The following is an 86,394-nucleotide window of genomic DNA, read 5'->3' as shown; positions in this document are numbered from 1 at the left end:
CCCGCCGCGGCCCGGCCCGTCTGGGCCGCCCCGGCCCGCCGTCCCCCCCCCCCCCGGACCCCCGGCGCGGGGCCGCCGGCCCACCGAGGTGGTCCCGACGGCCCGGCGCCGGCCAGGACACGCCCTACCGGACGGCGGCCGGTGCCGGGGCGTACCCGGCCGGCCGGGTGGTGAAGGTGCCCCGGCCCTGGGTGCGGCTGCGCAGGGCGGTCGCGTAGCCGAACAGCTCGGCGAGCGGCACCACGGCCGTCACCACCGCCGTCCCGCCGCGCGGGGCCGAGCCCCGGACGCGGCCCCGGCGGGCGGCGAGGTCACCGAGGACCCCGCCCACCGACTCCTGCGGCACGGTCACCGTCACCTCGGCGACCGGCTCCAGCAGCACCATCCGGCAGGCCCGCAGGGCCTCGCGCAGCGCCAGCCGGCCGGCGGTGCGGAAGGCGAGCTCCGAGGAGTCCTTCGGGTGGGTGGCCCCGTCGGTCAGCACGACCCGCAGGCCGGTGACCGGGTGGCCGCCCAGCGGGCCCTCCGCGAGCGCGTCCCGGCAGCCCGCCTCGACCGCCTGGACGTACTCCTTCGGCACCCGCCCGCCGGTGACGGCGGACGCGAACACGAATCCCCCTTCCTGCTGCCCGGCCGGGCCGTCCAGCGGTGCCACGTCGAGCACCACGTGGGCGAACTGGCCGGCGCCGCCGTCCTGTTTGACGTGCCGGTGGACGTGCCCCGTGACCCCGCGTTCCACGGTCTCCCGGTGGGCCACCTGCGGGCGGCCGACGGCCACCTCCAGTCCGAGCCGGCGGATCCGCTCCACCGCCACCTCCAGGTGCAGTTCGCCCAGCCCGGACAGCACCCGCTGCCCGGTCTCCGGGTCGGTGCGGACGACCAGCGACGGGTCCTCCTCGGCGAGCCGGGCGAGCGCGACGGCCAGCCGGTCGGTGTCGACCGTGCGCCGCGCCTCCACGGCCACCGTCACCACCGGCACCGCCGTGACGGCGGGCTCCAGGACCACCGGCGCTGCGGGTGCGCAGAGCGTCGCGCCGGCGCGGGCCGCCTTGACGCCGATCACCGCGACGATGTCCCCGGCCAGGGCCGTGTCCGTCTCGGTGTGGTTGTCGGCCTGCACCCGCAGGATCCGGGCGATCCGTTCGGTGCGACCGGTGCCGGCGTCCAGCACGGTGTCCCCCTTGCGCAGCGTGCCCGCGTACAGCCGCAGGTAGGTGAGCCGGCCGGTGGCGGTGACGTTCACCTTGAACACCAGTGCGGTGAGCGGCCCGCCGGGATCGGCGGACCGTTCCACCTCCGCACCGTCGGCCGTCCCGCCCGCCGTGCCGACCGCGGCGCCGCGCACCGCCGGGACGTCCAGCGGTGACGGCAGGTAGGCCGTGACGGCGTCCAGCAGCGGCTCGATCCCGCGGTTGCGGTAGGCCGAGCCGCACAGCACCACCACGGCCTCGCCGCTACGGGTGAGGTCCCGCAGCGCCGCGGCCAGGGTCACGGTGGAGAGCGCCGAGTGCTCGACGTACTCCTCCAGCGCGGCCGGATGGAGCCCGGCCACCGCCTCGTCCAGCAGCCGGCGCCGTCGCCCGGCCTCGGCCCGCAGCCCGTCGGGCACCGTCCCCTCCCGGAAGCCGTCCCGGTCGGGGCCGTCGTCCCAGGTCAGGGCACGCATCGTCAGCAGGTCGACGACACCGGTGAAGCCGCCCTCCCGTCCGATCGGCAGCTGGACGGCGAGCGGGGCGGGGTGCAGCCGCTCCCGGACGGAGGCGACGGCCGCGTCCAGGTCGGCGCCGGCCCGGTCCATCTTGTTGACGAACGCGATCCGCGGCACGCCGTGCCGGTCGGCCTGGCGCCAGACGGTCTCGCTCTGCGGTTCCACGCCCGCGACGGCGTCGAACACCGCGACCGCCCCGTCCAGCACCCGCAGCGAGCGCTCGACCTCGTCGGCGAAGTCGACGTGGCCGGGGGTGTCGATGAGGTTGATCCGGTGACCGTCCCAGACGCAGGCGACGGCCGCCGCGGAGATGGTGATGCCCCGCTCGCGTTCCTGCGGGTGGCAGTCGGTGACGGTGGTGCCGTCGTGGACCTCGCCGCGCCGGTGGGTCTCGCCGGTCAGGAAGAGGATCCGCTCGGTGACGGTGGTCTTGCCCGCGTCCACATGGGCGAGGATGCCCAGGTTGCGGACGGCGGCGATGGTGGTGGTGACGTCGGTGCGCATGGCCCGGTGCCTTTCGAAGCTCTCGGGACGAGAAGGGCAGCGCGATTGCGGCGGCGACGGCGACCCGCGAGGCGAGGGGTGTTCCCGGGCCCGGGTCAGAGGGTCGTCGCACGCCCCCGGTGCCGGCCGCGCGGCGGGCACCGGAAGGACGAGGACACCAGGATCACCTCGAACCGGGACGAGGGGACGACAGCAGCGGTGCGGTGGCGCACGACCGGTCCTCCCTCGACTCGTCACGGCGCGCGCCGCCGGAATCCCGGGCGGCGCGCCTCTGGGTGTCGAGTGTAGGAACCGGCCCGCCCCGGGTCACCCGGTTATTCCCTCCGACCGGCCGTCAACCGGCGGCGACGGGAGGGGAGGTCAGCCGCGCCGCCCGAGCGCCTTCGCCCGGGCAGCGCCCCGACCCGGGCGGCCGGGGCCGTCCTCGGCCTCCCGGCGTCGCCCGGCGGGCGGGACCTTGAAGACGGTCCCGAGGGCGACCCCGGCCAGGACCAGCAGCAGCCCGGCGTACTGGAGCGGACCGAGCGCCTCGCCCGCCACCGCCGTGCCGAGCAGGACGCCGGTCAGCGGGTTGAGCAGTCCCACCAGCCCGACCGTCCCGGGCGACAGCCGGCGCAGGCCGGCGAACCAGACCGTGAAGGCCAGCGCGGTCGCCACCACCGCGACGTAGCCGAAGGCGAGCAGTTCCCGCCCGGTGGGCACCGCGGGCGCGCCCTCGACCACCGCGGCCGACGGCAGCAGGACCAGCCCGCCGGCCACCAGCTGCCAGGCGGTGGTGGCGAGCACGTCCGGGCCGTCGCGCCAGCGGCCGGCCAGCACATAGCCGAGCGAGGAGACGAGCATTGCCGCCGCCGAGGCGGCCAGACCCGGCAGGGAGACCGGTTCGGCCCGGGTCAGCAGCATCAGCCCGACCCCGCCCAGGCCGACCAGCGCGCCGAGCAGATGGGCCCGGGCGGGACGGGCGGCGGTCAGGGCCCAGGCCAGCAGCAGCATCGCCAGCGGTGAGGCCGCCATCACCGTGGAGGCGACGCTGGTGGCCAGCGACTGCGAGGCGATGTAGAGGAGGACGAAGAAGCCCGCGGTGTTGAGCAGCCCGAGCAGCGCCGAGCGCCACCACCAGGCTCCGCGCGGCAGGCGCGGGCGCAGCGCCAGCAGGAGCAGTCCGGCCGGCAGGGCGCGCAGCGCGGCGCCCCACAGCGGACGGTCGGCCGGGAGGAACTCGCGGGTGACGTAGTAGTTGGCGCCCCAGGCCACCGGCGCGACGGCGGTCAGCAGCACCCACCGAAAACTTGCTTCCATGGAAGACAATATAACTTCCCGGGAAGCCATCGAGCTAGGATGCCGGACATGGAGCACAGCCGAGACAGCCACCCGACGGACCCGGCCCCCGATCGCGTCGCCCTCATCCAGGCCGACTGGCGCCGTGAGCGTCCCGACCTGGACGTCTCCCCGCAGGCGGTGATCGGACGGCTGCACCGGCTGGCCGGCCGGCTCACCGAGGAGCTCTGCCTGGTCTACGGCCGCTACGGGCTGGGCGAGGGCGAGTTCGACGTGCTGGCCGCGCTGCGCCGGGCGGGCGCGCCGTTCGAGCGGGCACCCGGGGAACTGGCTGCCCGCACCATGGTCACCACCGGCGCCATGAGCAAGCGGATCGACCGGCTGGAGCGGGCCGGCCTGGTCACCCGCCGGCGCAGCGAGGCGGACGGGCGCGGCCGGGTGGTCGCCCTCACCGAGGCCGGCCGCCGGCTGATCGACGAGGCGTTCACCGCCCACATGCGCAATGAGCACCGTCTGCTCGACCTGCTCACCCCCGAGGAGGCGGCCACCCTGGAGGGCCTGCTGACGACGTGGCAGCGGCGGCTCGACCACAGCGCGGACCCGACCGGGAAATCCGGATGATCCGACCGGATCCCGCACGATAGCGTCGCGGGGTGACGAACCGGACCTGGGACCTCCTCCTGCTCGGCGGCGCCTCCGGCGTCGGCAAGAGCCTGGCCGCCGCCCGCATCGCGGCCGGCACGGGCGCCTTCGTCGTCGAGTTCGACGACGTGGTCGCCGCCGTCCAGGAGCTCACCACCCCCGAACAGCACCCCGCCCTGCACCACTTCGGCGAGGGCGGCGCGGTCGAGGAGCTGACGCCCGAGCGGGTGCTGGACCTCCAGATCGCCACCGCCGAGGCGCTGGAGCCGGCGCTGCTCGGGGTGGTGCGCAACCGGCTGACCGTCCCGGTCCCCGCCGTCGTCGAGGGCGACTACCTCACCCCGGCCGGCTGCGCCCGCGCGCTCGCGCTGGGCCGGGCGGCGGGACGGAACGTCCGGGCGCTGTTCCTGCACGAGGGCGACGCCGCCCGGATCACCGCCAACTACGCGGCCCGCGAACCGGGGAGCGGCGTGCAGGCGGACCGCGCCGAGGTCAGTGCCCGGTACTCGCACCGGCTCGCCGCCGAGGCCCGCCGGCACGCGCTCCCGGTGGTCGACTGCCGTCCGTGGTCGACGCTCGCCGACCGCGTGGACCGCGCCCTGGCCGCCGCGGGCGGCTCCCCCGGCGGTCAGATCAGCGTGTAGCCGCCGCTGCGGAAGGTCGAACCGACGTTGCTGCAGTAGGCGTAGGACCAGACCCCGCCCGAGCGGGTGGCCCCGTACACCACCTGGTTGTTGGCGCAGACGGCCCAGGCGTAGTAGCTGCGGGTGCCGTCGCAGGCCACGCCGTAGCTGACGTAGTTGCTGTACGTCGAACAGGTCGTCACCCGGGCGGGCGCGGCCGTGGCCGGGACGGCGGCGAGGACCGGGACGGCGAGGGCGGCGGTGGCGGCGACGGCCGCGGCGGCGGTACGGATGCTCATGACTTCCCCTCCGATGGGGCTCGTTGACGAGGACGGGGTGGTGCGCGCTCCACTGTGCGCCCCCGGCGCGCGTCGAACTCTGCAGCAGGACGGGAAACCGGCGATCCTCACCACCACGGCCCGGACGTCCTGTTGTGTCATGTTCCCGAGAGGAATGGGGCTTTTGTTCGCGCGGCCGAACGGGTCGGTTCACCGACGCGTGGTGTGAAGGTCTTTCGTGGACGATTGGCTGCCGTCGGCTCGGTGATCATGCACCCGGGCCGCGCCGTCCAGCGGCGCCCCGTGCCACCGACCGTGTCCTGCGCTCGCACCGGCGGCACACACGTCCCGTAGCAGTACGAGGAGCTGAACCACCGAATGTCACCGCCCGTCACCCCCACGACGACCGCCCCCGTTCCCGCACCCGCCGCCGCACCCGGCGCGGGCCGCCGCCGGCGGCCCGCCGCGGTGGTCGCGCTCTGCGCGCTGGTCGCCGCCGGCCTGCCCGCCCTCGCCACCTCCAGCGCCTGGGCCGCGCCCGGCGGACCGGCCACGGCCGGAGCCGAGCGCACGGCCGCCGAACCCGGCCTGGTGCTCGACCGCCCCGGGGAGTCGGTCGTCACCCGGCGCGAGGTCACCCCGATCGCCCCCGGGCTGACCATGACCGCCTTCGACCGGCTCGGGAAGACCGGCTGGCTGCGCGGCAAGGTCCTGGTCGCCGACCTCGCCACCGAGGGCCTGAGCGTCGACTACCTGTCCTCCGGCCAGGTGACCACCCGCCAGACCGTCACCGACATGGCCCGCGGCGCCGGGGCGGTCGCCGCCATCAACGGCGACTACTTCGACATGAACGCCTCCGAGGCGCCGCTCGGGGTCGGCGTCTCCCGCGAGGGCGGCCTCGTGCACGCCCCGATCGAGGGCTGGAACCAGGCCGTGACCGTCGGCACCGACGGCCTCGCCCGGATGGCCGAGGTGTTCCTGGAGGGCCACGCCGCCCTGCCCGGCGGCCGTGAGCTGACCCTCAACGGCGTCAACACCTACGGACTGCCCGCCGACGGCGTCGGCCTGTTCACCCCCGCCTGGGGCACGGCCTCCCGCGCCAAGGTCGCCGACGGCTCCTCCGAGGTCGTCGAGGTGGAGCTGCGTGACGGCCGGGTCACCGCCGTGCGCGAGCAGCCGGGCGCCGCCGTGCCCGAGGGCGCCACCGTGCTGGTCGGCCGGGAGGCCGGCGCCCGCGCGCTGCGCGAACTCAAGCCCGGCGACCAGGTCTCCACCGGCTACCGGCCGCGCGCCTCCTTCGGCGAGGTCGCGGTGGCGGTCGGCGGCTACCAGGTGCTGGTCCGCGACGGCGTCGCGATGCGGCCCGGCGAGAACGACGGCAACGAGCCCAACGCCCGGACCGCCGTGGGCTTCTCCGCCGACAACAAGCGGATGTACCTGGTCACGATCGACGGCCGGCAGGCCGACAGCCCCGGCATCAGCCTGCCCGACCTCGCGGTGCTGATGCGGGACATGGGCGCGCGGAACGCGCTCAACATGGACGGCGGCGGCTCGGCGGCGATGGCCGCCCGGCTGCCCGGCACCGCCCGGGCCGGCACCGTCAGCAGCCCGTCCGACAACGGCGGGGAGCGTGCCGTCGCCAACGGGCTGGGCCTGTTCTCCGCGCCGGGCTCCGGCCAGGTCAAGGGCTTCCGGGTCCGGCCCGCGGAGACCGTGGACACCGCGGCCCGGGTCTTCCCCGGCCTGCACCGCACCGTCCGCGCGCTGCCGCACGACGAGACCTTCGGCCCGGTGGCCGGTGCCACCCCGCCGGTCCGCTGGTCGGCCGCCAAGGGCACGACCGGCGGCGCGCCGGCCAGCGGCGCCGTCGAGGTGTCCGGCAAGGGCACCGAGGCCGTCGTCACCGGCCGCACCTCCGGCCCGGCCGCCGTCACCGCCGCCGCCGACGGCGCCGAGACCGCCACCCTGCCGCTGACCGTGCTCGGCGCACCGGTGCGGATCACCGCCGGCACCGACCCGATCGGCCTGGAGGGCGCCGGCGCCACCGCGAAGATCGCCGTCACCGGCTACGACGCCCAGGGCCACGCCGCCCCGGTCGAGGCCGCGGACATCACCGTCACCGGCGGCGCGGGCGTCGTCGGGACCTCCGCCGCCGACGACGGATCGATCGCCCTCAAGGCGCTCGCCGACGGCACCTCCGCCACCCTCAAGCTGACCGTGGGCGGCCTGGAGACCGCCGTCGCCGTCACCGTCGGCATGACCGAGAAGCCGTTCGCCGACTTCTCCGACGCGGCCGCCTGGAAGTCCGGCAACGACCGCGCGCCCGACGGCGGCGTCGCCCCGGCCGCCGGCCACGACGGCGGCAAGGGCCTGCGCCTGGCCTACGACTTCACCAAGTCGACCGGCACCCGCGGCCAGTACGCCATCGCCCCCGAGGGCATCGTGCTGCCCGGCCAGCCGCGCTCGATCACGATGTGGATCGAGGGCGACGGCAACGGCGCCTGGCCGCGCGTCCAGTACCGCACCGCCGCCGGTGTCACCGCCAACCTGGACGCGCCGATGGTCACCTGGACCGGCTGGCAGAAGGTCGAGTTCCCGATCCCGGCCGGTGTGCAGTACCCGCTGACCTTCCAGCGCTTCCGGCTGATGGAGACCAGCGCCGCCCGCTCCTACACCGGCGCGCTGACCCTGGCCGACCTGCGGGTCAAGGTGGCGCCGGACGTCGAACTGCCGGTGCGCCCGCGGGTCACCGACCCGGTGGTGCTCACCGACGGCACCGTGGACGGCAAGCCGCTGCGGGTCGCGGTGATGTCGGACGCCCAGTTCATCGCCCGCGCCCCGGAGAGCGACATCGTGCAGGCCGCCCGCCGCACGCTGCGCGACATCGCCGCCGCCAAGCCCGACCTGCTGGTCATCGCCGGCGACCTGGTCGACGAGGCGAGCCCGGCCGACTTCGCCCTCGCCCGCAAGGTGCTGGACGAGTTCGACCAGCTGACCGGCCGCAGCATCCCCTGGCACTACGTGCCCGGCAACCACGAGGTGATGGGCCCCGGCACCATCGACAACTTCAAGGCCGCCTTCGGCGAGACCAGCGAGGTGTTCGACGTCAAGGGCACCCGCTTCATCACCCTGAACAGCTCGCTGGGCTCCTTCCGGGCGAGCGGCTTCGACCAGATCGCCAAGCTGCGCACCACCCTGGACGCGGCCGCGCAGGACCCCTCGGTCACCGGTCTGCTGCTGTTCGACCACCACCCGACCCGCGACCCGCTGCCCGACCAGGGCAGCCAGCTGGGTGACCGCAAGGAGGCCGCGCTGGTCGAGCAGTGGCTGGCCGGCTTCCGCGCGGGCGGCAAGTCCGCCGCCATGGTCAGCGGCCACGTCGGCGCCTTCCACGCGAGCAGCGTCGACGGCGTCCCGTACCTGATCAACGGCAACTCGGGCAAGGGCCCGGCCGCCGAGCCGGACCGCGGCGGCTTCACCGGCTGGACGATGCTCGGCATCAACCCGGCCGCCGGCAGGGTCACCGACCCGTACGCGGTGCCGGACGACGCCTCCGCCTGGCTGCGCGCCGAGGTGCGGGCCCGCGCCGACGCGGTGCAGCTGACCGCCCCCGAGTCGCTCGGCCTGCTGGACTCCGCGCCGGTCAGCGCGACGTTCACCCAGGACGGCGAGCGGACGGTGCCGGTCGCCTGGCCGGTCACCGCCCGGTGGGGCGGGCGGGGTGTGCACGTCGGCCCGGCCGCCAAGGCCCCGCACGGCAGCATCGCCGCGTACGACCCGGCCACCGGCACGCTCACCGGGCTGCGGCCGGGCAGCGCGACGCTGACCGTCACCGTCGGCGGCGTGACGGCGGAGCGCGCGCTCACCGTCGGCTCGGTCCCGGCGTGCACCACCACGCTGCGCGGTGCCCAGAAGAAGCTCGCGGTCACCTCCGGCGTCACCTGCCTGGACGGCGCGACCGTCACCGGCCCGGTGCTGGTCCAGCCGGGCGCGGCGCTGGTCGCCGACAACTCGACCTTCAAGGGCCCGGTCTCGGCCCGCGGCGCGGCGGCCTTCGTGCTGACCGACTCCCAGGTGTCCGGCCCGGTCGCGGTGAGCGGCTCCACCGGGCAGGTCGCCCTGCTCTGGTCGACCGTCGACGGCCCGGCCCACCTGGCCCTCAACACCGGCGGCACCGCCGTCGCCGGCAGCACCGTGCGCGGTCCGCTGGACTGCGCGGGCAACACCCCGGCCCCCGGCAACGGCGGCCACGGCAACACCGTGAACGGCCCGAAGGGCGGCCAGTGCAGCGCCCTGTGACGCTGCCGTTCCGTTCCTGACCCCGGCCCGTGCGGCCGCCACCGCCTCGACGGCGGCGGCCGCACGGGCCTTCGGCGTTCCCTCGGTGTCCCTTCGACCCTCCTTCGGCGCTCCTTCTGCGCTCCCTCGGTGTTGCTCGAGCCCGCGTCAGCGGTTCACAGCCCCCAGAACTCCCCGCTCAGCCCCACCGAGCGCAGGTGGTCGGCGGCCTCGGCCGGCTCGCGCCGGGTGTACGGCGAGCCGAGCCGGCCCTCGTACCAGTGCGCGGCGAGCCGCCAGAGCGTGGCCAGGTCGAGGACGGCGCCGCGCGGGTTGCCGGTGGCGGCGAGCCAGTCGTCGACGCAGTCGGTGGAGCAGAACAGCCGCTGGTGGGCGCAGGTGTGGACGACGTCCTGCCACATCCGGGCCGCGGGCACCAGGAAGTGCGCCACCTGCTCACCCGCCGGCGGGGCCTGCCGGGTGACGGTCCAGGCGTGCGCGCGCCCGCAGGCCGGGCAGGTGGTGGCGACCAGCGCCGGATCGGCGCCGGGCACCAGGTGCGGCAGCGCGAAGGAGTCCCAGGCACAGCCGCCGAACCACAGGGTGGCGTCGGCCATCACCGAGAAGCCCAGCGGCACGGCGGAGAACGGGTGGGCCATGACGATCGTGTCGTCGGGGCCGAGTGCGAGGTGCCGGGCGTCCGCGAGCCGGCGCAGGCCGGCGCGGATCTCCGGCGCGGTGACGCCCAGTTCGGCGGCCAGCCGGTCGTGCCCGGGGGCCCGGCCGGTGGCGGCGAAGGAACGGTAGACCGCGAGTCTCAGCTCTTCGGTGTCCATGCCGTCAGCCTGCCACGACCGGCTCCACCTCCACCCCCTGACGGTCCGTCACTTCGCCGGCCCCTCAACCGGCCAGGCCGTCGTGGGCCTCCCGGTGGGCCAGCACCTCGGGCATGTTCTCCTCCGCCCAGTCCTTGATCGCCCGCAGCAGTGGGAGCAGCCCGGCGCCGAGCGGGGTGAGCGCGTAGTCGACCCGGGCCGGGACCGCCGCGGTGACCGTCCGGGTCAGCAGACCGTCGCGTTCCAGGGCGCGCAGGGTCTGGGTGAGCATCTTCTCGCTGACCCCGGCGAGGCGGCGGCGAAGGTCGCTGTAGCGCTGCGGTCCGTCGGCCAGGGCGTTGATGATCAGGCTGACCCACTTGTCACCGATCCGCTCCAGTAGCTGCCGCGCGGGGCACTCGGCGAGGTAGGCGTCGTAGCCGGCCCGGGCGGCCGAGCGGCGCTGGGCGGCGGTCGTGGTCGCCATCGGCTCTCCTCTCCGTACGGTACGCACTCGCGGGTGCGTACTTCCTGCCGGGGAGCAACTCTCCCTAGGTTGGGTGCCGTTGGCAAGCCCCGCCGTCCGCCGCGGGCGGTGGCGGCCCCCTGCTGGAAGGAGAGCGCGATGCGCGCCGTGGTCGTCCGCCGGTTCGGCGGTCCGGAGGTCCTGGAGCTGGTCGAGGTGCCCGTCCCCGAGCCGGGGCCGGGCCAGGTTCGGGTGCGGGTGGCAGCCGCCGGGGTCAACCCGGTGGACGCGGTGACCCGCGCCGGGGTGCTGGCGCAGGCCGGGCTGATGGCGCCGCGGGAGGCCGTCGGCATCGGCTGGGACGTGGCCGGCACGGTGGAGCGGATCGGCCCCGGGGTGTCCGGATTCGCGGTCGCGGACGCGGTGATCGGGCTGCGCGACCGGCTGGACGTCCCGCTCGGCGGCTACGCCGACGCCCTGGTGCTGGACGCCTCGGCGCTCGCCGCCGCGCCGCCGGGCGTGCCGGCCGTCGAGGCGGCGACGCTGCCGCTCAACGGGCTCACCGCCGTCCAGGCGCTGGACCTGCTCAACCTGCCGCCCGGGGCGACACTGCTGGTCACCGGCGCGGCGGGTGCGGTCGGCGGCTTCGCGGTCCAGCTGGCGGCGCGCCGCGGACTGCGCGTGGTCGCGGTGGCGGGCGAGCGGGACGCCGGGCGGCTGCGGGAACTGGGGGCGCGGTGGTGCGTGCCGCGCGACGCACCCGACATCGCCGCCGAGGTCCGCGTGCTGGTGCCCGGCGGCGTGGACGGCGCGCTGGACGCGGCGCTGCTCGGGGTGGCGGCGCTCGGCGCGGTGCGCAACCGGGGGGCCTTCGTCGCGGTGTCGGCGGGTGCGGCACCGCCCGGGCTGCGCGGGATCCGGGTCGTGCACGTCTGGGTGGCGGCGGACGGCGCCGCGCTCGCCGGGCTCGCGGCCCTGGCCGCGCGCCGCGAGCTGGCGCTGCGGGTGGCCGACACCCTGCCGCTGGAACGGGCCGCCGAGGCGCACCGCCGACTGACGCGGGGCGGTCTGCGCGGGCGGCTGGTCCTGCTGCCCTGACCGCGCGGGGCCCGGGCCGGGCCGCCGCGCGGTCCGCGGGGCCCGCGGGGGCTGGCATGATCGCAGGATGAACGACCGAATCATCGCCGCCTGTGACGGGGCGGCCAAGGGGAACCCGGGCCCGGCGGCCTGGGCCTACGTGGTGGCCGACGGTGCGGGGGTGCCGCAGCGCTGGCAGGCCGGCCCGCTCGGGCGCAACACCAACAACGTGGGCGAGCTCACGGCCCTGGAGCAGCTGCTGGCCGCCACCGATCCCGCCGTGCCGCTGGAGGTCCGGCTGGACAGCACGTACACCCGTGACGCGGTGACGAAGTGGCTGAAGGGCTGGAAGCGCAACGGCTGGAAGACCGCCGCCGGCAAGCCGGTGGCCAACCAGGAACTGATCCAGCGGATCGACGGGCTCCTGGAGGGACGCGAGGTCGCGTTCGTCTACGTGCCCGCCCACCAGGTGGACGGCGATCCGCTGAACGCCATCGCCGACAAGGCCGCCAGCGACGCCGCCCGCACCCAGGAGGCGGCCGGCGGGACCGCCGCCGACCTGCCGGTCCCGGACCCGGTCACGAGCGCCCCGCCGCGGGCCCGCCGTGCCGCCCCCGCCTCGGCCTCGGCCTCGGCCTCGGCCTCGGCCTCGGCCAAGCGTCGGACCGCCGGCGGCTCCACCGGCTCCGGCGGCGCTCCGACGCTCTCCGCCCGCTTCCCCGGCACCTGCCCGTGCTCCCGCCCGTACGCCAAGGGCGACAAGATCACCAAGGTGGGCGCCACCTGGGGCCACCTGGAGTGCGCGGCCACCCGGTCCTGAGGCGGATCGCTCAGGAAGCGTCCCGTCCCCGGCCGGCTCGGCGGACCCGGAACCAGGCGACGGCGGCCGTCAGGCCGACCGCGCCGCCGGCCCCGAGCTTCACGGCGCCCTTGGCGAGCAGCCAGCCGAGGCCGGGGACGGTCCAGCCCAGCCAGTGCAGCATGGCCAGCAGCAGCGCCGCGCCGCAGAGCCCGGCCAGCACCGTGACCACCACGGCTGACCCGACGGGCAGTTCACGCTCGGTCACGGCAGGATCGTTCGCCCCCTGGGTGTCCATGACGGCGAGTCTGCCACGCGGACACCCCGGGCGGACCCCGCCGATCGGCCGGCCCGGGCCCGGGGTTCAGCGCCGGGCGCGGTGGGTGTCGCCGACGTGTTCGCCGGTCTCCTGGTCGGGGAAGCTGACGGCGAGGGTGACCCGGTACTCGTCCACGTCGTCGCGGTGACCCGGCACCCGCGCCCAGGCCAGCGAGTGCACTTCGGCCTCGGGCGCCTGCCGGCACCAGGCGGCGGCCTCTTCCAGGGCGCGGGCCGCCGACCGTCCGGTGCAGACCACGGCGGTGTAGGCGGCCACCGCGAGATCGCCGCCGCTGCGGCCGTCTCTGGAGGCGGACCGGACGGCCGCTGCCGCCCGGGTCAGATCCCGGGCGAGGTCGTCGACCACGCGGGGCGGCGCGGGCAGGACGGCCGGGGGCTCCACCACGGTCTCCGGCAGGTTGGTGCTCATCTCTCAGGGCCTCCGTCCCTCTGGGCATCCGCTCGGTCGCGCGCCCCGCCCCGTCCCGGGATCCGCATGATCACGGGCACAGGATGCCGGGCCGCCGTTCCTGGCATGACCACTTTCACCAGAACGTCACCCGTCCGGGGAAGACGCCGTCCCGCGCTCGACACCGGACCGGCCGCACTGATAATGAGGGGCCCGGGCATCCGGGCAGGTCAGCTCGCCCCGGCACGGGCGCCGCCCGGAGCCCGGCCGCACGTGCGCGTACCACCCCCGTGCTCCGGACCGCCGTCCCGGGCGCCCGGGCGCGCCGGCCCCGCGACCGGCCGACGACCCGCTCGCGCCCGTGACGGAGTCGTCCAACTCCTGTAGCACAAACAGGAAATCGCGGGCCGCCCGACGCCGTAGGATCCTGCCACGTCGCCGCCCGCCGCACCGGCGGGCGCCATCGGAGGGGGTTCCATGGACCGCAGGTCACCGATCATGTCCGGCCGCCGGTACGGCTGGCTGCCCGCGCTGGCCCTCGCGGCCGTCGCGATGGCCGGCTGCTCCTCCTCGGGCGGCGGCTCGACGACGGCCGCCTCCGCGCCGGCCACCACCGGCGCCGCTCCGACGACCACCGCGGCCGCTCCCGCCACCACCGCGCCGGCCACCGCCGCCCCGGCCCCGACCGCGACCCCGGCCGCCCCCACCGCCGGCACGCCGGCCGGTACGCCCGCCGGCACCGGCAAGCGGCCCGCGGACGCCTGCAGCCTGCTGACCTCCCCCCAGGTGGTCGCCGCCGTCGGCACCGGCGGACCGTTCACCGGCACCCACCCCGATCCCAGGAACGGCAAGCCGGTCTGGGGCTGTACCTGGGGTTCCCGGCAGTCCTTCGCCCACATCCAGGAGATGGACCCCGCCCTGTTCACCTCGCTGAAGTCCAACCCGGAGTTCACCTCCACCCCGGTCCCCGGCATCGGCCAGGACGCCTACCTGCTCCGCGACAAGAACGGCCGCCGTCCCGAGGTGAACTTCCTCACCGCCGACGGCCACGCGTACTCCGTCGAGGTGGTCAAGGACCGCGGCCCGGGCGACGACGTGAACGCCGACGCCGAGGCGGCCGCCGCCACCGGACTGGCGCTGCTGCTGTCCAAGGGGGTGTAGCCGCCGCACCTCCGCCCGGCGCAGCCGGTTCCCCCCGGGGCGTGAACGGGGCGGGCACGGTGGTGCCGGGCGGCCGCGGGTGCGGGACGGTCGTTCGCACAACGACGCCACGGCGCCGTTGTCCGTACTCCCCCCGACAGCCAAGGCGGATCGCATGAGCCGACCTCACCCACCCGCGCGCGTCACCGGACCGGCCCCGGACGCCCCCGGTCCCGTCCGGCCCCACTGCCCCGCCCGACCCACCCGGCCGCCGCGGTCGGCGGCGGCCCTGCTCGCCGGGCTGGCGCTGCTCCTCCCGGCGCTCGCCGCCGGCGCGCTCGGCGGTGCGACGCCCACCCGGGCCGACAATCCGACCGTCTCCGTCAACAATCTGCGCACCGCCTGGGACGCCGCCGAGCCCGGTCTCGCCCCGGCCAGGGTGTCCTCCGCCGACTTCGGCCGCCGCTGGTCCACCGCCGTGGACGGCGCGGTGTACGCCCAGCCGCTGGTGGCCGGATCGACGGTGGTGGTCGCCACCGCGACCAACCACGTCTACGGCGTCGACGCGGCCGACGGCCGGATCCTGTGGCAGCGCTCGCTCGGCGCCCCGGTGCCCGCCTCCACCGCCTGCCTCTCCCCCGGCACCGGCATCATCTCCACGCCGGTCTACGACAAGGCGAGCAGGACGGTCTACCTGGTCTCCAAGTCCGGCGACGGGGGCGGCGCGCGCTTCTCGGTGCACGCCCTGGACGCCGCCTCGGGCGCCGAGCGCGCGGGCTGGCCGGTCCCCGTCGAGGGCTCGGCGGTGAACAGCCCCGGCGTGCCGTTCGACCCGGCCACCTCCGCCCAGCGGGCCGGGCTGCTGCTGCTGGACGGCGCGGTCTACTTCGGGTTCGCCTCCGACTGCGGGGTCGGCACCTACGTCGGCACGGTCGCCGGCGTCAACACCAGCACCCGCAGACTCACCCTCTGGTCCACCGAGTCCGGCTCCGCCTCGCAGAACGGGGGCGTCTGGATGAGCGGCGGCGGCCTGGTCTCGGACGGCCCCGGGCGGATCTTCCTGGCCACCGGGAACGGCGCGGGCGACGGCGCCTCCCCGCCGAAGGGCCCCGGCGACCGGCCCGGCGGCCACTTCGCCGAGGCCGTCGTCCGGCTGGGCGTCACCGCCGACGGCAGCCTCGCCCCACGGGACTTCTTCAGCCCCACCGACAACCGGGCGATGGACCACGGGGACATCGATCTCGGCTCCGGCGGCCCGGCCGCCCTGCCCTCCGGTTTCGGCACCGCCGCGCACCCGCGCCTCATGGTGCAGGTCGGCAAGGACGGCCGGATCTTCCTGCTCGACCGGGACCGCCTCGGCGGCATGGGCCAGGGCCCCGGCGGCACCGACGGCGTGGTCGGCACCACCGGCCCGTTCAAGGGCGTCTGGGGCCACCCGGGAGTGTGGGGCGGCGACGGCGGCTACGTCTACCTGGTCGAGAACTACGGCGCGCTGCGGGCCCTCAAGTACTCGGTGAACGGCGCCGGGAACCCCCAGTTGACGAGCGCCGCGACAAGCGCCGAGGGCTTCGGCTACGCCTCCGGCTCACCCGTGGTCACCTCCGACGGGACGGCGACCGGCTCGGCCCTGGTGTGGACCGTCTACTCGGGCACCGGACCGGGCGGCCAGAACGGCGAACTGCGGGTCTACGACGCGCTTCCGGTCAACGGCACGCTCACCCTGCGGCGCAGCTTCGCGCTCGGCACGGTGACCAGGTTCTCGGTGCCCGCGACCGACGGCGGACGGGTGTTCGTCGGCACCAAGGACGGCCACCTGCTGGCGTTCGGCCGCTCCGCCTGACCCGCTGGAAGCTCCCCGGGAGGCGCCCGGGAGACGCCACCTGACAGACCCTTCGTCGGCCCACTCGACACGGCACTGCCCGCGCGGCACACTCGACACCGGTTTTGCCGCGCGGGCCCGGTCCGGCCGCGGAGCCCGTCGCGTCACCCGTTCGAGCGCGTTTGGCACGCTGTCGCGCGGGTTGGCCCGGCAGGCGGGCCCGGCGGCTCGTAGCGTCCTGCTCCAGGGGCCGCCGGGCCCCGAACCCCACTTCACCGAGGAGGGCAACTCCCATGAAGTCCCCGCTCACCACTCCGCTGACCGCCTCCACCGCCACCACCGTGCCCGCCGCCGCGGCGGCCCCGGCCAAGCCCGTCTGGTCCGCCCCTGCGGTGGAGTGCCACCGCACCGGCGCCGAGGTCACCGCGTACGCCGCGCGGACCACTCGGTGACCCACTCCCCCACCGGCGCCTCCACCACCGCGTCGACCCGCGAGGAGTTCGCGGCCAGGCTGTACGGCCTGCGGGGACGGTACTGGGACACCCACCCGTTCCATCTGCGCCTGCACTCCGGCGGCTGCACGCCGCCGGAGCTGCGGCGCTGGGTCGCCAACCGCTGGTACTACCAGCTGGTCCTGACCCGCAAGAACGCCGCGATCATCGCCAACTGCCCGCTTCCGGAGGTCCGCAGGGAGTGGACGCGGCGGCTCGGCTACCAGGACGGCCCGCACGAGGGCGCGGGCGGGCTGGCCGACTGGCTGGTGCTCGCCGAGGCCGTCGGCCTGGACCGCGCCGAGGTCCTGGACGAACGGCACGTGGCCCGCGGCACGCGCTTCGCCGTCGACGCCTACCTGACCTTCTGCCGGACCCGGCCGTGGACCGAGGGCGTGGCGGCGGCGCTGACCGAGATGTTCTCGCCCGACCACATGGCCGACCGGGTGGTCGCCTGGCAGAAGCACTACGACTGGATCGACCCGGCCGGCTACGCCTACTTCGAGCACCGGATCCCCGACGCCCGCCGGGACAGCGCGCAGACCCTCGATCTGGTGCTGGAGCACTGCGTGACGGCCGAGCAGCAGCGGGCCGCGGTGGAGGCGCTCGCGTTCAAGTGCGAGGTGCTGCGCGCGATGCTCGACGCCGTCGACTACGGGCCGGAGGGCGCCGCCCCGACCGGGCCCGCCGCACCGGCGCAGACGTCGGTGGCCGCCGGGACCGCCGGGACCGCCGGGTGAACGCCGCACCCGCCGCCGCGGCCCCCGGGCTGCGGCGCGGGGTGCGGCTGGTCGACGACCCGGTGCGCCAACAGGCCGCGCTGCTCTACCCGGAGGGCGTGCTGCTGCTCAACGCGACCGCCGCCGCCGTGCTGCGGCACATCGACGGCCGGCGCGACGCGGCCCGGATCACCGCCCGGCTCGCCGAGGAGTACGAGGGCGTGGACGCCGGCCAGGTGCTGGCCCTGCTCACCGACCTCGCCGCGCGCCGGCTGCTCACCCTCGACGGCACCGGCGCACCCGCCGAGCCGTACCCGGCGGCCGGGCTTACCGGCGCCGCCGCCGGGAAGCGGGCGCCCGCCCCGCTCGGCCTGGTCGCCGAACTCACCCACCGCTGCCCGCTGCAGTGCTCCTACTGCGCGAACCCGGTCGAACTCACCCGGCAACGCGACGAGCTGGACACCGGGCAGTGGCTGCGCATCCTCGACCAGGCGCGCGGCCTGGGCGTGCTGCAGATCCACCTCACCGGCGGCGAACCGCTGCTCCGCCGCGACCTGGCCGTCATCGTCGCGCACGCCCGCGGCCTCGGCCTCTACACCAACCTGATCACCAGCGGTCTGCCGCTGGACGGCCCGCGCGCCGCCGAGCTCGCCGCGGCGGGGCTGGACCACGTCCAGCTCTCCGTCCAGGACGCCGATCCGCACCGGGCCGACGCCATCGCCGGACTGACCCGGCTGACCGGCCCCACCGGCCACGAGCGCAAGCTCGCCGCGGCCGCCCTGCTCACCGGCGCCGGCCTGCCGCTCACGGTCAACGCGGTGCTGCACCGGGGCAACGTCGCCCGCCTCGGCGCCATCGCCGACCTCGCCGTCGAGCTGGGCGCCGACCGGGTCGAGCTCGCGCACACCCAGTTCTACGGCTGGGCGTGGGTCAACCGGGCCCACCTCGCGCCCGACGACGAGCAGGTCCGCCGGGCCGAGGAGGACGTCGCCGAGGCCCGGGCGCGGCACGGCGACCGGATCGAGATCACCCACGTGGTCGCCGACCACCACGGCGGCACCGCGAAGCCGTGCATGAACGGCTGGGGGAACGAACAGCTGGTCGTCGCACCGGACGGCGCCGTGCTGCCCTGCCTGGCCGCCGCCCAACTGCCCGACCTCGCACTGCCGAACGCGGTCACCGACGGGCTGGCGGCGAGCTGGCACGACTCGCCCGCCTTCAACCGGTACCGCGGCACCGACTGGATGCCCGAGCCGTGCCGCGGCTGCGCGCTGCGCGAGCAGGACTTCGGCGGCTGCCGCTGCCAGGCCTTCCAGTTCACCGGCGACCCGGGCGTCACCGACCCGGCCTGCCGGTTCTCCCCGCACCACCACCTGGTGCGGGGGGAACCGGACGCGGAGCCCGCGCCCGCTCCGGCACCGGTTCCGCGCAGGTTCACTGCGCCCGTCCCGCCCGTCCCGCCCGTGCCACCGGTCCGGCCCGCCCCGGACCCGGCCTGAGGAGCACCCGCTGAAGATCCGGATCCTCGGCACCGCCGCCGGCGGCGGCCTGCCGCAGTGGAACTGCGGCTGCGCGGGCTGCGCCACCGCCCGCCGCACCGGCGCCGTCCGCAGCCAGGACTGCCTGGCGATCAGTGCCGACGGGACCGCCTGGTACCTGGTCAACGCCTCGCCGGACCTGCGCTCCCAGCTGCTCGCCGCGCCCGAACTGGCGCCCGCGCCGGGCACCCGGGCCACCCCGCTGCGCGGTGTGCTGCTCACCAGCGGCGAACTCGACCACACCCTGGGGCTGGTGACCCTGCGGGAGGCCGCCGAGTTCTCCGTGCACGCCACCGCGCCGGTCCGTACCGCGCTCCACGAGGCGTTCCCGGTCGGCCCGCTGCTCGCCCCCTACACCAAGGCGCACTGGCGCACCGTCACCGCGGGGACACCCGTCGAGCTGGCCGGCGGGCTGGTCGCCGAGCCGCTGGCGCTCGGCGGCAAACGCCCCCGCTACGCCGCCGGCCCGCTCGCCCCGTCCGCCGGTGGCCCGTCCGACAGCCCCTGCGGCGAGCGGACGGACTGGGTGGTCGGCTACCGCTTCACCGAGGCGGGCGGCCCGGCCCGCGCCGTCTACGCGCCCGGCCTCGCCGCCTGGACACCCGGCCTCGACCGGGCGGTGGCCGACGCCGACGTGGTGATCCTGGACGGCACCTTCGCCACCGACGACGAACTCGCCGAACGCACCGGCGGCGCCCGCACCTCACGCGGCATGGGCCATCTCGCCGTCGCCGACTCGCTCCCCGAACTGGCCCGCCGGCCCGGCCCGCGCTACCTCTACACCCACCTCAACAACACCAACCCGCTCGCCCACCGGGGTTCACCGGAGGCCGCCGCCCTGGCGCCGGCGCTGGCGGCGACGGGCGCTGCCGTCGCCGAGGACGGGATGCTGCTCGATCTGGGAGGTTCCCCTTCCCGGACGGCCGTCTGACCGCGTCCGGTCGAACGCGGCCACCGTCCGTTCACCGAACGGTGGCGCCCGGGATCGCCCCCGGACACCAAGCCCCTGTCGGATCGTCGTGATACTAATCATTCCGGAAACGACGACTGTCATGCACCGGCGGGCACGATGGTGACAACCCGTCCGTTCCCGGGGGGACCGGACGGTGACGGGAGGGGCACGGCATGGTGAGCAGGAACGGCGAGGCCACGCGGGACGGCGGGAAACCCGCCGGGACCGGGACGCGGCGGACGGGCCGGACGGCCGGCCGCCGACTGCGGCTCGGCAAGCGGGTGACCGGGATGCTGGCGGTGTTCACCGCCCTCGCGGCGCTGACCGGTTCTCAGACCGGTCTCGGCTTCTCCCCGGTCGCCGCGGCGGGTGCCGCGGAGGCGCTGCCCGACACGGCCACCACGCTCCCCGGCGGCGCGGCCGACGGCAGCACCGCCTCGCCCTTCACCACCAGCGTTCCCGGGATTCCCGGCACGCTCGGCATCGCGCCCGTCGACGGCGGCGGCACCCTGCCGCTGCTCCAGCCCCCGCTCTCCCCGCTCACCTCGCCCTTCGCCGACCCGCTGCGCACCGGGCCGTCCCTGCCGGAGACGGTCTTCGCCGCCTACCGCAAGGCCGAGGCCGCGCTCGCGCAGCGCTCGCCCGGCTGCCACCTCCCCTGGCAGCTGCTCGCCGCGATCGGCGAGGTCGAGTCCGGCCAGGCCGGCCGCGGCGCGGTCGACGCCGCCGGGACGACGTTCCGCCCGATCCTCGGCCCGGTGCTGAACGGCGCCGGCTTCGCGGCGATCGCCGACACCGACGGCGGGCGCTACGACGGCGACGCCGTCTGGGACCGCGCCGTCGGGCCGATGCAGTTCATCCCCTCCACCTGGGCGTCCTACGGAGTCGACGCCAACGGGGACGGCAAGGCCGACCCGAACAACATCTTCGACGCCTCCGAGGCGGCCGGCCGGTACCTGTGCGCGGGCGGCCGCGACCTGTCCGACCAGGCCCAGCTGGACCGGGCGATCCTCGGCTACAACCACTCCAACGAGTACCTGCGCACCGTCCGGAACTGGATGGCGCACTTCGGCAGCGGCAGCCCGGTCACCACCCCGGACCGTCCGGGCACGGTGAGCCCGCTCGCCCCGCTGCTGCCCGTCACACCGCCGAGCCCGCTCGCGCCGGTGACGCCGAGCCCGACCACCGGCTCGCAGCCGACCCCGGAGCAGGGTTCCGGCCCGGCCACGACGCCGTCCGGCACCCCGTCCACGGCGCCCACCGGCACCCCGTCCGGCGCTCCGTCGCCGAGCGCGACGCCCTCCGGCTCGCCGTCGTCCGCGCCCTCGCCCTCCGCGAGTGCCTCGCCCTCGGAGCAGCCGGGCACCACCCCGCCGACCACGCCCGGCACCACGCCGTCCGGCAGCGCGAGCCCCTCCGCGAGCGCGGCCCCGACCGGTACGCCCAGCACGACGCCGTCCGGGACCCCGTCGACGACGCCGAGCGGCACCCCGACCGGCACCCCGAGCGCCACGCCGACGGGGACGCCCACCGAGACGCCCACCGGCTGTGCGACGCCGACGGACGCCCCCACCGGCACCCCGAGCGCGAGCGCGAGCCCGTCCGCGAGCGCCAGTCCCTCGGCCACGCCTAGCGCGACCGCCACCCCGACCGGTCCCGGCTGCCCCACGCCGACCGCCCCTTCGACGGCCCCGACGGCGCTCCCGTCCGGCTCCGCCTCCCCGAGCGCCGCGCTCTCCCCCTCGGCCGCCGCGCCCTCGGCGCGCTGACCGGCCCGGGCGGACCCGCACCACGACACCGGCCCGTCTCCCGTTCGTCCGGGAGGCGGGCCGATGCGCGCGGGGCGGCCGTCCCTCAGCCGTTCTCCGACTCCTCGGCCCGCCCGCCTGCCGAGTCCTCCTCGTCCTCCTCGTCCTCGCCGTAGACGATGCCGGCGGCGCGGTCGCGCTGCTCCTGCACCCGCAGCGGCACGTCCGGGTCCCAGTCCGAGGTGCGGGGCAGCTCCGGCCCGTCCGGCCCGAGGCGGACCACCGGCTCGACCCTGACCAGCCGGAACCGGCGGTCGGCGGCCCGCACCTCGTCGGCCCGCTCGGCGTCCAGCCGGTCGGCGGCCTCCGCGTACCGGGCCAGCTCCTCCTCCCCGAGGCTCGGGTCCAGTCGGGGCGCGAAGTCGCGCAGATAGGCGGCCAGGCTGTCCCGGGCGCCCTGCGGGGTCTCGCAGGCGCCGGTCATCGGCCCCCAGCGGCCGTCCCGGAACTCCGCGACGGCGCAGTGGACGGGCAGGACCAGCACATTGGGGTAGAGGTGGGAAGCGAGCCGTGCCTCGGCCCGGACGTCCTCCGGGATGAACCGGCCGGTCGGCACCAGCGTCATCAGGTCCAGCCGCAGGATCCCGTCGACCAGCGTGACGCCTGCGGCCGGGTCGATCACGAAGCCGTTCACCCGCGAGGGCACCCGGTACCCCTCGCCGACGGCGGCCGGGTCCGGGTCGGTGGGCCGGGGCGGCTCGATCCCGTCCGGACCCGAGCGCAGCACCTGCTCGGCCCGGAAGATCCGGTAGTCCCGCCCGGCCACCGAGATCTCGTCGAGCGCCTCCCACTCCAGCCGCTCGTAGGCCTCGGTGTAGGCGGCGCGTTCCTCGTCGCTGAGCGGACGGGGGGCGGCCAGGCTGGTACCCGCTTCGGCCACGGCCCAGGCCCGGAAGGTGTGCCCCAGCTCGTCCCTGGCCGCCTGCGGGGTGATGGCGTGGAACCCGAGGATCTTCCAGGCGCCCGTGTCGGTCCGCTCCAGGCAGCCGAAGACGGGCGGCATCATCATGAGGTTGGGGTACTTCTCGCGGGACGCCCAGGCCTCCAGACCGGCCACGGCGGCGACCGGGTCGTCGGTGTGGGTGACCCGGATGGTGAGGTGCTCGGGCAACTGCACAGCGTCATCGTCCATGCGGCCAGTGTTAGCGGACGCGCGGAGAGCACCGCAGGGTTATCGCGGAAACTCCACCCGACCGGGCACGGCCTGCTCCCGGCACCGCCGACGGGCTCCGCCGGAACGGCCGACGGCCCGCCCGGGTCCCCCCGGACGGGCCGTCGGAGCCCTCGCTCAGAGGTGCTTGACCAGCTCCGGCATGAGGTCCTGGAAGGTGCGCCCGCTGGCCGGCTGCCCGATCGCGATCATCTGCCAGCCGCCCGCGGTGCGCTGCACCTTGGCCATGATCTGCGCGGTGTACGCGCCGCCGCCGGTGAGCGTGTAGCGGGCCAGCTCGGCGCCGGTCTGGGTGTCGACCAGCCGGCAGAACGCGTTCTCGACCTCCTGGAAGGTCTGGCCGGTGAACGAGTTGACGGTGAAGAGGATCTGGTCCACCTCGGCCGGCACGGCGGTGAGGTCGACGGTGATGGTCTCGTCGTCCGTCGCGTCCCCGGCGCCGCCGGTCAGGTTGTCGCCGCTGTGCCGCACCGAACCGTCGTTGCTGGTGAGGTGCTGGAAGAAGACCACGTCGACCGGCTTGCCCGCGGCGAACAGCACCGCCGAGGCGTCCAGGTCGATGTCCTGGGCGGCGAACAGCTTCGCGAGGAAGCCCTTCTTCTGCGCGGCGCGCCAGCCGAGGCCCATCCGCACCACGCCCAGTCGGCCTCCACCCGGCTTCTCCAGGCTCAGCTTCTGACCCTTCGCCAGCGAAACGCTCATCGCGCCCTCCTCGTTGCTCGCCTGCGCGCCTCGAATCTACAGCACTGTAGATCTTTTCCGCGCCCCGCGTACGCCCTCGTCCCGGGACACCTGCATACCCCGCGGACGTGCCCGGGAAGCGAATCCCCGGCCGTCACCGGGCCCCGGCCTCCCTGGCGCCCGGCCCTACGCCCGCTCCAGGCGGACCAGGGCGTCGATCGCCTCCGCCTCGCCCACCGGGCGGCGGACCCGCTCGGCGCGGACGGTGCGCAGCCCGGTGTCGGCCAGGTCGGCGAGGACGTCGTCGGGCGTGAAGAGCACCGCCGGGTCCTGGGGGCCGCCGACCCCCTCGGTCAAGTTGCCGGAGTCGTGTCCGACGACCAGCAGGGTGCCGCCGGGGGCGAGGGCCCCGGCGGCGCGGCGCAGCGCGGCCCGGCGGTCCGCGGCGGGGAGCTGGAGATAGGCGACCAGCACCAGGTCGTAGCCCTCGGGCGGGGCTTCGAAGGTCCGGGCGTCGCCGTGCCGCCAGGTGAGGCGGTCGGCGACCTCGTCGGGCAGCCCGGCGGTGAGCCGTTCGGCGCGACCGAGGGCGACGGTGGAGAAGTCCAGGCCGGTGACCTCCCAGCCCAGAGCGGCCAGCCACATCGCGTTGCGGCCCTCCCCGGCGGCGAGGTCCAGGGCGCGCCCGGGGGTGAGCCCGGCCAGTTCGCGGACCACCCAGCGGTTGGCCTCGGTGCCCCAGACCAGCTCGCCGGCGGCGTAGCGGTCGTCCCAGGCGCGGCTGTCCATGACCCGTTCTCCGTTCGACGCGGGACCTCTCGGGAGGCCACCGTACCGGGCCCACGCTCCGCGCACCCGCCGCACGGCCGCCGACCGTCCGCCCACCGGACCCCCTTGACGGCGAATATTGGTCCAGTCCAATCTGTGATGTCGTGACCGCGGCGGCCTCCGGGCCGGTCCGCGGCACGAACCCGCACGCCCTGCCGCATCCTGCCCTGCCGCACGTGCTTCACCCGACCGCGCGCCCCCACAGCACGCGGTCCGGCTCCCACGGCCCACCCGGGCCACCGCACCGCCGGAACCCCCACTCCTCCGGAGGACCACCGCATGCACGACCGTGTCATGTCCGCGCGCCCCGTTGAGCGACGGGCCGCCGCTCCGCGCCGCCGCGCGCTCGCCCTCGCCCTGGCCGCCACGCTCAGCACCGGCAGCGCCGCCCTCGCGCTCTCCCTCAACACCGCCTCGGCCGCCCCCGTCAACCTGCTCACCAACGCCGACTTCGAGACCGGCACGCTGGCCGGCTGGACCTGTGCCAACGGATCGGTCGTCACCACCCCGGTGCACGGCGGAAGTTACGCGCTCAACGGCGCCGCCTCGGCGTCCGACACCGCGCAGTGCCAGCAGACGGTCGTCGTCCAGCCGAACACCACCTACACCCTGGCCGGCTGGGTGCGCGGCAGCTACGTCTACCTGGGCGCGACCGGAACCGGCGTCAACTCCCAGAGCTGGGCGCCCAGTGCCACCGCCTGGACCCAGCTGAGCACCACCTTCACCACGGGTGCGAGCACCACCTCGGTGACGGTCTTCACGCACGGCTGGTACGGCACCGGCGCGTACCAGGCCGACGACCTCACCCTGACCGGCCCGGCGGGCCCGACCGGTACGGCCAGCCCGACGGCGACCAACAGCCCCACCGCCACGAGCAGCCCGACCGCGACCAACAGCCCCACCGCGACCAACAGCCCGACGGCCACGAACAGCCCCACCGCCACCAACAGCCCCACGGCGACCAACAGCCCGACCGTGACGCCCACCGCCACCTCGACCGGCACCGGGCCCACCGGGGACGGCAAGGTCACCACGCCGACCGGCCTCACCGTCACCAAGGTCACCCACAACGCCGTGGTCCTCAAGTGGCAGCCGGCCACCGTGAGCGCCGGCGACCTCCCGGTCGCCTACAAGGTCTACGCGGGCGACCAGTTGGTGGCCACCTCGATGGGCACCTCGGTGGCGGTCAGCTCGCTGCTGCCGACCCGCGGCTACACCTTCACCGTCCAGGGCTACTCCGGCAGCCACGCCTCCGTGCAGTCCGCCCCGGTGAACACCACCACCGCCGCGGCGCCCGCCAACAGCCCGTTCCGCTCGGCCTACTTCGACCAGTGGGGCGTCTACGAGAACGCCTACCACGCGAAGAACGTCGACACCAGCGGTGCGGCCGGCAAGCTGGACGTCATCAACTACGCGTTCGCCAACATCCACCCCACCAACCTGACCTGCTTCCAGGCGGTCAAGGCCTCGGACTCGGCGAACGAGAACAACCCGAACGCCGGTGACGGCGCCGGTGACGCCTACGCCGACTACCAGGCCGACTACAACGCCGCCACCAGCGTGGACGGCACGGCCGACACCTGGGAGCAGCCGGTCAAGGGCAACTTCAACCAGCTGCGCCAGCTGAAGGCCAAGTACCCGAACCTGCGGTTCACCATCTCGCTCGGCGGCTGGACGTACTCCAAGTACTTCTCGGACGCGTCCGCCACCGACGCCTCGCGCAAGAAGTTCGTCTCCTCCTGCCTCGACATGTTCCTCAAGGGGAACCTGCCGGCCAACGTCGCCGGTGACCCGGCGGGCGGCGCGGCCTCGGCGGCCGGCCTCTTCGACGGCGTCGACATCGACTGGGAGTACCCGGGCTCGGCCGGCGGCCACACCGGCAACCACTACTCCCCCGCCGACAAGCAGAACTTCACCCTGCTGCTCAAGGAGTTCCGCACCCAGCTGGACGCCCTCGGCAACGCCCAGGGCAAGCGGTTCCTGCTGACCGCGGCGCTGCCCAGCGGCCAGGACAAGATCGCGCAGCTGGAGACCGACAAGATCGGCGCGTACCTGGACTACGCCGACATCATGACCTACGACATGCACGGGTCGTGGGACGCCAAGGGCCCGACCAACCACCAGGACCCGCTGCACGACAGCCCGGCCGACCCGACCACGCCGATCACCCCCGGCACCCGCAAGTACAACATCGACACCACGCTGGCCGCGTACACCACCGGCCTGTCGGAGTACGGCATCACCGGCGGGTTCCCGGCGAACAAGATCGTGCTCGGGGTGCCGTTCTACTGGCGCGGCTGGACCGGCGTGCCGGCCGGCGACAACTTCGGCCTCTACCAGAGCGCGACCGGCCCGACCCCGGCCAAGCCGCTGAGCGCGGAGGCCGGCCTGGCCGCCTGGAAGGAGCTCAACCCGACCGCCGCCAACACCCACTGGGACCCGGTGACCGAGTCCTCCTGGGTGTACGACGGCACCAACTTCTGGACCGGTGACACCCCGCAGGCCGTCCAGGCCCGCGGCGCGTACGCCAAGAGCAAGGGCCTGGCGGGCATGTTCGCCTTCTCCCTGGAGAACGACGACGCCTCCGCCACCATGCTCAACGCGATGAGCAGCAGCCTGAACTGACGCTCCGCTCTCAGCGGCCCCGGGGGCCGGCCGGTGGTGGTGCACCGGCCGACCCTCCGGGGCCTCGTCGTTTCCGGACGGTGCGCCGGCGGGTGCCTCCGGGCGTCGGCTCAGCGCTCCGGCACCGGGTCGACGCCGCCGCCGCGCCGGGCCGCGCCGGGGCGGCAGCGCAGCAGCCGGCCCGCCGTCAGACGGGCACCGCGCAGCGCGCCGTGGCGGTGCAGCGCCTGGACGGCGTAGGTCGAGCAGGTCGGGGTGTACGGGCAGCAGGCCGGGCGGTTCGGGCTGATCTCGGCGCGGTAGTGCCGCACCGCGCCGTACAGCATCCCGGCGGCCAGGCCCCGCGGCGGGGGCGCGGCCGGGTCGGTGCGGTGCGCCGCGGCGCGCCGCGTCCTGCCGCCGGTGAGGGCGAACCGGAGGCCGGCGGCCATCATCACCGGGAAGAGACCGATCAGGCAGGGACCGTCGCACCCGTCACCGCCGCCACCACCGCAGCCGCAGCCGGAGGGGAGGCAGTCGTCCACGTCGTCCTTCTGCTTCTTCTTCTCCCCGTGCGCGCGCAGGTACGCCTTCCATTCCCGCTGCTGCCGCTTGCGCCGGCGCCGCTCCTCGGCCGGCAGCCACCACCAGGCCCGTCCGGGGCGTCTGGTCGTCGGGAACTGTTCGCCCTGGCCGGGCTGCTGGTGGGACAACGCTGGTGATTCCTCTCGGCGCGCACGCCGGGGCCGACCCCCAACGGCTCGATCAGACTATCGAAGGCCGTGATCGCGGGGGCCGGCCAGGGCGAGGACCGGGCAGGGCGCTCAGTCGCTCCCGCCGCCGAGCGTGGGGAACAGGTCGGTGAACGTCTGGGTGGTGACCGAGACGCTGCGGCCGAAGGGGTCGTCGAAGTCCCAGATGAGGAACAGCAGGAAGGCGATCAGGGCGCTGAACGCACCGGCGAGCAGCAACTCGCGCGCGGAGCGCCGGATCTGCAGGGCGAACACCATGCCGACCGTCACCACGGCGCCCACGATCAGACCGAACCAGACCACGCCCGGCATGGTCGGACCGGCGTTCTGCCCACGCGCGTTGCGGGCGTCGTCGGCGATGCTGATCCGGTCCATGATCGGCTGATAGGCCTGGGCCTCCAGGTCGGAGGCCGGGGCACGGGTCGCGACGTCGGTGCGCAGCTTCTCCAGCAGCTCGGTTCCCCGGTCGGAGATCTCACCGTTCTCGCGCATGTACGTCCACTCCACGTCCACCACGTAGGAGACGTAGGCGTCGACGTCGGCGCGGACCTGGTCCCGGAACTCCACCGGGTAGACCTGCGCCCGCTCGCTGACCTCGTGCAGCGACTGCGCCTCGCGGAAGAGGTCGTCCTGCGCCTGGCCGCGCGCCTCCCAGACACCGGCGATGGCGAGGCCGAGCACGATCGCGTAGACCACGCCGATCATCATCGTCATGTACTCGATGACGTCGGGCGTCTCGTCGGCGGCCTCGTTCACACCGGCGCGGCGGTGCTTCAGCAGCACCACCGCCACCACGACGGCGCCGGCCGCCAGCATGGCGATGGCCAGCGCCAACCACTCGGACATGGGAACTCCTTTCTCGGTCGGAGATCGACAGGGTCGATCGGAAGCAATCGGGACCGTTCGTCCTGACCAGTGCGGTTCGACAAACGGGAAGCAAAAAGGGGGAAGGGGAAAAGGGGGGAGGGGAAGCGGAGGCGGCGTCAGGAGCCGCTGGTTCCGCCGGAACCGCCGGAACCCCGGGAGCCGCCGGAGCCGCCACCACCGCGACCGGCCCGGCCGCGCGGGCGCAGCGCCGCCGCCGCGAGCACGGCGGGCACCGTGACGACCAGCATGGTCCGGGTCGTGGAGCCGCCGTGATGCCGCTCCGGCGCCTGGACGGGCGGAGCCGGTGGCACGGGTCGCAGCGTCGGGGCCGACCGCACCGGGCTGGGAGCCGGGGGCAACGGGGTCGGCGTCGACGCGGGCGGCACGGGCGCTTCGGGCGCGGGCGCCGGGGGCGGGGGTGGGGGCGGCGGGACGACCGGCGCGGGCGGCGGGGTCGTCGGTCTCGGCGTGGGGGTGGACGCCGACGGCCGGGGCGACGCGGGCGGCGGGGTGGCCGACGGCATGGGCCGCGGCATCGGAGCCGGCGGGGCGGGCGGGGCCGGCTGCACCGGGGCCGGGATCGGCGGCGGGGTCGGCACCGGGGTGGGGATCGGGGTGACGATCGGCGTCGGCGTCGGCGTCTCGACGGGCGTCGGTGTGGGAGTCGGCGTGGGCCGGGGCGTCGGGGTCGGCGTCGGGCTGGGGCTCGGCGACGGCGACGCACTCGGCGACGGGCTCGGCGTCGGAGTGGGCGATGGGCTCGGCGACGGCGACGGGCAGGGGTGGTGCGTCGGCTTTGTCGGATGCGGGTGCGGGTGCGGGTGGTGCAGGATCCCGGCGAGGTCGACGTCCACGCCGACCGCCACGTTCACGCCCACCTCGACGTCCACGCCGCCCCGGCCGACCCCGACCGCGACATCCGTCCCGACGCAGACGCAGGTCTCGACGACCGGGCCGTGCGGCCGACCGCCGCCCTGCTGGTCCCCCGTGGAGCGGGCGGCGGCCGAGCCGCTCACCAGCGCGCAGAGCGCGGCCACCCCGGCCGCCGCACCGGCCAGCCGGATCCGCCGCGCGCGAGGGCCGCCGGAGGCACCGTGCCCGGCGGCGACGGGCGCCGGGCTCCGGTCCGCGGTCACGACGGCCCGTCCATCGATATCCGCCGGGGCGGCTGGGGCAGCGGCATCGCTCCGTGCACCTCTCGCGTCGTCAGGAGGTCGGCCGCGCCGGGAGGGGGCCGACACCGGACGGCCCGCCACGGGGGCGGGCCGTCCGGTATCCGGTTGAACGATCATCGGGGTGGACCGGTTACGCCCGGCCCGTGGCGGGCCCCCGGGGAGGGCCCGCCCGAACTGCGCCTCAGCGGCGCCCGTGCGCGATCTCGACGTTCTCCAGCACACCCACCGCGTCCGGCACCAGGATCGCGGCGGAGTAGTAGGCACTCACAAGGTAGGAGATGATCGCCTTCTCGTCGATGCCCATGAACCGGACGGACAGGCTCGGCTGGTACTCGTCCGGAATGCCGGTCTGGTGCAGGCCGATGACGCCCTGGTTGTCCTCGCCGGTACGGATCACCAGGATCGAGCTGGTGTTCTCCTTGCTGATCGGGATCTTGTTGCACGGCAGGATCGGAACGCCGCGCCACGCCGGCACCTGCTGCCCGCCGAGGTCGACGTGGTGCGGGTAGAGCCCGCGCGCGTTCAGCTCACGGCCGATCGCGGCGATGGTCCGCGGGTGGGCGAGCAGGTAGTCGGGGTCACGGCGGCGGTTGAGCAGCTCGTCCAGGTCGTCCGGGGTGGGCGGGCCCGAGTGGGTCTGGATCCGCTGGTCGAAGTCGGCGTTGTTGAGCAGGCCGAACTCCGGGTTGTTGACCAGCTCGTGCTCCTGGCGCTCGCGCAGCGCCTCGATGGTCAGCCGCAGCTGGTGCTCGATCTGGTTCATCGGCTGGTTGTAGAGGTCGGCGACCCGGGTGTGCACCTTGAGGATCGTCTGGGCGACGCTCAGCTCGTACTCACGCGGCTTGAGCTCGTAGTCCACGAAGGCGCCGGGGAGCTGGTACTCGCCGTGGTGGCCCGCCGACATGGCGATCTCGGCCTCGCCGCGCTCGTTCTGGGCCTGGAGCGGCAGCGCGAGGAAGGCCTCCAGGTGCTCCCGCAGCGCGGCCGAGTTGTCGCGGATCTGCTCGAAGTCCCGGCGGAGCAGCGACAGCACCGTACCGGCGGTCGCCGTCTTGGCGGTGAACTCCCAGACGGCGTCGGGTTCGAGCACGGCGTTCTCGCCGAAGCGGTCACCGTCGCCGAGCACGCTGACCACCGTCTCGTCGCCGTACTTGCCGGTGCCGATCTGGTTGATCTTGCCGTGCGCGATCAGGTAGATCCGGTCCGCGGACGTGCCGCGGTCGGCGAGCACCTCGCCCGGGCCGAAGTCGCGCTGCTCGCAGCGGTCGGCCAGCGCGGTGAGCACCTCGTCGTCCTCGAAGCCGCGCAGCAGGGCGAGTTCGCCGAGCTCCTGCGGGATGACCCGGACCTGGGAACCGGTCTTGATGAACTCGATCCGGCCGTCACCGACCGTGTAGGTCAGTCGGCGGTTGACCCGGTAGGCGCCACCGGCGGCCTGCACCCAGGGCAGCACCTTGAGCAGCCAGCGGGAGGTGATCTCCTGCATCTGCGGTGCGGACTTGGTGGTCGTGGCAAGATTGCGGGCCGCAGCCGTCGTCAGGCTGGACTGCTGCGCCACCTGCGGTGTCTCCGGGGTGGTCGTCTCCACGGACATCGGCAGGGATCTCCTTCGTGTGATCGGGTCACGCCGACCCGTCGGACGGCCGGCCGACAGCCGGAGTCTCTGTTTCGACGGATCATCAGATACGCGTATCGGTGGGAGTTTTGGCGGCCTTCGCGATGCGGTGCGCCCCGCTCGGGCGATCCATCGGAACCCTAGATCACCAAGACCCCGGCAACCCCGCACGGCAGCCGACTGCCCCCCGATAGGGTGAATCTCTCCGATCGGAAGGTTTGAATCCGAGAACCGCACGCCACCGCGGCCGCACATTTCTGCGCATGCGAATCGCCCAGACGCAGGAACGATTCACCCCACCCAAACGGAGGGGCGCGAGCGCGCGCGCCCCAGCCCGTGGGGCGCGAGACCGTCAAACGTCTGTTCGAGATTCGAACACTGTGCGATTGAAGGCTGCGGACAGGGGTCCGGATCAGGACCTGCGTTCGAACGGCGTCGGCCTCGGCCGGGGGCCCGTGGGCAGCCTAATCCTCGCGTCGCGACCGGCCGTCGGGCGGGGTCCGGCGGGCTGCGGGCGGACCCGTGCGGCGGCGGGACGGCGGCCGGTTCCTGGGCGGGTGCAGGGAGCGCCAGTGCGCCATCCACCAGAGCCCGCTCACCAGGACCGAGAGGCCGATCACCACCAGGGCCAGGGCCGGCCAGCGGCTGTCGGCGAGCCGGATGTCGGCGACCAACAGGACCCCCACCCCAGCGACCGGGACGAGCAGCGCGAACGCGGCCCGGGCGGCCGCGGTCACCACCCCGGGGTCGGTCCGGGCCCGGCGGGGGCCGGGCCAGTCGGCCGGCTCCCCGCCGAGGTGGAAGGCGACGGCGCGCGCGGCCAGCCGGTCGGTCGCCCGGTTGTAGGAGAACGCCATGTAGGGCAGCCAGATCAGCGGGGCGACGGTGCCGACCAGGAACACCAGGGCGAGCAGTGCCCACTCCCCCGCGGTCCGCCACCGGGACGGCGGCGGGACGACGTCCTCGCTGGTCAGCCCGAGCAGGCGGGCCATCCGCCACACCAGTGCGGCGAACCCCCGGAACCGGCCGGGGCGAGCGGCGTCCGCCTCCGGCGGCGGGCCGGCCTCGATGGCCCGCTCGGCACTCGCGAGGTCCGGGTGCGCCCCCTGGAGGACGAGCAGTTCGGGGGCCCGGGCCCGGTCCGTGGGGTCCTTGCCCGCGAGGGCGGCCAGCTCCAGCAGCAGCTGGCCCTGGGCCAGCAGCGCGATGCAGAAGGCGAACGGGGCCATCCAGAGGAAGGGGCCCGCGACGAACGCGCCCTCGTTCTGGCTGGCCCGGCGGGCGCGGTCGACGGCCCGCCGGGCCAGGTCGCGCTCCGGGGCGTCCGGATGCGCCGCCCGGAGCTCCGCGACCCGGCGGGCGGCCCGGGGCCCGCGGTGGCGGACGGCGAAGACCGCCAGCAGCTCCGGCATCCGGGCCGGGTGGGCGCGCATCGAGCGCATCAGCTCGACGACGGGGGCGCTCTCGTCGGCCCCGGGTGCCCCGGGCTGTTCCGGGCGCCCGGGGCCCGGGTCTGTCGTTGGGGCCACGTCCGTCCCACCGTCCGCCGCGCGCTCCGGCCACACCCGGACCGACGCCTCGCCCGGGCTCCTCCCAGCCTAGGTGCTGCCCTCGAACTCCCGCCTGCCGGGCCGTCCGCCCCGGCCTGCGGCCGGGAGGTGCCCCCGACCGCACGCACTCCGCCCCCGTGGACGCGGATCCGGCCTCCCGCCGGTCAGGCGACCTCGAAGCCCTGCCGGACCCGGTCGAAGCGGCCGGCCGCGAGGTCGTCGGGGGTGATCCAGAAGGAGACGTTGACGCACTCGCCCCAGTCGGCGGCCAGCACGCCGCTCTCGATCTGGAGCAGCGGGCGGTGGCCCTCGGGGCGGCCGGTGTCGGTGTCGCACCAGCCGAGCACCCGGACCGCGGGGCGGGGCAGCTGCTCGGCGAGGTCCTGGGCGAGGTCGAGGGCGATCAGGAAGTCGTCGGGGAACAGCCGCTCCAGCTCGCGGTCCTGGTAGGACGGCGCGGACAGCGCCCGGGCAGCCCGGACCGGGACGGCCGGCACGGCGGGAGTGCCACGCTCGGTGAGCGGCGCCGGCCGCGGCGGAGCACCGGCGGCCACGTGCAGGACCCGGCAGCCGCGGCCGGTGAAGTCGGTGAGCCACTCGTCGTGGAAGAAGAGCAGCAGTCCGTCGGCGGGCAGCGGCCAGCCGCCGGCGTCCGGTCCGGTGGCCAGGAAGGCCGCGGCGAGCTCGGCGCAGTCGAGCTGGGCGAGCAGCTGCATCGGACGGTCGGCGAACTCCGGCCAGGCCGTGCCCGCCGGCAGCGCGGGCAGCCCGCCGAGCCGGCCGACCACGTCGTCGTGCGCGGCACCGCCGGCGTCACCGGTGTCCGCGGTGTCCGCGGTGTCCGCCACGGGATCGAGGACGAGGGAGGAGCGGAACAGCCCGTGGACCAGCGGTGCCAGCCGCTCGCCGGCCCGGGCGCGGATCAGCTCCGCGACCTCGCCGGGTATCGGCGGCACGCCCTCGCCGGGGACGGTCACGCGGGTGTCGGTGGTCACCAGTTCGGCCATGCGCCAAGCCTGTCACGGGGGTACGACAACGCCGGGCGGCAGCCGCTGCCCGGGCGGGCGGACGGACACACGGGCAGGCACGCGGACGGGCACCGGGAACGGCGAAGCCCCCGTCAGGTGCCGCCACGGGGGCGAGCGGCGCCTGACGGGGGGTCACGGAAGGAGAGGGGACGCGGGCCGTCAGGAGCAGACGACCTCGTTGCCGGGGACCTGGAAGACGCCGGAGTCGTTGGCGGTGCCGTTCGCGTACTCGTAGTAGAGGTAGGTGTAGAAGTCGATCCGCGCGCCGTTGCCGCAGACCGAGTCGGCGCCGATGGCGTAGGTCAGGGTGACCGTGGTGGTGGCGCCGGCCGCGACCGGGACGGAGTGGTGGACCAGGCCGCTGGTGGCGCCGGTGTCACAGCTGGTGACGTTGCCGCCACAGGCGGAGAAGCCGTACTTCAGGCCGGTGTTCAGGGTGGTGGCGTAGGTCGGCTGGATGGACTCGTAGACGAACTGCGCGGCGGTGTCGTGCGTGTTGGTCAGGGTGAGCGTGAGGGTGACGGAGGAGCCCGGGGTGGCGGTCGCCTTGTCGACGGCGACGGACAGTACCGGGGTGCCGGCGTGGGCGGGGGTCGCCGACAGCAGCAGGGCGACCAGGAAGGCGAGGACCGCGGGGAGGCCGAGACGGCTCTTGAGTGAAGTGCGCATGACCAGTGAGCGTAGGCGGCCGTCCGGGTCGCGGCGGCGGCTTCCGCCCCGGTCCGTACCGGCATATGACCGGCGAGCGGACGCCCGGGCCATTACCTTCCGGTTCGCTTCGCTCCCGGGTGTCCGGAGCCCTACCCTCCCCTCCCGCCGCGCGGGACGGCGGCTCGCCCACGGGCCGGGCGACGGAGCGGTCCGGCGGACCGGGCGCCGAGCGGCCGGGCCCGTGCTCCGTCAGAGCGGCGGCGGCAGGATCGCGCAGAGCGCCTCCACGGCCGCCGGGTAGGCGTGGTCGGGCGGGGTCGCGTAGCCGACCACCAGGCCGTCCACCGCCGGCATCGCCTCCGGGGCCAGCAGCGGGTGCCGGAAGTCCGCCAGCCCGTCCAGGGCCAGCCCCCGGTAGGCCGCCGCCTTGAGCACCGAGCGCTCCGTGCCGGGCGCCAGCCGGAGCACCGCGTGCAGTCCGGCCGCGATCCCGGTGACCTCGACGTGCGGGGCCCGTTCGGCCAGGGCGTCGACCAGCCGGTCGCGGCGCTCGCGGTAGCGGCGGCGCATCCGCCGCACGTGCCGGTCGTAGCCGCCCGAGTCGATGAACTCCGCCAGGGTCAGCTGGTCCAGCGCGCTCGCCCAGCCCTCGCGCTCCCCCTTGGCGGCGACCACCCGGTCCACCAGGTGGTCGGGCAGCACCATCCAGCCGAGCCGCAGGGCCGGGCTGAGGCTCTTGCCGGCCGTCCCGAGGTAGACCACCCGCTCCGGGTCCAGTCCCTGCACCGCACCGACCGGCTGCCGGTCGTAGCGGAACTCACCGTCGTAGTCGTCCTCCAGGACCAGCCCGCCGCGCCCGCGCGCCCAGTCCACCACGGCCGCCCGCCGGCCCGCGTGCAGCGGTCCCCCGGTCGGGAACTGGTGGGCGGGGGTGAGCAGCACGGTCCGGACCTCGCGCTGGTCCGCCAGCGCGCCGACCCGCGCGCCGTGCTCGTCGAGCGGGAGCGGGGCGGTGGTGACCCCGGCGGCGGCCAGCAGACCGCGGTGGAAGGGCAGTCCGTAGCCCTCGACGGCGAGCGGGCCCCGGCTGCGGGCGGGGAGCACGGCGCCAGGGCCGTCGAACAGCAGGCGCAGCGCGTGGGCGAAGCCGGAGCAGACCACGATCCGGTCCGGGTCGGTCCGCACCCCGCGGGCGCGGGCGAGGTAGTCGGCGAGGGCCTCGCGCAGTTCGCGCCGGCCCTGCGGGTCGCCCGGTCCGAACGCCTCGTTGGGCGCGGCGGTGAGCGCCCGGCGTCCGGCGGCGAGCCAGGCGGTGCGGGGGAAGGCGGCCGCGTCGGGCCGGCCCTGCCTCAGGTCGTGCGTGGGGCGCTGCGGCAGGGAGGAGCGGCGGGCGCGGTTCGCGGCGACCGGTTCGGCCCGTTCGGCGACGGCGGTGCCCGAGCCCTGGCGGGCGGTGAGCCAGCCCTCGGCGACGAGTTCCGCATAGGCGTCGGCGGCGGTGTTGCGGGCGATGCCGAGATCGGCGGCGAGCGTGCGGTAGGGCGGCAGCCGGGTGCCGGGGGCGAGCCGGCCGCTGCGGATCGCCTCGCGCAGGGCGGCCATCAGCGCGGACCGGCGGCTGCCCGTGGCGGGCAGGTCGAGGTGCAGGTCGGTGCCGGACGGGCCGGCGTCGGAGCGGGTGGCGGCGGTGGTGGCGCTCACGTCGTCCGTCGGGCGCCCGGGGTGGTGGGCCGGACCGGCGACGGGGTGCGCCGGTCCGCCGGATCCGGCGGGACGGCGGCGGGGTGTCCGGGGCGGATCGACCGGGGTGTCCGTCATGGTCATGCACCTTAGCGCCGGGCCCGTGCGGGCCCCGGGGCCGGGCCCCGCGCCCTCGGGCGGCCCGGCGCCGTCGCCCGGTCGGCCGCGCCGGGTGGGTTGCGCCGTTCCTGCATCGGTGTGTGCTTCCGACTGCGATCGGGTGATCCGATGGTCGGATTGTGTCGTTCTCTGCGTGTCGGCTGGCTATTCCTTCGGCATGACCAACACCAGGAAGTACCTGATCGCCGCGGGCCTCGGTGCCGCGCTGGCGGTCCTGTCCGCCGGCCCCGCCTTCGCCGGCGACTGCGACGAGCCCGAGCACGGGCACCACGAGCCGGGGCAGCACGCCCCCGCGTTCCACACCCCCGCCCCTCACGAGGGCGGCGGAACGACCTGTATCAACGAGGGCGGGGCCTACGCCAGCGGTGTGGTGGCCAACTCGCCGGGCGTGCTGTCCGGCAACCAGATCCAGATCCCGATCAGCGTCCCGATCAACGTCTGCGGCAACAGTCTGTCCGTCCTCTGACCGAAGCCCGCCCGCGCGCCGACGCCTCACCGGCGCGCCCCCGCACGCCGAGGGCTGCGGTCCCGGAACCCCGGGGCCGCAGCCCGTTCTCCTTCGCTGCGCGCCTTCCCCTCCCCGCGGGCGCCTACGGGACCACCGTGACCGGCCAGCGGCCCGCCTTGACCAGCCGCACCGCGACCGAGCCGATCACCCGGTGCCCGGCCTGCTCGGAGGCTCCGACCACCACCCCGTCGGCCCGCAGCTCGTCCGCCAGCCGCGCCAGCCCCGTGTACGGGTCGCCGCGCACGGTCAGGAAGCGCCAGTCCACCCGCCAGACGTCGCGCAGCCGGTGCTCGGCCTCGCGGATCGCGGTGAGCAGTTCCTCGGCGATCTCCCGGGTGGTCTCCTCGACGGCGGCGCCGGCCAGGGCGGTGGCCGCGCCCAGGACCGGCTGGATGTAGGCGATCGCCAGGGTGGCGTTCTGCCGCCGGGCCAGGCCGGCCGCGTAGGCGGTGGCACGCCAGGAGGAGTCCGAGCCGTCCAGGCCCGCCAGGAGCATCTTGGGGCCGTCGGTGCCCAGCTCGAACCCGGCCGGCGCGACCGCACCGCCCGGCTCCTCGGCCTCGAAGTCCGCCTCGTCCCGCTCCGCATCGCTCTCGTTGGTCATGGCCCGAGGCTATGCCGGACACGGCGGGTGACCGCAGGGGGCACGGCCGGTGAGGGCTGTGGTGCGGGCCACCCGCGCCCCCGGTTCCCGGCCCCCGGAGGGGCGGATTCGCGCACGGCGCGGCGAGCGCCCGTCACGCGCCGTCGACCGTGTGCGCGGCCTCACAGGGCCCGGGATGTGCGCCAGGCCACTTTCCCAGAAGGTTTGATCTTGAAAATCGGGACATTTGCCTTCAAATCCACCCATTTTCTTGATCCTTACTAGCGGTAACCCCGCCCTGACGTGGCTAAACCTGCGATTCCTTGAAACAGCCCCACAGCCCCCGTAACTTCGAAGTCGTTGCACCGAGCAAGCCGCTCACCAGGGCCTCACCGCCCCGGGAGCAGGACGGTGCAAGACCACGCGAGTGCTGAGTCCCCGAAACCGACGGCCTTCCGAGGGCCTGGTTCCGCACGCTCGCAAACCCTCTCCGAAAGGAAACCCATGACCTTCCGTAACGAGACCGCCGCTGCCACCACCACCGCCACCAAGCGCCGCAACCGCGTCCGGATGGCTCTGATGGCCGGGGCGCTCACCGCTCTCCCGGTGGCCGGCCTCGTCGCGGCGAACGGCGCCTCCGCCGCGCCGGTCTCCGTGTGGGACAAGGTCGCGCAGTGCGAGGCGACCGGTAACTGGGCCATCAACTCGGGCAACGGCTTCTACGGCGGCCTGCAGTTCACCTCCAGCACCTGGGCCGCCTTCGGTGGCACCGCCTACGCGCCGCAGGCCCACCAGGCCACCAAGGCGCAGCAGATCGCCGTCGGCGAGAAGGTCCTCGCCTCGCAGGGCCCCGGCGCCTGGCCGGTCTGCTCCGTCAAGGCCGGTCTGACCAAGTAAGACCCCTGGCCGGGCAGGACCCCGCGCCTCCCCTCGCCGGGGAGCACCGCACCCCCTCCGCGGGGAGCACCACGACAACGCCGCTGCACCCGACCGGGCCCCTGAAGGGCCGGTCGGCGTCCAGCGGCGTCGTGCGTTCTGCGGCGTGGCCGTCGAGGCTGGTGGCCACGTGCGGCTTGCGCGCGCAGTAGTCGTCGAACTCCTCGTCCGTCCGGCGGCCGGGTACTGCGCGTGCAGGTCCCGGTCCGCCTTCGGGCCACCGGCGGGGACATCGCTTTCCGCATGCCGGACGCCCGCCGCACCTCGGTGGTCGGCCGTGCCCGGTCGGCCGGGCCCGGCTGGGCGGTCCCGGTCGGCCGTACCCGGTCGGACAGTATCCTTGACGGACTCGCGGACCACCCGGTCCCGCAGGGCGTACCAGCGTGAGGAGTGGGGTCTTGGCCGACAGCGGGCTGCTGGCCCATCAGCGGCAGGCGATGATCGCCGAGATGGTGCGCCGCAGCGGGGCCGTGCGCGTCGCCGAGCTGGTCGAGCAGTTGGGCGTCTCCGACATGACCGTGCGCCGTGACCTCGACGCCCTGGAGCGGTCCGGCGTGGTGAAGAAGGTGCACGGCGGGGCCGTCGCCGCCGCCGGCACGGCCATCGACGAGCCGGGTTTCGAGGCGAAGTCGGCGCTGGAATCGGCCGCGAAGGCGGCCGTGGCGGAGGCCGCGGCCACCCTGGTCGAGCCCGGCAGCGTGGTCGCCCTCGCGGCGGGCACCACGGCGTACGCGGTCGCCGCCCGACTGCTGCACGTACCGCGCCTCACCGTCGTCACCAACTCGCTGCCGGTCGCGGAGCTGATCCGCTCGACGGGTGACGAGCCGGCGGCCGGCGCGCCCACGCTGCTGCTGACCGGCGGCTCGCCCACCCCCTCGGCGGCGCTGGTCGGCCCGCTGGCCGACCAGGCGGTCCGCTCGCTCCATGTCGACCTGCTGATCCTCGGGGCGCACGGGGTCAGCGAGAAGGCCGGTCTGACCACCCCCAACCTCGCCGAGGCGCAGACCAACCGGGCACTGGTCGCCTCCGCCCGCCGGGTCGCGGTGGTGGCCGACCACACCAAGTGGGGCGTGGTCGCGCTCAGCGGGTTCGCCGGGCTCGACGAGATCGACGTGTTCGTCACCGACTCGGGCCTCAACGCCCAGGCCCGCACCGCCCTGGCGGAGGCCGTCGGGGAGCTGGTCGTCGCTCCGGTCCCGACGGACTGAGGCCGGCCGGGCCGGCCGGACGCTGACCGGGCAGGCCGACCGGACCCTAGCCGGGCAGGCCGACCGCGCGGTCGCCGGAGCGGGACTGCTGGACGACGACGGCGACCACCAGCAGGGAGCCCTGGGCGACGTTCTGCCAGAAGGAGTTGATGCCTTCGACGGTGAGCCCGTTCTCCAGGGCCCCGAGCAGGGCGACGGCCAGCAGGGTGCCGCCGATCCCGCCCCGGCCGCCCTTGAGGGCGCAGCCGCCGAGCGCCGCGGCGGTGATCGCCTTGAGTTCCAGGCCCTCGCTGCCGGAGACCGGCTGGCCCGACCCGGTGCGGGCGGTGAGCAGGATGCCGGCGAGCGCGGCGACCGCGCCGATCAGGGCGTAGACGGCCACCAGGTACTTGTTGATCGCGATGCCGGCCAGCCGGGCGGCGGTGTCGTTGCCGCCGATCGCGTAGAGGTTGCGGCCGAGGTCGGTGTAGGTGAGCAGGACGTGCACGGCGAGCGCGACGAGGATCAGGATCCAGACCATCACCGGCAGTCCGGCGATCTTGCCGCGGCCCAGGAAGACGAACACGGGGTCGCCGAGCACATAGCCCTGCGCCCGCCCGTCCGAGACGAGTTGGGCGATGCCCTTGTAGGCGGCGAGTCCGGCCAGGGTGGCGATGGTCGCGTTGACCCGGCCGCGGACGATGACCAGGCCGTTGACGGTGCCGACGAGGACGCCGACGGCCACCGCGGCCGCCGTCCCGGCGAGGGCGTTCGACCCGGCCGAGGTGAAGGCCATGGCGCTGACCACGGAGGCCAGGCCGGCCTGTGAGCCGACCGAGATGTCCAGGCCGCCGCAGATGATCACGACGGTCTGGACGACGGCGAGCAGGCCGGTGATGGTCGCGGCCTCGGCGATCACCTGGAGGTTGGTCAAGCCGAGGTAGTTGTCGTCGAGCAGGCCGAAGACGGTGAGGACCAGGGCCAGGGCGCCGAGCAGGCTGAGGTTCTGGCCGCCGATCCCGGCGAGCAGGGCGAGCGGGCGGCCGCCCGTGCGCCGCCGGCGGCCGTGGCCGGAGCGCGGTCCGCGGCCGGAGCCGGGTTCTCCGGACCCGGGTTCGCCGGAACCGGGTCGCCCGACGGCGGGCGGAGTGGCGGCGCTGCTCATGAGGGTGCTCCCGGGAAGGACGGGCGGTCGGCGGTGGCGGCCGCGGTGATGTCGTCGGCCATGGCCAGCTGCAGGACGGCCTCCTCGGTGGCGTCGGCGCGGTCGAGTTCGCCGGTGATCCGGCCGTTCTGCAGGACGACGATCCGGTCGGCCAGGCCCAGGAGTTCGGGCAGTTCGGAGGAGATGACCAGCAGGGCGACGCCCTCCTCGGCCAGGTCGGCGATGATCCGGTGGATCTCGGTCTTGGCGCCGACGTCGATGCCGCGGGTCGGCTCGTCGAGGATCAGCAGCTTGGGCCGGCGGGCCAGCCAGCGGGCGAGCACGACCTTCTGCTGGTTGCCGCCGGAGAGCTTGCGCACCTCGTGCTCGATGGACGGGGCGCGCACCCGCAGCCGGTCCGTGTACACGCGGGCCAGGTCGCGTTCGGCCGCACGTTTGACGAAGCGCCAGCGGCGCAGCCGGTCCAGGACGGCGATCGAGGTGTTGTCGCGGATCGACCGGTGCAGGAAGAGGGCCTGGGCCTTGCGCTCCTCGGGGGCGAGGCCGAGGCCGGCGCGGATCACCCGGCCGGGGCTGCCGGTGGGCAGCGGCTGCTCGTCGAGGGTGACCGTGCCGGCGCGGACCGGCAGGTCCCCGGCGAGCGCCAGGGCGAGTTCCGAGCGCCCCGCGCCGATCAGCCCGGCCAGACCGACGACCTCTCCGGCCCGGACGGTGAGGTCGATGTCGCGCACGTGGTCGGTGGTCAGGCCGCGGGCCCGCAGCACCACGCGGTCGGTGGCGACGTCGCCGCGGACGAACAGGGCGGACAGGTCGCGGCCGACCATCTGCCGCACGAGGTCGCCCTCGGTGGTGTCGCGTGCGTCCTGGACGCCGGCCAGCGCTCCGTCGCGCAGCACGGCGATCCGGTCGGCGAGCCGGAAGATCTCGCGCATCCGGTGCGAGACGTAGACGACCGCGACGCCCTCGGCGCGCAGCCGGCCGATGAGCGCGAAGAGGGTGTCGGCCTCGTGCTCGGACAGCGAGGAGGTGGGCTCGTCGAAGGCGATCAGCTTGGCCTCGCCGGCCCCACCGGTCAGCGCGCGCATGATTTCGACCAGTTGGCGCTGGGCGGCGGTGAGCCGGGAGCCGGGCAGGTCGGGGTCGAGGACGCCGGTGAAGCCGAGCCGGTCGAGGTCGGCGGTGATCCGGCGGCGCAGCGCGGCGCGGTCCAGCCGGCGGCCCCGGCCGGTGGGGAGGGCGCCGGCGTAGACGTTCTCGGCGACCGAGACGTGCGGGACGATCTCCGGTTCCTGCGGGACGATCCGGATGCCGAGGGCCCGGGCCTGGGCCGGGGAGCGCAGGTCGACGGGGTGGCCGTCGAGCAGGACGCGGCCCTCGGTGGGCCGGTGGTCGCCGGTGAGGATCTTCAGCAGGGTGGACTTGCCCGCGCCGTTCTCGCCCATCAGCGCGGTGACCGTCCCGCGGGGGAAGTCGAGGGTGACGCCGCTCAGGGCCCGGACGGCGCCGAAGGTCTTGGTGAGGGCCGCGACGCCGGTGGTGCCGGGCGGTTGCGGGGCGGGCCGCTGCCCGGTGGGCGGCCGGGGCCCGGGCGGCTCCGGGGTGGCCGACGGCTCGGCGGCCCGGTCAGCCACAGGTGACTCCCGCGCCCTGCCAGGTGGCGGCGTCGACCATGGTGGCGCGCGCGAACAGCTCGGCCGGGAACTCCTTGCCGTTCTTGAGCTTGTCGTACATGGTCTGGACGGCGAGCGCGCCGACCTCCCGCCCGTTGATGAACAGCGCGGCCTTCATCCCGGTCGGCTTGCCCGCGCTCCAGTCCTTGCAGGCGAGGTAGGCGCCGAGGCCGACGCCGATCACGTCGTTCGCGCCGAGGCCGGCGTTCTGCAGCGCGGTGACGCCGCCGTGCACGTTCTCGTCGTTGCAGCCCCACACCACCCAGTGCTTGACGCCCGGGTTGGCGGTGACGGTCGCGGCGACCTTGTCCTGCGCGCCGGTGGGGGTGTTGTCGGTGGCGACGTCGATGGTCCGCACGCCGGGGGCGGCCGAATCGAAGGCCTCCTTGGCCGCCTTGACGCGGTCCCCGCAGACGGTGACGTCCTGCTTCCAGGCCGAGACGACCCGGGTGTCGGCCGCCGACCAGCCCGCCTTGGTGTACTCCTCGGCGGCGCGCCGGCCGACCTCGGCGCCCATCTGGGCGCCGCTGAAGCCGATCCGCGGCACCAGGTCGGCCTTGGCGCAGGCGGCCGGGTCGGGGCCGGTGGCGCAGACCTGGTCGTCGGAGGTGAGCAGGGCGGTCCCGGCGTCCCGGAGGGTCCGCACGACCTGCGGCCCGACGGCCGGGTCGGGGACGACGACGATCACCCCGTTGGTCTTCCGGGCGACGGCCCCCTGCACCTCGCTGACCGTCTTGTTGGCGTCGCTGCCGAGGTTGACCACCTTGAGGTCGATGCCGAGTTCGGCGGCCTTGGCCTTGGCGCCGGCGGCCTCGCCGATGAAGTACTCCTGGTCGCCCTGCTTCTGCAGGTAGGTGATCGAGATCTTCCCGTCGACGGGTGCCGCCGAGGCCTTGCCGGTGGTCGTCTCCTGCCCGTCGGAGCAGGCGGCGGTCAGGCCGAGGGCGAGCAGGAGGGAGCCGACCGCAGCGCGGCGGCTGGTGCTTCTGGTCATGGACTGGACCGCTCCTCATCAAGCAGAACCAAACAGATTTCAACGCGATGTGAAATATCACACCCGGTACTGATGGACCGTCAAGCCCCTTGCAGCAGAAAGGCGCTCTTGAATCTCGGCTCCCGCCAGACCTATGCTGCGTTGCTTTCTGTTTGAAAATGAGACAGAAAGCACCAGCGCGACTCCCCTTCACCAGCGAACCTCATGCGCCCCCCACCCGCGCACTCCTGGAGCGCCCATGCGCAGATCCGCGCCCCGAATCGTCCCCCGCACACTGCTGGCGCTGACCCTCGCCTCGTCCGGCCTCGGCACGCTCGCCCTCGGCCCGGCGGCGGGCCCCGCCGCGGCCGCGCCCACGGCCGTCACCGTCGAGAACGGACAGGCCCTCACCCCGCCGATGGGCTGGAACTCCTGGAACACCCTCGGCACCGCCGTCACCCAGGAACAGGTCGTGCAGACCGTCGACTTCATGGTCGCCCGCGGACTGGTCGCGGCCGGCTACGACACCGTCACGATCGACGACGGGTGGTCACTGGGCCACCGCGACGGCCAGAGCACCGACTTCGCGAAGACCGCCGAAGGCGCCATGCAGCTCTACGACGCCAACCGCAACCCGGTCAGCGGCACCGACGGCACCGGCTTCGACGTCACCAGCGGACACCTGGTGCCCGACCCGGCGCGCTTCCCCTCCCGCACCGTCAACGGCCGCACCGTCAACGGCATCGAATACCTCTCCTGGTACGCGCACAGCAAGGGCATGAAGTTCGGCATCTACGCCACCACCACCTACACCACCTGCCAGGGCCACCCCGGCAGCCTGGGCCACGAGAGCACCGACGCCGACGACTTCGTGGCCTGGGGCGTCGACTACGTCAAGTACGACGACTGCCCCTACGGACCCCAGATCACCGGACCGGACGGCCACCGCTACTACACCCAGGGCATCGGCCGGGAGCTCACCCGCTCCATCTACGCCCGCGCCCAGGACTTCCGCCGGGCACTGGACGCCTCCTCCGCCGCCCGGAACCGGCCCCGGGTCACCCTGAGCATCTCCGCCCAGCCCGTGCACACCGGCATCCCGTACCTACTGGCGGCCGACGACCCCGCCCGCACCGACCCGGTCGTCGTCGCCGCCGGCACGCCCGCGTACGAGGCGCCCGGCTACGCGCCGACCGGCAAGTGGTGCGGCCAGGTCGCCAACCTGTGCCGGATCGGCGGCGACCGCGGCCCCGACCTGGACGGCGTGCTCTACAACGGCCAGCTGCGGACCGCGCTGGAGTACCCGGGCAACGTCCGGCCCGGCAGCTGGAATGACATGGACATGATGTTCGCGGGCTGGCTGTACCCCTACGGCGTCTACGGCACCACCGACAACTGCACCTGCCACAAGCCGATGACCGACGACGAGGCGCGCAGCGAGATGTCCATCCTCGCGATGATGGCCGCCCCCCTGATCAGCGGCGCCGACCTGCGCACCGCGGCGGACACCCGGCACACCGACCAGGGCGTCACCTGGACCACCGGCATCAGCGACTCCGCCCTCGCGATCTACAAGAACACCGATGTCATCGCGGTGGACCAGGACCGCCTCGGCAAGCCGGCCACCCTGGTCGGCGCCCCGCCGGACGGTCCCACCAAACCGATCGTGCTCAAGCGCCAACTCGCCGACGGCGACACCGCCGTGCTGCTGGTCAACCAGGACCCGTCCGGCTGGCAGAACATCACCACCACGCTCACCGATCTCGGGCTGACCGGCCCCGGCTACACGGTCAAGGACCTCTGGACCGGTACCACCGGCGTCTTCACCAACACCGTCGGGTCCTGGGTGGCACCGCACGGCGTCGCGCTGTACCGCCTCAAGGCACTGCCCAGCACCGTCCCGGCCGCGGTCGTCGGCGACGGCCGCTACCACGGCATCAGCGCGGGCGGCACCGGCGGCCAGGCCCTGGAGGTCCGCGGCATGTGCGCCGCGCCGGACGGCTCCACCACCGACATCAACACCTGGTGGGACTGGCACACCTCGGAGCAGTGGAAGTTCACCCCGAACCCCGACGGCACCGTGCACATCACCGACAACTGCGACACGCCCACCCAGGTGCACGGCACGCTGACCGGCGGCAACGGGACCGGCTCGGCTGCCTGGGTGCTCAACCGCTGGGACCCCGCGAGCCCGCACCAGAAGTGGCGGGTCATGCAGAACACCGCCACCGGCGCACTGATCATCACCAATGTCGCCACCGGGCTGGCCCTGGAAGCCCCGCAGAGCGCACCGACTTCCGCGGTCGTCCTCGGCGCGCCGAACCCGGCCGCCCCCGGTCAGGCCTGGACACTGCTCAACTGAGCGGCCGCGTTCCGTTCCTTCCTTCCCCGGGTCCAACTCCCCCGACCCGACCATCCTTTCGGCTCCCTCACCTGGAGGATTCTTGCGCACCCCCGAAACCCGGCCGGGCCGCCGCTTCGCGGCCGCACTGACCGCGCTCACCCTGATGGCGGGTGGCGGCGCCCTCACCGTCGGACTCCAACTCGCCACCGCGCCACCGGCCGCGGCCCTCGACAACGGCCTCAACCTGACCCCGCAGATGGGGTTCAACAACTGGAACTCCACCGCCTGCGGGGAGCAGTTCAACGAGGCGATGATCAAGAACATCGCCGACATCTTCGTCGACAAGGGCCTCAAGGCCGCCGGCTACCAGTACGTCAACCTCGACGACTGCTGGGCGCTGCCCCAGCGCGACGGGGCCGGCAACCTCGTGCCCGACCCGGTCCGCTTCCCGCACGGCATCAAGGCGCTCGCCGACTACGTGCACGGCAAGGGGCTGAAGTTCGGCCTCTACTCCAGCGCCGGCGACCACACCTGCGACACCAAGGGCTTCCCCGGCGGCCTCGGCCACGAGCAGCAGGACGCCGATCTGTGGGCCTCCTGGGGCGTCGACTACCTCAAGTACGACAACTGCCGCAACCAGGGCGTCGATGCGCAGACCCGCTACCGGGCCATGGGCGACGCGCTGAAGCGGACCGGCCGGCCGATCCTCTACAGCATCTGCGAGTGGGGCAGCACCGGGCCGTGGAACTGGGCGCAGCCGGTGGGCAACTCCTGGCGCACCACCGGTGACATCAGTGACAACTGGGAGAGCATGATCTCCATCGCGCAGGCCAACCAGGGCCTGGCCAACTACGCCAAGCCCGGGGCCTTCAACGACCCGGACATGCTGGAGGTCGGCAACGGCGGCATGACCGGCACCGAGTACCGGACCCACTTCAGTCTCTGGGCCCAGATGGCCGCACCGCTGCTGATCGGCTCCGACCTGCGCGGCGCTGAGCCGGAGACCCTGGAGATCCTCACCAACAAGGACGTCATCGCGGTGGACCAGGACCCGCTCGGCCGGCAGGGCTCCGTGGTCTCCCGGGTGAACGGCCTCGTGGTGATGAGCAAGCCGCTGGCGGACGGCAGCCGTTCGGTGACCCTCACCAACGAGCGTTCCTACGACACCACCATCAGCACCACGGCGCAGGCCGTCGGCATCGGCGGCGCGGCGTCGTACACGGTCAAGGACCTGTGGTCCAAGCAGACCACGACCAGCACCGGGGCGATCGGCGCGGTCGTCCCGGGACACGGCACGGCGATGTTCCGGGTCACCCCGAGCTCGCCGGTCTCCCCGCCCAACGGGGTCACGCGGTTGAGCGACCTGCCGTTCACCTCCGCCACCAACTTCTGGGGCCCGGTGGAGCGCGACCACAGCAACGGCGACCACGCGGCCGGCGACGGACGGACCATCACCGTCCGCGGCGTCCAGTACCCCTACGGCCTGGGGGTGCACGCCCCCAGCGAGATCGGCTTCCACCTGGGCGGCACCTGCCGCAATCTGGTCAGCGACGTCGGGATCGACGACGAGGCGTACGGCAACGGCTCGGTGGTGTTCCAGGTCTACGCGGACGGTGCGAAGGCCGCCGACAGCGGTCCGGTCACCGGCCGGGACGCGGCGAAGCGGCTCACCGCCGACCTCACCGGGGCCCAGGAGCTGCGGCTGGTGGTCACCGACGGCGGCGACGGCACCAGCTGGGACCACGCCGACTGGGCGAACGTCCGGATCGCCTGCGGCAGCGGCCCGGCCGCCGGCACCTACCAGCTCTCCGACCTCGCCTGGTCCGCCGCGGGCAACAGCTGGGGTCCGGTCGAGCGGGACATGAGCAATGGTGACAACCAGACCCGCGACGGCTCCACGATCAGCATCGGGGGCGCCAAGTACGCCAAGGGCCTGGGCGTCAACGCGTTCAGCGAGATCGTCTACTACCTCGGCGGGTCCTGCTCCGCGCTGAGCACCGACGTGGGCGTCGACGACGAGGCGCAGGGCCGGGGCTCGGTCTCCTTCGAGATCTACGCCGACGACAGCAAGGTCGCCGACAGCGGGCGGATCACCGCAGCCTCCGGGGTCAAGCACCTCACGGCGGCGCTGACCGGAGCCAACGAGCTGCGGCTCGTGGTGACGGACGGTGGCGACGGCACCAACAGCGACCACGCCGACTGGGCCGCGCCGGTGCTCACCTGCTGACCGGGGCGGGCGCGGTGCCGAGCGGTCCTCGGCACCGCGCCCGTCTCGTGGCGGGGCTCATGGCGGGGCTCGGGCGGGGCTCGGGCGGGGCTCGCGGCGGGCTCGGGTGCCGACGGGTTGGCGGGCGGGCCGTCAGAACCCGGAGTCGCGCGCGATGTTCATCCGGCAGCTCGGCCGGTCGCACCATCTGCCCTGGTCGCCGCCGCTGCGGCGGTCGTTGCCGTCGTCGTGACGTCAACCCCGGCTCCGGCTCCGGCTCCGGCTCCGGCGGGCGACCGGCGGGGCACCGTCACGGTGACGGCCACGCCCCCGGATTCACCGGCCTCGCCGGCCTCGCCGGCCCCGCCGACCCCGCCGACCCCGCCACGGATGTCCACCCGGCCGCCGAGCAGCGCCACCCGCTCGCGCAAACCGCGTATGCCGTGGCCCGGTACGGAGCCCCGGGCGATCCCCCTCCCGTTGTCGGTGACGGTCAGCCGGGCGGCCGGACCGTCCAGGACGAGCCGGACCTCCACCCTGGTCGCCCGGCCGTGCCGGCGGGCGTTGGTGATCGCCTCCTGCGCGGCGCGGTAGAGGGTCGTGAGCGTCCCGGCGTCGTGGCCCGACTCCTCACCGGTGACCGTGAGCTCCACCGCCAGCCGCTCGTCGCCGAGGTACCGGACGAGCTCGGCGAGCGAGCGGACCAGGGAGAACGGGCGCACCCCGCGCAGCACGCCCACCGACGCGCGCACCTCCTCCAACGCCCGCCCGACCGACCGGCGCGCCTCCGCGAGGGCCCGCGCCGAGACCTCCTGGTCCAGCGCCCGGAACGCCTCGGCCTTCTCCAACTGCACGCCGACGGCGGTGAGCCGGTGGCCGAGGCTCACGTGGATCTCCCCGGCCGCCCGGCTGCGCTCGTCGGCCGCGGACAGTTCCGCGACCCGCTCCGCGTAGCGGGCCAGCCGCTCGCGCGACTCCTCCAGCCGTACCCGCGTCTCCTGTTCACGGACCGCCGCCCCGGCCACCGACAGGACCAGCGCCAGGGCGAGGCCGAACATCAGCACGTCCGACACGTAGACCGGCCGCACCCACCACCCCGGCGCCAGGACCGTCAGCCCGACCAGCAGCAGCCCGACACACCCGGCGGCGCAGGCGAGCGCCGCCCACCGGCCGAAGGCCAGGTACGCGGTGAACGGCACCAGGACGAACAGCGCCCGCGACACCCCGGAGCCGTCCACCACCGCGACCACCACGAACAACACCACCCGCGCCACCAGCAGCGGTTCCGCGGGCAGCCGCGCGGCCGGCGCCAGGTCCGGCCCGGGCGCCTCCAGGGCGAGCAGGGCCAGCAGGCCGGCGGCGAAGACGGTGAGCCGGGCACCGCCGAACTCACCGGCGGCGACCGCCGCGTGGTAGAAGCCACCGGCCAGAACCACGGTGTAGAGCACGGGCGGGATCCACCGCACGGCGCGCTGTTCCATCCACCCCTCCTCAGTGCCGACCGGGCCGGTCCCGACCACGCCGGGACTGTACCCGCGTTCCCGGCACCCTCCCCTCCCGCGCACAAAGATTGGCCAAAGGTCATGGAGGGCCAGGGCACAGACCGCGCGAACATGTGCAGATCGGCACTTCTTGGCCCCCTGCGCGGACCCCTAGCCTCATCAGCGTCAGGTTCAGCGATCCTCCCGGCCCACCCCCGGGACCTCGGACCGCGGAGTGAACATCCATGCGCCACAGCGTTCTGACGGACCGTCGGATCATCCGATCGCGCCTTCGCCGACCCGTCCGGGCCCTGACGGTCCTGACGTCCCCCGCCGTCCTCGCGGCCCTCGTCCCGGCAGTCGCCACCGTCGTCACCGTCGCCGTCATCGCCCTGCGGCCCGGGTCCGGAGGCGACGGCGAGGACCCTCGCACGGCTCGGCGCGGGCGCCCTCGCGGGGCGGGGCCCGCTCGCCCCGCCCCGGCAGGTCCGGCGTCACCGCTTCATGTAGACGCTGTCCATGAAGTCGACGATCTGCTGGTCCGTCAGGCGGTGGCCCTGACGGTGGCCCATCGCCAGGTCGGCCTCGCTGATCATGCCGACCAGCCGGTCACCGTCGATCACCGGGATCCGGCGGATCTGGTGTTGCTCCATCTTCTGGAGCACGACGTCGATGCCGTCCTCGGCACGGACGCAGTGCAGGTGGCCGGCCAGTTCCACGGCCTTCACGGCGGCCGGGTCCCGTCCCTCCGCGATACATCGGACGATGATGTCGCGGTCGGTGATGATGCCCTTCAGCTTCTGGTCGCCACCGCAGATCGGGAGGGCGCCGACGTTCATGTCGCGCATCATCCGGGCGGCGTCGGCGAGGCTCTGTTCGGCGTCGACGCACTGGGCGCCGGGGTGCATGATGTCTCGGGCTGTGGTCACGGGGACTCCTCCTCAGGGTCTTCCCCCGAGCAGCGAACGGTCCGCTGCGCCCACCCTATGCACCCCGCCGACGGTCCGCGAGCGCATCGCCCCGGGGGCTACGTGCGGTCACCGCCGGGCCGTGCGGGAGCAGGGCCCGGCGGTGGCCCGGCCGCTGCGGCGGGCGACGGGGCGGACCGATACTGGGGGCGTGACGGACGAGTTCGCCGGGGCACCGCCCGGCAGGACGGCGGCCGGCGACGACCTGCTCGACGAGGCGGTCCGGGTGCGGCCCACGACGGCGCTGCGCCCGTACGTGGCCTGGTACTCGGGCTACCGCCAGCACGGCGTGCCACCCGCCCTGCACCGCGGCCTGCCGTCCCCGTACCTCACCTTCATCCTGACCCTGGACGATCCGCTCACGCTGGCCGGTCACCCGGACCCGGGGCAGCCACCCGGCCGGTACGCCACGCTGATCGGCGGCCTGCACACGGCGCCCGCGCTGATCAGCCACGACGGCCGGCAGTCCGGCATCCAGCTCGCCGTCCACCCGCTCGCGGCGCGGGCCCTGTTCGGGCTGCCGGCCGGGGAGCTGTCCGGGCTGGACGTCCCGGCCGAGGCCGTGCTCGGGGCGGCGGTCGCGAACCTCCGGGAGGCGGTCCGGGAGGCCCGCGACTGGCCGCAGCGCTTCGCGGCGCTGGACGGCGCGCTGCTGCGGCTCGCGCGCCCGTCCGGCCAGGTGCCACCGGAGGTCGTCCACGCCTGGTCCGCACTGCGCCGCAGCGGTGGGGCCCTGCCGGTGGCCGCGCTCGCCCGGGAGACCGGGTGGAGCGAACGGCACCTGCTGGACCGGTTCCGCCGGGAGACCGGCCTCAGCCCGAAGGCCGCCGCCCGCGTGATCCGGTTCGACCGGGCCCGACGGCTGCTGGCCGCGCCCGGCGGGACGCCCCGGCTGGCGGAGCTCGCGGCGCACTGCGGCTTCGCCGACCAGGCCCATCTGGCCCGCGAGTTCCGCGCACTGGCCGGGTGCGCGCCGAGTACCTGGCTGGCCGAGGAGGGCCCGGACGCGGCGAAGTTCCGAATCGTCCAAGGCGGGGCCACCGGGCCCGCGCCAGAGTGGGAGGCATGACGGCGGTCCGGCCCGGTGCCCGTCCGGGACCGGTCGCCACGACCCGAAGGAGGTACCCGCCATGGGCAGCGACAGCACCAACACCGGCGGTACGACGCCTGCGCCGCAGGTCTGGCCGAGCCTGCGCGCCCGCGACGCCCGCGCGCTGATCCGCTTCCTCTCGGAGGCGTTCGGCTTCAAGGAGGTGGTCGCCTACGGCGAGGGCGCGTTCGTGGCCCACGCGGAGCTGGCCTGGCCTGAGGGCGGTGGTGTGATGCTCGGTTCCGACCGTCCGACGCCCGAGGGGGCCGAGCCCTGGCCGGGCGGCCCCGGGACGTTCAGCGCGTACGTGGTCACGGCGGACCCGGACGCCCTGCACGCGCGGGCCGTCGCCGCCGGGGCGCGGATCACCACCGCGCCGTACGACACGGACTACGGTTCGCGCGACTTCGCCGCCGCCGATCCGGAGGGCAACCACTGGTACTTCGGCACCTACCCGGGCGCGCCCCGACCCATGGCGGGCTGAGCCGTGCGCCCTGGCAACACGACTCGTGGCACGACCGCAGCCGACCCCTCCCGCGAGGCGGCGGCCGTGCAGCGGCTGCGGGCCGTCTGCCTGGTGCTGCCCGAGGTGGACGAGCGGGTCAGCCACGGTGAACCGACCTGGTTCGCCGGTGCCGGCCGCCGGGCGCGGGTGTTCGTGATGCTCTCCGACCACCACCACGACGACCGCCTCGCGTTCTGGTGTCCGGCGGCGGCCGGCGCCCAGGAGTTCCTGGTCGCCGAGGAGCCGGACCGGTTCTTCCGGCCGCCCTACGTGGGTCACCGGGGCTGGGTCGGGGTCCGCCTCGATGTGACACCGCTCGACTGGGAGCGGATCGAGGACCTGGTCGCCGATGCGCACGCCCTGGTGGCCGGCCGGGCATCTTCACGAGATTTTTAGGTCAGGTGACCTACTTTTTCTTCCATGACCACGCCCGCACACGCCTCCGCCCCCGACTCGCTCACCCACGACCCGCAGGGGCCCGTCCTCCTGGTCGGCGGCTACGGGACGGTCGGCTCCGAACTCGCCCGCCTGGTGGCGGCCGACCACCCCGTGCTGCTCACCGGCCGGTCCGAGGAACGGGGAGCAGCGCTGGCCCACGACCTCGGCGGAGCCCCGCACGCCACGGTCCGCCGCTGGGACCTCGCCGACCCGGCACCGTTCGAGGCCGCGGTCCGGGCCGTCGTGGGCGTGGTCAACGACCCGGACGACCGGGTGCTGCGAGCCGCGGTCGCCGGCGGGGTGCCGTACGCGGACATCACCCGCTGGACCGTCCGGCTCCAGCGGGCCGCCACCGTGGCCGCCCTGCTGCGCCCGACCGCACCGGTGCTGCTCTCCTCCGCGTGGATGGGCGGCGTCGTCAGCCTGGTCACCGCCGCGCTGGCGGACCGGCTCGGCGGGGCGGACCGGGTCGAGACCGCCATCCGCTGGGACCTCGCCGACCGGGCCGGCGCGGACTCCGTCGAGTTCATGGACCGGCTGGGGCTGGACTACGAGGTCATCCGAGGGGGCCGGCGCAGCACGATTACCCCGCTGAGTGACGCGGCCACCGTCCGGATCGGCGACCACCCCACCCGGGTCGCCCGGATCGACACGCCCGAGCAGTTCACCCTGCCGCTCACCCTCGGCACCGCAACCGCCACCACCCGGATCGGCTTCAGTTCCGGCCTCAGCACCCGGGCCCTGCTGGCCGCCAAGCACGCCGGCTTCTTCCGCTGGGGCCGGGGCGAGCGCTGGCAATCCGCCCGCCGCGCCATGCTGTACTCCCCCGGCGACGGCGGCACCGCGCTCCTGCGGATCGACGTCACGCACGGCGGCCGCACCCTCACCGCCGTCGTCGAGGACCGCGCCGGCCAGGCCCACCTCACCGCCGTGGGCGGCCTGCTCGCCCTCCACCGCGCCCTCGGCACGGACGGTGCGGCCCCGGCCCCGGCCGGGGTCTCCTTCCCGGAACAGGCGCCCCGCCCCGCCCAGCTCCTCCCCGCACTCGCCGCCCTGGGTGTCTCGGTCGACATCCACTCCGCCACCGGCTTGGATGCTGCCGCATGAACACCACCCCCGGCCCCGCCGCACCGCCGGACCCGACCCCGGGCAACCCCACGGAGGCCACCACAACAGCCCCCGGGCAAGCAGGCGAACGGGCGGAACCGGAACGGCAGAGGGAAACCGCCGCCGTGGCGGCGCCGGACACGGAGCGGGCGGAAGGCGCCGCCGGTCCGCACGGATCGGCCACCGCTCCGGAAGGCCGCGCCCCGACGGGCTCGGCGGCCCCGGGGCCGGGCGGCTCCGGCAGTCGCCCGGTGGGGGCTGGGCCCGGAGAGCGGGTTGCCGGGAGCGCCGGCAAGGGGGGCCCGGGGCGGGGGCGGAAGGGGGTGGAGCGGCGGGAGGCGCTGTTGGACGCGGCGGAGGGGGTGTTGGTCGCCGAGGGCGGGGCGGAGCTGACGATGCGGGCCGTGGCGGCGGCGGCCGGGGTGCGGCTGGGGCATCTCCAGTACTACTTCCCCACGCACGCCGACCTGGTCGCGGCTGTGCTGGAGCGGGTGCTGCGGCGGTCGGCGGAGCGGTTGGCCCCGCTGCTCGCCCCTGACACCGACACCGAAGCCGACACCGACCCCATCGACACCACCGACACCACCGCAGCGGTGGTAGCGGCGCTGCTGGCCGAGCAGGAGGACAGGCGGCTGGTCCGGCTGTTCACCGAGGTGTGGGCGCTCGCCGCCCGGGACGCAGCGGTGGCGGGTGCCGTCCGCCGGTTCTACGACGGCTACCGGGAGCAGGTGGCCGCGTTCCTCGGCCGGCGACGGCCCGGGCTGTCGGAGGCCGAGCGGCAGGCCAGGGCCGGGGTGTTCGTGATGCTGATCGAGGGCGCCTCGCTGTTCCGCTCCGGGCTGGCGGGTGAGCGGGCGCCGCGCACCGATGCCACGCTGGTCCGTACCGCGCTGGACCTGCTCGGGCCGTGACATCACCGGGCCGCCGACCTGCCCGGGGCGGGGACGGCTCGCGCCGCGCCCCCGCCCCGGGCAGACTGGCCGCAACGGACCCGGCCGCGCCGGGACGCGCGCAGCCTCGGAGGCGGCGATGCCGCAGATGGTGGTCGACGGGCGCACGCTCGCGCTCTCGCATCTGGACAAGGTGTACTACCCGCAGACCGGCACCCTCAAGGGCGAGGTGCTGCGCTACTACGCCGCCGTCCATGCCGCGCTGCTGCCGCACCTGCACGACCGCCCGGTGTCCTTCCTGCGCACCCCGGACGGCGTGGCGGCCGAGGTCTTCATCGCGAAGAACCCGCCGCCCGGGACGCCCCGCTGGGTGCGCACGGCCGAGGTGCCGAGCAACAGCGGCGAGCTGCGCCAGGTGGTGCTGGAGAACGGCGCCGCCCTGCTCTCACTGGTGAACCTGGGCTGTCTGGAGCTGCACGTGCCGCAGTGGCACACCGCCGCGCCGGGGCTGGCGGACCGGCTGGTCCTGGACCTCGACCCGGGCGCGGGGGCGAACGTCCTCACCTGCCGCGCGGTGGCCGGGATGCTGCGCGAGCGGCTCGCGGCGGACGGCCTGGAGGCCTGGGTGAAGACCTCCGGCGGCAAGGGCCTGCACCTGATGGTGCCGTTGGAGCCGACGCCGAGCGCCCGGGTCTCCGCGTACGCCAAGCAGTTGGCCGCCGAGCTGGAGGCGGCCCACCCGGACCTGGTCGTGCACACCATGGCGAAGGCCCGTCGCACCGGCCGGGTGCTGGTCGACTGGTCGCAGAACGCGGCCAAGAAGACCACCGCCGCGCCGTACACCGTGCGGGCGCAGCAGCGGCCGACGGTGTCGGCGCCGCTGTCCTGGGCGGAGTTGGACGCGGCCGGGTCGGCGGAGGAGCTGGTGTTCACGATCGCCGACGTGCCGGATCGGCTGGCAGCGCGCGGCGACCTGCTCGCGCCGCTCCTCGATCCGGCGCGCGCCCGTCCGCTGCCCGCCGCCGCGCCAAGCACCTCAGCCACCTCAGCCGCCCTGACCGCCTCCCCCGCCTCCCCCGCCTCCCCCGCCTCCCCCGCCTCGCCCCGAGGAGCGCCCTCGGCCGCCGCCCGTGATCCGGTCGTGCTGGAGCCCCCGGTGGAGGTGATGCGCCCGGCTGCGGTGCCCGCCGTCCCTCCGGCGGACGGCCTCGGCGGGGCCGGGGTGGTGTACGAGCTCAAGCTGGACGGCTTCCGCTGCGTGGCCTTCGCGCGCGGGCCGGGGCGCCCGCCGTTCCTGCAGTCCCGCTCGGGGCGGGACCTCACCGCCGACTTCCCGCCGATCGCCGCTGCCGTGGCCCGGCTCCCGGCCGGGCTGGTGCTGGACACGGAGCTGGTCGCCTGGCGCGGCGGACGGTTCGCCTTCGAGGAACTGCTGCGCACCCGCCGGGCGCGGGCCGCCGAGGACGTGGCGCTCGGGCTGATCGCCTTCGACGTGCTCGCCCTGCCGGGCCGGGACGTCCGGGGGCTGCCGCTGGCCGACCGGCGGCGGCTGCTGCTGGCCGCGCTGGCCGACGTCCCGCCCCCGGTCCAGGCGGTCCTGGCGACCACCGACCGGGCCGAGGCGCTGGCCTGGATGGAACGGCTCGCCGACACCGGGGTGGAGGGGCTGGTCTGCAAGGCGGCCGGCTCCCGGTACCGGGCCCGCGGCGCCGGGCGGGTCTGGGTGAAGTACCGGCGCGGCGACACCGTGGACGCGGCCGTGCGCGCCGTCACCGGACCGCCGACGCGGCCGAGGGCGGTGGTCCTGGAACTGGACGACGGCCGGGTGCTGCTCTCCTCGCCGCCGCTCTCGCCGCCGCAGTCCCGACAGGTGGCGGAGGCGACGGCCGGACGGCTCGGCCCGCCCGTCCACGATCCGCAGTACGGCTCCGTCCGGCCGCTCACCACCGCGCTGCGCGCCGAGGTGACCGTGACCGGACGGCCTCCGACGGCGCTCTTCGTGCGGCTGCGCGGCGACTGAGCCCGGACGCGCAGACCGATCCGTATCCGCACACCGAGCCGCGTCGAGGGAGCCCAGCACCATGGACCACAGCCCCAGCCCCAACCCCGCCGAAGCCGAAGCCGATGGTGATGCCGATGCCGACCGGGTCACCGACGCCGGACCCGACGAGGGCGCGCCCGTGTACGCGGTCGGCCGGATCGGCGTCGACTTCCGCTCCGAGGCCCGCCTGGACGGCTTCCGACGACAACTGGCGGAGGCCCCCGGCGGACCGCCCCCGGACCCCGGGGACGCCCGGCAGCTGTACGACCACCTGGTCCGCAACCCCTGGGCCTCGTCCAGGGTGACCTGGACGCTCTCCCTCGACAGCACCACGGTCTACGCCCTGGAGGCCGAACCCGCCGTCGGGATGGACTGGTCCGGCCCGCTCCCCGGCCCCGCGCCGGGCGGGAACGAGGAGGAACGGCTCGCGCTGTTGCGCCGGATCGCCGCCGCCCCGCCGGTGCACCCCGTCCACCGGGCGCTGCGCGACACACTGCTCGGCCAGTCGCTCCCGGCCGGGGATCCGGGCCGCATCGGCCGGCTCACCGTGCCCGGCCGGCTCACCGGACGCTCGACGCGGCTGTTCTCCGGCCGGACCGTGCCGGTGGTCCGGGTCAGCGCCGTCGGCCTGGCCCGCTGGACGGAGACCCCGCTGATCGGGGCCGCCGCGGACACCGTCGCGGAGGGCATCACCCGGCGCGATCGCAACCCAGCCCGCGAGCACGACCACGAAGCGGTGACCGGACACGTCCGCGCGCTGCTCGACAAGGTGTACCACCAGCTCCGCAACCCGGGCCGGAGCGCCGCCGAACGGGCGCTGAACCACGCCGCGACGGAGGTCTTCCTGAGCGGCGGCCTGCTCGGCGAGGGCCCGCTCTCGGCCCAGCAGTTGCCCGACGCGCTCGCCCCCGCCACGCCCGTCCCCACCACACCCGTCCCCACCACGCCCGGCCTCTGCACCCTGGACACGATCGCCGTCGCCAGGAGCCCGTACTGCCGGGCGGGCTCCGACTGCCAGGACGTGATGGTGCGCTTCTTCGACCCGGCCGACGACCGGCGTGCCGCCGTCACCTACGTCTGCACCGTCGATGTGAGCGACGAACTGCCGGTCAGTCTGGGACCGGTCCACCGCTTCCTCGGCTGACGTCCTCCGCTGCCGTGTGGCGGGAGGGGGCGGCCTCGTGGGCGACCGGCCAGGGCGGGTGCGGGCCCTTGGCCGGGTGCGCGTGGGCGAACTCCGTCACCAGCGTCTCGTTGAAGACCGGCAGGTCGGAGGGCTTGCGGCCGGAGACCAGCACGCCGGGACCGTCCCGGCAGACGTGGACCGGCTCGTCGACCCAGTAGGCGCCGGCGTTGACCAGGTCGGTGCGGATGCTCGGCCAGGAGGTGAGCGTGCGGCCTCGCACCGCGTCCGCCTCGATCAGCGTCCACGCGCCGTGGCAGATCACCGCGACCGGCCGGCCGGCGGCGGACAGCTCGTGGACGAAGGCCACGGCGGCCCGGTGCAGCCGCAGGGTGTCGGGGTTGGCGACGCCGCCCGGCAGGACCAGCGCGTCGTAGGCGGCCGGCTCGGCCACACCGACGAGGTCGTCGACGGGGAAGGTGTCCGCCCGGTCCAGGTGCCGGAACGCCTGCACGCGTCCGGGCCGGGTGGAGACCAGTCGCGGCGTGCCGCCCGCCTCGGCGACGGCCTGCCAGGAGGACGTCAGTTCGGTCTGCTCGACGCCCTCGGGCGCGACCAGGAACGCGACCGTGCGGCCGGTGAGGACGACGAACTCCGTCCGGCTCACCCCGCTCACCACCCGTCCCGCGCCGATTCAGCCCGCACGGCCCGGACGGCCCGCACCGGGCCCGGCCGACCCTCCCGCCCGGTCGACGGCCGCGGGCGGCGGCGCCGAGCGCACCCGGGCGCGCGGGCAGTCGAGATGGACGACCAGTTCCAGGTGGTCGATCCGGGACACCAGTCCGACCGGTACCAGGACCGGGGCGCCCGGCACCCACGGCCGGGTGTCCACCAGCAGGTGGTCCCCGGCGTCCTGGTCCACCCGGCCCAGCGGGCCGTCCGTCGCCTCGACCTCGTAGCCGACCAGCGTGAGATCGGCGGCGTGGTGGGAGCCGGGGCGGTACTCCCACAGCTCGGTGGTCATCACGTCTCCGGATAGTCCCAGGGCCTGCGTTCACGACCGTCCTGCCGGCCGCGGCGCCCCTCCGGATGATCGCCGGGGCGCTCGCCGCCGTCCGTGGGCTCCCCCGGCCACCCGCGGGCGCGCGGTTCCCGGTACCCGCCGTCCAGCAGATCGTCCGCCGTCTCCGCGCGGGCGCGCCGCCGACGGCGCAGCACGGTCGACAGGGCCGCCGCCAGCAGGACGCTGCCGACCCAGACCGCCGCCGAGGCGATCGCCACGACCGCGGTCGGCTTGCGCACCGCGACGCTGAGGCAGACCGCCGACATCACCAGTGCCGTCATCAGCACACCGGCCGGCATCCGGCGGCCGAGGCCGCCCAACGCGTTCCCCAACCGGCTCGGCCGTTTGGCACCCATCGTGCTCAACCGCCGGTCGAGGCGGGTGTCCCTGCTCAGCTCGCCCTCGATCTCGGCCAGGAGCCGCCGCTCCCGTCCGCTCAGCGCGGGTCCGTCCATCTCGGTCACCTCCGGCACTTCCGGTGACGACGTCCTCCCGCCCGGGCGAGTGCCCGGAGGGGTGCGGGCTAACCGCTCCGGCCCGCCAAGGCGGTCGAAGCAGTCCACCCGGTCGACGCGGTCGGACGGCGGTCACGGAACGCCCGGGGGCGGGCGAGCAGGCTGTCGTCCAGCACGCGCAACAGGGCCGCGGCGTCACGGTGCACCTCGACGGCGCCCGCGGCCCGCAGTTCGGGCGCGGTGGCACCGACGCCGAGCACGGCGACACAGGCCACCCCGGCCCGGCGCGCCGCCCGGACCTCGGGCACGCTCCCGGCGACGAACACCGCGTGCGCGGGTTCGCCGCCGACCAGGTCGAGCGCGGCCCGAACCGGGTCATGACCGGGGTCGGTCACGGTGAGCGCGGGGGTCCCGGCAGGACCGGGAGCGGTCAGCAGCACGGTCCAGCCACGGGCGGCGCACTCGCGCGGCAGGTCGGCGGAACCGCGTGGCGTCGCACGCCAATCGGCTCCGAAGAGTGCCGCGGAGATGACCGTCATGGCCCACCGCTCCCGTTCCGCACCACGTACGGGCGCGCCCTTCCAGGTTAGGCCCGCACCCGGCACCCCGCCCCCTGCCCGGCGGGGCAGGCGGGGAGCCCCGTGCGGCGGTCGGGGAGCCCGCCGGGCCGGCCGGGGACCCGGGCGGACCGCCGCCGTCCGCGCGGGCTCAGCCGTCCCGGCGGCCCCGCGCCCCGGGGCCGGGACCCGCACCGTCGTCGGTGTCGGGGTCGGTGGCCAGCCGGGCGTGGAGGTGCTCGTCGTGGTAGAGGCCGTCGCCGAAGCGGTAGGAGGCGCGCAGGGTGCCTTCGAGCGGGAAGTCGCAGCGTTCGGCGACCCGGCAGGAGGCGGGGTTGTCGACCGCGTGCGCGAGTTCGATCCGCCGGGCGCCGGCGGTGTCGAAGCCCCAGCGGGTGACCGTGCGGGTGGCCCGGGTGATCACGCCCCGCCCCCGGGCCGCCTCCAGCAGCCAATAGCCGACCATGGCGAGCCCGTCGGCACGGTCGGTCCACCGCAGTGCGATGGTGCCGAGCAGTTCGGAGTCCACGGCGTCCAGGATCGCGAAGTAGGCGAGGCTGCCGTTCTCCCAGCCGGTGGCCCAGCGGTCGAGGCACGCCTCGGCCTGCACCAGGTCGGCGGCGCGCAGCGGATTCCAGAGGGCGATCTCCGGATCGGCGGCGGCCGCGGTCAGGCTCGCCAGTGCACCGCCCCGGACCTCCAGGCCGGGCCGCCACGGGTGCAGGACGACGTCGCCCAGGTCGAGGACGGCCGGGACGAACCCTCGGCTGCCACCGGTCGGCGGTCCTGCAGGAGCTGCAGGAGCTGCGGGCGCGGAGGAAGCGGCAGGGCCGACGGATGCGGTGGGGTGCGTGGTGCTCATCCACCCTTCCTATCCCCTCCCCACCTGTCCGGCAACGGATTTACGGCCGCCGCGAAAGCCGGTCGGCACCGCCGCCCCGGCGTGCCACGATCGGCCGATGGCCGAACTCGGCACCACCCACACCTCCGCCCTGGACCACGGCACCAGGGAGGCGGTCCGGGAGGACGGGGTGCTGATCGGGCACGCGGCGGTGGTCCAGCGGCAGCTGCCGCTGTGGCGGACGACGAGGGCGAGGTGGTCGTGCTGCCGGGTGCGGTGGCGCTGGACCTCGACGGACGGTTGGTGTGCGACTGGCGCGACGGCGACGTCCGGTAGCCGGAGCCGGGGCCCGGAGGCCGCAGCCCAGCCGCCCGCAGCCCGGAGGCCGCCGTCGCGCCGGAGGGTGTCAGACCCGGGCGAGGTAGCCGTTGTCGACGAGCCAGAGCACGTTCAGCCGGGCCGGGCCGTCGGGGACGAGCGCGGCGTCGAGCTGGTACTGCAGGCCGTAGCCGGGCTGGCCGAACCAGGGCGCTATCGGTCCGGCGTGCACCTTGAAGGGCTTGACCACCTGGTAGTCGTGGTAGTTGCAGCTCGTGGCCGGGTTGGCGTCCAGGCTCTGCGGCGGGATGGAGCGGCTGGCGTAGGGCAGGCCCTCGGGGGCGAGGAACGCACCGTACTCGCTGCCGTAGCGGTCGATCCGCTGGTTCGGGTAGAGGGTGATCTCGAACTCGACCGGGGTGCCGTCGGGCAGGGTGACGTAGCCGTTGGCGGGCGGGTATATCCAGCCCGGGCTGCCGTTGTTGGCGGTGGGGCTGTAGTAGGTGGCGAGGAACTTCGCCTCGTCGAGGCCGCCGGTCCGCCGGTAGCCGATCAGCTCGCGGCCGACCGTGCCGGCGGTCGGCAGGTCGGCGGGGCCGAGCCGGGGATCGCCGTGGAAGTCCGCCGTCGAGCACTCGTTGGACGGGGTGGCGGCCGTCCCGGCGGCGAGGGCCGGGGTGGTCGGGGCGAGCAGGGCGACGACCGCGGCGAGCGGTACGGCGAACAGGCGAAGGCGCACGTTGTCTCCGTCATGAGGTGGTGAGCTGGCGAGCAGGTTGGGTGGTGCGGTGATGAGCCGGCGGCGGCACGGCGGGCGGACCGGAGCGTGATCGGTCACCCTCCGTGGCCAAGCCGGCACCAGGCAATCGGATCATCTGACCGCACGTCAACCGCCGGAGCCCGTAACGGGTCCGGAGCCCCCGGTTTCGGCCAACCCGCGCACGCCGGGCGCCGGGGGCGCGCAAACTGGAGGGTCGCGCCCCCAGCCTCGGACCCGGCACAGCCGCCGCAACCAGCGGCGGACCCCGCGGGAGCCGCCGGGGGACGCACCAGTTCCATTGACAGCACGTCGGGCCGGCCCGATCCTCGCCGGTACGGCCCGGCCGCCGGCCACGGCCGCTCGACGACCGGGGGTGGTCAGCGATGACGGACCAGTGCGCCGCACGGCGGATGCCGACGTCGGTCCGGCGGGCGGTCGCGTGCGTGTGGATCCACGCCGCGCTCAGCGGCTGCTCGGGCCTGCTGCTGCTCGGGGCCCTCGGCCGGAACCAGGGCGACGAGGTCGCGCTGGTGCGCTTCGTCGCGATGACCTCCGTGCTGGTCGGCCTGCTGCTCGGCACCTGTGCCGGCCTCGCCTCGCGCCGGGCCGGCTGGACCAGGACGACGGTGGCCGTCATCGAGGCGCTGTCCGTGGCCGTCGGCGTGCTCCTGGTGGCCACCGGCTCATTCGCCGCCCTGGCCGGCATCGCCCTCGGCGCGTTCGTCCTGCGGGCGTTCCTGTCCTCCGACGGGCGCGCCTGGTTCAGTGACTAGGCACGCCCGTCGGCCCCCGCGGCAGGGGCCGCGGGGGCCGGAGCAGGGACCGCGGGGTTCAGCCCCGGCTGCTGGGGGCCAGGCGGCCGAGGAGGTGCAGCAGGCGGTCCAGCGCGTCTCGGGAGTTGGGCTCCGTCAGGTTGACCATCAGCCGGAACGCCGCCCGCAGCAGGGCCGGGTTGCCGAGCCCGGCCGCCCCGGCCGCGCCCACCAGACGCGGGCGGCTCAGCGCGGCGGCGGTGAGCCGCCCGAGCGCGAAGTAACCGTCGTAGGCGGCGCGCAGGGCCTGCGGATAGGCGCGCAGGGCCAGGTCACGGCCGCGGTCGGTGCGCCGGGCGAGGGCCTGGACGATCGCCTCGGCGGCGAAGCGGCCGGACTCCATCGCGTAGGCGATGCCCTCACCGGTGGCCGGGCTGACCGTGCCGCCGGCGTCGCCGACCAGCAACAGGCCGTCGGCGTAGTGGGGTTGGCGGTTGAGTCCCATCGGGAGGGCGGAGCCGCGGATCGGTTCGGTGACGGCCTCGGGGTGGTAGCCGTACTCGGCGGGGAGGTCGTCGCACCAGCGGCGGAGCAGCTGCCGCCAGTCCACCTCGCGGGGCACCGCGCCGGTGTCGACGACGCCGAGGCCGATGTTGGCGGTGCCGTCGCCCATGCCGAACACCCAGGCGTAGCCGGGCAGCAGACGGCGGGCCGGGTCGGCGGGGTCGCGCAGGTCGAGCCAGGCCTCCAGGTAGCGGTCCTCGTGGCGCGGGGTGGTGAAGTAGGTGCGGTAGGCGACCCCCATCGCGCGGTCGGTACGGCGGTAGCGCCGCATCGCCAGGGAGAGCCGGGTGGAGTTGCCGTCGGCGGCGACCACCAGGGGCGCGCGGTAGGTGACGGGCCGGCGTTCCTCGCCGAGCCGGGCGGTGACGCCGGTGATCCGGCCGGTCCGCTCGTCCAGCACCGGGCCCGCCACGTTGGCCCGCTCCACCAGCCGGGCGCCGGCCGCGGCGGCCCGCCGGGCGAGCAGCTCGTCGAAGTCGGCGCGGCGGCGGACCAGCCCGAAGCCGGGGTAGGCGGCCAGCTCCGGCCAGTCGAGTTCCACCCGGCGCCCGCCCGCGACGATCCGCAGGCCGCGGTTGTGCAGCCAGCCGGCGGATTCCGAGACGTCGATGCCGAGGTCGATCAGCTGCCGGACGGCGCGGGGGGTGAGGCCGTCGCCGCAGACCTTCTCCCGGGGGAAGGCCGACTTCTCCAGCAGGAGGACGTCCAGGCCGGTGCGGGCCAGGTGGTAGGCGGCGGTGGAGCCGGCCGGACCCGCGCCGACCACGATCACATCGGCGGTGTCCACGCCGTTCCCGGACGCGTCGTCGTCGGCGGCGACCGGTTCCGCCCCCTCGACCGGTTCCGCTCCCCCGGCCTGCTCGGCACCCCCGACCGGCCCGGCAGCCCCGACCGGCTCGGCGCCGTCGGACGGGCCGGCGGGATCCGGCTGGGCGGGACGGGTGGACGACTGCTCTGCTGGGCCGGGCATGCGGCGCTCCCACGGGTGTCGGTCCTGCGGCGGACTCAGCGGATTCGGCGGACACAGACGATATGGACCGCGAACGCCCCGTCGAACCCGACACGCGGGCATCGGCCGCCCCACCCGGCCCCATCCGGCCCGATCGGACCGATCCGGCCCATCGGCCCCTCACATCCGGGTGACCGAATCGTTGCAATGGACTTGTCGGACAATCGGCTCCGCTTCCTGGCAATTCGGCCAAACCCTCCTTGCGGGGCCGGACCGACTGCGGGAGTTTGATGCGCCTTGTCCGCCGACTGCCGTCGGCCGAGGGCTCCCACCTCCCCGCGCGGTCCCCTCGGGACCGCCGATCCCCGTTGGACACAGCCATGCGCATTCGCTCCACCACGGCGCGGTCCCTCGTCGCCGTCCCCGCCGTCGCCGCCCTGCTGCTCGCCACCCCCGCCGCCGAAGCCGCCGCCGGCGGCCAGGCCGCGAAGGGCAACAACGGCACCGTCAAGATCCATGACGCCTCGACGGGCGAGGAGCCCAAGAACAACGAGCCCAAGGTCTGCGCCTTCTACCTGGACTCGTTCGGCTTCGACCCGGGTCAGGACATCGTCTGGCTGATCGCCCAGATGCACACCGACACCAAGGAGACCGCCGTCGTGTACGGCGACATCCCGGTGGACGGCAAGGGCCACGTCCGGACCGAGGACATCAACCTGCCGGACGGCCAGTACAAGCTGTACTGGGCCGCGGTGGAGATGGACCACGGCAAGCTGCCGACGGCGCCGCCGAAGCTCAACAACCCGAAGCACAAGGTGTTCAAGGTGGACTGCGGCGGCCGTACCCCCACCCCGACCGCCACGCCGACCCCGACGCCCACCAAGACGACCCCGGTCCCGCCGCCGCCCACCACCGCCCCGAGCGCCACGCCCAGCGCGCCGCCGACCACCCCGCCGACCACGCCGCCGACCACGCCGGTTCCGACGGTCCCGGTCACCCCGAGCACGGTGCCCACGGTGGCCCCGAGCGGGACGCCGTCCCAGCCGGCGTCGCCGACCCCGTCCACGCCGCCGACCACGACGCCGCCGAACCCGACGGTCCCGCCGACCGTGGCCCCGAGCGTCACCCCGAGCGAGGTCCCGTCGGTGACGCCGAGCGGCACGCCGGCCACCACCCCGGCCGCGACCCCGTCGGCCACCCCCTCGGCCACCCCCTCGGCCACCCCCTCGGCCACCCCGGGCGCCACCGGTTCGGCGAGCCCGTCGGGCACCGCCACCCCGGGCGGCCAGGCGCCGGAGCCGAGTGCGAGCGGCCCGGCCCCCAAGCCCACCGCGACCGTTCCGGTGCACGTCGCGCCGGCCAACACCGTCGTCGACCCGGCCAACCCGCTGCTCATGCCGACCCAGGTCAGCGTGCCGACCCCGATCGCCGGTGGCACCTCCTCCGGCAAGGACCTCGCGTCCACCGGGAGCAACGGCACCGGCACCCTGCTGATGGCCGGCGCGGGCACCGTCCTGCTGCTCGGCGGCGCGGGCGCCGTCGTCTACACCCGCCGTACCCGCCGCTCCTCCTGATCCGGCGACCGGACCTCCGGCACCCGGACACCCGAACGGGCCGGTGACCCTCAAGGTCACCGGCCCGTTCGCCGTCCCCGCCCCCACCCCCCGGAGGGCGCTCAGGGGGTGATCGCCAGCTCCACGTAGGCGGCCAGGATGGCCAGGTGCACCGCGCCCTGGAGCGGCGTCGCCCGGCGCGGGATGACCGTCAGCGTGCCGACCACGATGGTCAGCGTGAGCAGCACCAGGTGCGAGGAGTCCAGGCCGAGCACCAGCGGCCCGGAGAGCCAGTACGAGGCGACCGCCACGGCCGGGATGGTCAGGCCGATGCTCGCCAGCGCGGAGCCGAGCGCCAGGTTGAGGCTGGTCTGCACCCGGTTGCGCTTGGCCGCGCGCAGGGCGGCGATGGTCTCCGGCAGCAGGACGAGCAGCGCGATCACGACACCCACCACCGAGTTCGGCAGCCCGGCCGACTGCACCGCCGACTCGATGGTCGGGGACACGCCCTTGGCCAGGCCGACCACCGACACCAGCGCCACACCGAGCAGGATCAGGCTGACGACGGCGGCCCGGCGGGTCGGCGGCTCGGCGTGGTCGTCCTCCTCGACCACCTTGCCCTCCGGGGTGACCGGCAGGAAGTACTCCCGGTGCCGAACGGCCAGGGTGGCCACGAACAGCCCGTACAGCACGAGCGAGGCGGCCGCCGCGAAGGCGAGCTGGGCGGGCGAGAACTGCGGGCCGGGCGAGCTGGTGGTGAAGGTCGGCAGGACCAGGCTGAGCGTGGCGAGGGTGCCGATGCAGGCCAGCGCGGCCCCCGTCCCCTCGGCGTTGAAGACCGCCACCCGGTACTTGCTGGCCGCCACCACGATGGACAGGCCGAGGATGCCGTTGCAGGTGATCATCACCGCGGCGAACACGGTGTCCCGGGCGAGCGTCGCCGACTTGTCACCGCCGTCGATCATCAGGGTCACGATCAGCGCGACCTCGATCACCGTCACCGCGACCGCGAGCACCAGGGAACCGAACGGTTCGCCCACCTTGTGGGCGATCACCTCCGCGTGGTGCACGGCGGCGAGCACGGCACCCGCCAGGAACAGCGACACCACGCCCACCACCCAGCCGGGGAGGTCGCGGTGCCAGGTCAGGGCGAGGACGGCGAAGGCCAGCAGGGGCACGACGACGGTCCACTGCGTGACGACGGGACGGAGCTTGGTGAACATGCCGCCGAGCATCCCATCCGGAAGCACAGGTTCCGTGGCGACGCCACCGGGGAGGCCACGGATGTGGCCGACCTCATGACCCGGCCACCGTAGTCCCGCCGTACTCCGCGAGGTAGGCGAGGACCTTGCTGACGTGCGGTTTCACCCGATCGGGTACACCGCCGGCGTCGGCGACCGTCTTGTCGCTCGTCCGGTAGCCGGCCGTCACCAGGGCGGGCAGTTCGGCGGCGGGATAGCCGCGCTGCTTGAAGCGCTGGGCGAGCCAGCAGACGTAGCCGCCCATCGCGGCGATGGCGTCGTCGGGGTCCAGGTAGTCCTTGACGCCGTCGTGGTCGGCGTCCTGCGCCCAGGCGTTGAAGACCGAGGGCGTCCACATCGCCACGCCGTACTCCCCGGTCTCGGGACGGGCGGCGGCCGGGTCGAAGCCGGACTCCGCCTTGATCATCGCGGCCAGCAGCACCGGGGTGACCTCGGCCTCGGGGCAGCGGCGGGCCGCGTCGTCGATCGGCGCGCGCAGCGCGGCGGGGACGTCGGCGCCGGGCGGGATCGCACCGGGCCGGACCGGACCGCGCACCGGCGGCGGCGCCCCGGACGACCCGGACGACCCGGACCCGGACGACCCGGACGCGGTCGGCCCGGCCGGCTCCGGCGCGCCGGTGAGCGCCAGCAGGACGGCGGCCCCGGTGAGCAGCGCCGTCGCGCCCACGGCGGTGCGGCGGCGCCGCAGCCGCACCGGAGCCCCACCCGCGGGCGGCACGTCCTCGTCGAGCGCCACGGCGAGCAGCGCCGCGAGGTCGACCTCGGCGCGCCGCCGCCGGTCGGCCGTCAGGCAGGCGCCGACCAGCGGCCGCCACCGCTCCGGCAGCGCGGCGTCCAGCCGCAGCGGGGCGCTGCCGCGCGCGTACGCCAGGGCGGCGAGCGAGCGGGCGCGGGCGGTGGCGCCGAGGAACGGGTGCAGGCCACCGGTCAGCAGTTGGTGGGCGAGGACGCCGAAGGCCCACAGGTCGGCGCTCGGACGCAGGGCCACGCCGTGCGCACCGGTCCGCTGGGACCACCACTCCGGTGGCACGTGGTCGGGCGAGCCGAGCGGCGGGGCGTAGGCGTGGGTGCCGTCCAGTTCGGCGGTCAGGCCGAAGTCGGCGAGCTTGGCGGTGCCGTCGGGCATCAGCAGGACGTTGGCGGGTTTGAGGTCGCCGTGCACCCAGCCGGCGGTGTGCATGTGGCGCAGGCCGGCGGCGACCTCGGCGAGGATCCGGCCGGCGTCCGGGACGGGGGCCGACGGTCGCGTCGCGGCCAGGAGGTCCTGGAGGCTGCCCGCGGCGCGCTCCATCACCAGGGCGAGCGCGCCGTCCAGTGCGGGGTGGGCCGGGTCGGCGAGGGTGACCGCGGCGAGGGTGCGGATCAGGTGGGGGTGGTCGGCGCTCCGGCTGAACCGCAGCTCGCTGTGGGCGAGTTGGAGCATGGTGTCGCGCTGGCCGGGGCTGAGCCGGCCGGGGTGGAGGAACTTGACGGCCGCCTCGCACGGACCGCTCCCGGACGGGCCGCCAGAGCCGCCACCGCACGTCTCGCCGGAGCCGCCGCCAGGCCCGCCACCGGACCCCGGCCCCTCGCGGCGGGCCGCGTAGACGCTTCCCCAGCCGCCCACCCCGATCAGCTCGCCGACCCGGTACCCCGCGACCGGGTAGCCGGGCGGCACCGCGAACCCCGCCCCGCCGCCCGGGGGTTCGGGCCGGGCCGGCGGCGCGGCGCTCGGTGCCACCGCCGGGTCACCCGCCGCGCCGGGGCGGGAGCAGCGCCAGGTGCTCCTCCCGCACGAGGTCGAACCGCAGGGCCAGCGCCACGAGTTCCTCCCGCTTGCCGCCCGGGTCGCCCCCTTCCACCGGGTCGCGCAGCCGGAGCTTGCTGCCGACCAGGTAGTCGATGTGGTAGTTGACGGCCGAGCGGCTGAGGTCGCGGCAGGCCGGCAGGTCGCGCAGCCGCGCCACCACGTCGGTGGCGCCGGGCACGGCCGCCGCGGAGGGCGAGCGCAGCCGCGGCTCGCAGAGTGCGAGCAGGACGAGGAAGTACTTGGCGGTCGGGTCCAGGGCGAACGGGCTGACCGTGCGCTCTCCGCCCGGAGCGGCCGACTCGCAGCCCAGGTAGGCGTGTTGGGGGGCGAAGACCTTGAACGCCGCCGGTTCGCCGCGGGCGGGCAGCAGGATCCGGGAGATCTCGAACGGGACGGGCGCACCGATCCGCCCGGGCGCGACCTTGACGTGCTCGCCCGCGCCTTCGAGGTTCTCCACGACGTAGGTGGCGGTGGCGCTGAAGTTGGAGAGCCGCCAGTAGTCCTCGGCGGCGGTGATCTCGCCGGCCCGGCGCGACACGCCCGGATCGGGGATCGGGACGGCGGGCGGGCGGCCGGGCTCGCCGCGCCCGAACGCGGCCGTGTCGCCCGGCCCGAGGTGCAGCAGGGCCGGACGGCTGGGCGGAGCGCTGCGGGGCGGCCTCGACAGGCGGGCGAAGCGACGGTCGGCCGGGGCCGGCGGGCGGGCGTCGGGCAACTGCACGATGACCGTGGTCATCCGGGGTCACCTCCGGGGGTCGGCCCGATCGTAGCGGCCCGAACCATCCGGCAGCGCCGGGCCGACCCGGACGAGTGAACGAGAAGCCGCCAGGTGCGAGTTGCCACCTGGCGCACCGTCACATTCGATCACCGGCGCCCGCACCGTCACGTCGGCCGGTCGACACCTCGGTGTCATCCCGATGTCACCGGCGTGATCGCTCTCAGTAGTTGAGCGGTCACCATCAGTGTGATGCAGCACACACGGGAAACCTTAAAGATTTGTGCAAGACTCACCTCACAGAGCGAAATTCCCTTTCATTCCAAGGAGGTTGACATCATGCGCGCTCGGATTGCAGCTCTCATGGCGGCGGCGGCAGGAATCACTGTGGTCACGGTCCTTCCGGCCGCGGCCGCGACGACCGCACCCGGGGCCACGGCCGAGACGGGTACCGTCGCGTGCGCGACGGTGCTGAACCAGCCGTGCGTCTGGCACGAGACCGACGGTGCGGGCGTCGTCGGCGTCGCCCAGGTCACCGCCGACCCCAGCCAGTTGACGATCGTCAAGGTCGAGGTGCGCACCCAGCACGCCTGGGGGAGCCCGTGGGTGACCGCCGCTTCCGCGACCACCTACGCCCAGGGCTTCGCGAAGGCCGTGACGCCCCGCGTGGTCACCTCGGACCTCAAGATAGTCTGCGCCACCGCGGGCCCCGCCCAGGACGTGGCGCAGCAGGTGACCACCTGTACCAACCCGTTCTGACGCCCCGTCCGATGACAGGGCTCTGACGGGCCGGAGCCTCGCGCGCCCCGGCCCGGGCCGGCCACCGGGCCCGCACCCGGTGGCCGGCGCCGTCCCCCCAGGACGCATCCGCGCCCGCTCCCACCAGCAATCACTCAGGATGCTCACAGCCGTCGCTCAGTTCACCGGCCGTCGGCAAATGCGCCAACCACCCGTCGAAACCCGTCCACGGTGCGCAACCCGGTTCGGAGCATGGGTTTTTGCACTATCTTGGGACTTCGTGGAGCGGGGCGGGCCGCCCACCCGACAGGCGTGCGCCGAACGGCCGGGCCTGGCGGTGCAGCGTGCTCCACCCCCGCCAGCGCACCATCGCACGGGGAGGAAGGGGAGCGCGTCCATGCCCGAAGGAACCGCGCATTCGACCGGGGCCGCCGAAGGCCCGAGCAGCGCGACGGCCGCCGGGACCACCACGGCCACGACCACCGCCACGGCCACGACCACGACCACCGCCACGACCAGGACGAGCGCCACGACCGCGACCGCCGTCGTCGGCCCGACGGACGCCGCCCCGCCGCGCGCGCGGCTCGCCGGCCGGCGGGCGACCGTCGACGCCGTCCTGCGCCACTCACCGCTCCAGCCGCTCTTCCGGCTCGCCGCCACCCGCCGGCTGGCCGTGCTCGCCTACCACGGGGTGGACGATCCCCGGGTGTTCGCGCTCCAGATGGAGCGCCTGGTCCGCCACGCCCGCCCGGTCCCGCTCGCCGCCGTCGAGCAGGCGGCGCACACCGGCCGGCCGCTGCCGCACCGCAGCGTGCTGGTGACCTTCGACGACGGCGACCGCACGGTGCTCACCGAGGGACTGCCGGTGCTGGCCCGGTTCAACATTCCCGCCGCCGCCTTCGTGGTCACCGACCTCATCGGCGGCGACCAGCCGTTCTGGTGGCGCGAGGCCGCCTTCCTCGCCGCGCACGGCGGCACCGCCCGCGCCCTGGCCGACTGTCCGCCGGGCGGTGCGGTCCGCCGGATGAAGACCCTCGCCGACCCGGACCGCCGCGCCGCGCTGGCCGAACTCCGGGCGAGCGCCGCGGTCCGCGCACCTCGGCAGGAACAGCTCACCCCGGCCGACCTGCTGACGCTCACCCGCGGCGGCGTCGCGATCGGCAACCACACCGCCGGCCACCCCTGCCTCGACCGGTGCGAGGACGACACCGTGGAGGCCGAGGTGACCGGCGCGCACCGGGCACTGACCGGTTGGCTCGGCGGCGAGGCGCCCACCGCCTTCGCCTACCCCAATGGCAACCTCGACCCGCGCGCCGAGGCCCTGCTGAACCGCCTCGGCTACCGGCTCGGCTTCCTGTTCGACCACCGCCACGACCGGCTGCTGCCGCCGAACCCGCTGCGGATCAGCCGGCTGCGGGTCAACTCCACCACCGGCCGGGACCGCTTCGACACCATCCTCTCCGGGCTCCACCCGGCCGTGCACCGCCTGCGCGGCGGCACCTGACGGACCGCTCCGGCGGGGGCGCGCACCGCGCGCGCACCCCCGGCCGCTCCCCCGCCCGGACGGCCGGCGCGGGGACCGCTTGCCCGGAACCCCGCCGCCCGGGGGTGGGGATCCGGGAGAATACCGACCGGCCCGCGACCGGCCGCCGGCCGGCGGGCACACCGGGAACGGACGAGCCTGGGGGGCAGCACACATGGGAACAGCGCATCCGGGACCGACACCTCCGGGCCCGGCCGGTCCGACGGCATCCGTCGCCGCGCCCTCCGGTGCGCGCGCGGTGCCGGTCCGGTACCGGTCGGCCGCCCTGCCGACGGACGTGGTCGACGGCTGGCGCGAGCTGGTGGCGGGCCGCGCGGGCGGGACGGGCGGCTCCTGGTTCAGCACGCCCGAGTGGACGCTCGCCTGGTGGGAGACGCTGGGGGCCGCCGAGGGCGGTGCGCGCTCCGGTGCCGGCGGCGAGGGCGAGGTCGTGGTGTGGCGGGACGGGGACGGCCGGGTCGACGCCGTCGTCCCGCTGCTGCGCACCGTCCAGCGCCTCCACCCGCGCGCGCCGCTGCCCGTCCCCTGCCTGACCGTGCTGGGCTCGGGGCCGGGCGCCGCCGACCACTGCGGCTTCGCCGTCGCCCCGCACCGCCGAGCCGAGGTCGCCGACTGGCTGGCCCGGCGCGGGCGGCGGGCCACCCTGCTGCTCGCCGACCTCGACCCGGACCAGGCCGGCCTGCTGCCGCCCGGCGCGGTGGAGATCGGCCGCACCCCCTGCCCGCGGGCCGATCTGACGGCCGGACCGGACGCGCTGGGTTCGCGGCAGTTCCGCGCCAACCTGCGCCGCTACGGCCGCAAACTGGCCGCCGAGGGCATCACCTTCCGCTGGGTGCCGCCCGCCCTGGCGCTGTCCGAACTCCCGGAGCGCTTCGACCTGTTGCGCACCGCCGTCCGGCTGCACCGGCTGCGCCGGGCCGCACTCGGCCGGCCGACCACCTTCGACGAGGCCCGCGCCCCGCTGCACCTGCGGGTGATCGAGCGGGCCGCCGACACCCACCGCGGCGAGGGCCCGGCCTTCCTGGTCGCGGAGCGGGCGGGCGAGGTCGTCGGCGTGCTCTACGGCTTCCAGTGGCGCGACACCTTCGCCTACTACCAGATCGGCTGGGACGTGACCTGGGCCCCGCTGCGGCTGGGCACGGCGGTGATCGCCGAGGCGATCCGGGCGGCCTCCGGACAGGGGCTCACCACCTTCGACTTCCTGCGCGGCACCGAGCCGTACAAGTACCGCTTCGACGCGGTGGACCGCGAGGACGTCTCCTGGCTGGTGCCGCACGGCGTGCCGGGGGCACTGCTCGGGCTCAAGTACCGGGCCAAGGCCGCGCGCCGGGCCCCGGCCGGGGTGGCGGCGTCGGGGGCGACGGGGGCGACGGCGACAGGGGCGGCGGCCGAGGCGGCAACGGCCGTCCCCGCCCGGGACTGACGGCGGGGGCTCGTCAGCGGCGGGCGTCCAGCCAGGAGCCGAAGGCCTCCAGGGCGGGTGCGGGATCCCGCCGGCCGACGCCGATCCGGAACCGGTCGGCGGGCGTCGCGGTCAGCTCCGAACGGAACACGGAGGCCGGCAGCAGCAGGACGCCGGCCTCCTCGACCAGCCCCCGGCAGAACGACTCGACACCGTCCGCGCCGAGGTAGCGCGGGTAGGCGACGCAGCCGCCGTCCGGGGCGTGCCACTCGAAGAGGTCGGCGAAGCGGGCGAAGAACGCGTCGAAGAGCGGCAGGTTGGCCGCGATCAGCGCCCGGTTGCGGGCCAGGATCGGCTCCCGGGCCTTGATCGCGATCCGCGCCAGGATCTCGCTGGGGGCGGCGTTGCAGATCGTGGTGTAGTGCTTGGCGCGCTCCAGCCGGCCGCGCAACTCCCGGTCCCGGCAGACGATCCAACCGATCCGCAGCCCTGGCAGGCCGAGCGACTTGGAGGTGACGTCGAGCGAGAGAGCGCGTTCGGAGAGGTCCGCGGCCCTCGGCAGGGCGCGGGCCGGGTCGCGCTCCAGGCCGCGGTAGACCTCGTCGCTGAACAGGTGGATGCCGCGCTCGTCGCAGAGTTCGGCCAGCCGCACGAAGTCGGCGGCCTCGATCACCTTCCCGGTGGGGTTGTTGGGGAAGTTGACGGAGACGACACGGGTGTCGGGGCGCAACGCCGCGGTCAGCTCGTCGAGGTCGAGCGCCCAGTCGCGGTCGGGGTCGAGCGCGACGCCGGTGACCTCGCAGAGCGAGAGCGGCAGGGTTTCGGCGGACTGGTAGTTGGGGGTGACGACGACGGCGTGGTCGTCCGGGCCGAGCAGTACCTGCATGGCGAGGTTGAGCCCCTCCTGGGCGCCGCCGAAGCAGATCACGTCCTCGGGGCCGGCCAGGTCGTACATGTCGGCGACCGCCTCGCGCAGGGCCGGGTCGCCGAAGGTCTCGGTGTAGCCGAGGGCGAGGGTCTCCCAGGCGTGCCGGTCCTCGGTGTCCGCCAGGTCGAGCAGTTCGGACATCGCCATGGTCTGCGCGTCGGAGGCGGTGAGGTGGTGGCGGGCGGTGAACTCCCAGCGGGAGAAGTACGTCTCCAGCCGGAAGTCGGGGAGCCTGGTCATGGCGGTTCTCGTTCCTCGGTGCGATGGGTTCGTGCTTCTGCGTACGGCCTTCCGCGTACGGCGTTCTCGCGGCGGCGGGGTCAGTGCGGCGGCTGCGCGGGCCCGGGCGCGCCGCGCAGTTCGGCGAGCAGGGTGTAGACGGTGGAGCGGGAGACCTTGAGCGCCGTCGCGACGGCCGGGACGGCGCGGCGCACGGCGAGCACCCCGGCCCGGTCGAGTTCGCGGAGCACGGCGAGCCGATCCTCGCGGCCCAGCCGCTCCGGGGGCCGCCCGTGGGCGCGGACGTAGCCGCCGATCACGTCGTTCATCCGCTCGGTCCAGTCCTGTTCGAAGAGCGGTTCGGGGCGCGGGGCGGTCGGCGCGGCGAAGGCGGCGAGCAGCTCGGCCGCGTGTTCCAGCGGACCGCGGTCGAGATTGACGCACAGGACGGCGGCGGGCCGACCGTCCTCGTCGCGGAGCACGGCGCTGACCGAGGAGAGCCGCCGGCCGTCGGGGAGCAGCTTCGGGTAGGGGCCGTAGACGTCGGGGGCGGCCTGGTCGAGCCCGTCGAGTTCGCCGAGCAGCGAGGGGTCGCCCGGGCCGCGGTCGCCCATCGGGTTCCAGATGGCGAGCACCTCGTCGCGGACGGCGTCGTGCAGCACCACCTCGGCGTAGGGGCCGAGCAGCAGGGCGACGGCCCGGCAGACGGGGGCCCAGGTGCGCAGGCGCGGGTCGGGGGTCTCGGTGGTCACCTCTGGACTGTACGTCCAGACTGGATATTTCGTCCAGACGGTGACGCGGGACGGGCCCGCCCCCGGGATCGTTCACCCCGGGGACGGGCCCGTCCGACCGTGCCGGCTGCGGCTCAGTCGCAGTTGATCGCCAGCAGCGCGACCTTGCAGGTGCGGCTCGCCGTGTCGTTGGCGGCCACCGGGTCGGCCGGGGCACCGGCCGTCCGGGCGGTGGTGACGGTGAACGTCCGCCCGAGGTTGAGGAGTTGGCTCACCTGGAGGGTGAGGTGGCGGGTGGTGCTCGCGCCGGCGGCCAGCGGGGCGGTGAGCGCGCAGGTCAGGTGGCCGGCGGCGACGCCGCAGTCGGTGCTGCTCGCGGCGAGCCCGGTGGGCAGGGCCGCCCCGACGGTCGCGGCGGTCACCGCACCGGGGCCCTGGTTGGTGACGGTGAGGGTGTAGTCGACCCGGCCGCCGAGCAGGTTGGCCACCGGGCTGGCGACGAGCGAAACGGCGAGGTCGGCGGCGGGCGCCTCGTAGCCGAACCGGTCGGCCGCCGAGACGGCGCTGGTGCCGCCGGGTGTGGTGACCCGCACGTCGACCGTCCCGGCGGTGGCCGAGGCCGGGGCCGTGGCGGTGCAGGAGGTCGCGGTGCAGGAGAAGGACGCCGCGTCGCCCGCGGCGCCGAAGTTCACGGCGGTCGCGCCGGCCAGGTCGGTGCCGGTGACGGTGACGACCGTGCCGCCGGCCTGCGGGCCGCTCGCCGGGCTGACGCCGGTGACCGCCGGCACCGGCAGCGGGAAGCCGAGGACGTTCACGGTGGCGCCGTCGAAGTCGGCGAGGTAGCCGTGCCGGCTGTCGGGGGTGACCGCCAGGGTGAACGGGCTCGCGCCGACCGGGACGGTGGCGGTGACGGTGCCGCTCGCGGTGTCGAGCACGCTGAGCGTGCTGTCGGCGTAGTTGCTCGCGTAGACGGAGCGGCCGTCGGGGGCGGCGGCGACCGCGTACGGGTTGGCGCCGACCTGGACGGTGGCGGTCACCGCCCGGGTGGCGGTGTCCAGCACGCTGACGGTGGAGTCGCCGCCGTTGCCCGTCCACAGCCGGGAGCCGTCGGGGGCCAGGGCGAGGCCGAAGACGCCGTGGCCGACCGGTATCGAGGCGCTCAGGGTGGCGGTGGCGGCGTCGATCACGTCGACCCGCTGCGCGCCGGAGGCGGCGACGTACACGTGCCCGCCGTCCGGGGCGACGGCCACCCCGTGCGGCCCGGCGCCGACCGGGACGGTGGCGGCCACGGTGTTGGTCGCGGTGTCGAGCACGCTGACCGTGCCGGCGGCGGCGTTGGTGACGTAGGCGCGGGAGCCGTCGGGGGCGAGCGCCACGCCGAAGGCGCCGGCGCCGGCCGGGACGGTGGCGGTGACGGCGCCGCTCGCGGTGTCCACCACGCTGACGGTGCCGGTGAGGTGGTGGGTGAGGTAGGCGTGTCCGCCGTCGGGCGCGAGGGCGACCGCGTAGGAGCCGGTGCCGGCGGTGAAGGTGCCGGTGACCGCGCCGGTGGCGGTGGACAGCACGGTCACCGTGCCGCTGCTCTGACTGGTCACATAGGCGCGCCCGCCGTCCGGCGCGAGGGCGACGCCCGCCGGGTAGGGGGCGACGGCGACGGTCGCGGCCACGACGGGCGGCGGCGCCGCGGTGGCGCCCGCGGGGGCGGCCGTGGCGGTGGCGGGTTGGGAGAGCAGGGCGGCCGTGGCCGCGCCGGCGGCGGCCACGGCCGTCCAGAAGCGGCGCGGTGCGGGGCGTGTGGTCAACGGGATCTCCAGACTCCTCGGCGGAACGGGCGGTACGCGGTCGCCCTCGGCGACCCGGGGGGACCGCCCGGATCGCCCGAAGCGTAGAAGCCCGACTGACGAAGCGTCAGGAGATGACTGGGATTGTCACCAACCGTTCAATTCCGCTCAGTTGGTCCCTGTTCGAACCGTCGGCGCCACACCGGGCTCGGCGCTGCGACGGGCATTACTATCATATTTAAAACGATCGTTTATTCATCGATAGTTCTACCCGTACTACACTCGCCGGCAGGCAGCGGAACCGCGGCACGGCGGGCGAGAGGAGCGGCAGCGATGGCCGACGAAGGACGGGTCGAGGTCCCCACCCGCACCCTGGTCGAGGGCATGGTCCGGGCGGACGGCACCGTCGACGCCGGCGAGCTGTACGAGGTCGCCGGCGAGCTGGGCATGACCGACCAGCAGGTGCGCCTGTGCATCAAGCGGATGGCCGCCGACGGCCTGCTCGTCCAGGAGGGTCGCGGCCGGCGCGCCGTACTGCGCGAGACCGAGCACGCCCGGCGGTCCGCGGAGCCCGAGGTCGGGTTCGTCCGCCACATGTACGCCCAGGACGCCGGACTCGCCCCCTGGGACGGCCGCTGGCACCTCGTCGCCTTCGCGGTCCCCGAATCCGCCCGCACCGCACGGGACGCGCTGCGGGAGACGCTGGTCCGGCACGGCGGCGCCGCCGTCCAGGGCGGGCTCTACGTCAGCGCCAACGACTGGGCGCCGTACGTCGAGGCCGAGGCCGCCCGCCTCGGCATCGCCGACCGCGTCACCCTGCTCACCACCACCGACCTGCGGATCGCCGGCGACGAGGACCCGCTCGCCCTCGCGCGCCGGCTCTGGCCGCTCGACGACCTCGCCGAGGGCCACCGCCGGCTGGCCGCCCTCGCCGCCGACCGCCTCACCCGGCTGACCGCCACGGCCCCGGACAGCGCACCCACCTGGGTCGAGCACGTCGCGATCGCCCTCGAACTGGCCGCCGAGTTCACCCGCGCCACCACCCCCGACCCGCTGCTCCCGCCCGAACTCCTCCCCCGGCCCTGGCCCGGCACCGAGGCACGCGCCCTCACCGCCGACTGCTGGCGCCTGCTGCGCCGCGCGGGGCAGGGCGCTCCCGACCCCGGGCCCCGGTTCTTCCAGCGCTACGACGCGGTCATGGCCGAGATCACCGGCGAGGCGCGGACGGCCTGACGGAACAACCGGCGGCGGACCGGCGGCGGGCGCGGAACGCCCGACGGCGGCTGCCGGGTGCGCGGCAGCGCCGTCGGGCGGGCGGTGGCCGGAACGTCCCGGCCGGGCCGACTCAGCGCTTGACGGCCACACCGCCGTACATCGCGATGTTCTGGTCCCGGACCGGTGCGGCGCCCGGCTCCGGGTGCCAGTGGTGGACCAGCGTGACGCCCGGCTCCAGCAGCTCGTAGCCCTCGAAGAAGGCGAGCGTCTCGGCCCGGTCGCGGATCTGCAGCGGGATGCCCCGGGTGTTGTACTCGCGGCCCACCCCGCCGACGCCGACCGGGTCGGTGTCGCCCGTGAAGACGCTCAACGCCAGGAAGCTGCCCGGCGCCAGACGGTCCATCAGACGGCGCACGATGCCCTGCGGATCGTCCTCGTCCAGCACGAAGTGCACGATCGCGATCAGCGAGAGCGCCACCGGCTGCGTGAGGTCGAGCACCTCGCGCAGCCGCGGCGAGTCCAGGATCGCGTCGACGTCCCGCAGATCGGCGTCCAGGTAGGCGGTGCGGCCCTCGGGGCGGCTGGACATCAGGGCCCGGGCGTGGGTCAGCACGATCGGGTCGTTGTCGACGTACACCACCCGCGACTCCGGCGCCACCGCCTGGGCGATCTCGTGCACGTTCGGCGAGGTCGGAATGCCCGCGCCGATGTCCAGGAACTGGCGCACGCCGTGCTGTTCGGCGAGCCGGCGGACCACCCGTTCCATGAAGCTGCGGGTGCTGCGCATCGAGGTCGGCAGGGCCGGCCAGGCCTTCACGGAGGCGTGCGCGGCGGCCCGGTCCGGCTCGAAGTTGGTCTTGCCGCCGATGAGATAGTCGTACACCCGTGCCGAGTGCGGCACGTCCATCCGCAGATCGACCCCCGTCCAGCCGTCCTCGCCGGGCCCTCCCGGCCGCTCTCCCGACACCCAGTCAGCGCGCGACATGTGCCGCCCCTCCCGATCTCCCCGTTGACGTTCCACTCGTGCCACATCGGCGTTTCGCCCGCGTCAACTCCGCTGGCGGAACGCCTTCGTGCGCATGGTAACCGTAACCCGGGAAGCGGCGGCCGGTCGGGGCCTCAGCTCTGCCCGAACAGCGCCGCGAAGGCTGCCTCCAGACCGCTCACCGCCGCGGCGAGCACCGCGACCGCGCGCAGCGCGTCGGCCACCGTGCGGACCCGCCGGCGCAGCGGGCCCTCGCGGGGCTCGTCGAGGGCCGCCTCGTCGAGGATGCCGGCGAGCGCGGCGTCGGCGTCCTCGGCGTCCTCCTCGGACACCGCGCCCGGCTGTTCGGCGCGCAGCCGGGCGAGCGCGGACCGCAGCGCCTCGGCCGCCGTCCGCAGTCCCTCGGGGCCGGCCGGAACCGCCGGTCCGGCGGCGCCGCCGCCGATCGACACGGTGGCGCCCCGGCCGCCGGCCACGGGGCCGTGCACGGTGGAGCCGACCACCTGGACGCCGCCGTCGTTCCAGTTGCCGCCGGCCGGCGGTCCGGCCTGGCCGGGGGGCTGATCGCCCATCACTTCCCCTTCCCGTTGCTCATGTCGACCTTCGCGCCGGCGCCGCCCGCGACCGGGCCGTGCACGGTGGAGTTGACCACCTGGACGCCGCCGTTGTTGACGTTGGTGATGCCCTGGGCCTGCTCCTCGAACGCCGCGCTGTCGTAGCCGCGTGCCCGCAGTTCGTCGCCGACCGCGCTGAACACCCGCTGGGTGACGGTGTTCAGGAAGCGCTGCACGTCGTGCGACTGGAAGATGTTCTGGTACTCGCCGCCGGCGCCGAGCTCGCGCACGCTCAGCCGGGGCGCGTAGTCGACCGCGTAGCCGGCGCGGGTGAGGTAGCGGTAGCGGCGCCGCAGCCGGGCGGCCCGGCCGCGCGAGGCCCGGACCTCCCCCAGCTGGCCGAGGGCGATCCCGATGTCGCCGCCGAGCCGCCGGGCGGCCCAGCCGAGCGCGTTCGCGGCGTGGGCCGCTCCGGAGCGCCGCCCGAGCAGGTCGACCACGTGGTACGCCTGCGCGACCGGCTCCAGCACATAGGGCAGCCACTCCAGGTAGAGCAGTCCGCCGCGGGTGCTGGCACGGACCAGCACGGTGATCACCACCTCCTCCTGCCAGGAGCCGACCCGGATCGCCAGGTAGTGGCGCAGCCGTTCGTGGCCGGTGCGGCTGAGCAGGTCCGCCCAGGCGGGTTCGAGCAGCACGGCGTCGCCGGCGTGGCCGGACATCGCGCCGAGCCAGCCCGCCGGGTCGTCGCCGCGCAGACTGGGCCGGAACACCCGGTCGGTGACGGAGAGTCCGCGCAGCGGGTCCTCGGGATAACGCGGGTCCTCGGCCAGTGCGCGCACCCGCTGGGCGATCGTGCGGTAGAGCACGGTGGCGTCGATCGGCTCGGGCGCCCGCCCCCGGGCGGCGCATTCGGCGGAGGGGCGCAGCTCGAAGGTCATCCGCCAGGTGCGCCCGGCCCGGCCGAGGCCGACCAGCGGGGCCTGCCGGCGGTAGAGCAGTTCGGGTCCGCTCTGCTGTTCGCGCAGCCGTTCGTACAGCAGGGCGGCCCGGGCGCCGTTCGGCTGCGGGGGCGGGACGGCGGCGGCGCCGGGGTCGGCGAACGCGGCCAGGCGGCGCCTGATCCGGTAGCGCAGGACGGCGGCGGTCAGCCAGAGCAGCAGCAGTTCGACGAACGCGTACCCGGCGCCGCCGAGCAGGTCCGGGTCGACGTCGTCCAGCCGGTCCCGCAGGCCGAGGCCCAGGGCGACCGCCGTCAGGACCGCGAGGACGAGGAGCCGGCCGATCCAGGTGGTGAGGGTGGCGCCGGGGCCGGTGCGGCGCGGGGCGCGCGGGGCGATCACCAGCCGCTCCACCTCCAGGCCGAGCCGGTGGTCCATCCGGTGCGTGCCGAGGCCGCCGACCAGGCCCAGCAGCAGGACCAGCAGCAGGGCCGCGGTGCCGGCCGCGACGCCGAACAGCGGGAAGCCGAGGACGAGGAGGAGCAGGCAGACGGCACCGGTCCAGGCCTCCCAGCGGCGGGCGGTGAGGGCCTCGTGCAGTACCCGGACCAGATCGGTGCCGGGCGAGGGGGCGGGGATGCGGAAGGACTGTTCGACCAGTTCCTCGATCAGCTCCGCGCGGAAGCGCCGGTCCAGCCAGGCGGCGGCGCACAGGTAGCGGGTGGCGTCGCCGGGGACGGGGCCGGCCTGGTGGAGCAGGTTCTCGGGCGTCGCCGGCACGGCGGGCGGGGCGGTCGCGGGCGCGGCGGGCGCAGCGGTCACAGCGGGCGCGGCGGCGGGCACGGTGGGCGGAGGACCCGGCCGGACCGCCGCGTCCTGCGGCAGGGGCCGGACCGGACCGAGCGGGATCGACGCGGACGGCGGGTACCCCGGTGGCGGGGCGGACGGACGCGGCGGTGGAGTCGGCGGTGGTCCCTGTGGCGGAGGTGGCGGTGGGGTGCCACTGTCCATGATGTCCCCATTCCCCAGGCCTTGTTCCGGCGAACGAGCTTGGCCAGTAAAGCAGTTGACCTTCCGGGCGGACAGCCCCCGGACCGCGACCGCGGGTAACGGTTCGGCTCCGCCGAGTGGTGCGTGCAAGAAATTGGAGTTCTGGATTCGCATTCGATAGCTTTTCGAACGTGAGGCTGACCAAGAGCACCGACATCGCCCTCCGCATCGCCATGCGGCTGGCCGTCCTCGACGAGGAGGCCAACCCGACCACCCGCGAGGTGGCCGAGGCGGTCGGCGTGCCGTACACCCACGCCGCCAAGGTGGTCAGCCGGCTGCAGCACCTGGGCGTGGTGACGGCGCGGCGCGGTCGTGGCGGGGGCCTGGCCCTCACCACCGCCGGTCGCACCGGTTCGCTCGGACTGCTGCTGCGCGAACTGGAAGGGGTGGGTGACGTGGTCGGATGCGAGGACGATCCACCGTGCCCGCTGCGGTCGTCCTGCCGGCTGCGCGGGGCACTGCGCACCGCGCAGGCGGCGTTCTACGCCACCCTCGACCCGCTCTCGATCGGCGATCTGGTGTCCGCGCCGACCGGGCCCGTCCTGCTCGGCCTCACCCTGAGACCGGGTCTCGCCCCGAGACCCGAACCCGTCGTCGGCCCCACCGGCTGACGCGTTCCGGCACACCCCGACGCACCACCCGCGGGACCGCGCCATGCGCGATACCGCACCACCCCACCGCACGGCCCCACCGTCGCACCACGTCACCTCCCCACGCCGGTCCGCGCTTCCGCACGGCCGAAAATACGATTCTCAGATTCCAGTTTGGAGTGCATTCGATGCTGTCCGCCAAGTCCGCCGAGGTCGTCGAAGCCACCCTGCCCGTCGTGGGCGGTGCGATCGGCGACATCACGCCGCTCTTCTACGAGAAGATGTTCGCCGCCCACCCGGAGCTGCTGCGCGACCTGTTCAACCGCGGCAACCAGGCCAACGGCAGCCAGCGGCAGGCGCTCGCGGGCTCGATAGCCGCCTTCGCGACCGCGCTGATCGCCGCGCCGGACAGCCGTCCGGACGCGCTGCTCGCCCGCATCGCCCACAAGCACGTCTCGGTCGGCATCACCAACGACCAGTACCGGATCGTCCACGAGCACCTGTTCGCCGCCATCGTCGAGGTGCTCGGCGAGGCCGTCACCCCCGAGGTCGCGGCCGCCTGGGACGAGGTCTACTGGCTGATGGCCAACGCCCTCATCGCCATCGAGGACCGGCTGCGCGAGGAGTCCGCCGCCGCCCAGGGCCTCGACCCGGCCGACCTGTGGCGCCCCTACACCGTGGTGGCCCGCCACCAGGAGACCGAGGACGTCACCACCTACCTGGTCCGCCCGGCCGACGGCAAGCCGCTGCCGCCGGCCGCGCCCGGCCAGTACGTCTCGGTGCGCGCCGAACTCCCGGACGGCGCCCACCAGATCCGCCAGTACAGCCTCTCCGGCGCCCCGGACGGCGTGCTCCAGTTCAGCGTGAAGCGCGCCACCGCCGAGGCCGCGGGCGGCCCCGACGGCGAGGTCTCCAACCACCTGCACGCGACCCTGCGCGCCGGCGACGTCCTCGACATCGCCCCGCCGTTCGGCGACGTCGCGCTCGCCGACGGCGACGGCCCGGTGCTGCTCGCCTCGGCCGGCATCGGCAACACCCCGATGACCGCGATGCTGGCCAAGCTCGCCGCCACCGGCTCGACCCGCCGGGTCGTCACCGTGCACGGCGACCGCGACCAGCTGTCGCACGCCTTCCGCGCCGACCTCGCCCAGCTGACCGCCAAGCTGCCGAACGCCGCCGCCCACGTCTTCTACGAGCAGCCGCTCGGCGACTGGCCGGCCGACCGCACCGGCCTGGTGGACCTGGCCACGGTCGAGGTCCCGGCGGGCACCACCGCCTACCTCTGCGGCCCGCTGCCCTTCCTGCGCGCCGTCCGCGGCCAGCTCCTCACCGCCGGCGTCCCGGCCGCGGACATCCACTACGAGGTGTTCGGCCCGGACCTCTGGCTCGGCCAGGACGCCTGACCCCCGGTGGGCCCGCCGCCCCCGAGGCGGGCCCACCGGCCCCGCGCCGCCCCGGCCCCCGTCCGGGGCGGCGCGCCCGGCGTGGTGCCCCGCCGCCCCGGCCGACGGCTCGGTACGATCACCGGCAGGTCGGCCCGGACCGGCACCGGCAGAGCCCCACCAGCACGGGAGGACCGTTGCGCGTCGCGTTGTTCGCCACCTGCGTCAACGACGCGCTGCTGCCCTCCACCGCGATCGCCACCGTCCGGCTGCTGGAACGCCTCGGCGTCGAGGTCGACTTCCCGCCCGCGCAGAGCTGCTGCGGCCAGCCGCAGTACAACAGCGGCTACGTCAAGGCCTGCGAACCGCTGGTCCGCCGCACCGTGCGGGCCTTCGCCGGGTACGACCACGTGGTGGCGCCCTCCGGCTCCTGCGTGGCCATGGTGCGCGACGCCCACCCGCGGATCGCCGCCCGGGCCGGCGGCGCACTCGCCGCGGACGTCGCCGGGCTGACGCCCCGGGTGCACGAGCTGACCGAGTTCCTCACCGACGTGCTGGGCGTCGAGGACGTCGGCGCGTGGTTCCCGCACACCGTGACCTACCACCCCTCCTGCCACGGCCTGCGGCTGCTCGGCCTCGGTGACCGCCCGCTGCGGCTGCTGCGCGCCGTCCGGGACCTGGAGCTGGTCGAGCTGCCCGGCGCCGAGGAGTGCTGCGGCTTCGGCGGCACCTTCGCCGTGAAGAACCCGGCGGTCTCGGCCGCGATGGCCGCCGACAAGACCGCCAACGCCCTGGCCACCGGCGCCGAAGTGCTGTGCGGCGGCGACAACTCCTGTCTGCTGCACCTCGGCGGCACACTGGCCCGGCAGGGCGCGCGGCTGCGCCCGCTGCACCTCGCCGAGATCCTCGCCAGCACCGAGGCCGACCCCTGGCGGGCGGCGCCGTGAGCGGAACCTTCCTCGGCATGCCCGGCTTCCCGCCGGGCGTCTCCCCGCAGGTCACCTTCCCGCAGGCGGCCGAGCGGGCCGTGCGGGACGAACGGCTGCGCGGCAACCTGCGGCACGCCACCCGGACCATCCGGGAGAAGCGGGCCCGCGCCGTCGCCGAACTCGCCGACTGGGCCGAGCTGCGGGCCGCCGCCAAGGCCGTCAAGGACCGCACCCTGCGCGAACTCGACCGGCACCTGGTCCGGCTGGAGGAGAAGGTGACCGCCGCCGGCGGCACCGTGCACTGGGCCGCCGACGCCGCCGAGGCCAACCGGATCGTCACCGCCCTGGTCCGGGCGGCCGGCGCGCGGGAGGTGGTCAAGGTCAAGTCCATGGCCACCCAGGAGATCGGGCTCAACGAGGCGCTGGCCGAGGCCGGCATCCGCGCCTACGAGACCGATCTCGCCGAGCTGATCGTCCAGTTGGGCGACGACCGGCCCTCGCACCTGCTCGTCCCGGCGATCCACCGCAACCGCGGCGAGATCCGGGAGGTGTTCGCCCGGCGGATGGCCGACTGGGGCCGGCCGGCCCCCGACGGGCTCACCGACGCGCCCGCCGAACTCGCCGAGGCCGCCCGGCTGCACCTGCGGGAGAAGTTCCTGCGGGCCGAGGTCGCCGTCTCCGGCGCCAACTTCATGATCGCCGAGACCGGCACCCTGGTGGTCGTCGAGTCGGAGGGCAACGGGCGGATGTGCCTGACCCTTCCGCGCACCCTGATCTCGGTGGTCGGCATCGAGAAGGTCCTGCCCACCTGGCAGGACCTGGAGATCTTCCTGCAACTGCTGCCCCGCTCCAGCACCGCCGAGCGGATGAACCCCTACACCTCGCTCTGGACCGGCACCCACGCCGACGGCCCGGACGGCGACGGGCCCGAGGACTTCCACCTCGTCCTGCTCGACAACGGGCGCACCGACGCGCTCGCCGACGAGGTCGGCCGCCAGACGCTGCGCTGCATCCGCTGCTCGGCCTGCCTCAACGTCTGCCCGGTCTACGAGCGGGCCGGCGGACACGCCTACGGCTCGGTCTACCCGGGGCCGATCGGCGCCGTCCTCACCCCCCAACTGCGCGGCACCCGGGATCCGTTGGACGCCTCGCTGCCGTTCGCCTCGTCGCTCTGCGGGGCCTGCTACGAGGTCTGCCCGGTGGCCATCGACATCCCCGAGGTCCTGGTCCACCTGCGCGAACGGGTCGCCGGGCAGCGCGGCCACCGGCTGGAGCGCGCCGCCATGGCCGCCGCCACCTACGTGCTCGACCGCCCCGCCCTGCTGCGGGCCGCCGAACGGGCCGCCGCCCGCACCCGCCGGCTCCACCCGCGCCGGCTACCCGGCCCCGGCCGGGCCTGGACCGACACCCGGGAGCTGCCGGCCGTCCCGCCCGAACCGTTCCGCGACTGGTGGCGGAGGAACCGGACATGAGCACCCCTCAGCCACCGGACGCCGGCTCGCGCGCCCTGGTGCTCGCCCGGATCCGCGCCGCGGTGCGCGCCGGTACGCCGGAGCAGGCGCCCGTGCCCCGCGACTACCTGCGCAGCCACGTCCCCGCCGACGACCCCGACGCGCTGCTCGACCTGCTGCAGCACCACCTCGCCGACTACCGCGCCCTGGTCCACCGCTGCACCCCGGACCGGCTGCCGCTGCTGCTCGCCGCCCTCTTCGAGGCGCGCGGCACCCGCACCGTGGCCGTCCCGCCCGGCCTGCCGCCCGCCTGGCTCGCCGTCACCCGCGCCCGCCCGCTCCCGGACGACGGCCCGGACGGCCCGCTGACCGCCGCCCGGCTGGACACGGTCGACAGCGTGCTCACCGGCTGCGCCCTGGCGATCGCCGAGACCGGCACCCTGGTGCTGGACGCCGGCCCGGCCCAGGGACGCCGACTGCTCACGCTCGTCCCCGACCACCACGTCTGCGTGGTCCTGGCCCCCGAGCAGGTGGTCGCCTCCGTCCCGCTGGCCCTCCCCCGCCTCGACCCCACCCGCCCGCAGACCTGGATCTCCGGCCCCTCGGCCACCAGCGACATCGAACTCAGCCGCGTCGAGGGCGTGCACGGCCCCCGCACCCTGGAGGTCGTCCTGGTGACGGACGGCGGCTGAGCGTCAGAACGCGCTCAGCGCCCGCT

At 75.2% G+C, this 86,394-nt stretch carries 76 protein-coding genes and 1 pseudogene (1 of these 77 cut by a window edge); 36 read left to right on the top strand and 41 right to left on the bottom strand.

The window, feature by feature from the left end; genetic code table 11:
- Window positions 1-124: 124 nt before the first annotated feature.
- Complete coding sequence (gene fusA / locus ACFVUH_RS25120) at window positions 125-2,212, bottom strand: elongation factor G (RefSeq protein WP_387915443.1); 2,088 nt, start codon at window positions 2,210-2,212, stop codon at window positions 125-127.
- Window positions 2,213-2,572: 360 nt separating this feature from the next.
- On the bottom strand, window positions 2,573-3,511 hold the full coding sequence (locus ACFVUH_RS25115) for a DMT family transporter (protein ID WP_387915442.1): 939 nt from the start codon (window positions 3,509-3,511) through the stop codon (window positions 2,573-2,575).
- Window positions 3,512-3,559: 48 nt separating this feature from the next.
- Between ACFVUH_RS25115 and ACFVUH_RS25110 the strand changes: the two genes are divergently transcribed.
- The gene (locus tag ACFVUH_RS25110) at window positions 3,560-4,111 is read left to right on the top strand and encodes a MarR family winged helix-turn-helix transcriptional regulator (RefSeq protein WP_387915441.1); all 552 of its coding nucleotides are present in this window, start codon (window positions 3,560-3,562) and stop codon (window positions 4,109-4,111) included.
- Between the two features lie 32 nt (window positions 4,112-4,143).
- Window positions 4,144-4,776 (top strand): AAA family ATPase, encoded by a 633-nt coding sequence (locus ACFVUH_RS25105; RefSeq protein WP_387915440.1) that lies wholly within the window; start codon window positions 4,144-4,146, stop codon window positions 4,774-4,776.
- Here ACFVUH_RS25105 and ACFVUH_RS25100 read toward each other — a convergent pair.
- Complete coding sequence (locus tag ACFVUH_RS25100) at window positions 4,761-5,054, bottom strand: hypothetical protein (RefSeq protein ID WP_387915439.1); 294 nt, start codon at window positions 5,052-5,054, stop codon at window positions 4,761-4,763. The genes ACFVUH_RS25105 and ACFVUH_RS25100 overlap by 16 nt on opposite strands.
- Window positions 5,055-5,411: 357 nt before the next feature.
- Here ACFVUH_RS25100 and ACFVUH_RS25095 point away from each other — a divergent pair, with 357 nt between their 5' ends.
- Window positions 5,412-9,332 carry a phosphodiester glycosidase family protein gene (locus tag ACFVUH_RS25095; protein ID WP_387915438.1) on the top strand — a complete coding sequence of 1,307 codons (3,921 nt, stop codon included), beginning with the start codon at window positions 5,412-5,414 and terminating at the stop codon, window positions 9,330-9,332.
- A 155-nt stretch (window positions 9,333-9,487) separates the two neighbouring features.
- Here ACFVUH_RS25095 and merB read toward each other — a convergent pair whose 3' ends face one another.
- Both merB and ACFVUH_RS25085 read right to left on the bottom strand, forming a co-directional pair.
- Complete coding sequence (gene merB, locus ACFVUH_RS25090; RefSeq protein ID WP_387915437.1) at window positions 9,488-10,147, bottom strand: organomercurial lyase; 660 nt, start codon at window positions 10,145-10,147, stop codon at window positions 9,488-9,490.
- 64 nt (window positions 10,148-10,211) lie between these two features.
- Window positions 10,212-10,613 carry a winged helix-turn-helix transcriptional regulator gene (locus tag ACFVUH_RS25085; protein ID WP_387915436.1) on the bottom strand — a complete coding sequence of 134 codons (402 nt, stop codon included), beginning with the start codon at window positions 10,611-10,613 and terminating at the stop codon, window positions 10,212-10,214.
- Between the two features lie 138 nt (window positions 10,614-10,751).
- On the opposite strand from ACFVUH_RS25085, the gene ACFVUH_RS25080 reads away from it, so the two are divergent.
- Both ACFVUH_RS25080 and ACFVUH_RS25075 read left to right on the top strand, forming a co-directional pair.
- Window positions 10,752-11,690 (top strand): NADP-dependent oxidoreductase, encoded by a 939-nt coding sequence (locus tag ACFVUH_RS25080; protein ID WP_387915435.1) that lies wholly within the window; start codon window positions 10,752-10,754, stop codon window positions 11,688-11,690.
- 67 nt (window positions 11,691-11,757) lie between these two features.
- A complete protein-coding gene (locus ACFVUH_RS25075; protein ID WP_387915434.1) occupies window positions 11,758-12,489 on the top strand; it encodes a ribonuclease H in 732 nt (243 codons plus the stop codon).
- A 10-nt stretch (window positions 12,490-12,499) separates the two neighbouring features.
- Here ACFVUH_RS25075 and ACFVUH_RS25070 read toward each other — a convergent pair whose 3' ends face one another.
- Complete coding sequence (locus ACFVUH_RS25070; protein WP_387915433.1) at window positions 12,500-12,736, bottom strand: hypothetical protein; 237 nt, start codon at window positions 12,734-12,736, stop codon at window positions 12,500-12,502.
- 96 nt (window positions 12,737-12,832) lie between these two features.
- A complete protein-coding gene (locus ACFVUH_RS25065; protein ID WP_387915432.1) occupies window positions 12,833-13,216 on the bottom strand; it encodes a hypothetical protein in 384 nt (127 codons plus the stop codon).
- 456 nt (window positions 13,217-13,672) lie between these two features.
- Between ACFVUH_RS25065 and ACFVUH_RS25060 the strand changes: the two genes are divergently transcribed.
- The 7 genes from ACFVUH_RS25060 (at window position 13,673) to ACFVUH_RS25030 (ending at window position 21,623) form a co-directional block, all read left to right on the top strand.
- Window positions 13,673-14,356, top strand: a complete 684-nt coding sequence (locus ACFVUH_RS25060) for a hypothetical protein (protein WP_387915431.1) — start codon at window positions 13,673-13,675, stop codon at window positions 14,354-14,356.
- A 154-nt stretch (window positions 14,357-14,510) separates the two neighbouring features.
- Complete coding sequence (locus ACFVUH_RS25055) at window positions 14,511-16,175, top strand: PQQ-binding-like beta-propeller repeat protein (RefSeq protein ID WP_387915430.1); 1,665 nt, start codon at window positions 14,511-14,513, stop codon at window positions 16,173-16,175.
- A 272-nt stretch (window positions 16,176-16,447) separates the two neighbouring features.
- Complete coding sequence (gene pqqA, locus ACFVUH_RS25050) at window positions 16,448-16,606, top strand: pyrroloquinoline quinone precursor peptide PqqA (RefSeq protein ID WP_355367616.1); 159 nt, start codon at window positions 16,448-16,450, stop codon at window positions 16,604-16,606.
- Complete coding sequence (gene pqqC / locus ACFVUH_RS25045) at window positions 16,603-17,385, top strand: pyrroloquinoline-quinone synthase PqqC (protein ID WP_387915429.1); 783 nt, start codon at window positions 16,603-16,605, stop codon at window positions 17,383-17,385. The genes pqqA and pqqC overlap by 4 nt, the downstream gene beginning before the upstream one ends.
- A complete protein-coding gene (gene pqqE, locus ACFVUH_RS25040) occupies window positions 17,382-18,863 on the top strand; it encodes a pyrroloquinoline quinone biosynthesis protein PqqE (protein ID WP_387915428.1) in 1,482 nt (493 codons plus the stop codon). The genes pqqC and pqqE overlap by 4 nt, the downstream gene beginning before the upstream one ends.
- Window positions 18,802-19,833, top strand: coding sequence for a pyrroloquinoline quinone biosynthesis protein PqqB (gene pqqB, locus ACFVUH_RS25035; RefSeq protein WP_387915448.1), 1,032 nt, complete (start codon window positions 18,802-18,804; stop codon window positions 19,831-19,833). Before pqqE ends, pqqB begins: the two co-directional genes overlap by 62 nt.
- Before the next feature lie 194 nt (window positions 19,834-20,027).
- Entirely contained in the window at window positions 20,028-21,623 is a 1,596-nt protein-coding gene (locus ACFVUH_RS25030) for a lytic murein transglycosylase (protein WP_387915427.1), read from the top strand.
- An 85-nt stretch (window positions 21,624-21,708) separates the two neighbouring features.
- On the opposite strand, the gene ACFVUH_RS25025 is transcribed toward ACFVUH_RS25030, so the two are convergent.
- From ACFVUH_RS25025 to ACFVUH_RS25015, 3 genes are all read right to left on the bottom strand, one after another.
- The gene (locus ACFVUH_RS25025; protein ID WP_387915426.1) at window positions 21,709-22,794 is read right to left on the bottom strand and encodes a DUF5954 family protein; all 1,086 of its coding nucleotides are present in this window, start codon (window positions 22,792-22,794) and stop codon (window positions 21,709-21,711) included.
- 156 nt (window positions 22,795-22,950) lie between these two features.
- Window positions 22,951-23,535 (bottom strand): TerD family protein, encoded by a 585-nt coding sequence (locus ACFVUH_RS25020; protein ID WP_355367631.1) that lies wholly within the window; start codon window positions 23,533-23,535, stop codon window positions 22,951-22,953.
- A gap of 165 nt (window positions 23,536-23,700) precedes the next feature.
- Window positions 23,701-24,303 carry a class I SAM-dependent methyltransferase gene (locus ACFVUH_RS25015; RefSeq protein ID WP_387915425.1) on the bottom strand — a complete coding sequence of 201 codons (603 nt, stop codon included), beginning with the start codon at window positions 24,301-24,303 and terminating at the stop codon, window positions 23,701-23,703.
- A 318-nt stretch (window positions 24,304-24,621) separates the two neighbouring features.
- Between ACFVUH_RS25015 and ACFVUH_RS25010 the strand changes: the two genes are divergently transcribed.
- Window positions 24,622-26,967, top strand: coding sequence for a glycosyl hydrolase family 18 protein (locus ACFVUH_RS25010; RefSeq protein ID WP_387915424.1), 2,346 nt, complete (start codon window positions 24,622-24,624; stop codon window positions 26,965-26,967).
- A 110-nt stretch (window positions 26,968-27,077) separates the two neighbouring features.
- Here the strand turns inward: ACFVUH_RS25010 and yidD are convergent, their stop codons facing one another.
- The 8 genes from yidD to ACFVUH_RS24970 form a co-directional block, all read right to left on the bottom strand.
- On the bottom strand, window positions 27,078-27,659 hold the full coding sequence (gene yidD / locus ACFVUH_RS25005) for a membrane protein insertion efficiency factor YidD (RefSeq protein WP_355367640.1): 582 nt from the start codon (window positions 27,657-27,659) through the stop codon (window positions 27,078-27,080).
- Between the two features lie 111 nt (window positions 27,660-27,770).
- The gene (locus ACFVUH_RS25000) at window positions 27,771-28,544 is read right to left on the bottom strand and encodes a hypothetical protein (RefSeq protein ID WP_355367643.1); all 774 of its coding nucleotides are present in this window, start codon (window positions 28,542-28,544) and stop codon (window positions 27,771-27,773) included.
- A 137-nt stretch (window positions 28,545-28,681) separates the two neighbouring features.
- A complete protein-coding gene (locus tag ACFVUH_RS24995) occupies window positions 28,682-29,701 on the bottom strand; it encodes a hypothetical protein (RefSeq protein ID WP_387915423.1) in 1,020 nt (339 codons plus the stop codon).
- A gap of 220 nt (window positions 29,702-29,921) precedes the next feature.
- Window positions 29,922-31,334, bottom strand: coding sequence for a family 2B encapsulin nanocompartment shell protein (locus tag ACFVUH_RS24990; protein WP_355367649.1), 1,413 nt, complete (start codon window positions 31,332-31,334; stop codon window positions 29,922-29,924).
- Between the two features lie 485 nt (window positions 31,335-31,819).
- Window positions 31,820-32,884: a hypothetical protein gene (locus ACFVUH_RS24985; protein WP_387915422.1), complete on the bottom strand. Its 1,065-nt coding sequence runs from the start codon at window positions 32,882-32,884 to the stop codon at window positions 31,820-31,822.
- A 185-nt stretch (window positions 32,885-33,069) separates the two neighbouring features.
- Window positions 33,070-33,912 carry a DUF1963 domain-containing protein gene (locus ACFVUH_RS24980; protein ID WP_387915421.1) on the bottom strand — a complete coding sequence of 281 codons (843 nt, stop codon included), beginning with the start codon at window positions 33,910-33,912 and terminating at the stop codon, window positions 33,070-33,072.
- A gap of 180 nt (window positions 33,913-34,092) precedes the next feature.
- Window positions 34,093-34,602, bottom strand: coding sequence for a hypothetical protein (locus tag ACFVUH_RS24975; protein WP_355367658.1), 510 nt, complete (start codon window positions 34,600-34,602; stop codon window positions 34,093-34,095).
- A 231-nt stretch (window positions 34,603-34,833) separates the two neighbouring features.
- Window positions 34,834-36,402 (bottom strand): PLP-dependent aminotransferase family protein, encoded by a 1,569-nt coding sequence (locus ACFVUH_RS24970; protein WP_387915420.1) that lies wholly within the window; start codon window positions 36,400-36,402, stop codon window positions 34,834-34,836.
- 199 nt (window positions 36,403-36,601) lie between these two features.
- On the opposite strand from ACFVUH_RS24970, the gene ACFVUH_RS24965 reads away from it, so the two are divergent.
- Window positions 36,602-36,910: a chaplin gene (locus ACFVUH_RS24965; RefSeq protein ID WP_387915419.1), complete on the top strand. Its 309-nt coding sequence runs from the start codon at window positions 36,602-36,604 to the stop codon at window positions 36,908-36,910.
- A gap of 124 nt (window positions 36,911-37,034) precedes the next feature.
- On the opposite strand, the gene ACFVUH_RS24960 is transcribed toward ACFVUH_RS24965, so the two are convergent.
- Entirely contained in the window at window positions 37,035-37,448 is a 414-nt protein-coding gene (locus tag ACFVUH_RS24960) for a universal stress protein (RefSeq protein WP_355367778.1), read from the bottom strand.
- A 591-nt stretch (window positions 37,449-38,039) separates the two neighbouring features.
- Here ACFVUH_RS24960 and ACFVUH_RS24955 point away from each other — a divergent pair.
- Together ACFVUH_RS24955 and ACFVUH_RS24950 are read left to right on the top strand one after the other, a co-directional pair.
- Window positions 38,040-38,432 (top strand): transglycosylase family protein, encoded by a 393-nt coding sequence (locus tag ACFVUH_RS24955; RefSeq protein ID WP_355367667.1) that lies wholly within the window; start codon window positions 38,040-38,042, stop codon window positions 38,430-38,432.
- Between the two features lie 437 nt (window positions 38,433-38,869).
- Window positions 38,870-39,679: a DeoR/GlpR family DNA-binding transcription regulator gene (locus tag ACFVUH_RS24950; protein ID WP_355367670.1), complete on the top strand. Its 810-nt coding sequence runs from the start codon at window positions 38,870-38,872 to the stop codon at window positions 39,677-39,679.
- 46 nt (window positions 39,680-39,725) lie between these two features.
- Here the strand turns inward: ACFVUH_RS24950 and ACFVUH_RS24945 are convergent, their stop codons facing one another.
- From ACFVUH_RS24945 to ACFVUH_RS24935, 3 genes are read right to left on the bottom strand one after another with little or no spacing between them, the layout of a single operon-like run.
- Complete coding sequence (locus ACFVUH_RS24945) at window positions 39,726-40,823, bottom strand: ABC transporter permease (protein WP_387915418.1); 1,098 nt, start codon at window positions 40,821-40,823, stop codon at window positions 39,726-39,728.
- Window positions 40,820-42,454 carry a sugar ABC transporter ATP-binding protein gene (locus ACFVUH_RS24940; RefSeq protein WP_387915417.1) on the bottom strand — a complete coding sequence of 545 codons (1,635 nt, stop codon included), beginning with the start codon at window positions 42,452-42,454 and terminating at the stop codon, window positions 40,820-40,822. Before ACFVUH_RS24940 ends, ACFVUH_RS24945 begins: the two co-directional genes overlap by 4 nt.
- Window positions 42,447-43,487 carry a substrate-binding domain-containing protein gene (locus ACFVUH_RS24935; RefSeq protein ID WP_387915416.1) on the bottom strand — a complete coding sequence of 347 codons (1,041 nt, stop codon included), beginning with the start codon at window positions 43,485-43,487 and terminating at the stop codon, window positions 42,447-42,449. Before ACFVUH_RS24935 ends, ACFVUH_RS24940 begins: the two co-directional genes overlap by 8 nt.
- A gap of 238 nt (window positions 43,488-43,725) precedes the next feature.
- Here ACFVUH_RS24935 and ACFVUH_RS24930 point away from each other — a divergent pair, with 238 nt between their 5' ends.
- Both ACFVUH_RS24930 and ACFVUH_RS24925 read left to right on the top strand, forming a co-directional pair.
- A complete protein-coding gene (locus tag ACFVUH_RS24930; RefSeq protein ID WP_387915415.1) occupies window positions 43,726-45,828 on the top strand; it encodes a hypothetical protein in 2,103 nt (700 codons plus the stop codon).
- Window positions 45,829-45,973: 145 nt separating this feature from the next.
- A complete protein-coding gene (locus tag ACFVUH_RS24925; RefSeq protein WP_387915447.1) occupies window positions 45,974-48,037 on the top strand; it encodes an NPCBM/NEW2 domain-containing protein in 2,064 nt (687 codons plus the stop codon).
- Between the two features lie 158 nt (window positions 48,038-48,195).
- Here ACFVUH_RS24925 and ACFVUH_RS24920 read toward each other — a convergent pair whose 3' ends face one another.
- Together ACFVUH_RS24920 and ACFVUH_RS24915 are read right to left on the bottom strand one after the other, a co-directional pair.
- Entirely contained in the window at window positions 48,196-49,497 is a 1,302-nt protein-coding gene (locus ACFVUH_RS24920) for a sensor histidine kinase (protein ID WP_387915414.1), read from the bottom strand.
- 494 nt (window positions 49,498-49,991) lie between these two features.
- A complete protein-coding gene (locus tag ACFVUH_RS24915) occupies window positions 49,992-50,426 on the bottom strand; it encodes a CBS domain-containing protein (protein WP_355367688.1) in 435 nt (144 codons plus the stop codon).
- A 190-nt stretch (window positions 50,427-50,616) separates the two neighbouring features.
- On the opposite strand from ACFVUH_RS24915, the gene ACFVUH_RS24910 reads away from it, so the two are divergent.
- The 7 genes from ACFVUH_RS24910 to ACFVUH_RS24880 all read left to right on the top strand — a co-directional run bounded on the left by ACFVUH_RS24910 (window position 50,617) and on the right by ACFVUH_RS24880 (window position 57,680).
- Window positions 50,617-51,534, top strand: a complete 918-nt coding sequence (locus ACFVUH_RS24910; protein WP_355367691.1) for a helix-turn-helix domain-containing protein — start codon at window positions 50,617-50,619, stop codon at window positions 51,532-51,534.
- A 61-nt stretch (window positions 51,535-51,595) separates the two neighbouring features.
- Window positions 51,596-52,039 carry a VOC family protein gene (locus ACFVUH_RS24905; RefSeq protein WP_387915413.1) on the top strand — a complete coding sequence of 148 codons (444 nt, stop codon included), beginning with the start codon at window positions 51,596-51,598 and terminating at the stop codon, window positions 52,037-52,039.
- Between the two features lie 3 nt (window positions 52,040-52,042).
- Entirely contained in the window at window positions 52,043-52,456 is a 414-nt protein-coding gene (locus ACFVUH_RS24900) for an MmcQ/YjbR family DNA-binding protein (protein WP_387915412.1), read from the top strand.
- A 24-nt stretch (window positions 52,457-52,480) separates the two neighbouring features.
- Entirely contained in the window at window positions 52,481-53,605 is a 1,125-nt protein-coding gene (locus ACFVUH_RS24895; protein WP_387915411.1) for a saccharopine dehydrogenase, read from the top strand.
- 344 nt (window positions 53,606-53,949) lie between these two features.
- Window positions 53,950-54,516 carry a TetR family transcriptional regulator gene (locus ACFVUH_RS24890; RefSeq protein ID WP_387915410.1) on the top strand — a complete coding sequence of 189 codons (567 nt, stop codon included), beginning with the start codon at window positions 53,950-53,952 and terminating at the stop codon, window positions 54,514-54,516.
- 118 nt (window positions 54,517-54,634) lie between these two features.
- Window positions 54,635-56,515 (top strand): non-homologous end-joining DNA ligase, encoded by a 1,881-nt coding sequence (gene ligD / locus ACFVUH_RS24885; protein WP_387915409.1) that lies wholly within the window; start codon window positions 54,635-54,637, stop codon window positions 56,513-56,515.
- Window positions 56,516-56,576: 61 nt separating this feature from the next.
- A complete protein-coding gene (locus tag ACFVUH_RS24880; protein WP_387915408.1) occupies window positions 56,577-57,680 on the top strand; it encodes a hypothetical protein in 1,104 nt (367 codons plus the stop codon).
- Window positions 57,681-57,759: 79 nt separating this feature from the next.
- On the opposite strand, the pseudogene ACFVUH_RS24875 reads toward ACFVUH_RS24880, so the two are convergent.
- From ACFVUH_RS24875 to ACFVUH_RS24850, 6 genes and pseudogenes are all read right to left on the bottom strand, one after another.
- Window positions 57,760-58,326, bottom strand: a pseudogene (locus tag ACFVUH_RS24875) (type 1 glutamine amidotransferase domain-containing protein); the annotation flags it as partial.
- 27 nt (window positions 58,327-58,353) lie between these two features.
- On the bottom strand, window positions 58,354-58,683 hold the full coding sequence (locus ACFVUH_RS24870) for a PRC-barrel domain containing protein (RefSeq protein WP_355367709.1): 330 nt from the start codon (window positions 58,681-58,683) through the stop codon (window positions 58,354-58,356).
- Window positions 58,683-59,177 (bottom strand): hypothetical protein, encoded by a 495-nt coding sequence (locus ACFVUH_RS24865; RefSeq protein WP_387915407.1) that lies wholly within the window; start codon window positions 59,175-59,177, stop codon window positions 58,683-58,685. The genes ACFVUH_RS24870 and ACFVUH_RS24865 overlap by 1 nt, the downstream gene beginning before the upstream one ends.
- A gap of 68 nt (window positions 59,178-59,245) precedes the next feature.
- The gene (locus tag ACFVUH_RS24860; protein ID WP_355367715.1) at window positions 59,246-59,716 is read right to left on the bottom strand and encodes a hypothetical protein; all 471 of its coding nucleotides are present in this window, start codon (window positions 59,714-59,716) and stop codon (window positions 59,246-59,248) included.
- A gap of 169 nt (window positions 59,717-59,885) precedes the next feature.
- Window positions 59,886-60,596 (bottom strand): GNAT family N-acetyltransferase, encoded by a 711-nt coding sequence (locus ACFVUH_RS24855; protein ID WP_387915406.1) that lies wholly within the window; start codon window positions 60,594-60,596, stop codon window positions 59,886-59,888.
- A 385-nt stretch (window positions 60,597-60,981) separates the two neighbouring features.
- Complete coding sequence (locus ACFVUH_RS24850) at window positions 60,982-61,632, bottom strand: TNT domain-containing protein (RefSeq protein ID WP_387915405.1); 651 nt, start codon at window positions 61,630-61,632, stop codon at window positions 60,982-60,984.
- A gap of 404 nt (window positions 61,633-62,036) precedes the next feature.
- Between ACFVUH_RS24850 and ACFVUH_RS24845 the strand changes: the two genes are divergently transcribed.
- Window positions 62,037-62,426 (top strand): hypothetical protein, encoded by a 390-nt coding sequence (locus ACFVUH_RS24845; RefSeq protein ID WP_387915404.1) that lies wholly within the window; start codon window positions 62,037-62,039, stop codon window positions 62,424-62,426.
- 58 nt (window positions 62,427-62,484) lie between these two features.
- On the opposite strand, the gene ACFVUH_RS24840 is transcribed toward ACFVUH_RS24845, so the two are convergent.
- Entirely contained in the window at window positions 62,485-63,939 is a 1,455-nt protein-coding gene (locus ACFVUH_RS24840) for a geranylgeranyl reductase family protein (RefSeq protein WP_387915403.1), read from the bottom strand.
- A gap of 359 nt (window positions 63,940-64,298) precedes the next feature.
- Between ACFVUH_RS24840 and ACFVUH_RS24835 the strand changes: the two genes are divergently transcribed.
- Window positions 64,299-65,492, top strand: coding sequence for an LPXTG cell wall anchor domain-containing protein (locus ACFVUH_RS24835; protein WP_387915402.1), 1,194 nt, complete (start codon window positions 64,299-64,301; stop codon window positions 65,490-65,492).
- Between the two features lie 101 nt (window positions 65,493-65,593).
- On the opposite strand, the gene ACFVUH_RS24830 is transcribed toward ACFVUH_RS24835, so the two are convergent.
- The 3 genes from ACFVUH_RS24830 to ACFVUH_RS24820 form a co-directional block, all read right to left on the bottom strand.
- Entirely contained in the window at window positions 65,594-66,694 is a 1,101-nt protein-coding gene (locus ACFVUH_RS24830; RefSeq protein ID WP_387915401.1) for a calcium:proton antiporter, read from the bottom strand.
- A gap of 73 nt (window positions 66,695-66,767) precedes the next feature.
- Window positions 66,768-68,453, bottom strand: a complete 1,686-nt coding sequence (locus tag ACFVUH_RS24825) for a serine/threonine-protein kinase (RefSeq protein WP_387915400.1) — start codon at window positions 68,451-68,453, stop codon at window positions 66,768-66,770.
- 7 nt (window positions 68,454-68,460) lie between these two features.
- Window positions 68,461-69,258: a serine/threonine protein kinase gene (locus ACFVUH_RS24820; protein WP_387915399.1), complete on the bottom strand. Its 798-nt coding sequence runs from the start codon at window positions 69,256-69,258 to the stop codon at window positions 68,461-68,463.
- A 447-nt stretch (window positions 69,259-69,705) separates the two neighbouring features.
- Here ACFVUH_RS24820 and ACFVUH_RS24815 point away from each other — a divergent pair, with 447 nt between their 5' ends.
- From ACFVUH_RS24815 to ACFVUH_RS24805, 3 genes are all read left to right on the top strand, one after another.
- A complete protein-coding gene (locus ACFVUH_RS24815) occupies window positions 69,706-69,996 on the top strand; it encodes a hypothetical protein (protein ID WP_387915398.1) in 291 nt (96 codons plus the stop codon).
- A gap of 376 nt (window positions 69,997-70,372) precedes the next feature.
- Window positions 70,373-71,479, top strand: coding sequence for a polysaccharide deacetylase family protein (locus ACFVUH_RS24810; protein ID WP_387915397.1), 1,107 nt, complete (start codon window positions 70,373-70,375; stop codon window positions 71,477-71,479).
- 277 nt (window positions 71,480-71,756) lie between these two features.
- Entirely contained in the window at window positions 71,757-72,941 is a 1,185-nt protein-coding gene (locus ACFVUH_RS24805; protein ID WP_387915396.1) for a GNAT family N-acetyltransferase, read from the top strand.
- Between the two features lie 13 nt (window positions 72,942-72,954).
- Here ACFVUH_RS24805 and ACFVUH_RS24800 read toward each other — a convergent pair whose 3' ends face one another.
- The 3 genes from ACFVUH_RS24800 to ACFVUH_RS24790 all read right to left on the bottom strand — a co-directional run bounded on the left by ACFVUH_RS24800 (window position 72,955) and on the right by ACFVUH_RS24790 (window position 76,600).
- On the bottom strand, window positions 72,955-74,088 hold the full coding sequence (locus ACFVUH_RS24800) for an aminotransferase class I/II-fold pyridoxal phosphate-dependent enzyme (protein ID WP_387915395.1): 1,134 nt from the start codon (window positions 74,086-74,088) through the stop codon (window positions 72,955-72,957).
- Window positions 74,089-74,168: 80 nt separating this feature from the next.
- Window positions 74,169-74,819, bottom strand: coding sequence for a transcriptional regulator (locus ACFVUH_RS24795; protein ID WP_387915394.1), 651 nt, complete (start codon window positions 74,817-74,819; stop codon window positions 74,169-74,171).
- Between the two features lie 113 nt (window positions 74,820-74,932).
- Entirely contained in the window at window positions 74,933-76,600 is a 1,668-nt protein-coding gene (locus ACFVUH_RS24790) for a cytochrome D1 domain-containing protein (RefSeq protein WP_387915393.1), read from the bottom strand.
- A 312-nt stretch (window positions 76,601-76,912) separates the two neighbouring features.
- Here ACFVUH_RS24790 and ACFVUH_RS24785 point away from each other — a divergent pair, with 312 nt between their 5' ends.
- Window positions 76,913-77,812: a PaaX family transcriptional regulator C-terminal domain-containing protein gene (locus tag ACFVUH_RS24785; protein ID WP_387915392.1), complete on the top strand. Its 900-nt coding sequence runs from the start codon at window positions 76,913-76,915 to the stop codon at window positions 77,810-77,812.
- A 112-nt stretch (window positions 77,813-77,924) separates the two neighbouring features.
- Here the strand turns inward: ACFVUH_RS24785 and ACFVUH_RS24780 are convergent, their stop codons facing one another.
- The 3 genes from ACFVUH_RS24780 to ACFVUH_RS24770 all read right to left on the bottom strand — a co-directional run bounded on the left by ACFVUH_RS24780 (window position 77,925) and on the right by ACFVUH_RS24770 (window position 81,096).
- The gene (locus ACFVUH_RS24780; protein WP_355367787.1) at window positions 77,925-78,701 is read right to left on the bottom strand and encodes an SAM-dependent methyltransferase; all 777 of its coding nucleotides are present in this window, start codon (window positions 78,699-78,701) and stop codon (window positions 77,925-77,927) included.
- Between the two features lie 212 nt (window positions 78,702-78,913).
- On the bottom strand, window positions 78,914-79,351 hold the full coding sequence (locus ACFVUH_RS24775; RefSeq protein WP_387915391.1) for a hypothetical protein: 438 nt from the start codon (window positions 79,349-79,351) through the stop codon (window positions 78,914-78,916).
- On the bottom strand, window positions 79,351-81,096 hold the full coding sequence (locus tag ACFVUH_RS24770) for a hypothetical protein (RefSeq protein ID WP_387915390.1): 1,746 nt from the start codon (window positions 81,094-81,096) through the stop codon (window positions 79,351-79,353). The genes ACFVUH_RS24775 and ACFVUH_RS24770 overlap by 1 nt, the downstream gene beginning before the upstream one ends.
- A gap of 359 nt (window positions 81,097-81,455) precedes the next feature.
- Between ACFVUH_RS24770 and ACFVUH_RS24765 the strand changes: the two genes are divergently transcribed.
- From ACFVUH_RS24765 to ACFVUH_RS24745, 5 genes are all read left to right on the top strand, one after another.
- A complete protein-coding gene (locus ACFVUH_RS24765; RefSeq protein WP_387915389.1) occupies window positions 81,456-81,935 on the top strand; it encodes an RrF2 family transcriptional regulator in 480 nt (159 codons plus the stop codon).
- A gap of 167 nt (window positions 81,936-82,102) precedes the next feature.
- Complete coding sequence (locus ACFVUH_RS24760; protein WP_387915388.1) at window positions 82,103-83,317, top strand: globin domain-containing protein; 1,215 nt, start codon at window positions 82,103-82,105, stop codon at window positions 83,315-83,317.
- A 176-nt stretch (window positions 83,318-83,493) separates the two neighbouring features.
- Entirely contained in the window at window positions 83,494-84,243 is a 750-nt protein-coding gene (locus tag ACFVUH_RS24755) for a (Fe-S)-binding protein (protein WP_355376078.1), read from the top strand.
- Entirely contained in the window at window positions 84,240-85,697 is a 1,458-nt protein-coding gene (locus ACFVUH_RS24750) for a lactate utilization protein B (protein ID WP_387915387.1), read from the top strand. The genes ACFVUH_RS24755 and ACFVUH_RS24750 overlap by 4 nt, the downstream gene beginning before the upstream one ends.
- The gene (locus ACFVUH_RS24745) at window positions 85,694-86,368 is read left to right on the top strand and encodes a lactate utilization protein C (protein ID WP_387915386.1); all 675 of its coding nucleotides are present in this window, start codon (window positions 85,694-85,696) and stop codon (window positions 86,366-86,368) included. Before ACFVUH_RS24750 ends, ACFVUH_RS24745 begins: the two co-directional genes overlap by 4 nt.
- Before the next feature lie 3 nt (window positions 86,369-86,371).
- Here the strand turns inward: ACFVUH_RS24745 and ACFVUH_RS24740 are convergent, their stop codons facing one another.
- On the bottom strand, window positions 86,372-86,394 hold the final stretch of the coding sequence (locus ACFVUH_RS24740; RefSeq protein ID WP_387915385.1) for a hypothetical protein. The gene runs 367 nt beyond the window's last position; 23 of the gene's 390 nt are visible here — the last part of the coding sequence; the start codon falls outside the window, past its right edge; the stop codon is at window positions 86,372-86,374.

This window comes from Kitasatospora sp. NPDC058032 (genome assembly GCF_042885845.1).
Lineage (GTDB): Bacteria > Actinomycetota > Actinomycetes > Streptomycetales > Streptomycetaceae > Kitasatospora.
Note: the sequence above shows the minus strand (reverse complement) of the source record. Positions and strands in the feature narration are given on the sequence as shown.

Bases quoted from the DNA above. Each gene is read 5' to 3' on its own strand.
- ACFVUH_RS24870 (WP_355367709.1), bottom strand. From the start codon at position 58,683: ATGACCACCGAGCTGTGGGAGTACCGCCCCGGCTCCCACCACGCCGCC.
- ACFVUH_RS24785 (WP_387915392.1), top strand. From the start codon at position 76,913: ATGGCCGACGAAGGACGGGTCGAGGTCCCCACCCGCACCCTGGTCGAG.
- ACFVUH_RS24800 (WP_387915395.1), bottom strand. From the start codon at position 74,088: ATGACCAGGCTCCCCGACTTCCGGCTGGAGACGTACTTCTCCCGCTGG.
- ACFVUH_RS24830 (WP_387915401.1), bottom strand. From the start codon at position 66,694: ATGTTCACCAAGCTCCGTCCCGTCGTCACGCAGTGGACCGTCGTCGTG.
- ACFVUH_RS24955 (WP_355367667.1), top strand. From the start codon at position 38,040: ATGACCTTCCGTAACGAGACCGCCGCTGCCACCACCACCGCCACCAAG.
- ACFVUH_RS24820 (WP_387915399.1), bottom strand. From the start codon at position 69,258: ATGACCACGGTCATCGTGCAGTTGCCCGACGCCCGCCCGCCGGCCCCG.
- ACFVUH_RS24960 (WP_355367778.1), bottom strand. From the start codon at position 37,448: ATGCTCCTGGCGGGCCTGGACGGCTCGGACTCCTCCTGGCGTGCCACC.
- ACFVUH_RS24760 (WP_387915388.1), top strand. From the start codon at position 82,103: ATGCTGTCCGCCAAGTCCGCCGAGGTCGTCGAAGCCACCCTGCCCGTC.
- ACFVUH_RS24835 (WP_387915402.1), top strand. From the start codon at position 64,299: ATGCGCATTCGCTCCACCACGGCGCGGTCCCTCGTCGCCGTCCCCGCC.
- fusA (WP_387915443.1), bottom strand. From the start codon at position 2,212: ATGCGCACCGACGTCACCACCACCATCGCCGCCGTCCGCAACCTGGGC.
- ACFVUH_RS25025 (WP_387915426.1), bottom strand. From the start codon at position 22,794: ATGGACGATGACGCTGTGCAGTTGCCCGAGCACCTCACCATCCGGGTC.
- ACFVUH_RS24980 (WP_387915421.1), bottom strand. From the start codon at position 33,912: ATGGCCGAACTGGTGACCACCGACACCCGCGTGACCGTCCCCGGCGAG.
- merB (WP_387915437.1), bottom strand. From the start codon at position 10,147: ATGGACACCGAAGAGCTGAGACTCGCGGTCTACCGTTCCTTCGCCGCC.
- ACFVUH_RS25020 (WP_355367631.1), bottom strand. From the start codon at position 23,535: ATGAGCGTTTCGCTGGCGAAGGGTCAGAAGCTGAGCCTGGAGAAGCCG.
- ACFVUH_RS25085 (WP_387915436.1), bottom strand. From the start codon at position 10,613: ATGGCGACCACGACCGCCGCCCAGCGCCGCTCGGCCGCCCGGGCCGGC.
- ACFVUH_RS25075 (WP_387915434.1), top strand. From the start codon at position 11,758: ATGAACGACCGAATCATCGCCGCCTGTGACGGGGCGGCCAAGGGGAAC.
- ACFVUH_RS25000 (WP_355367643.1), bottom strand. From the start codon at position 28,544: ATGTCCGAGTGGTTGGCGCTGGCCATCGCCATGCTGGCGGCCGGCGCC.
- ACFVUH_RS24855 (WP_387915406.1), bottom strand. From the start codon at position 60,596: ATGAGCACCACGCACCCCACCGCATCCGTCGGCCCTGCCGCTTCCTCC.
- ACFVUH_RS25100 (WP_387915439.1), bottom strand. From the start codon at position 5,054: ATGAGCATCCGTACCGCCGCCGCGGCCGTCGCCGCCACCGCCGCCCTC.
- ACFVUH_RS24930 (WP_387915415.1), top strand. From the start codon at position 43,726: ATGCGCAGATCCGCGCCCCGAATCGTCCCCCGCACACTGCTGGCGCTG.
- ACFVUH_RS24845 (WP_387915404.1), top strand. From the start codon at position 62,037: ATGACGGACCAGTGCGCCGCACGGCGGATGCCGACGTCGGTCCGGCGG.
- ACFVUH_RS25115 (WP_387915442.1), bottom strand. From the start codon at position 3,511: ATGGAAGCAAGTTTTCGGTGGGTGCTGCTGACCGCCGTCGCGCCGGTG.
- ACFVUH_RS25065 (WP_387915432.1), bottom strand. From the start codon at position 13,216: ATGAGCACCAACCTGCCGGAGACCGTGGTGGAGCCCCCGGCCGTCCTG.
- ACFVUH_RS25060 (WP_387915431.1), top strand. From the start codon at position 13,673: ATGGACCGCAGGTCACCGATCATGTCCGGCCGCCGGTACGGCTGGCTG.
- ACFVUH_RS25110 (WP_387915441.1), top strand. From the start codon at position 3,560: ATGGAGCACAGCCGAGACAGCCACCCGACGGACCCGGCCCCCGATCGC.
- ACFVUH_RS25030 (WP_387915427.1), top strand. From the start codon at position 20,028: ATGGTGAGCAGGAACGGCGAGGCCACGCGGGACGGCGGGAAACCCGCC.
- ACFVUH_RS24920 (WP_387915414.1), bottom strand. From the start codon at position 49,497: ATGGAACAGCGCGCCGTGCGGTGGATCCCGCCCGTGCTCTACACCGTG.
- ACFVUH_RS24905 (WP_387915413.1), top strand. From the start codon at position 51,596: ATGGGCAGCGACAGCACCAACACCGGCGGTACGACGCCTGCGCCGCAG.
- ACFVUH_RS24810 (WP_387915397.1), top strand. From the start codon at position 70,373: ATGCCCGAAGGAACCGCGCATTCGACCGGGGCCGCCGAAGGCCCGAGC.
- ACFVUH_RS25055 (WP_387915430.1), top strand. From the start codon at position 14,511: ATGAGCCGACCTCACCCACCCGCGCGCGTCACCGGACCGGCCCCGGAC.
- ACFVUH_RS25095 (WP_387915438.1), top strand. From the start codon at position 5,412: ATGTCACCGCCCGTCACCCCCACGACGACCGCCCCCGTTCCCGCACCC.
- ACFVUH_RS24865 (WP_387915407.1), bottom strand. From the start codon at position 59,177: ATGGACGGACCCGCGCTGAGCGGACGGGAGCGGCGGCTCCTGGCCGAG.
- ACFVUH_RS24780 (WP_355367787.1), bottom strand. From the start codon at position 78,701: ATGGACGTGCCGCACTCGGCACGGGTGTACGACTATCTCATCGGCGGC.
- ACFVUH_RS24990 (WP_355367649.1), bottom strand. From the start codon at position 31,334: ATGTCCGTGGAGACGACCACCCCGGAGACACCGCAGGTGGCGCAGCAG.
- ACFVUH_RS24975 (WP_355367658.1), bottom strand. From the start codon at position 34,602: ATGCGCACTTCACTCAAGAGCCGTCTCGGCCTCCCCGCGGTCCTCGCC.
- ACFVUH_RS24945 (WP_387915418.1), bottom strand. From the start codon at position 40,823: ATGAGCAGCGCCGCCACTCCGCCCGCCGTCGGGCGACCCGGTTCCGGC.
- ACFVUH_RS24880 (WP_387915408.1), top strand. From the start codon at position 56,577: ATGGACCACAGCCCCAGCCCCAACCCCGCCGAAGCCGAAGCCGATGGT.
- ACFVUH_RS24965 (WP_387915419.1), top strand. From the start codon at position 36,602: ATGACCAACACCAGGAAGTACCTGATCGCCGCGGGCCTCGGTGCCGCG.
- ACFVUH_RS25080 (WP_387915435.1), top strand. From the start codon at position 10,752: ATGCGCGCCGTGGTCGTCCGCCGGTTCGGCGGTCCGGAGGTCCTGGAG.
- ACFVUH_RS25015 (WP_387915425.1), bottom strand. From the start codon at position 24,303: ATGGACAGCCGCGCCTGGGACGACCGCTACGCCGCCGGCGAGCTGGTC.
- ligD (WP_387915409.1), top strand. From the start codon at position 54,635: ATGCCGCAGATGGTGGTCGACGGGCGCACGCTCGCGCTCTCGCATCTG.
- ACFVUH_RS25010 (WP_387915424.1), top strand. From the start codon at position 24,622: ATGCACGACCGTGTCATGTCCGCGCGCCCCGTTGAGCGACGGGCCGCC.
- ACFVUH_RS24745 (WP_387915386.1), top strand. From the start codon at position 85,694: ATGAGCACCCCTCAGCCACCGGACGCCGGCTCGCGCGCCCTGGTGCTC.
- ACFVUH_RS24970 (WP_387915420.1), bottom strand. From the start codon at position 36,402: ATGACGGACACCCCGGTCGATCCGCCCCGGACACCCCGCCGCCGTCCC.
- pqqA (WP_355367616.1), top strand. From the start codon at position 16,448: ATGAAGTCCCCGCTCACCACTCCGCTGACCGCCTCCACCGCCACCACC.
- ACFVUH_RS24895 (WP_387915411.1), top strand. From the start codon at position 52,481: ATGACCACGCCCGCACACGCCTCCGCCCCCGACTCGCTCACCCACGAC.
- ACFVUH_RS24775 (WP_387915391.1), bottom strand. From the start codon at position 79,351: ATGGGCGATCAGCCCCCCGGCCAGGCCGGACCGCCGGCCGGCGGCAAC.
- ACFVUH_RS24925 (WP_387915447.1), top strand. From the start codon at position 45,974: ATGGCGGGTGGCGGCGCCCTCACCGTCGGACTCCAACTCGCCACCGCG.
- ACFVUH_RS24840 (WP_387915403.1), bottom strand. From the start codon at position 63,939: ATGCCCGGCCCAGCAGAGCAGTCGTCCACCCGTCCCGCCCAGCCGGAT.
- ACFVUH_RS24935 (WP_387915416.1), bottom strand. From the start codon at position 43,487: ATGACCAGAAGCACCAGCCGCCGCGCTGCGGTCGGCTCCCTCCTGCTC.
- ACFVUH_RS24860 (WP_355367715.1), bottom strand. From the start codon at position 59,716: ATGACGGTCATCTCCGCGGCACTCTTCGGAGCCGATTGGCGTGCGACG.